Source organism: Arenibacter sp. ARW7G5Y1 (assembly GCF_003201775.1).
Lineage (GTDB): Bacteria > Bacteroidota > Bacteroidia > Flavobacteriales > Flavobacteriaceae > Arenibacter.
Genome location: NZ_QJJZ01000014.1, coordinates 57,672 through 173,014, shown reverse-complemented (window position 1 = coordinate 173,014; position 115,343 = coordinate 57,672). Strand labels below are relative to the sequence as shown.

At 40.6% G+C, this 115,343-nt stretch carries 86 protein-coding genes and 1 pseudogene (1 of these 87 only partly in view); 30 read left to right on the top strand and 57 right to left on the bottom strand.

Annotated features, from left to right (window positions below; genetic code table 11):
* Positions 1-1,344: 1,344 nt before the first annotated feature.
* Entirely contained in the window at positions 1,345-3,255 is a 1,911-nt protein-coding gene (dnaK, locus tag C7972_RS18465; RefSeq protein WP_110357643.1) for a molecular chaperone DnaK, read from the top strand.
* Between the two features lie 1,509 nt (positions 3,256-4,764).
* Here dnaK and C7972_RS18460 read toward each other — a convergent pair.
* From C7972_RS18460 to C7972_RS18385, 15 genes are all read right to left on the bottom strand, one after another.
* On the bottom strand, positions 4,765-7,092 hold the full coding sequence (locus C7972_RS18460; protein WP_110357642.1) for a tyrosine-protein kinase family protein: 2,328 nt from the start codon (positions 7,090-7,092) through the stop codon (positions 4,765-4,767).
* 205 nt (positions 7,093-7,297) lie between these two features.
* Complete coding sequence (gene wecB / locus C7972_RS18455) at positions 7,298-8,389, bottom strand: non-hydrolyzing UDP-N-acetylglucosamine 2-epimerase (RefSeq protein WP_110357641.1); 1,092 nt, start codon at positions 8,387-8,389, stop codon at positions 7,298-7,300.
* A 42-nt stretch (positions 8,390-8,431) separates the two neighbouring features.
* Entirely contained in the window at positions 8,432-9,130 is a 699-nt protein-coding gene (locus tag C7972_RS18450) for a WecB/TagA/CpsF family glycosyltransferase (protein ID WP_110357640.1), read from the bottom strand.
* On the bottom strand, positions 9,120-10,319 hold the full coding sequence (locus C7972_RS18445) for a delta-aminolevulinic acid dehydratase (RefSeq protein ID WP_110357639.1): 1,200 nt from the start codon (positions 10,317-10,319) through the stop codon (positions 9,120-9,122). Before C7972_RS18445 ends, C7972_RS18450 begins: the two co-directional genes overlap by 11 nt.
* Complete coding sequence (locus C7972_RS18440; protein ID WP_146216351.1) at positions 10,320-11,600, bottom strand: phenylacetate--CoA ligase family protein; 1,281 nt, start codon at positions 11,598-11,600, stop codon at positions 10,320-10,322.
* A gap of 131 nt (positions 11,601-11,731) precedes the next feature.
* The gene (locus C7972_RS18435; protein WP_146216350.1) at positions 11,732-12,946 is read right to left on the bottom strand and encodes a phenylacetate--CoA ligase family protein; all 1,215 of its coding nucleotides are present in this window, start codon (positions 12,944-12,946) and stop codon (positions 11,732-11,734) included.
* Positions 12,947-13,002: 56 nt separating this feature from the next.
* Positions 13,003-14,085 carry a glycosyltransferase family 4 protein gene (locus C7972_RS18430; RefSeq protein ID WP_110357636.1) on the bottom strand — a complete coding sequence of 361 codons (1,083 nt, stop codon included), beginning with the start codon at positions 14,083-14,085 and terminating at the stop codon, positions 13,003-13,005.
* Positions 14,086-14,383: 298 nt separating this feature from the next.
* Positions 14,384-15,478, bottom strand: a complete 1,095-nt coding sequence (locus tag C7972_RS18425) for a glycosyltransferase (RefSeq protein WP_110357635.1) — start codon at positions 15,476-15,478, stop codon at positions 14,384-14,386.
* Positions 15,456-16,709 (bottom strand): O-antigen ligase family protein, encoded by a 1,254-nt coding sequence (locus C7972_RS18420; RefSeq protein ID WP_110357634.1) that lies wholly within the window; start codon positions 16,707-16,709, stop codon positions 15,456-15,458. The genes C7972_RS18425 and C7972_RS18420 overlap by 23 nt, the downstream gene beginning before the upstream one ends.
* Positions 16,710-16,715: 6 nt before the next feature.
* Positions 16,716-17,888 carry a glycosyltransferase gene (locus C7972_RS18415; protein ID WP_110357633.1) on the bottom strand — a complete coding sequence of 391 codons (1,173 nt, stop codon included), beginning with the start codon at positions 17,886-17,888 and terminating at the stop codon, positions 16,716-16,718.
* 377 nt (positions 17,889-18,265) lie between these two features.
* Complete coding sequence (locus C7972_RS18410) at positions 18,266-19,516, bottom strand: oligosaccharide flippase family protein (RefSeq protein ID WP_181422934.1); 1,251 nt, start codon at positions 19,514-19,516, stop codon at positions 18,266-18,268.
* A gap of 353 nt (positions 19,517-19,869) precedes the next feature.
* Positions 19,870-21,027, bottom strand: a complete 1,158-nt coding sequence (locus tag C7972_RS18405; protein WP_110357631.1) for an MraY family glycosyltransferase — start codon at positions 21,025-21,027, stop codon at positions 19,870-19,872.
* A 1,976-nt stretch (positions 21,028-23,003) separates the two neighbouring features.
* Complete coding sequence (locus C7972_RS18400) at positions 23,004-23,834, bottom strand: amidohydrolase (protein ID WP_110357630.1); 831 nt, start codon at positions 23,832-23,834, stop codon at positions 23,004-23,006.
* Between the two features lie 151 nt (positions 23,835-23,985).
* The gene (locus C7972_RS18390; RefSeq protein ID WP_110357628.1) at positions 23,986-25,638 is read right to left on the bottom strand and encodes a UxaA family hydrolase; all 1,653 of its coding nucleotides are present in this window, start codon (positions 25,636-25,638) and stop codon (positions 23,986-23,988) included.
* 21 nt (positions 25,639-25,659) lie between these two features.
* Complete coding sequence (locus tag C7972_RS18385) at positions 25,660-26,667, bottom strand: zinc-binding alcohol dehydrogenase family protein (RefSeq protein ID WP_110357627.1); 1,008 nt, start codon at positions 26,665-26,667, stop codon at positions 25,660-25,662.
* 392 nt (positions 26,668-27,059) lie between these two features.
* Between C7972_RS18385 and C7972_RS18380 the strand changes: the two genes are divergently transcribed.
* Together C7972_RS18380 and C7972_RS18375 are read left to right on the top strand one after the other, a co-directional pair.
* A complete protein-coding gene (locus C7972_RS18380) occupies positions 27,060-28,199 on the top strand; it encodes a saccharopine dehydrogenase family protein (RefSeq protein ID WP_110357626.1) in 1,140 nt (379 codons plus the stop codon).
* A 166-nt stretch (positions 28,200-28,365) separates the two neighbouring features.
* Positions 28,366-31,080: a bifunctional YncE family protein/alkaline phosphatase family protein gene (locus tag C7972_RS18375; protein ID WP_110357625.1), complete on the top strand. Its 2,715-nt coding sequence runs from the start codon at positions 28,366-28,368 to the stop codon at positions 31,078-31,080.
* 1,424 nt (positions 31,081-32,504) lie between these two features.
* Here C7972_RS18375 and C7972_RS18370 read toward each other — a convergent pair.
* Positions 32,505-34,553: a TonB-dependent siderophore receptor gene (locus tag C7972_RS18370; RefSeq protein ID WP_181422933.1), complete on the bottom strand. Its 2,049-nt coding sequence runs from the start codon at positions 34,551-34,553 to the stop codon at positions 32,505-32,507.
* 540 nt (positions 34,554-35,093) lie between these two features.
* Here C7972_RS18370 and C7972_RS18365 point away from each other — a divergent pair.
* From C7972_RS18365 to C7972_RS18350, 4 genes are read left to right on the top strand one after another with little or no spacing between them, the layout of a single operon-like run.
* Positions 35,094-35,792, top strand: coding sequence for an orotidine 5'-phosphate decarboxylase / HUMPS family protein (locus C7972_RS18365; RefSeq protein WP_110357623.1), 699 nt, complete (start codon positions 35,094-35,096; stop codon positions 35,790-35,792).
* A gap of 35 nt (positions 35,793-35,827) precedes the next feature.
* On the top strand, positions 35,828-36,853 hold the full coding sequence (locus tag C7972_RS18360; protein WP_110357622.1) for a zinc-binding dehydrogenase: 1,026 nt from the start codon (positions 35,828-35,830) through the stop codon (positions 36,851-36,853).
* A gap of 4 nt (positions 36,854-36,857) precedes the next feature.
* On the top strand, positions 36,858-37,658 hold the full coding sequence (locus tag C7972_RS18355) for an SDR family NAD(P)-dependent oxidoreductase (RefSeq protein WP_110357621.1): 801 nt from the start codon (positions 36,858-36,860) through the stop codon (positions 37,656-37,658).
* 25 nt (positions 37,659-37,683) lie between these two features.
* Entirely contained in the window at positions 37,684-38,577 is an 894-nt protein-coding gene (locus C7972_RS18350; protein ID WP_110357620.1) for a sugar phosphate isomerase/epimerase, read from the top strand.
* 896 nt (positions 38,578-39,473) lie between these two features.
* On the opposite strand, the gene C7972_RS18345 is transcribed toward C7972_RS18350, so the two are convergent.
* The 3 genes from C7972_RS18345 to C7972_RS18335 form a co-directional block, all read right to left on the bottom strand.
* Positions 39,474-40,175, bottom strand: coding sequence for a hypothetical protein (locus C7972_RS18345; protein ID WP_110357619.1), 702 nt, complete (start codon positions 40,173-40,175; stop codon positions 39,474-39,476).
* Between the two features lie 78 nt (positions 40,176-40,253).
* Entirely contained in the window at positions 40,254-41,924 is a 1,671-nt protein-coding gene (gene ggt / locus C7972_RS18340; RefSeq protein ID WP_110357655.1) for a gamma-glutamyltransferase, read from the bottom strand.
* Positions 41,925-42,063: 139 nt separating this feature from the next.
* Positions 42,064-42,651 (bottom strand): ACP phosphodiesterase, encoded by a 588-nt coding sequence (locus C7972_RS18335; RefSeq protein ID WP_110357618.1) that lies wholly within the window; start codon positions 42,649-42,651, stop codon positions 42,064-42,066.
* A 96-nt stretch (positions 42,652-42,747) separates the two neighbouring features.
* On the opposite strand from C7972_RS18335, the gene glmM reads away from it, so the two are divergent.
* Positions 42,748-44,136 carry a phosphoglucosamine mutase gene (gene glmM / locus C7972_RS18330; protein ID WP_110357617.1) on the top strand — a complete coding sequence of 463 codons (1,389 nt, stop codon included), beginning with the start codon at positions 42,748-42,750 and terminating at the stop codon, positions 44,134-44,136.
* A gap of 61 nt (positions 44,137-44,197) precedes the next feature.
* Positions 44,198-44,986 (top strand): endonuclease/exonuclease/phosphatase family protein, encoded by a 789-nt coding sequence (locus C7972_RS18325; protein ID WP_110357616.1) that lies wholly within the window; start codon positions 44,198-44,200, stop codon positions 44,984-44,986.
* On the opposite strand, the gene C7972_RS18320 is transcribed toward C7972_RS18325, so the two are convergent.
* Positions 44,976-45,971 carry a sterol desaturase family protein gene (locus C7972_RS18320; RefSeq protein ID WP_110357615.1) on the bottom strand — a complete coding sequence of 332 codons (996 nt, stop codon included), beginning with the start codon at positions 45,969-45,971 and terminating at the stop codon, positions 44,976-44,978. The genes C7972_RS18325 and C7972_RS18320 overlap by 11 nt on opposite strands.
* 231 nt (positions 45,972-46,202) lie before the next feature.
* A complete protein-coding gene (locus tag C7972_RS18315) occupies positions 46,203-47,090 on the bottom strand; it encodes a lysophospholipid acyltransferase family protein (protein WP_110357614.1) in 888 nt (295 codons plus the stop codon).
* Positions 47,091-47,148: 58 nt separating this feature from the next.
* Here C7972_RS18315 and C7972_RS18310 point away from each other — a divergent pair, with 58 nt between their 5' ends.
* On the top strand, positions 47,149-47,799 hold the full coding sequence (locus tag C7972_RS18310) for a rhomboid family intramembrane serine protease (RefSeq protein ID WP_110357613.1): 651 nt from the start codon (positions 47,149-47,151) through the stop codon (positions 47,797-47,799).
* A gap of 353 nt (positions 47,800-48,152) precedes the next feature.
* Here the strand turns inward: C7972_RS18310 and C7972_RS18305 are convergent, their stop codons facing one another.
* Entirely contained in the window at positions 48,153-49,271 is a 1,119-nt protein-coding gene (locus C7972_RS18305; RefSeq protein ID WP_110357612.1) for a TlpA disulfide reductase family protein, read from the bottom strand.
* Positions 49,272-49,382: 111 nt separating this feature from the next.
* Entirely contained in the window at positions 49,383-49,892 is a 510-nt protein-coding gene (locus tag C7972_RS18300; protein WP_110357611.1) for a hypothetical protein, read from the bottom strand.
* A 103-nt stretch (positions 49,893-49,995) separates the two neighbouring features.
* Here C7972_RS18300 and C7972_RS18295 point away from each other — a divergent pair, with 103 nt between their 5' ends.
* Positions 49,996-52,896, top strand: coding sequence for an FAD-binding and (Fe-S)-binding domain-containing protein (locus C7972_RS18295; protein ID WP_181422932.1), 2,901 nt, complete (start codon positions 49,996-49,998; stop codon positions 52,894-52,896).
* A 31-nt stretch (positions 52,897-52,927) separates the two neighbouring features.
* Here the strand turns inward: C7972_RS18295 and C7972_RS18290 are convergent, their stop codons facing one another.
* Positions 52,928-53,788 (bottom strand): UDP-2,3-diacylglucosamine diphosphatase, encoded by an 861-nt coding sequence (locus C7972_RS18290; RefSeq protein ID WP_110357609.1) that lies wholly within the window; start codon positions 53,786-53,788, stop codon positions 52,928-52,930.
* Between the two features lie 229 nt (positions 53,789-54,017).
* On the opposite strand from C7972_RS18290, the gene aroC reads away from it, so the two are divergent.
* From aroC to C7972_RS23910, 4 genes are all read left to right on the top strand, one after another.
* Complete coding sequence (gene aroC, locus C7972_RS18285; RefSeq protein ID WP_110357608.1) at positions 54,018-55,082, top strand: chorismate synthase; 1,065 nt, start codon at positions 54,018-54,020, stop codon at positions 55,080-55,082.
* A 63-nt stretch (positions 55,083-55,145) separates the two neighbouring features.
* Positions 55,146-56,453 carry a dicarboxylate/amino acid:cation symporter gene (locus C7972_RS18280; protein ID WP_110357607.1) on the top strand — a complete coding sequence of 436 codons (1,308 nt, stop codon included), beginning with the start codon at positions 55,146-55,148 and terminating at the stop codon, positions 56,451-56,453.
* Between the two features lie 102 nt (positions 56,454-56,555).
* A complete protein-coding gene (locus tag C7972_RS18275) occupies positions 56,556-57,725 on the top strand; it encodes a flavohemoglobin expression-modulating QEGLA motif protein (RefSeq protein ID WP_110357606.1) in 1,170 nt (389 codons plus the stop codon).
* Between the two features lie 145 nt (positions 57,726-57,870).
* The gene (locus C7972_RS23910; protein ID WP_093980103.1) at positions 57,871-58,044 is read left to right on the top strand and encodes a hypothetical protein; all 174 of its coding nucleotides are present in this window, start codon (positions 57,871-57,873) and stop codon (positions 58,042-58,044) included.
* A gap of 81 nt (positions 58,045-58,125) precedes the next feature.
* On the opposite strand, the gene C7972_RS18270 is transcribed toward C7972_RS23910, so the two are convergent.
* The 7 genes from C7972_RS18270 to C7972_RS18240 all read right to left on the bottom strand — a co-directional run bounded on the left by C7972_RS18270 (position 58,126) and on the right by C7972_RS18240 (position 66,282).
* The gene (locus tag C7972_RS18270) at positions 58,126-60,636 is read right to left on the bottom strand and encodes a TonB-dependent receptor domain-containing protein (RefSeq protein ID WP_110357605.1); all 2,511 of its coding nucleotides are present in this window, start codon (positions 60,634-60,636) and stop codon (positions 58,126-58,128) included.
* Between the two features lie 3 nt (positions 60,637-60,639).
* Positions 60,640-61,134, bottom strand: a complete 495-nt coding sequence (locus C7972_RS18265) for a hypothetical protein (RefSeq protein WP_110357604.1) — start codon at positions 61,132-61,134, stop codon at positions 60,640-60,642.
* A gap of 179 nt (positions 61,135-61,313) precedes the next feature.
* A complete protein-coding gene (gene arsC / locus C7972_RS18260; protein WP_110357603.1) occupies positions 61,314-61,658 on the bottom strand; it encodes an arsenate reductase (glutaredoxin) in 345 nt (114 codons plus the stop codon).
* 137 nt (positions 61,659-61,795) lie between these two features.
* A protein-coding gene (prfB, locus tag C7972_RS18255) for a peptide chain release factor 2 (RefSeq protein WP_110357602.1) occupies positions 61,796-62,894 on the bottom strand; the annotation gives its coding sequence in 2 pieces (ribosomal slippage) (positions 61,796-62,830 and positions 62,832-62,894; 1,098 coding nt in all).
* 69 nt (positions 62,895-62,963) lie between these two features.
* Entirely contained in the window at positions 62,964-63,815 is an 852-nt protein-coding gene (locus tag C7972_RS18250) for a transglutaminase family protein (RefSeq protein ID WP_110357601.1), read from the bottom strand.
* A 43-nt stretch (positions 63,816-63,858) separates the two neighbouring features.
* A complete protein-coding gene (locus C7972_RS18245) occupies positions 63,859-64,806 on the bottom strand; it encodes an alpha-E domain-containing protein (protein ID WP_110357600.1) in 948 nt (315 codons plus the stop codon).
* 9 nt (positions 64,807-64,815) lie between these two features.
* Positions 64,816-66,282 carry a circularly permuted type 2 ATP-grasp protein gene (locus C7972_RS18240; protein ID WP_110357599.1) on the bottom strand — a complete coding sequence of 489 codons (1,467 nt, stop codon included), beginning with the start codon at positions 66,280-66,282 and terminating at the stop codon, positions 64,816-64,818.
* 236 nt (positions 66,283-66,518) lie between these two features.
* On the opposite strand from C7972_RS18240, the gene C7972_RS18235 reads away from it, so the two are divergent.
* Positions 66,519-67,541, top strand: a complete 1,023-nt coding sequence (locus C7972_RS18235; RefSeq protein ID WP_110357598.1) for a low specificity L-threonine aldolase — start codon at positions 66,519-66,521, stop codon at positions 67,539-67,541.
* Here C7972_RS18235 and C7972_RS18230 read toward each other — a convergent pair.
* From C7972_RS18230 to C7972_RS18215, 4 genes are all read right to left on the bottom strand, one after another.
* Positions 67,536-67,859 (bottom strand): YegP family protein, encoded by a 324-nt coding sequence (locus C7972_RS18230; RefSeq protein ID WP_110357597.1) that lies wholly within the window; start codon positions 67,857-67,859, stop codon positions 67,536-67,538. The genes C7972_RS18235 and C7972_RS18230 overlap by 6 nt on opposite strands.
* 311 nt (positions 67,860-68,170) lie before the next feature.
* Positions 68,171-69,382, bottom strand: a complete 1,212-nt coding sequence (gene trpB / locus C7972_RS18225) for a tryptophan synthase subunit beta (RefSeq protein WP_110357596.1) — start codon at positions 69,380-69,382, stop codon at positions 68,171-68,173.
* 240 nt (positions 69,383-69,622) lie between these two features.
* Positions 69,623-70,081, bottom strand: coding sequence for a thioredoxin family protein (locus C7972_RS18220; RefSeq protein ID WP_110357595.1), 459 nt, complete (start codon positions 70,079-70,081; stop codon positions 69,623-69,625).
* Between the two features lie 39 nt (positions 70,082-70,120).
* On the bottom strand, positions 70,121-70,447 hold the full coding sequence (locus C7972_RS18215; RefSeq protein WP_110357654.1) for a YbaB/EbfC family nucleoid-associated protein: 327 nt from the start codon (positions 70,445-70,447) through the stop codon (positions 70,121-70,123).
* Positions 70,448-70,636: 189 nt separating this feature from the next.
* Between C7972_RS18215 and C7972_RS18210 the strand changes: the two genes are divergently transcribed.
* The 3 genes from C7972_RS18210 (at position 70,637) to C7972_RS18200 (ending at position 75,205) form a co-directional block, all read left to right on the top strand.
* Entirely contained in the window at positions 70,637-72,697 is a 2,061-nt protein-coding gene (locus C7972_RS18210) for a S9 family peptidase (RefSeq protein WP_110357594.1), read from the top strand.
* An 83-nt stretch (positions 72,698-72,780) separates the two neighbouring features.
* Positions 72,781-73,821 (top strand): PLP-dependent cysteine synthase family protein, encoded by a 1,041-nt coding sequence (locus tag C7972_RS18205; RefSeq protein ID WP_110357593.1) that lies wholly within the window; start codon positions 72,781-72,783, stop codon positions 73,819-73,821.
* 124 nt (positions 73,822-73,945) lie between these two features.
* Positions 73,946-75,205, top strand: a complete 1,260-nt coding sequence (locus tag C7972_RS18200; RefSeq protein ID WP_110357592.1) for an aminotransferase class I/II-fold pyridoxal phosphate-dependent enzyme — start codon at positions 73,946-73,948, stop codon at positions 75,203-75,205.
* Between the two features lie 695 nt (positions 75,206-75,900).
* On the opposite strand, the gene C7972_RS18195 is transcribed toward C7972_RS18200, so the two are convergent.
* Both C7972_RS18195 and C7972_RS18190 read right to left on the bottom strand, forming a co-directional pair.
* Positions 75,901-77,019, bottom strand: coding sequence for a GNAT family N-acetyltransferase (locus tag C7972_RS18195; RefSeq protein WP_110357591.1), 1,119 nt, complete (start codon positions 77,017-77,019; stop codon positions 75,901-75,903).
* A gap of 68 nt (positions 77,020-77,087) precedes the next feature.
* Positions 77,088-78,134 (bottom strand): transporter, encoded by a 1,047-nt coding sequence (locus tag C7972_RS18190; RefSeq protein ID WP_258364892.1) that lies wholly within the window; start codon positions 78,132-78,134, stop codon positions 77,088-77,090.
* A gap of 118 nt (positions 78,135-78,252) precedes the next feature.
* Here C7972_RS18190 and C7972_RS18185 point away from each other — a divergent pair, with 118 nt between their 5' ends.
* From C7972_RS18185 to C7972_RS18170, 4 genes are read left to right on the top strand one after another with little or no spacing between them, the layout of a single operon-like run.
* On the top strand, positions 78,253-78,516 hold the full coding sequence (locus C7972_RS18185; RefSeq protein WP_110357589.1) for a DUF4834 family protein: 264 nt from the start codon (positions 78,253-78,255) through the stop codon (positions 78,514-78,516).
* Positions 78,517-78,535: 19 nt separating this feature from the next.
* On the top strand, positions 78,536-80,971 hold the full coding sequence (locus C7972_RS18180) for a hypothetical protein (RefSeq protein ID WP_110357588.1): 2,436 nt from the start codon (positions 78,536-78,538) through the stop codon (positions 80,969-80,971).
* Complete coding sequence (locus C7972_RS18175) at positions 80,971-82,251, top strand: glycosyltransferase family 4 protein (protein WP_110357587.1); 1,281 nt, start codon at positions 80,971-80,973, stop codon at positions 82,249-82,251. Before C7972_RS18180 ends, C7972_RS18175 begins: the two co-directional genes overlap by 1 nt.
* Positions 82,242-83,711, top strand: coding sequence for a polysaccharide biosynthesis C-terminal domain-containing protein (locus C7972_RS18170; RefSeq protein WP_110357586.1), 1,470 nt, complete (start codon positions 82,242-82,244; stop codon positions 83,709-83,711). The genes C7972_RS18175 and C7972_RS18170 overlap by 10 nt, the downstream gene beginning before the upstream one ends.
* Positions 83,712-83,875: 164 nt before the next feature.
* Here C7972_RS18170 and C7972_RS18165 read toward each other — a convergent pair whose 3' ends face one another.
* Together C7972_RS18165 and uvrA are read right to left on the bottom strand one after the other, a co-directional pair.
* Complete coding sequence (locus tag C7972_RS18165) at positions 83,876-85,180, bottom strand: hypothetical protein (RefSeq protein WP_110357585.1); 1,305 nt, start codon at positions 85,178-85,180, stop codon at positions 83,876-83,878.
* Between the two features lie 388 nt (positions 85,181-85,568).
* Positions 85,569-88,352 carry an excinuclease ABC subunit UvrA gene (uvrA, locus tag C7972_RS18160; protein ID WP_110357584.1) on the bottom strand — a complete coding sequence of 928 codons (2,784 nt, stop codon included), beginning with the start codon at positions 88,350-88,352 and terminating at the stop codon, positions 85,569-85,571.
* Between the two features lie 241 nt (positions 88,353-88,593).
* Here uvrA and C7972_RS18155 point away from each other — a divergent pair, with 241 nt between their 5' ends.
* Positions 88,594-89,175 (top strand): RNA polymerase sigma factor, encoded by a 582-nt coding sequence (locus C7972_RS18155; protein WP_110357583.1) that lies wholly within the window; start codon positions 88,594-88,596, stop codon positions 89,173-89,175.
* Between the two features lie 738 nt (positions 89,176-89,913).
* On the top strand, positions 89,914-90,495 hold the full coding sequence (locus C7972_RS18150) for an RNA polymerase sigma factor (RefSeq protein WP_110357582.1): 582 nt from the start codon (positions 89,914-89,916) through the stop codon (positions 90,493-90,495).
* A 234-nt stretch (positions 90,496-90,729) separates the two neighbouring features.
* On the opposite strand, the gene nth is transcribed toward C7972_RS18150, so the two are convergent.
* On the bottom strand, positions 90,730-91,392 hold the full coding sequence (gene nth / locus C7972_RS18145) for an endonuclease III (protein ID WP_110357581.1): 663 nt from the start codon (positions 91,390-91,392) through the stop codon (positions 90,730-90,732).
* An 87-nt stretch (positions 91,393-91,479) separates the two neighbouring features.
* Here nth and bcp point away from each other — a divergent pair, with 87 nt between their 5' ends.
* Positions 91,480-91,929 carry a thioredoxin-dependent thiol peroxidase gene (gene bcp, locus C7972_RS18140; protein ID WP_110357580.1) on the top strand — a complete coding sequence of 150 codons (450 nt, stop codon included), beginning with the start codon at positions 91,480-91,482 and terminating at the stop codon, positions 91,927-91,929.
* A gap of 67 nt (positions 91,930-91,996) precedes the next feature.
* Here bcp and C7972_RS18135 read toward each other — a convergent pair whose 3' ends face one another.
* Entirely contained in the window at positions 91,997-93,457 is a 1,461-nt protein-coding gene (locus C7972_RS18135; RefSeq protein ID WP_110357579.1) for a TonB-dependent receptor, read from the bottom strand.
* A gap of 76 nt (positions 93,458-93,533) precedes the next feature.
* On the opposite strand from C7972_RS18135, the gene C7972_RS18130 reads away from it, so the two are divergent.
* Positions 93,534-94,310, top strand: coding sequence for an MBL fold metallo-hydrolase (locus C7972_RS18130; protein ID WP_375334792.1), 777 nt, complete (start codon positions 93,534-93,536; stop codon positions 94,308-94,310).
* Between the two features lie 82 nt (positions 94,311-94,392).
* The gene (locus C7972_RS18125) at positions 94,393-94,887 is read left to right on the top strand and encodes a hydrolase (RefSeq protein WP_110357578.1); all 495 of its coding nucleotides are present in this window, start codon (positions 94,393-94,395) and stop codon (positions 94,885-94,887) included.
* Here C7972_RS18125 and C7972_RS18120 read toward each other — a convergent pair.
* The 9 genes from C7972_RS18120 to C7972_RS18080 all read right to left on the bottom strand — a co-directional run bounded on the left by C7972_RS18120 (position 94,884) and on the right by C7972_RS18080 (position 104,036).
* Positions 94,884-95,543: an alpha/beta hydrolase gene (locus tag C7972_RS18120; RefSeq protein ID WP_110357577.1), complete on the bottom strand. Its 660-nt coding sequence runs from the start codon at positions 95,541-95,543 to the stop codon at positions 94,884-94,886. The two genes, C7972_RS18125 and C7972_RS18120, sit on opposite strands and share 4 nt — an antisense overlap.
* A gap of 1 nt (position 95,544) precedes the next feature.
* Positions 95,545-95,871 (bottom strand): hypothetical protein, encoded by a 327-nt coding sequence (locus C7972_RS18115; protein ID WP_110357576.1) that lies wholly within the window; start codon positions 95,869-95,871, stop codon positions 95,545-95,547.
* A gap of 82 nt (positions 95,872-95,953) precedes the next feature.
* Entirely contained in the window at positions 95,954-96,271 is a 318-nt protein-coding gene (locus C7972_RS18110; RefSeq protein WP_110357575.1) for a DUF4870 domain-containing protein, read from the bottom strand.
* A 25-nt stretch (positions 96,272-96,296) separates the two neighbouring features.
* Positions 96,297-97,550 (bottom strand): dihydroorotase family protein, encoded by a 1,254-nt coding sequence (locus C7972_RS18105; RefSeq protein ID WP_110357574.1) that lies wholly within the window; start codon positions 97,548-97,550, stop codon positions 96,297-96,299.
* The gene (locus C7972_RS18100; protein ID WP_110357573.1) at positions 97,547-99,469 is read right to left on the bottom strand and encodes a BatA domain-containing protein; all 1,923 of its coding nucleotides are present in this window, start codon (positions 99,467-99,469) and stop codon (positions 97,547-97,549) included. Before C7972_RS18100 ends, C7972_RS18105 begins: the two co-directional genes overlap by 4 nt.
* A gap of 129 nt (positions 99,470-99,598) precedes the next feature.
* On the bottom strand, positions 99,599-100,606 hold the full coding sequence (locus C7972_RS18095; RefSeq protein WP_110357572.1) for a glycosyltransferase family 2 protein: 1,008 nt from the start codon (positions 100,604-100,606) through the stop codon (positions 99,599-99,601).
* 457 nt (positions 100,607-101,063) lie between these two features.
* Positions 101,064-101,750, bottom strand: a complete 687-nt coding sequence (locus C7972_RS18090; RefSeq protein WP_110357571.1) for an SGNH/GDSL hydrolase family protein — start codon at positions 101,748-101,750, stop codon at positions 101,064-101,066.
* Between the two features lie 38 nt (positions 101,751-101,788).
* A complete protein-coding gene (locus tag C7972_RS18085) occupies positions 101,789-103,492 on the bottom strand; it encodes an NAD(P)/FAD-dependent oxidoreductase (RefSeq protein ID WP_110357570.1) in 1,704 nt (567 codons plus the stop codon).
* 43 nt (positions 103,493-103,535) lie between these two features.
* Positions 103,536-104,036, bottom strand: coding sequence for a hypothetical protein (locus C7972_RS18080; protein WP_110357569.1), 501 nt, complete (start codon positions 104,034-104,036; stop codon positions 103,536-103,538).
* Positions 104,037-104,321: 285 nt separating this feature from the next.
* On the opposite strand from C7972_RS18080, the gene C7972_RS18075 reads away from it, so the two are divergent.
* The gene (locus C7972_RS18075) at positions 104,322-104,777 is read left to right on the top strand and encodes a response regulator (protein ID WP_220020927.1); all 456 of its coding nucleotides are present in this window, start codon (positions 104,322-104,324) and stop codon (positions 104,775-104,777) included.
* Positions 104,774-107,257, top strand: a complete 2,484-nt coding sequence (locus C7972_RS18070) for a PAS domain S-box protein (protein ID WP_110357568.1) — start codon at positions 104,774-104,776, stop codon at positions 107,255-107,257. Before C7972_RS18075 ends, C7972_RS18070 begins: the two co-directional genes overlap by 4 nt.
* A gap of 86 nt (positions 107,258-107,343) precedes the next feature.
* Here the strand turns inward: C7972_RS18070 and C7972_RS18065 are convergent, their stop codons facing one another.
* The 7 genes and pseudogenes from C7972_RS18065 to C7972_RS18035 all read right to left on the bottom strand — a co-directional run.
* Positions 107,344-107,781 (bottom strand): response regulator, encoded by a 438-nt coding sequence (locus tag C7972_RS18065; RefSeq protein ID WP_110357567.1) that lies wholly within the window; start codon positions 107,779-107,781, stop codon positions 107,344-107,346.
* A gap of 354 nt (positions 107,782-108,135) precedes the next feature.
* Positions 108,136-109,059, bottom strand: coding sequence for a YihY/virulence factor BrkB family protein (locus C7972_RS18060; protein WP_110357566.1), 924 nt, complete (start codon positions 109,057-109,059; stop codon positions 108,136-108,138).
* A 3-nt stretch (positions 109,060-109,062) separates the two neighbouring features.
* Positions 109,063-110,406, bottom strand: coding sequence for an NAD(P)/FAD-dependent oxidoreductase (locus C7972_RS18055; protein WP_110357565.1), 1,344 nt, complete (start codon positions 110,404-110,406; stop codon positions 109,063-109,065).
* Between the two features lie 281 nt (positions 110,407-110,687).
* Positions 110,688-112,496, bottom strand: a complete 1,809-nt coding sequence (locus tag C7972_RS18050; RefSeq protein WP_110357564.1) for an acyl-CoA dehydrogenase family protein — start codon at positions 112,494-112,496, stop codon at positions 110,688-110,690.
* A gap of 83 nt (positions 112,497-112,579) precedes the next feature.
* Positions 112,580-113,770, bottom strand: a complete 1,191-nt coding sequence (locus C7972_RS18045; RefSeq protein ID WP_110357563.1) for an acetyl-CoA C-acyltransferase — start codon at positions 113,768-113,770, stop codon at positions 112,580-112,582.
* Positions 113,771-113,818: 48 nt separating this feature from the next.
* A pseudogene (locus C7972_RS18040) lies at positions 113,819-114,164 on the bottom strand (four helix bundle protein).
* A 43-nt stretch (positions 114,165-114,207) separates the two neighbouring features.
* Positions 114,208-115,343: the end of a 3-hydroxyacyl-CoA dehydrogenase/enoyl-CoA hydratase family protein gene (locus C7972_RS18035; protein WP_110357562.1), read on the bottom strand. Its footprint extends 1,255 nt past the window's final position; 1,136 of the gene's 2,391 nt are visible here — the last part of the coding sequence; the start codon falls outside the window, past its right edge — the gene reads right to left on this strand; the stop codon is at positions 114,208-114,210.

Sequence of the window (115,343 nt, the reverse complement as noted above, 5' to 3'; positions counted from 1 at the left end):
TTTTTATTAATAGGAGCAATTTAGTCAAACCAATGATTAAATTATTTCCAAGGCTTCAATAATTCTTAACGGCTATGCCCAAAGGTTTTTAATAACGGAAAATGACTTATCCCCACATGAAGGTTGACGGAACGTAAGGACCGGCCTATTTTCAATTTTGTCTTAAATCAAGTGGTTTCCACATTGGAAGGTGGAAGGCGTCCATAGAGCATTTCACCCAAGTGAAAGCGGCCTGGAGGCCGGGGCCGTGGAAAGTGCGTAGATTTAAAGAAATTTAAAATCAGCCTAGCGTTTTTTGGTTCGTTTTTTGGGCGATGCAAAAAATGAACAGAACACAAAAATGAGATAATTTGGAAATTTGAAAATGCACCAATGAATCAATGTATTAATTTGCTATCTAACTTTTGGCCGAGGAACACAGATCATTGCTAATTGCTAATCGTTCTTTGCTTACGGAAAGGGATCAAGGACCTTGATGGCAATGCCAAAGGTTTTTAATAACGGAAAATGACTTATCCCCACATGAAGGTTGACGCAACGAAAGGACCGGCCTATTTTCAATTTACTTAAGTGGTTATTATTGCCTGCCTTCGGCAGACAGGCCTGCCTTTGTCGGCAGACAGGTTTTTTATAGGTTTTCGTGAATCTTCGATTTCGTCTTAAATCAAGTGGTTTCCACATTGGAAGGCGGAAGGCGTCCATAGAGCATTTCACCCAAGTGAAAGCGGCCTGGACGCCGGGGCCGTGGAAAGTGCGTAGATTTAAAGAAATTTAAAATCAGCCTGCCTAGGCTACAGCTGGCTCCTCCTAACCAAGGTACGCCGTAACTTGGTTGTTCGGCCCTGGTCGTTTTTTATTCATCGGCTGGTCTATTGATTTTTAATGGTATTCATGAATGCTACGCATTTGGGCGATGCAAAAAATGAACAGTACACAAAAATGAAATAATTTCGAAATTTGAAAATGTAGCAATGAATCAATGTGTTAATTTGCTATCTAGCTTTTGGCCGAGGAACACAGATCATTGCTAATTGCTAATTGCTAATTGTAATAGCGGCGACTTTCAACTTTTAGACCTTAACAAAAAAACGCATTAGTGATTGCAATGGATAGCTCCCAATAGGGGACATTGAAAAGGACACTATTGGGACTAGTAAAGGAAAGCACGACCCCTTGGCATATTTTTGGCCAAGGGGGAATGCCCAAATTGGCCTGTATGTATGCATTATCTGGTCAATTGCTGGGATGGTTCTGACACCTTGTCATATTTTTTGTCATGGCACAATCATTGACTTATTAGACCCGAGTGCTAAAAAGATTTTTCAACACAGTAAATATATAAACATGAGTAAAATTATTGGAATAGATTTAGGAACAACAAACTCTTGCGTTTCGGTTATGGAGGGTAACGAAGCTGTTGTAATCCCAAACGCAGAAGGTAAGAGAACTACTCCATCTGTCATTGCTTTTGTAGAGGGTGGCGAAATTAAAGTAGGAGATCCTGCCAAAAGACAGGCAGTTACTAATCCAAATAAAACCATTTATTCCATAAAACGTTTTATGGGTAATAAGTACTCCGAATCCACCAAGGAAACGGAAAGGGTGCCCTATAAAGTGGTAAAAGGAGATAACGATACCCCAAGGGTAGATATAGACGGACGTTTATATTCCCCTCAGGAACTTTCGGCAATGATCCTTCAGAAAATGAAGAAAACGGCGGAAGACTATTTAGGACAGACTGTTAGTAGAGCGGTAATTACCGTTCCTGCCTATTTTAACGATGCGCAAAGACAAGCTACCAAGGAGGCCGGTGAAATTGCCGGACTTACCGTAGAAAGAATTATTAACGAACCTACCGCAGCTTCTTTGGCCTACGGTATGGACAAAAAGGACACGGATCAAAAAATAGTGGTTTTCGATTTTGGTGGAGGTACACATGATGTTTCCATCCTGGAATTGGGAGACGGTGTTTTTGAAGTATTGGCTACCGATGGGGATACCCACTTGGGTGGTGATGACGTGGATCAAAAAATAATCGACTGGTTGGCCGATGAGTTCAACAAGGAAGAAGGGATAGACCTACGTAAGGATGCCATGGCATTGCAACGTTTGAGAGAGGCTGCCGAAAAGGCAAAAATTGAGTTGTCGTCTTCAGCACAGACCGAAATTAACCTTCCTTACGTTACCGCTACGGCCTCAGGACCTAAGCATTTGGTACGTACCTTGACCAAGGCCAAGTTTGAGCAATTGATTGATGATTTGGTTAAACGTACCATTGAGCCTTGTAATACAGCCCTAAAAGCGGCCGGTTTAAGCAAGAGCGATATAGACGAAATTATTTTGGTGGGTGGTTCTACCAGGATTCCTGCCGTACAGGATGCGGTTGAGAAGTTCTTTGGCAAGAAGCCTTCCAAAGGGGTTAACCCGGATGAGGTGGTTGCCGTAGGTGCCGCTATACAAGGTGGGGTATTGACAGGAGATGTGAAAGACGTACTGCTTTTGGACGTTACACCACTTTCCTTAGGTATTGAAACTATGGGTAGTGTTATGACCAAATTGATAGAGGCCAACACCACCATCCCTACCAAAAAATCGCAAATATTCTCTACGGCAGCGGACAATCAGCCATCGGTTGAGATCCACGTGCTACAGGGAGAGCGCCCAATGGCCAAGGATAACAAGACTATCGGTCGTTTCCATTTGGACGGTATTCCACCAGCACAAAGGGGAACCCCACAGATTGAAGTTACCTTTGATATAGACGCCAATGGTATTATAAAAGTATCGGCTACCGATAAGGCTACCAACAAATCCCAGGACATTAGAATTGAGGCTTCTTCAGGATTGACAGAGGAAGAGATCAAAAAGATGAAAGCGGAAGCGGAAGCCAATGCGGAAGCGGATAAAAAAGCGAAGGAAACCGCCGATAAATTGAACGAGGCCGATGGAATGATCTTCCAGACCGAAAAGCAATTGACCGAGTTTGGCGATAAATTATCCGAGGATAAGAAGAAACCTATTGAGGATGCCTTGGCAGAGCTTAAAAAAGCCCATGAAGCTAAGGATTTGGCCCTGATCACTCCAGCGTTGGACAAGATCAACGAGGCTTGGAAAGTGGCTTCGGAGGAAATGTACAAAGCCCAGGCGGAAGCACAGCAAGGTGCCCCGGCAGGTGACGCCGATACAGCATCTTCCAACGGGGATGCCAAAGAAGCGGATAACGTGGAAGACGTAGATTTCGAAGAAGTGAAATAAGAATTTCTATTATATACTACAAACCCCTGTCAAGCAATTGATGGGGGTTTTTTTTTGATTTGAAAATGGGTTAATTTGAAAATTTGAAAATGCACCAATGAATCAATGTATTAATTTGAAAATGAGATAATGTGAAGATTTGAAGATTGGTTAATGTGGAAATGTAGCAATGGTTTAATGAATCAATGAATCAATGTATCAATGTATCAATGAGTCAATGTACTAATGTAATAAAGAATCAATGTGTTAATTTGCTTTCAAGCTTTTGGCCGAGGAACACAGATCATTGTTAATTGCTAATCGTTCTTTGCTCACGGAAAGGGATCAAGGACCTTGAGGGCAATGCCAAAGGTTTTTAATAACGGAAAATGACTTATCCCCACATGAAGGTTGACGGAACGTAAGGACCGGCCTATTTTCAATTTACTTAAGTGGTTATTATTGTTTTTTATAGGTTTTCGTGAATCTTCGATTTCGTCTTAAATCAAGTGGTTTTCACATTGGAAGGTGGAAGGCGTCCATAGAGCATTTCACCATAGTGAAAGCGGCCTGGACGCCGGGGCTGTGGAAAGTGCGTAGATTTAAAGAAATTTAAAATCAGCCTGCCTAGGCTACAGCTGGCTCCTCCTAACCACAAGGTACCCCGCACCTTGGTTATTCGGCCCTGGTCGTTTTTTATTCATCGGCTGGTCTATTGATCTTTAATGGTATTCATGAATGCTACGCATTTGGGCGATGCAAAAAATGAACAGAACACAAAAATGAGTTAATGTGAAAATTTGAAAATGCACCAATGAGTCAATGTACTAATGTAATAATGAATCAATGGGTTAATTTGATCAGTCGTGTTTTTTTGATAAATAGTTTTTATTAATAGGAGCAATTTAGTCAAACCAATGATTAAATTATTTCCAAGGCTTCAATAATTCTTAACGGCTATGCCCAAAGGTTTTTAATAACGGAAAATGACTTATCCCCACATGAAGGTTGACGGAACGTAAGGACCGGCCTATTTTCAATTTACTTAAGTGGTTATTATTATTTTTTATAGGTTTTCGTGAATCTTCGATTTCGTCTTAAATCAAGTAGTTTCCACATTGGAAGGTGGAAGCCGTCCAAAGAGCATTTCACCCAAGTGAAAGCGGCCTGGACGGCGCGGCTGTGGAAAGTGCGTAGATTTAAAGAAATTTAAAATCAGCCTGCCTAGGCTACAGCTGGCTCCTCCTAACCACAAGGTACCCCGCACCTTGGTTGTTCGGCCCTGGTCGTTTTTTATTCATGGGCTGGTCTATTAATTTTTAATGGTATTCATGAATGCTACGCATTTGGGCGATGCAAAAAATGAACAGAACACAAAAATGAAATAATTTCGAAATTTGAAAATGTAGCAATGAGTCAATGTGTTAATTTGCTTTCTAGCTTTTGGCCGAGGAACACAGATCATTGCTAATTGCTTATTGTGAAAGCGGCGACTTTCAACTTTTGAACTTTGAATATTTCAACACCTTTCTACTTCCCACTCCCATAACCATAGCCGTAGCCGTAGTTATATCCTTTGGCCTTGCCATTGCCCACACCGTTGACCACATAGGCCATGTTTCTAAGCTTCTTGGTTTTGTGCAAGTTTTTTGAGAATTCCAAGAGACGCTTGTCCGTTAGGCCCGAACGGGTAACGAAGACCGTGGCATCGGCGAATTTCGAGATCAAAAGGGTATCCGTGACCAACATGGTCGGGGCGGTATCCACAATGATATAGTCGAACTCCTTTTTGGCGGCGTTGATGAATTTTTCAAAACCGGAGCTAGACAGGAGTTGTGGGGTATTGGGAGGTACGGAACCACCAAAGCAGATCTGCAGGGTAGGATTGTCATTACCGCTCATCACCACACAGTCTTTCCAGTTCATTCCCGGATCCTTTAGATAATCCGAAAGGCCTAAATGGTTTACACTTATACCGTAAAAGCTATGTAGCTGCGGATTTCGAAGATCGGCACCTATCAACAGTACCTTTTTGTTAAGACTGGCATAGGCCAGGGAGAGATTGTGGGCCACAAGGGTCTTGCCTTCGCCCTTAATGGAGGAGGTGACCATGACCAACTGCCCCGTCCCTTTTTCCTTTTGGGTAAGCAGATAGTCCACATTGGTACTTAAGATGCGGAACGATTCCGCCATTAGGGAGCGGTCGTTGATTTCCAATTTCTTTTTTACGTCCTTAAAGAAAGGAATCTCGCCTACCACAGGGATATCGGAACTTAGCTTTTCTATGTCGGTACGCTCGTGTATTTTGGTATCCAGGGTAAAGCGGATGTAGAGCACCGCAAAGGGCAGGAACAACCCTGCCAACAAGGAAAGGGCATAGACCATGGTCTTTTTGGGCGATACCGGAATGTTATTGGTAAGTCCGTAGTCCACTACCTTCACGGTGGGCGCGGTTACGGCATAGCTAATGGCGGCTTCCTCCCGTTTTTGCAACAAGAGTAAAAAGAGGTTCTCCTTAATGCTCTGTTGCCGTTCTATGGAGCGCAGCATTTTTTCCTTTTCCGGCAATCTGGAAAAGACCGAGCCGGCCCGGCTTTCCTCCAGTTTTAATTGTCTGAGCGAATTTCTTAATTGGGTATTGTAGATGTTTACAGATTTTATGATGTTGACCTTGGCCCGTTCCAATTGGCCGTTCAGGTTCTGTAGGGTAGGGTGGTTGCTGCCTACGGTGGGCAGGAGTTTTTCCCGTTCCAGGGCCATTTCGTTATAACCGGCCACCAGGTTGTTAAGGCTGGTATTCTCTATCCCTATATTGGCGGGCAAGAGGCCGTAATCACTTTGGTTGATGACCGTTTCCTTTAGGATTTCCGAAATGGAAATCTGGTTCTCCAGTTTAATCACTTCTTCCTCTGTCTCCGACTTTCTTTGGAGGCTCATCCCGGCATCTGCTTCTATATAGGAAAGGTTGTTGGAACGCTTAAAGCTCTCCTTGCCGCCTTCAATCGAATCCAATTCCTGGCTCAGGTAGAGGAAGCGTTCGTCTATAAAGTTCAGGGTACGCTGACTTACCAATTGGCGGTCCAGGACCCCGTCCTGATTAAATTTTTCTATCAAGGTGTTTAGAATGGCCTCGTTGAGGTCCATACTCTCACTTTCTAAGGAGAGAGAAAGAATTTCACTGTTCTTGTTGGTGGCCTGCACTTGTATGGTATTAGCCAGAGCCAATACCGTACTTTTTAAGGGGTTTAGTACCATTTTATAGGTAATACCTTCGTAAAAGATGGGGTCAATGCCCTCTACCATTTTAATATCAAAGGGAAGTCCTTCCGTGGGAAGATCGGGTTCCTTTAAATTGGGCGTATATACTTTTTCATTTACATCGGTTATCTTGGCGGCTCCTCCTTTGAATTCGATAAAATAGGGCATGGAGCTATTTAAACTGTCTGCCGCTATATGTCTTGTAATCTGAAAGGGTGGGGCCCAAATGCGTCTGGTCTTTACATTCCCCACTTCGTAAAAGGATATGTCCAGGTGCAATTCGTTCACTACCTGGGAAAGGATGCGGTACGATTTTAAGATTTCGATCTCATTCTCCAAATTAATCTTGGAACCTCCTCCCAATAAAGAGAGTGCATTGGAAGCAATATCCACTTCCTGGGATTCGTCTATGATCTTTATTTTGGCCTGGGACCTGTAAATGATTGGGGCCCAGCGCATATAGGCATACCCTATACCTAAGCAGAAAACAATTGCGACCAAAAACCAAGGCCAGTACCGTAGGTACTTCTGAAGAATTTCTTTGAGTTCAAAGGATTCCTCCTCCTCAAAATGTTCTATCGTATAGGGTGTTTCTTTCATCTTTCTCCTAGAATTTAATTTTTTTTGAACTACGGCCTATGGCAGCTCTTATCTTAATTTTTTGCAATTTTCCACCTTACGCCCCATCTTTCTCCAAAATACATAAAAATTATCTGTAGCTTCCACTTCCAACCAAGGGTTTCCGTCTTGGGCAATAAAGGCAAAATTACCTCTTTTTAAGGGAATTAAAAAGCAGGGACTTTGTCTATAACGTTAACAAATGTTCCACGATCCTTTCCGCTGTTTTACCATCCCATAAATGAGGGGTACTACCTGCTTTCCATTGCCCGGAGAACAATTTTTCCATGGCAGGGGCAATGGCCTTGGGATTGGTACCTATAAGCTCGTTGGTGCCTTGGGTAATGGTTTCGGGCCGTTCGGTATTGTCCCTCAAGGTCATACAGGGTACCCCCATCACCGTGGTCTCCTCCGTAATGCCCCCAGAATCCGTAAGTACTACCTTGGCCCTTTCCACCAAATAATTGAATTCCAGGTAGCTTAAGGGTTCCACCATGTGTAGCCTAGGATGTGAAATACCAATATTTTTCAAAATTTTGGCGGTCCGTGGATGCACCGGAAAAATAAGGGGCAGGTCTTGGGTATGGGCTATAATTTCATCTATCAGGGCTTTTAATTGTGCCTCCTGGTCCACATTGGCCGGGCGGTGCAGGGTCATGACCAAGTACTTTCGGTCCTCTAAATTTAAAGCATCCCAGATAGGGGGTTTTGTAAAACGTGGCCGTTGTTTTAGGAGCGTATCTATCATGGTATTGCCTACATAGAAAATACTTTCCTCTTTTATGCCGCTGTTTCTAAGATTGGCATTGGCAATTTCGGAGGTGGTGAAAAAGTAATTGGTTATGGCATCGGTCACCAGACGGTTAATTTCCTCGGGCATGGTCCAATCATTGGATCTAATGCCCCCTTCCACATGGGCTACCCTGGTATGCAGTTTTTGTGCGGTAATGGCGCAGGCCATGGTAGAGGTAACATCACCTACCACCAGCACAAGGTCTGTAGGGTGGGCCAGGAGCTCCTGTTCAAAACGGACCATGATGTTGGCCGTCTGCTCGGCTTGAGATCCGCCACCTGCCTCCAAATTGGCATGGGGCTCCGGGATGTCCAATTGCTCAAAAAAATCGCCGGACATCTTTTTGTCATAGTGCTGTCCTGTGTGCACCAAACGGTAGTCTATCTCCTTTCCTTGAGCTTTTGCCGCCTTAATGGCATGGATGATGGGGGCAATCTTCATGAAATTGGGTCGGGCTCCTGCAATAAGCGTTAATTTTTTTATCATCTTTTATTTCCTTAAGACTGTTTGACTTGTTTACGAATGGATTTATAATCTGCCCAGTTGTAGGTTGACAAAAAAGCGCACCAAATGAATTTGTCTTTTAATACGGCTGGGCTGATTGATAAGGCGATAGGCCCATTCCAGATTATTTTTCACCCACCACTCCGGAGCACGTTTTACCGCTCCTATATACACATCAAAACTTCCGCCCAAGCCTTGATATAGGGCCTGGTGTTGGGTTTGTATCTCCTCCATTAACAACTCCTGCTTGGGAGAGCCCATGGCAACGAAAACAATATCGGGCTGTTTTAATACAATGTCCTCTATAAGGGCGGTTTGTTCCTCTACGGTTTTAATATAGCCGTTTCTGTAATTTACGATCCTGATCCCAGGAAAATGGGTCTGTAACTTGGCTACGGTGGCATCTATCACCGCCTGTTGCCCCCCAACCAGATAAAAGGTTTTGGAGTTGTGATAGCGGTGTACGATATCTAACCATAGTTCACACCCGGGAATTTTAACCGTATCATGGTGCCCCTTTTTTTGTAAGGCCCAAACGGCGCCGGTTCCGTCCGGGTAGCCCACGTTCCTATTAATAATGGCGCGGGTTACATCCGTGGCATGTAGAATCTTCTCTGCATTCACCGCTACCAAGATACTTTTTTGGGCCATGGCATAATCCATCAATTCCACTCTGGATTGGGGAGCGTATGTTTTTACCCCATTTAAACTTTTAAATTCCATTTGTTTTGTTAGTTTCCAATAGATAATAACTCATTGCGTTGAACATAAAAGCATTGCTCCATCTCATATAGGATATTTTGGAGCTTATCCTCTTTTTTAGCTGGTAGTAAAAATAGCCCTGCCTGTCCTGCATATTGTTTAGGGTCCACTGCATTACCTTATCGGCCAATTCCTTGTTTTCCGGAAATTTGCGGTGTAACGAGAGGTTGACAAATAACTGCCCGGGACAATGAATGTCTATGGGATAGGTTTGGTCGTGATAATATTTGGGGGTTCCATCTGGCAAGAAAAAATTTTGGATGTAGTACTGAAAGCCTTTTTCCAAATGGTTTTTAAATTCCATATTTCCAGATGCATCTTGATAAACCTGCATGGCATCCAAATTATAGCCCGTATGGAAACTGTCGATCCAATTTTGTACGGGCAGCATGCCGTAGACCCAGGAACCATCTTTTTGCTGGGCTTCGCAACAGGCCTTTATGGTAGTACGGGCCAGTTCCAAGTGTTCTGGATCTTTGGAATATTTATATAATATAGATAGGGTTTTGGCCCCTAAGAGGCTTGCATTGATAACCGTATCATTTCCCTTGAGGGGAGAATAGGAAAATAGGAATCCCGAGTTAAAAGCTGTCCTGTTCAGGTCTTTGGTAATAAAATTGGCAGCACTCAGGGCCGTATGCAGGTATTCCTGATTTTGGGTGATATCATAGGCCTTTACCAGTCCCTGTACGCAGAAAGAGGTAGCCACCACGGTAGGGGTGTGGGCAGGGAATAAGAACAGCCTACGGGCCTGCCAATCAAAATTATAGCCCCAACAAGCCCCTGAATAGTCCTTGTGCTGCATATGTAAAAGCAGATCGGACAAGGCCGTTATTGTTTTTAGAATAGCTTCTTTGGTCCCAAAACGGAATTCCCCTTTTTCTGCAAGTTGATATAAATTGCAATACCCATTTAAAAATAGCCCAATACCCTTGGCATTGTGTTGCTTGGGCACTGCGAACAATTTCCGGAAATTGATGGGGGAGCGTTTAAAACCTTGTATCCATACCAGTCTGGCCAAATCCCAATGTTTTAGAGGGGTGGCATTAAACACCTTGGAATTAAGGCCGTCATAGGGATCCCAGCCCTTAAAGTTTTCAGCCTCACAATAGGTTTTTAGGTTTAAAAAAGATCTGTCTATGGCCTGCATTTACTCAACTTTAGAAATAAGGTATTTGTATTTATTGCCGGAGGTATATATCAATTCGTCTTCGTTTACCTGTTGAATATTGATGTCCATATTATCCTTGCCAATATAATAATCTACTTTTTTCTGAATTAGGTTTATGTCATCCTCCCCAAAGGCTTCGGACGCCAATACATTTATGGTCAGTTCCCCAATTTTTTCCTGTACCACCTGTGCGTTTTGGATGTTGTTGATTCCTCGTATTAAATAATCCAGACGGCCAATTTTGGAACCATCTTTGGCAATGACCACATCATCTGTTCTCCCGTCTATTTTTTGTATAAATAGCGGATTGGGATTATTATCCCCGAACCTGATCCTGTCGTTGACCTCGTACCTGATTAGGGGAAATCCTTCTTTTATGAGACTGGTGGTAATTATCTTGTTTTTGTGATATTCGTTGATGGAGTAGCCAGGATTTTCCATATAACCCTGCTGATCCAGCTTTTCCATTAAGGAAATGCTACGCTCCGTAGTACCATAGTAATCATATAATTTGGTGTTCAAAGTTTTTTCAATGAGTTCCCGTTGAAAATCATATAAGGTTTCCGAGGATGTAAAGGCTATTGGAATTTGTAGTTGCAGTTTCTTTTCTTTTAGGAGTAGGCAGAGGTTGTACAAGGAACTGGGGAAGCCTTCTATGGCCTTAGGCTTAAACTTTACTAGTTCTGCATAGTACTTTTCCGTAATACTGGTATTGAGATTAAAGCTGGACAGGTATAGGGTATTGGAGACATGCACCTTTAATTTAAAGATGTTTTTGGGCAAATTTCCCTTAAGGGATACCAAGGGTTCCCCATAGGTAAACCCTCTATCTCTACGGTTTATAAAGACATAGGCCTGTTCTTTTTTAATGCTTTTGTAACTGTGATATAATTTTAAGGGGTTCCCTGTGGTGCCATTGGTGTTGGCCGATATCAAAAGCCAGGAAGGCTGCGTAGGGACCAACTCGGTATTTTGCCGTAGGATCTCTTTGGTAAGGATTGGTAACTTGTGCAAATCCTTTATAGAGGTTATATCATTGATGGTCACTCCTGCCTCGGCATAAAAACGCCTGTAAAATTTGGACTTTGTAATGGCCTTTCTAAATATTTTTAAAAACTGTTGTTCATTATGGAGCGTCAATTCATCAGGGGTCAACAAGCTGAGTCGCTCTATTTCCTTAATTTCTTTTTGAATCAAGGGCTTGGATCGCACCACGTATTTTAGGGTCTCTTTGAGGTATTTCTGCATTTTCGCTCGCATGGTATTTAATTTTGGGGAACTATTTTTAATTTGTTTTACTTGTGTTTATCCAAGTTTATAAGGTTTGTCAGCAATTAAAAGAGGTATGCCCAAAAGGGTATTTAATCTATTGATGACCTATATTATTGCATTCATTTATGCATTTTAGAAATTACAAATTTAAATTTATTACTAGCGGTATATAGTAATTGATCATGAGAAATTTGAACAATTCTGAGTGTCATATTGTTTTTGCCAATTAAATCATATGCCTTTTTTTCTATAATGTTTTTATCTTCCTCTGTAAATCCTTTTGAAGTTACAATGTTTATAATTAAGGTTCCTTTTTCTTCTTGGATGATTTGAGCATTTTCTATATTCTTTGCGCCCTTGAAAATATGGTCCAATCGTCCAATTCTTGATCCATCTTTTGCAATTACGATATCCTCTTTTCTGCCTTCAATTTTCTTTATGATAGGAGTTTTTAGATTTGGATCTTCTAGTTTGAGGTTATCATTGACTTCATAGCGAATTAATGGGAATCTTTCTTTTATTAAACTAGTAGTGACAATACTATTTTCAAAATACTCATTTATAGAATAACCAGGATTTTCGATGTAACCTTGATGGTCCATTGTCTCAATTAGTGAAATAGAACGTTCCGTTGTTCCATAATAGTCAAAAATTTCTGTGTTTAACGTTTTTTCAATCAAATCACGTTGATGTCTATTCAGTGTTTCTGATGAAGTAAAAGCTATGGGGATTGTCAGGCACAATTTTTTTTCAATAAGGTAAAGGCATAAATTATATAAGGAACTTGGGTAGCCTTCAATAGCCCTAGGTTTAAATTTTATTATCTCACTATAATAGTCCTCGATATTATCACTTTTTAAATTGAAACTGGAAATGTATAAGGTGTTCGATAAATGTAATTTTAATTTAGGGATGCTTTTGAATAAATTTCCTCTAATAGAAACGATTGGTGAACCATATAGAAAACCTCGTTGCTCTCTATTTTTGATTATGTATGCCTGTTCCTTTTTTATACTACGATAACTATGATATATTCTGAGTGGAGTCCCTGTTGTTCCACTAGTTTTAGCGGAAATTAATTGCCATTTCGGTACTGTAGGAATCAAATCAGTGTTAAGTCTTAAAGTTTCCTTTGTCAGAATTGGAAGTTTAATTAAGTCCTTTAATGATTTGATATCATCTAGGGTTATCCCTGCATCCGAGTAAAATTGTTTATAAAATTTAGATTTAGTAATGGCCTTTCTAAAAATTTTCAAAAACTGTTGTTCTTTATAAACATACATATCTTCTTCATTCATGCGGGATAACCGTTCTATTTCCTTTATTTCACTCATTATAAAGGGCTTTGAACGCACTATAAATTTTATAGTTTCTTTTATGTATTGCCGAATCATATGTACTGTGAGTGTTCTGTTAACAATGTCGTATAAAGATTATTAAGCTTTTTATTGACTTCCGCAGGTAAGTACGGTCTTACTTTTATATGGGAGTTTTGGCCTAATGAGTACCGTTCTTCTCGGTTTAACTCTATGAAATAATTTATCGCCGCCCTTAGTTCTTCTTTATTCCCTGGAGATATTAATATTCCATTTTCAGATGAGACGACTTCTGGAATGCCTCCTACATAAGTGGAAATTATTGGCAAGGAATAGGACATAGCTTCTAAAATAGAAATGGGTAATCCTTCGTTGTAGGATGGAAGTAAATAAACATCTGCCTCCTGTAATCGTTTCGATTTCTGTTCTCCAGATACCCAGCCAATGAAAATGACTACTCCCTCCAATTCGTATTCTTTGATAAGTCTTTGCAATTTTTGAGTTTCGCCATTACCTCCAATATTAAAAATTGCTTTTCCTATTAATTCATTCCTATGTTCTCTTAATGTATCAAGCAAAAGCCATATTCCTTTATTTGAATCTATTAAACCTAAAAATAGAAAAACTAGAGTATCATTAGTTTTTGTAGCTCTTAAATTTTCTTTTTCATTAAAATCTATAATATTTGGAATAATTTCAATTTTTTTAGGAGAAAACTGTTTTTGATAATACACCTTCCAATTATTTGACAAACAGACAACACAGGAAACATTATTTAATATGCCTTCTATTTTTGAAGCAATTTGATTATTAGCCGTTTCGTAAAATTCCTGAAAGGCTCCACCATGGAGATGGAAAATAATTTTCTTTTGAAAAAAACTGCAGACTTGATAAAAAATATATTTCCGTCTAAAGCTGCTATATGAGGCACTATGGATATGCACAATCTTAATATAATTTTTTGTCAATAAAAAATACAAAAGTTTCAAAATGCCAAAAGCAAAACCATAGACTTTGGTAATGGAATTCTTTGTAATGGTAGATGTTACAAAGTAAGAATCGGGATAAAGCTTTTTATACTCATATAATACAAAAGCCACCCCGCCTTTTGGTTTTGTGGCATAAGGCCCAATGAAAAGAATATTTTTATCAATCATACTAAATACATTTAGACCTATATAATTTTTTAGTCAACAGAAAAAACAGTGATAAATTATGGCCTAATAAAATTTAAAGTTCTACTAATCTGTATTCTAAGAATGGAAACTATAATTAGTAAAGTCTTGTTTTTCTTTTCCTTTTTGAGCATTGAATGAAAGAGATTAATATTAGCATTTACTATTTCAAAATCAAATACTGCCGTATTGGTACTAGTTATAGTGTATTGACCAAAAATTTAGTCTCAAAGAATTCTTGGTCCAAACACTAAAATAGCTTAGGTTTATACATTCAAATTCAATTCGTTTTATTGGTTGTTAATTTTATTTTTGTGTACAATTCAATATATTCTTTAATCATCTTATTTAATGAATATTTGCTACTTATACGATGACTACTTTTTGAACCCATTTCTTTTCTTAATGTTTCGGAATCCAGCAAAAGAGTTAATTTTTTCGTAAGTTTTTCTTTGGAGCATATAAATCCAGTTTCTTCATCCAAAACCAATTCTCTTGATGCTCCCTTTAAATCAGTTGTGATAACTGGCAGGCCTGCTGCCATATACTCCATTATGGAATTGGATATACCTTCACAATCACTACATAAAAGACCTATATCAGACTCACTTATAAGTAACTCCGGTGTGGAGTTAAAACCTATAAATTTAATTTTATCATGTCTATTATTTATATATGGTGAAACCATTTCTTTAAATTCAGGATTGATTTTTCCCACTGATACAAAAGTAACATCTTTTCTAATTTTAGTAAGTTCTTCAGCTACCTTTATAAACGATTTATAATCTTTATTTTTTGTTACATTGGCTACCATTATAACGGTATACTGAGTGCAAATTCCTAAGGAGTGTAAAATCGGTTTGGAACTATCAAAAGAAACCAATCTGCCAGGGTCGAAACCGTTGGGAACAACTTTACCTTTTAATAGTGGTACTTTATAAGCTTTTAATCCTGCTTCGGAATTACTGATTATGGCGTCTACACGTTTATAAATAAATTTCTCACTTAAATATCTGAATGTTAGTGATTGGCCGTAAGTATCTCCAATAAACCCGGCCACAATATTATATTTAAATAGCGGTTTTAACAATGAAGCATATAAAGTGCTTTTAAATGACCATGTATGAACTATGTCTGGCCGGATTTCTTTGAAGTGATTTTTATAGATTTTTATTAAACTAATATTACTGCATTGAGGTAAGAAGCACAGATTAATCGGTAATTTTTTAACGTCTTCGTAATCTATAGCAGTTTTCGCTAAAGTCAAATAAATTTCAAAATCCTCCTTGTAGTTACTAAGTTTTTTTAATAACTCAACAAGCCTCCGTTCCTTTCCGCCACCACCAAGTTCCTCAATTAAAAACAGTATCCTCATATTTTCTATTAAAAAAGATTGCTTTATTACCAAAAAAAACTGGACTTAATATAAAAACAATTAGGATAGGGGACTCTATAATTCCAAATGAGACCCCTATAACTAATAGTAATGCTGGAAAAATAAAAAAGCCACTATATCTAAACCGATAGGCCAATAACTTGCCAGATTTTATAAGAAGAAATGAAAACAATAAAGCGCCAATAGCGCCGTATCTTCCAAGAATATTGCCCAGTCCGTTAATTGCAGAAACAACATTATCTTCACCAATATAACCATATTGCAAGGAAATGTTTCCTCCGAAACCTGCAATGGGATAGTTTTTAAAGTCTTCCCACCTTAATTGCATACTAGCGAAACGGCCTGGTGCATAAGATTTTCCTGTGACTTCGGCATGGGTTATAACATCCTCGATATTTTGTTGGGATTCTAGTAAAATTTTTTCTTGTAGCCACGGCACATTTGTAAAAAGGAAGATAACTAAACTTAAAGTAATTGGTATGGACAAGATTCGAAAAAATCTATTGTTATAATGTGCCCAAGCATACCACATTAGTATTAACAACAATAACAGAAAACCAGTTGTGGATTGCGTTGTAATTAACGCAATTAAAAAAATAAGTAATCTCTTTCTATCTTTAAAATTTACACCATTTCTCGCTAAGTTAAAAAACATTGCCAGTCCAATATAACTGGCAAATGGCCCTGGTTCCCATGTAAATCCTGCATTTCTTGGAAACATTTCTATCATCTCTTTTTGATGAAAAGTATAGATGCCAATGCTTCTATATGGGATGTTCGAAAATAAACCTTCAGAGAGATCAATAGTAGAAAACAAATTAAACATTAAGAAAGGCAAAGTAACCTGTAGGGTATATAATATTAAACTAATTACTGAAAGAGTATAAATTATATCCTCATATTTTTTAAATATATAAGTTTTATAATAGTTTAACAACCAATAAGCTATCATTATTTTTGCGATATATGTACCAAGAAAAAATGGATGTAAACTCTTTATAATAAAAGTGTTTATTATAAAATAGAGTAACCATATTGATATTGCAGTTACAAGCTTTTTATCTGTTAAATTTGTTTTTTTAAAGAAAATTATAAAACCAAGTGCCCATAGAGCAATAAGTCCTTCATTACTCCTGAAAAATGGTATGGCCATTCCAGAAAATAGGATGACAATTAGTAAATAAAAATCCTTTAACGAATTTATCTTCATCTCATTTTAGATTTCCAAAAACAACTTGAGTTCTTTCAAATATGATTCTGCATTGAAGTATTTTTTTGCAACCTCTTGCCCTTTCAAACCAATTTCATTGGCATTTCTAGGATTTAAAACGATTTCCTCCATTTTTATACTAATTTCATCAATATTACCGGGTTCAATTATATAGGAATTTGTAATATTTAAAAAATTAGATATTTCACTTACATTAGTAGTAATCACGGGAACGCCCGAAGCCAAAAATTCTCCTAACTTGGTTGGGAAACCACCACTATCAAAATTTCTTTGAGGAGTCATTAGAATTCCAACAGCTTTTTTTAAAATAAGAGGAATATTCTTAGAATTAACTTCTCCTTTAAAAATAACCTTATGCAAAATTCCATTTCCCTTAAGTAGTTTTATAGATTCCTTAAGTATTTTATCATCTTGTTTTATAGGACCAACTATGTGAAATTCATATTGTGGGAACTTTTTACTAAAGGTAGTAAAGCCCTTTAGCATACTTGTGATACTGTCTCGTACGGCCCCTCCATTGCCACCTACATAAACAAAATAATCCTCCTTAGTCTGATAGAGGGAATCTTGGGTAAATCGCTGTATATCAACTGTCATAGGTAAATGAAAAATTTCCTTGGGATTAAGGCGCTTATAATAATTCAACAATTCTTCAGTCATAACCATTACTCCTGAGCATCTGGAGTACATGGATAAATAAATTTTTTGAATTAATTTAGAATTGGTCTTTTTAAGTATTTTGGGATATTCATTCTCTTCAATTATAATTTTTGATTTTAAAAAACAAGTCAATATCAATATCCTTAAAAAAAAATCACTTGAGTAAATGATGATTGTCTTGGGTTTATCGTTTTTTAAGGATTTTATTAAATTCCAATAACCTAATATTAGCTTTTTAATTTTAAAGATTTTCGAACTATCAAAAGGCCATATGGTTGTATTTGAAGCGTATTCAAATAAAACATTGTTAATACGACCCTGTTTTAACTTATTCTGTACATTGGCCTTATTTTCCGTAGCTTTAGCTATGTATACCTTAACATTTTTATCAGTGGATATAACTTTTGAATATGATAAAATTCTATTAGTAGCAGCCATGCCAAATGGAAAAGGCTCCCGCGTAACTATAGCTAAATCTATTTTTCTTTTATTTTCCAATACTTATATAATTATTCTTCTACCAAATAGGTGACAGCGTGTTATTGTTTGTAATATTCATTTATCCAAATTTTGTTCATAAGTTATCATTATTCCTAATAGAAATTTTATGGGTGTATTAAACAAGGTACTGGTTTGAATCCTGATTTGAGAAATATATAATCTAACCATAACATTATCAGATTTATACCTCCTTAATTAAATAGATTTCCATTAAAGAACCTTATCCTATGGATTTTTGAAGCAATCACTGCTATCATCTTCTTTTTCTATTCACGACTAAAAGTTCTACATCACTGAATTTTCCGACTTGATAGGGCGGTATAAGAAAGAGTGTCAGAAAGCGTTTAATCTACTAGTTATTAAAATTGTCCCATTCATTTTCTAATATTTATAAATTTTTTGTAATAATAAAAAATAACAACTACATATAAGGCACCTGCAATAAGCTTGGCATAGGCAGCCCCATATTCACCTAAAGTCGGTATTAATAATAGATTCGCTGCCATTAAACCGCTACCAACAAAAAATGAACTATTCCTTAAAGCTTTTCCCTGGCCGTTCGAGCCTAAAAACCGGTTAAAAAAATCACCCATTCCATATAAAATTGCACCTATACTAACTATGAAATTAATACTTGAAACGGAGGAGTATCCTTCGCCGTAAAATATCTTAACAAATGGAGGAACTAAAATCCAAATTATTACTAATGCAGCAGTACTCAGTGCAAGAGTGATAAAAAATAGCCTTTTAGGAATATTTTTGGCCGTCGAAAAATCTTTGTAATGTGTGGTAGCAATAGTGTTTGGTATAAAGGTGAGTGGCATTGAAAAGGTTAAGGCCAATGAATAGAACCCAACGCCACTGTTATCTATGCTAAAATACCCAATTAAAACTTGGGTAAGACTAGAAAACCCAACAGCAAATAAACTACCTAAATAAACATTTAAACCAAAGGTTTTATTAACGGTCCAAATTTCTTTAAAATGTTTATTGAAATTTTTGAACGAAATTTTTATTCTACTAATAATGTAAACATATACTATTATTTGCGTAATAAAGAACACTAAGCAAAGCATTCCTAATTTGTCAATTCGAGCGTCCTTAAAAAAGAGGTAGAGAAATAGAGCAGCGATCCCAAATATCACTTTTGGAATTAATCTCGATTGTGCTAGTAATTTAATTCTATTATCTGCTTGAAAAAGGGTCTCAAAATACTTCATCAATAAAAACACAGAACTTATCGGGATTATAAGTATAAATAACTTTTGTAAAGACTTTTGTTTAAGATTTTCATCAAAAATACCATAGAGGTAGAGAAAAATGGTCATTACCATAAAAAGTCCACCAAGAATAATTAAAGTTGTTCCATAATATTCTCTTGTCTTTTTAGTATCATGATTAAGTACTAAAAGTCTATTGCTGGCCTGCAGAAAACCAAAGGTAAATAGAACAATGGCCAAATTAAAAATACTAATTATAAAACTATAATCTCCATATTTTTCTACACCCAAAAACCTAGTTAAAAAAACACTAGTTATAATGCCTATGGGGATGGTAATTAAGGTTACCGAAAACAGCCTAATTACCTGCTTGGTCTTAGAACTGTTGCTGATTTTTTTTTTCAAAGATGAAAGTATACTCAATTTAATTTTTCTAAAGGATTTTTTTATTATTAATAAGCTTGAACTAACATATAACAACCACAACTTCCGTAATTATTACTTGTTTGTAAACTTTCGTCTTATTTAATTTTCATAGTCAATAAACAATTTAATAAATCCTTTTAATTGGTAATGCATTACCTTTTTTAATTGATTATTAGGCAATGCCAATCTGGTCCGGTAATTCTATTTTTAAACGCTACTTTATTTTTCAATCCTAATTAATTTAAAGCTAAACTTCATATTTCATTATGTAAGGTGATTTAAAAGGCAACACTTAAGATTTTACCTAGACAAATTCCAACCCTGTTATTAAATCACCCCAAAAAGCTATTAATCCTCGCTCGCAGCATGGCCAAGGTTCTTTTTCGTTGCATTTTGGACTTTTTACTGCCCCGTCTAAATATCAACCAAGGTGAAAAATAGAGTAGGGGTACGGCCAGTACCAACAGGTACAGTTGCAGGTTTATATACAGGTCCTTGATGATAAAGGCCAGTGCTATCACCAAAATATTGATTATGCCCAGAGTAAGGGTGGCCTTTTTATGGGTGAGGCCCAAGGCTAATATGCGATGGTGTATGTGGTTGCGGTCCGCACTAAACGGACTGCGCTTTTGTGCAATACGGATGGTAAAGACCCTTAGCGTATCCAAGATGGGATAGGATAGGATGGCCATGGCCATAATAGGGGCTACATGTACGGTGTAAGGCGTTACCGTGGTGGCATTGAATTCCAAAAAGGATATGGCCTGGTAGGCCAGGATAAAGCCTATGAACATGGAACCGGAATCGCCCATAAAAATTTTGCGTCTGCTGGAGAGGTTGAACCTTAAAAATCCTAAGAGGGCACCGATCAGGGCAAAGGAAATGATCACCATTAAATAACGTTCATTAAGGATATAGAAACCACCAAAGGCGGCAGTGACAATAACACCTATGGTTCCCGCCAGACCATCTATGCCATCTATCAGGTTAAAGGCATTTATCACGGCCAGGAATACAAAGACGCTAAAGGCCACCGAAACTATATACGGCAGTTCCTCCAGGCCCAAAAGGCCATAACAACTGGCTATCCGCACATCGGTCAGAACAATGACCATGAGGGCGGCCAGAATCTGAATCATAAATTTCTTCTTTGGGGCCAGTCCCACCAAGTCGTCCTTGATGCCCAAAAACATCAGGGTTATACTGGCGGCGATTATAGACAGGAGTTTTATGAGCTCTATCTGGGACAGCCCCATCACCATACCCAGACCAATGAGGGTAAGGCTAAAAGTAATAAACATACCCACTCCACCCAAGGTAGGGGTCTTGGCCGTGTGCATACTGCGGTCTATAGGTTCATCCATAAGGTTCTTGGATTTTACCAAATAGATAATGACCGGGTACATTCTCAGGGAGAGCAATACGGGTGCCAATATTGCCACACACACCAAGAGGTAGGTATTGGTAAATAATTCATATAGATATGCCATGTTCCTTATTTAGGGCATAATAGATTAGTTCTCTAACTACAACTTAATGTCTTTTTTGCATCCCTTACTTGGGAAATATAAAGGCGCAAAGGTAAAATTCAGGGTCGGTGAAGGTAACTTTTAATGATTGAACCTCCATCTGCAAAACTAATAATATTTATCATTATTAACATAATTTAACTTTATTTTTAGGGGCATAGCAGGTTAATTAATCTTTAATTTTAAGACTTATCCATGATAGAAATGATGAAATGGGTGTGAATTGTCCTACAAGTTAATAAATAATGATGAAGCCCGCTAGTTTTTAATGGCAACTTTAGGTGGATCTGTGGATCGGGAAGGTGTGTACCAATGGATTAATTTGAAAATGAGATGATTTGGGAATTTGAAAATGGGGTAATGTGTAAATGGATTAATGTCCTGTCCGGGGATAAGCCGTAGATAAGCCATAGATAAGCCGTATATAGGCCGTATGTGAAAAATAGGGAAAACAGGCTAAATCCACCCCTTTTTCGGCGGGATCTAGGTTCCATACCACGACCCTAGGGTCAATTCCTTTTATTAGTGAAACTCAATTTTAAGAAGTCGGTAGGACGCACTTAAAATTGCAAGTTGAACTAATCCCGCCCTTTTCGGCGGGATCCAGGTCCACTAGCTCGACACTGGGGTCGATTCCTTTTATCAGTGAAACTCAATTTTAAGAAGTCGGTAGGACGCACTTAAAATTGCAAGTTGAACTAATCCCGCCTTTGTCGGACAGGCTTGGGATTTTGATCAGTCGTGTTTTTTATAATATTAATAGGAGCAATTTAGTAAAACCAATGATTAAATTATTTCTAGGGCTTCAATAATTCTTAACGGCCATGCCCAAAGGTTTTTAATAACGGAAAATGACTTATCCCCAACATGAAGGTTGACGGAACGAAAGGACCGGCCTATTTTCAATTTCGTCTTAAATCAAGTAGTTTCCACATTGGGTTCAGGTAGCCGTCCATAGAGCATTTCACCCAAGTGAAAGCGGCCTGGACGGCGCGGCTGTGGAAAGTGCGTAGATTTAAAGAAATTTAAAATCAGCCTAGCGTTTTTTGGTTCGTTTTTTGGGCGATGCAAAAAATGAACAGTACACAAAAATGAGATAGTAAATTATTTCCAGGGCTTCAATAATTCTTTACGGCCATGCCATCTCCACGACGGAAGAAGAACGACCAAACCATAGACCTTGAGGGCAATGCCAAAGGTTTTTAATAACGGAAAATGACTTATCCCCACATGAAGGTTGACGCAACGAAAGGACCGGCCTATTTTCAATTTACTTAAGTGGTTCTTATTATTTTTTATAGGTTTTCGTGAATCTTCGATTTCGTCTTAAATCAAGTGGTTTTCACATTGGAAGGCGGAAGGCGTCCATAGAGCATTTCACCCAAGTGAAAGCGGCCTGGACGCCGGGGCCGTGGAAAGTGCGTAGATTTAAAGAAATTTAAAATCAGCCTGCCTAGGCTACAGCTGGCTCCTCCTAACCACAAGGTACCCCGCACCTTGGTTATTCGGCCCTGGTCGTTTTTTATTCATCGGCTGGTCTATTGATTTTTAATGGTATTCATGAATGCTACGCATTTGGGCGATGCAAAAAATGAACAGTACACAAAAATGAGATAATTTGATGATTTGAAAATGGGTTAATGTGTAAATGGGTTAATGTCTTGTCCGGGGATAAGCCATAGATAAGCCGTATATAGGCCGTATATAGGCCGTATGTGAAAAATAGGGAAAACAGGCTAAATCCACCCCTTTTTCGGCGGGATCTAGGTTCAATACCTCTATTATTAAGCTATTCTTTCCATAAGAATATTTTCTTAAGCACAACAATTATTCCTGATCCGTAATTTCTCCTCTCTATCGTTCGTTACCGAAATGACTACTAGGTAATTTTAGACTTTCGGTATTGATGAACATTCTGACCACTGACAAATAACCGCTTATTCCAAGCTGTAGAACTCCACTGCATTCTGTCCCATAATGGCGGCTTGCTCCGTGGAGCTAAGGCTGGAGATAAAATTGGTGGTCAGCTCCTTTACCTGGGTATAGGTTCCGGCAACCAGGCACACTGGCCAATCGGATCCGTACATACAGCGTTCCGGACCAAAGGCCTCAAGGACCAGGAGCATATAGGGATGGATCTGTTCCGGGGTCCAATTCTTAAAATCGGCCTCGGTTATCATGCCCGAGATTTTGCAGTATACGTTTTCATGTTTGGCAACTTCCTGCATCAAGGTGGCCCAGCCGTCGTAAAAGCCATCCTTTATATAGGGCTTGGCAATATGATCGATGACGAATTTTTGATTGGGGAATTTCTTTACCAATTCCAAGGCAGCCCCCAACTGATGGGGAAAGATAAGGATGTCATAGACGGCATCGTACTCTTCCAATTTGGAAATGCCCCTGAGGAAATCGGGCCGCAATAGGAAATTATGGTCGGCCTCGTCCTGTACCACATGTCGGTAGCCCTTTAGATGCTTGTCCTTGGCGTATTTTTCCAAGGCCTGGTCCACATCGGCACTCCTTAGATCTACCCAACCTACCACTCCTTTTATAAAGGCATTGTTATGGGCCAGTTCCAAAAGGAAATCGGTTTCCGCCAAGGTCTGGTCCGCCTGTACCGCTACACAGCCGTCCACGCCATTTTTGGCAAAGACCGGCTTTAGGTCCGAAGGGAGAAAATCCCTTCTTATAACGGTCATTTGATCGCTTATCCAAGAGTGGTTTACAGGATTGTATTTCCAGAAATGTTGGTGTGAATCTATAATCATGTTAGAAGGTTTAATGTTATAATGTTATAAAGTTGAAGGTTAAAGTTACTAGTTTTCCGGGTTTGAGGTCCCTTTACCTCTCCTTTGGAGAGCCTGCCTTGCCGGTAGGCAGGGTCAGAACTGCTTTTTGGCAGTTCTGGGTGAGGTCCTTTTATAGGGATATCCCTCTTTTCCATGGGATAAAATCGTTTTGCTCCAATCTAACCGCAGCCGGGACACTGTTGCCACTGGCTACCTCTACGATATAGTCCAACAGTTCTTCCCCTTTGGTCTGTATGGTATCCTCCCCGGTAATGATAGTGCCGGTGTTAAAATCGATAATATCTTTCATACGCTCACTGAGGGCATTGTTGCTGGACATTTTTATGACCGGGGCCACCGGGTTCCCTGTTGGGGTGCCAAGGCCGGTAGTGAAGGCAATTACATTGCATCCAGATCCTGCCAATCCCGTGGTGCTCTCTACATCGTTGCCAGGGGTACATAAAAGGTTTAGGCCATTTTTGGTGACCCTTTCGGTGTAATCCAATACGTCCTGAACCAGGGAAGTACCTCCTTTTTTTGCGGCTCCGGCCGACTTCATAGCGTCTGTGATGAGTCCGTCCTTTATATTTCCCGGTGAGGGATTGTTTTCAAATCCGGAGCCAATGGAAACCGCTTTGGCCGAATAGGCCCTCATGATGTCGGCAAACTTTTTGGCATTTTCCGGGGTTTCACAGCGGTTGATGAGTTCCTGTTCCACTCCGTTTAGTTCTGGGAATTCGGATAGTACCGTAGTTCCTCCCAGGGCCACGATAAGGTCTGAAGCATAGCCCAGGGCCGGATTGGCGGAGATACCGGAAAATCCGTCCGATCCGCCACATTCAAGGCCCAATACCAATTTGCTAAGGGGAGCAGGTTGGCGGGTCACCTTATTGGCTTCAATAAGGCCCAAAAAGGTTCTCTTTACCGCTTCCTCTATAAAATGCCGTTCACTCTTACTTTTTTGTTGCTCCAAAACATGTAGCGGTTTGGAAAAGTTGGGGTCGCGCTTGGCTATGGCATCTTCCAATATTTTTACCTGGGCGTTCTGGCAGCCCAGACTAAGGATGGTGGCTCCGGCAACATTGGGATTGGTAATATATCCTGCCAATAGGTTGCAGAGGGTGTCCGAATCGCCGCGGTCGCAGCCGCAGCCCCCGTCGTGGGTAAGGAACTTAATGCCGTCCACATTGGGAAAGGTACGGTTCTGTTTAATGTCTTCGGCCGTTTTAATTATGGGGGAAGCCATCAGGTCTTCCGCGCTGGCGCCTTTTTTGTACTGGGACACCAGGACCTCAGTGTCTATAACGTAGTCTTGGGCTGTCTCATAACCCAGGGCATTGAGCAGGGCAGTGCGCAATACGTTTACATTCCTGTTTTCACAGAAGACCATAGGGATTACCAGCCAGTGGTTGGCGGTCCCCACACTGCCATCGGCACGGTGGTACCCCTGGAAACTGCTGTTTTTCCATTTGGAAATGTCCGGTGCTACCCAATGCGATTGTTGTTCCCCTACATTGTAATCGGAGGAGGCGTGCACCACATTGTCAATGGTAATGCTTTCCCCCTGGGCGATGGGCTTCGTAGCTTTTCCAATCAGGGTACCGTACATTAAAATGGGATCTCCCACCTTGAAATCCTGAAGGGCGAATTTATGTTTGGCGGTAACATCGTTTTTGAGGGGGAAGGACTTCCCTTCAAATTCTACCACATAATCTTTCTTCATATCCTGCAAAGCGGCAAGGATATTGTCATTGGGATGTATTTGTAAAAAATTCTTTGACATATATTTAGGTATGCTATTTATTTAAAATTCTACCGTAGCTTTCATTACTCCGGTAGCAGGTTTTAGCCAGCTGTCAAAATTCTCCTTCATCTCCGAGAAATGCACATTGTGGGTAATGAACGAATCGGTAGGGAACTGGTCCAGGATTTCGATCACCCTTTCAAAATCGGCCGCCGTGGCATTTCTACTGCACAAAAGGGTGGTCTCCTTGGCATGGATGGCCGGATGGGTAAAGCTAAGCTCCCCCTTGGAGAGTCCCACCAAAATATACCTTCCGCCGTGCGACATATAGACGGGTCCCTGTTCCAAGGCTCCCTTATGGCCCGAAGCATCGAATACGGCAGTGGCCATGTCGCCCTTGGTAATTTCGGAAATCTGTTTTACGGGGTCTTCGCTCACGTTTACAATATGGTCCACTCCAATCTTTTCCTTGGCATACTGCAGTCGGTCCTGGTTCATGTCCAGGGCGATGACCTTGGCCCCTTCTATCTGGGCCAGTTTCATGATGCCGATACCGATAGGACCGCAGCCTACCACTACTATGGTCTCTCCCGGCACCAACTGTGCCCTGCGGATGGAATGTGCGGCAATCGCCAAAGGTTCTACAATGGCCATTTGTTCGTTGGTCAGGTGTTTGGCCGGCAACAAAATATCCACGGGGACGGTAATCTGCTCCTGCATGCCACCATCGGTGTGTATGCCCAGTACCTGGATCTGGATGCAGCAATTGGTCTTGCCGTTCCTACAGGCCACACAATGGCCACAGCTCAGGTAGGGCATGATAACCACATTGTCTCCGGGTGCTATTCCCTTTTCGTTTTCGTCTATCTCGAGCACGGTGGTGGCCAGTTCATGACCAAGGATCCTAGGATAGCTAAAAAAAGGCTGGTTACCGGTATAGGCATGAAGGTCGGTACCGCAGATGCCCACCTTGTTCACTTTTAACAGGGCCTCCCCTTTTTTACGTATCGGGGCCTCTTTTTCCTTTAACTGAAAATCCCCAGGTTCCTCACAAACAATGTATTTCATGCCTTTAGTTCTTTTATTTAATTAGGGTCGATATGAATGGTCATTATCAATTTATAGCTGTGCAAAAAGCCACAAGAGCTAAAATGGTTATTTGGTTTAGGGCTGTAATTTAGCCAAAAAGATTTAAAAATTATTGAATGTTGAACGCGGAATATAGGGAAGGGTCAAATGTGTATAGGGAAGTGGAAAATTAGTATTGGATAGTGAGGGAAAAGAGAAACTAAACATGGTGTTCGGTTGTAGGTTGAATGTTCAAAAGTTGGAAGTCGACACTTCCAGTCTACCTACCGGCAGCTTGTTAGTCCCTCAAAGGAAGATGGGAACTACAACTAAGAGCGGAAACTTCCAGGAAAAAATGGTATCTTTCTTATAACAATTTTAGCCCTAGGAATATGTCGTACAACATGGTTATAGCAGGTGCAGGGGGGATAGCCCAGGCTGTTGGTTTGTTATTGTCCGAATGGAGCAATGTACCCATAAGGATTTTTATAGGCAACCGTAGGTTGGAAAAGGCCGAAATGGTGGCCAAATGGATAGGGGAGGGAACTACCGACCCCTTAGTTGCCCAAGCATTTTGTCTTTCCGATAGGGGCCTGACGAAAGAAATGGAGGAAATTTTCGAACAGGGCGATGTATTGCTCGATTGCCTTCCGGGAAGTCTGGCCCCCAAAATGGCGGGCTATGCCAAAAAATACGGACTTCATTACGTTAACCTCACCGAATATGTGGCGGAGACCAATGAAATAATGGCCTTGGCCAAAAATGCCGAAACCGGTTTTGTGCTACAATCCGGTCTGGCACCAGGGTATATAGATATCTTGGCCCATTATCTCTATCAGGAATTCTGTAGAAAGTACCATGTAGACAAAGTGGATAAACTGCAATTTAAGGTAGGGGCCTTAACGGACCATGCCGTGGCACCCCATTACTACGGTTTTACCTGGAGCCCCGTGGGCGTTGCCACCGAATATATGAAAGATGCGGAAGCAGTGCGCGATTTTAAAAAAGTACCGCTTAAATCGCTCTCGGAAAGGGCTAGGATTATTATAGACGGCAGGACCTATGAGGAAGACCTCACTTCCGGGGGCGCTGCCGACCTGCCGGATGCCCTGGCCGGAAAGGTGCGCCATTTGGATTATAAGACCCTCAGATATCCCGGGCATTACGCCTGGGTACAACAGCAGATTGAAGGTTTGGCAAATGGGGATAAGGCCATTGGGACATTGCAGGAAAAAATGGAAACCGAGATTCCACATATGGAACAGGATCAAATAGTATTGTATGCTGCAGTAGAAGGCAAGGACAGCCATGACGTACTAAGGCGGAGCGAGGTATCCAAACTAATACGGCCGCAAAAAGTTGGGAAACACAGACTTAGGGCCATACAGGCCACTACGGCAGCGCCTATGGTGCAGGCCGCTTTCATGTTATTGGAATCCGATCGCAAAGGGGTTGTGCTACAAAGTCAGATAGATCCGAAGCCATTTTTAAATGGAAGTTTTATAGCAGCTGTTTATGGGGAGATTCCGTAAACGGCTCTTACTGAAAGGTCCAGAATGTGCTTTCTGCATTTTTACTTCAATTAAATTATTTTAACATTACGTAAAATGATTGTTAAGAGACCCTGTCTTTCATCTAAAATGCGTAATATTATTTTTTCATATAAAAAACATCCATCCACCTTTTAATTCCAACCTAATGAATCGGTTATTTGTAGTCTTTTTAATTTTAGCTTTTGTTTCCTGTAATTCGCGCCAAAATAGTATTACCATCCTGGAGGTACCTGGTAAGGATCAGTACAGTATTATTGATGAAAACGGGGTTTCTATCCTGGCAAGTGGGAGGTATGTTACTCCTGTAGGGGATAAATTGCGCATAACACATGATCCCTTTGGGATGGCTATTTCTCCAGATGGGAGCAAGGCCGTTACCTTGCACGATGGGGTCTTTACCGTTATAGATGTAGCCTCCTTGGAATCGGTCAGGATTCCCAGTTATGATGGTAGCGTACCATCGCCCTTGGCCAAGGGTTCTTTTTTGGGGGTCGAATTTGCCCAGGACTCCAAAACGGTTTATTTAAGCGGGGGCGATACGGGGGCAGTGATACAGTACGATGTGGAAAACCTTGTGAAATTGGACTCCATTTCTTTAAACGGTAGTGTTGACGGGAAGGAGTATCGGGATAGTTTTACTTCGGACCTAAGGATCAACGAGGCCCAGAACGAACTATTGGTGTTGGATCGGGCGAACTTTAGAATGGTGCGGATCGATCTGGAAACCAAAAAAATAAAGGGCTCCGTAAATGTGGGGCGACAACCTTTTGGCTTGGCCATCAGTCCCGATAAAAAGCAGGCCTTTGTAGCCAATGTTGGGGTGTATTCCTACCCTTTGATAGAGGGGGCTACTCCGGCCAATTATGATTCCTTAATGATTTCCCACCATCCTTATGGGGACAACACCAAAGAATCCATTGAAGGTACCGTAGTGGAAGGTCGTAACATCCCAGGAGTGGGAAGTCCGTTGCATCCTGATGCCATGAGCGTTTTTACCATAGACCTTGATAGCAACAAGGTGATCAAGAAATTCAAGACAGGGCACCAGATAGGGCAAACGGTGGATGATGCCGAAGTGGTAGGGGGGGCAAGTCCCAACTCCATCGCCGTTGGGAAGCAATTTGCCTATGTCACCAATGCCACCAACGACAATATTACCATTATAGATCACCAGCGTCAGGAAATTGTTGGCCATATTCCAATTCAGGTCGATCCCCGGATCGATACATACCGGGGTCTTCTTCCCTTTGGCATTACTATGGACAAAGCGGAGCAAACCCTGTATGTGGCCCTCTTGGGTTTCAATGCCGTGGCCGTAATAGATATTCCGTCCCAAACCACCAAGGGGCTTATTCCCAGTGGATGGGGCCCTACCAGGGTGGAATTGTCCAAAGATGAAAAGAATATTTATATCATTACCTGTCGGGGCCTTGGTTCAGGTCCCAATGGCGGTAAGGATTTTGTGGAACCGCCACAGGGCGATTATATTGGGGATATACAATTGGGCAGTTTCCAAAGGGTACCTATGCCCACAAAAGAAAAACTTGCCGAGTATACCAAAATATCCATAGACAATACCTTTAGGGAAAGCACCATAACCGATGACGGTTCCAATCCTTTGCCACCCTTGCCAAAACTACGTCAGAGTCCCATAAAACATGTGGTGTACATTACCAAGGAGAACAGGACCTATGACGAGGTCTTTGGACAGCTAAAAACCGGGAAGGGAGATAGTACTTTGGCCCGTTATGGGGTTAACAATACCTATACCTTGCCCGATTCGGTACAGGCACAATTCCCCAACCTGAGAATTTCACCCAATCATCATAAGGCTGCCAAGCAATTTGCCTATTCGGATAATTACTATTGCGATAGTGATGCTTCGGTACATGGCCACCATTGGTTGGTAGGGGTTATTCCTAACGAATGGGTAGAGGCCAATGCCAGCGTAAGCAAATCGGCCAAGATTTTTTCCGATGCCCCAGGGCGTCGTCATCCAGGAACCATAGGAAGTGTAGATCCCGAGGATTATGCCGAGATTGGCGGTCTTTGGGAAGCCTTGGATAGGGAAAATGTTTCCTTCTATAATTTTGGACAGGCCAATGAAACGGCGCATGTGCGTGAGGAATGGTACGATACCAATACAGGTGCAGCCCATGGGGTGATGGTCCCCATGCAAAAGGCACTCTTTACTAGGACCAGTCACGACTATGCCGGTTATAACATGAATATTCCCGATCAATACCGTATGGATCAGTTTGAACGGGAGTTTACGGAAAAATGGATCGAAGGGGCGGAGGAAATGCCTCAATTGATCACCATGATGTTGCCCAACGATCATGGGGCACGTGTACGGCCGGAAGATGGTTATCCTTACCCGCAATCCTTTATGGTAGACAATGATTTGGCCGTAGGGAGGGTATTGCATTTTCTTTCCAGGACCAAATACTGGAAAAATATGTTGGTAATCATTACGGAGGATGACCCACAAGGCGGTGTAGATCATGTGGATGCCCATAGGTCTATTTTAATGATGGCAGGCCCTTATGTAAAAAAGGGATATGTTTCCAACACCCATGCCAATTTTGGGGCCATTTTAAAGACTATGTACAATATTTTGAATGTTCCCTATGTAAATCAGTTTGATGTTACGGCCTCTTTGCTTCAGGATTTTTTCACTTCGGAGCCCGACTTCACACCCTATACCCTGGAGCGCCATGATGAGCGGATGTACAATGCCGAGCTCTCCATGAAGAAGTACAACAAAACTATCGATTGGCGAAAAATAGAACAAGGCCCACCAATGGATAACGAGGACGATGCCCGGGTAAACCATTATAAGAATAAGGCGGATGATTGACAATTAACAATTAGCAATAAACAGTGAACATTGAAAAGTAAAAGATAAACGGTTTTCAGTGAACAATGTTGAAGGCAAAATGTCCTCCCCCTTCCCCCCTCCCAAGGAGGGGGAATAATTCTAGGCCAAATATCTATTTACCATATCCTAGCAAATTCCCTCCCCTGAGGGCTAGGGAGGGGTCCAAGGGAATGAGTTTTTGTTATCTTCATTGCAATCGGAGTCTAGAACTATCGGTTTAGAATTAGACGTTGTCTAAAAGTCCTCCCCCTAACCCCTTCCCAAAGAGGGCGGAATAATTCTAGACCAAAAATCTATTTGTCATATCTTAACAAATTCCCTCCCCTTGGGGGAGGGCTAGGGAGGGGTCCAATGGGGAGGAGTTTCTGTTATCTTCATTGTAATCGGAGTCTAGAACTATCGGTTTAGAATTAGACGTTGTCTAAAAGTCCTCCCCCTAACCCCCTCCTACTGCAAAAAAGCTGCACAAGCAAGGAGGGGGAATAATTCTAGACCAAAAATCTATTTGTCATATCTTAACAAATTCCCTCCCCTTGGGGGAGGGCTAGGGAGGGGTCCAAGGGGAAGGAGTTTCTGTTATCTTCATTGTAATCGGAGTCTAGAACTATCGGTTTAGAATTAGACGTTGTCTAAAAGTCCTCCCCCTAACCCCCTCCTACTGCAAAAAAGCTGCACAAGCAAGGAGGGGGAAATAATTCTAGACCAAATATCTATTTGTCATATCTTAACAAATTCCCTCCCCTTGGGGGAGGGTTAGGGAGGGGTCCAAGGGAAGGAGTTTCTGTTATCTTCATTGCAATCGGAGTCTAGAACTATCGGATTAGAATTAGACGTTGTCTAAAAGTCCTCCCCCTAACCCCTTCCTACTGCAAAAAAGCTGCACAAGCAAAGAGGGCGGAATAATTCTAGACCAAATATCTATTTGTCATATCTTAACAAATTCCCTCCCCTTGGGGGAGGGCTAGGGAGGGGTCCAATGGGAAGGAGTTTTTGTTATCTTCATTGCAATCGGAGTCTAGAACTATCGGTTTAGAATTAGACGTTGTCTAAAAGTCCTCCCCCTAACCCCCTCTCAAAGAGGGGGGAATAATTCTAGACCAAATATCTATTTGTGTCATATCTTAACAAATTCCCTCCCCTTGGGGGAGGGCTAGGGAGGGGTCCAAGGGGAGGAGTTTTTGTTATCTTCATTGCAATCGGAGTCTAGAACTATCGGATTAGAATTAGACGTTGTCTAAAAGTCCTCCCCCTAACCCCCTCTCAAAGAGGGGGGAATAATTCTAGACCAAATATCTATTTGTCATATCTTAACAAATTCCCTCCCCTTGGGGGAGGGCTAGGGAGGGGTCCAAGGGAAGGATTATTTCTTATTCTGTTCTTGGTTTAAACCTTAAAAATAATCATTACAACCTCGTTGAAACCGAAACCACTCCAGACCTGCCATAACCATTAACGCCTGAACCATGGTACCTGTAATCTTCATTGAAGATATTCTGAAGTCCGGCAGCGATGGTGACACAATGAATGGAATAACTGGCATGAATATTAAGTACGTTCCAACCCGGGGTACCTCCCTGTGGTATCCTATTATCATCCATATCCCCTGAAGCCAAACGGTCCTGCTTGCCGGCGATAAGCCAATCTGCATTGAGATTCCATTTTTTCAGGTTGTAAGAGGCGGCCAACCGTCCAAATAAGGGCGGGATTCGGCGTGCCGGTTCATCACTGGTTTTATTTTGTCCGTAGGTATAGGTCGCGTTTCCCGATATTTTCCAGTGGGGATCCAATGTTAAATCCCACGCCATTTCCGCCCCTTGGACAAATCCGCGTTCCACATTTTTCTTTTGATAAACGGGGTAACCCTCTATGCTATCTCCTTCAATCCTATGGCGTACGATTAAATCGTACAATTCATTGCGATAAAGGAATATCTCTGCTTTAAGTAGGCGATTGCGAAATTTATACCCCAGTTGATATTGTAGCGAATGCTCTGGTTTGAGGTCGAAATTGGGAGTTTCGTAACGGAAATCGACAATGCCCAAAGACCCTAGATCATTAATGTTGGGAGCTCTAAATCCGGTGTTGATAGAGGCAAAGACGTTGGAGGATTGGTTTATCCTGCGTTGTACGGCCATATTACCTACTAGGGCGGAAGGGGTTAGTTTGGTTGTGCCCAAGTCCGAATCGGTCACCTTGTTGATAAAGGTATTAAAACGGGCCCCAGCTGTAATTTCCCACGGGTCCAAACGCAGGGTATGCATACTGAAAGCTGCAATACTGGTCATGGTGGCCCCATCGGGATATAATCCGCGATTGGCCGTTTCGGTATTGGTGGCTAGATCCCTATCGGTCCTATTACTTTGTACCTTGTCGCTATATACCTCTACACCACTATTGGCCGACCATATTTCCCCAGAGCTTGTCCTGGTTTCTGCTGAAAAGCCATAGGTACGGACCTTATCATTTTCGGTTCGTTCCAGGGTAGCGCCATTTTTTTGCAATAATCTGCCCTCCTCCTGCTGCTGAAAGGAAGCGGTAACCACAGCCGATTTGAAGATGCTGTTATCCAGCTCTTGATGGAGTCGGGCATAGGCCAGTTCCCGTTTTTGGGGATCCATCTTATTTATGGCATAATCCTCTAAAGCCACCTTGTGGTAAACGGGAACATCCCTTTGGTGCACACGTTGGTAGACCGTGGTAAGATGGGATCTGTCCCCAAGCAGTATTTTGCCCTTGAGATCAAAATCCAGTTCGCGGTAGCCGGTCGGACTTTGTAGTCCTGTAGTATCCCCTCCTATAAGGTCCCCGAAATTTCGCCAGGTGACATTGGCCCTAAAGGCCACCCGCTTATTACTGTACTTCAATGCGGTATTGGCAGTCTGTTCCATACCTTGGGTTACAAATCGGCTCATTAGGTCTGCCCCCAACAGCGACTGTTGGGAAAACGACAACTCTTGACTTAGGGCCTGAATGGTTCCCCCAATGGCGTCGGAGCCATATTGTACAGAACCACTTCCCCGTAAGACCTCCATTTTTCCAATGCTAAAGACATCAATGGTATTAAAATACTGATTGGGTCCAGATCTTACCGTGGCGTTGTTGAGACGGATGCCATCATATAACAGTAGGGTCTGGTTTCCCGTTAACCCTCTGATAAACGGTGATCCCCCACCGTGATTGGTCTTTTGTACAAATACACCGGGAGATAACAGCAGGGCTTCGGGTGCTGTTCGCAATTGAAATCCCTGTATGGTAGGGTTATGGACTACATCTATGGCCTCAGGGGTCTTATTTTGAAATGATTTAAACCTATTTGCTGTAATGACCACTTCATCCAAACTATGTGGAAGCAGGGTATCCCTAGGGGATAATGAATCGTCCTGGCTGTACGAAAATGCAGTAATAAAACAAGAAATTAAGGTGAATAGTAATTCTAAGGAACGATTTTTCAATAAGGTCATTTTATGGTTAGTTCGGTAATGCTTTCTATTGTTGGCTGTTGGGTGCAAATCAAATCCAATTTCACCTTTATATAGTAAGGGATCAAAATTGGGTTATTTGGTTCTATTGAATATTAAATCGGTATTAATTAATATTTATCTTTTGCAATAATAATGGTTCTTCCAAGAATATAAAAGACAATAGCAAGATTGATAATCATAGGAGTTGTTTATTGGCACCGCCAAAAGGTATAATACCCCGAGGCTTGCCTTGAAAATTAAAGTTCGTTTCCTATGAATGCCTCGCGGGCTTGCCCCGAGGTAGTTTACTGAAGAAAGTGACAATACCAGTGGTTATAAATCCGAAAAGGGTAATATTGGATTTATAATTGATAAATTTTATGTATTGTGATTCTTTATCTTTGGATTGACGCTATAGCCCAAAAAAATCAATACCTTTTATCGACCTTTTAGTGGTATTTTGAATTGATTGCGGTCTATGGTAAATCAAAAAAAATACAACCTTTTAATTTATTTAATTATTGACCATTTATGAAACCAATTGTACAGATTTCCCTAGACCTTACCAATATTGATGAAGCTTTAGAAACGGCGGCCATGGCATTGCGTGCAGGGGTGGATTGGCTGGAAGCGGGGACCCCCCTTATTTTGGCAGAAGGACTCCATGGTGTGCGAAAACTGAGGGAAGCCTTTCCTAAAATTCCAATAGTAGCCGACCTTAAAACTATGGACGGTGGATATCTGGAAGCAGAAATGATGGCGAAGGCAGGTGCCACCCATGTAGTAGTGATGGCCAGGGCACATGCTGAAACCATAAAAGTGGTGGTACAGGCAGGTAAGGATTACGGAGTAAAGGTAATGGGCGATAATTTAGGATGTCCGGATATGGTGGAAGGCGCCAAATGGTTGGAAGACCTTGGATGCGATTATATAATCCATCATATTGGTTATGACGAACGTCGTGGTATTGCAGCCCAAGGCTTAAAAATGCCAAGTCCAATGGATCAATTGCGGGAAGTGGTCAATGCCGTTAAGGTACCGGTACAGGCCGTGGGCGGACTTACCTTGGAACAGGCCATACGCTGTCCGGAATACGGGGCGCCCATGGTTGTTTTGGGAGCACCGCTGACCATAGATGCCGATTCGTTTAAAACAGCCGATGGTGACTTGGAAAGTTCGTTGCGTCTTATCTGTGAAAAGATCCATGCATACGGCGAAATAACAAGATAATAGGCGAAAATTTAAAAATATAAAGAGCTATAAAGATGAATTCAATAGGAGTAGTAAATTTCTCTTCCAAGCCAGGAAGTGTTGAAATTAGGGAAGTGGAAAAACCGGGTATAGGGGAAGATGATGTGTTGCTGGAAGTGGCCAACGTTGGGGTGTGCGGAAGTGATCTGCACCAATGGACTTCAGACCATAGTTGGCCTGTAAACTATCCCGTGGTCCTTGGGCACGAGTTTGGTGGCCATATCGTGGCCATGGGGAAAAGGGTAAGCGGATGGAAGGAAGGCGATAGGGTAGTAAGTGAGACCGCTGCTGTCATAGACCTGAACAGTCCGCTTACAAGACAAGGCCTGTACAACCTGGATCCCACGAGAAAAGGATTTGGGTATGGGGTTAACGGAGCCATGACGCGTTTTGTTAAAGTGCCCGCTAGATGTCTACATACGGTTCCTGAGAACTTGCCCTTTGAGCAGGCCTGTTTAACCGAGCCCTGTTCGGTAGCCTATAATGCAGTGGTGATGAATTCCAAAATTAAACCAGGGGACAGGGTCATTGTCCTAGGCCCTGGGACCATAGGTATCCTTTGTGCCGCCGTAGCCCGTTTATGTGGCGCCGAGGTGGCCGTTGTAGGCTTGGAAGCCGATAGGGAAAGATTGAACATTGCCAAGCAATATGGCTGTGAAGGAATTGTGGGCGATGCAAGTGCCTGGGCCAATAAACAAGACGGATTGGGAGTAGATTGTGTAATAGATGCGGCAGGAGCAAGTGCCACTTTAAAAATAGCCCTACAATTGGTACGTCCCAACGGACATATAACCAAGGTGGGCTGGGGTCCACAACCTCTAAACTTTTCCTTGGATCCATTGGTGCAAAAGAATGTAACCCTACAGGGTAGCTTTAGCCATAACTGGCCCATATGGGAAAAAGTGTTGTCTCTTCTGGCTTCAGGAACCTTGGATGTAAAACCAATTATTGGTGGGGTCTGGGAATTGAAGGATTGGCACGAGGCATTTGATCAAATGCACTCGGGCAAGGTGGTGAAAAGTGTTTTAAAACCAAGTTAACCCCATGCGTTTAAAGGATAAAGTAGTATTAATAACAGGAGGATATACCGGTATAGGCAAGGCCATTGCCAAACGTTGTGTGCAGGAAGGGGCGAAGGTGGTCATCAACGGATTGGAAGAGGAAATAGGTCTGGCTGTAGTGCAGGACTTGGGGGATGCCAATGCAGCCCATATTACCATGGATATAACGGAGGACAATGCCCCTCAGGTATTGGTAGATGTGGCCATGTCCAGATTTGGGAAGTTGAATGCCGTGGTAAATAACGCGGCCTATATAGCTTCTTCCAATATAGCGACTACCCAAGTGCATTTTATAAAAAGAATGTTGGCCGTTAATTCCATTGCTCCTTTGATGATCATTCAGGCGGCATTGCCCCATTTATCCTCCGTTCGTGGATGTGTCCTTAATATAGGGTCTATCAACGCTTGGGGCGGGGAACCGGATTTGCTGGCCTATAGCATGTCCAAAGGGGCCTTAATGACCTTGACAAGAAATTTGGGCGATAGCCTGTTTCGGGAAAATGGGGTGCGTGTAAATCAGATCAACCCAGGTTGGGTACTTACGGAAAAGGAAATTTTGAACAAGAAGGAGCAGGGGATGAAAGCGGACTGGTACAAGGACATCCCGGATATTTTTGCCCCCGCCCAACGAATTTTCACCCCCGAAGAAATAGCGGTAGCCTGTGTATATTGGCTTTCCGATGAATGCGGACCAGTTAGTTCGCAGGTGATGGATTTGGAACAGTTTCCCATGATAGGGCGGAACCTCCCCAAAAACTGGGAAGGTTCCCACAAAAAGAAATAATTAATAACTTTAAAAGAATAAAGATTTGCCACAATTAGCAGTATTTCCCAAAGCATTTATGCATGAACTTTGTAAGGATGGAACCATGAAGGTTTCAGAATGGATCGATCTGGCCGTTGCGCTGGAGGTAGACGGATTGGAATGGTATGCCGGATTTTTGGAGATGGCCGATAAGGCCAACTGGCCCGTTTTTAGGGAGCAGGTGGAACGTCATGGGAAAACCATACCCATGCTGTGCTGTTCCCCGGATTTTACGCATCCTGATGCCGCTTTTCGGGAAAAGGAAATTAAAAAACAGATAGGATGGATAGAAATGACCCATGCCCTGGGCGGCACCTATTGTAGGGTATTGTCCGGACAACGTCGTCCAGAACTGACCATAGAGGAAGGTGTTGGCTTTGCTGCGGATTGCATTAAGGAGTGCCTTCCCCATGCGGAAAAGTTGGGCGTTACCCTCATTTTGGAAAACCACTATAAGGACGATTTTTGGGAATATCCGGAATTTGCACAACAGATGGACATTTTTTGTATGTTGGTAGATCGCATCCACCATCCTAATTTTGGAGTGAATTACGACCCTAGCAATACCTTTTTGGCAGGGGAGGATCCCCTGGAACTCCTATATAGGGTTTCGGACCGCGTAGTTACCATGCATGCCAGTGATCGCTATTTGAAGGAAGGAACCATTGAGGACCTGCGCAAGGAGGAAGGTGGTGCCATGGGCTATGCCAAAAGGCTTAGTCATGGGGAGATTGGCAAGGGCCTAAACGATTATGATGCTATTTTTAAGGAATTGAAACGGGTTGGTTTTGACGGTTGGATCAGTATCGAAGATGGTGTGGACGGAATGGATCAATTGGAACGCAGTGTAGCCTTCCTACGAAAAAAAGTAAAGGAGTATTGGCCGGAGTTTAAGTAGGGTTACCTACATCAGTATAAGCAAGAAGTCACCAATATGATTTGAAAAGGTCTGTTGGTGACTTTTTGGTTTTGGGGGAATGTTTTTACGCAATAAGGGAATAAGAATTGCTCCTTCCCTTGGGCCTGTGCTGAGCGGAGTCGACGGAGCAATCTCAACATAGCAATCAGCAGATTGCCGCGCTTCGAACCCCTTCCACCTTCTCCTCTGTCGAAGCCACCTTGTCCTCCCTCGGAAAACTCGGGACAGGCCTGCCTAGGGGAATGAACTTTTTTTCGTAGTTTCAAAAACCTAAAATATTGAACATTAACATTGTTTACTGTTATCTGATTCAGCTACTGTCAACTGTTCATTTTAAAACACACACTACTGCCCTTGTAATGACGAATTAAAAAAAGCTCCTCCCTTCAGACGATCGCCATAAGCCAAGACGGAGGGTTCGGAAATCCCAATCCTTGGGAAAATAGCCAGAAGACGGAGAATAAGTGAAAGTTAGGGCCTCCAACTCCCCTTTCTTTCGCGCAAAATGGCGCAAAATTCATTCCCCTCTTCGTTCCAAGAGGTGAGCCTTTGGTTAATTTGCAATGAGGTAGTTAACGACTCCGTCTTTCCGCAGGCACACTCGAACGGACATCCTAGTCACTTCGACAGAGTCCCTTTTTCGGGACGACGAGAAGTCGCACACAATTGGTTTTGAATCTAGCCCTTGATCTTTCGACTTTGGACCTTGTCTTTCATATAGTTCACTCCCGATATTTATGGAGATGAGCTGGATCTGACAGGGGTGTTGCTTAGAGCCTAGAGCCAATAATCTAGACTCTAGCATCTAAATTCTCAATACTAATCACTCAATACTATTTTACTTCTTACGCTAAAATTGCTTATTGCTAATTGCATCACTCATACCCCCTCACATCCCCCATCTCCAATGAAATCGGGCCAATACGGTGTTTACTGGGCAGAAATGCACCACTTTCCGTTACTTGCCACTCGTCCCAACTAGCTTCGATACCGCCAATAGGAATAATGTTTACCCACATCTTAAAACTAATAGGGAAACCATTGGGTTGCAATTTCCATAAATAGGAATCACCTGGAGTGTCTCCGCCCGAGGTATAGGTGACCAACAAAGCTTCGGAACCATCTTGCAAGGGTACAATACTCCTTTTGGTACCAGGGTCGAAAACCTTAAAGGGGGCCACCAGCCAAAAAGAGTCATTGTTGAAGAAGGAGATAGCTTTGTTTATCAGTTTTTGTTTTTCGGGACCGTCAATATCAATATGGTTTTTTGAAACTGTACTTTTTGTGGATTCATTTAAATTGAGCTGTACTTCATAATCGCTCCAAGTAACGTTTACGGTGTTGATTTCCTTATCCCATCTATAATGGTGTTTCCCGTTGGCAAAGGACCATTCCAGAAAACGGGTGTCCTTATAGGCCTCGTAATTAAGGGCTGTCAACATTTTTAAGGCCAAGCTATCCGCATGATCGCTCTTGATGCCAACAGGTAGTTCTTCGTTGTAAATGGTGTAGAGGATACCGGCCAAAATGAACACCAGGGCTAATATCCATAATAGTATTTTACCTAATTTTCTCATCACCTTTTATCTTTATTTTGAAGAAATAATCTATGTCTTGGCAGTAATCTTAGGGTTTAAGGACTCCGGCCATTTTAATTAAAATCCAACAGCGGTATCATCGCCGCGTTTATCGGCACCGCCTTCCAGTTTTCCGTTGGGGAGAACCTTAATGGCATCTACCTTACCAATAACCGGTGTGTTTTCTTCATTAATGAGGTATCCTTTGTTCTTTAGATCGGTCATTAGGCTGGTTGGGAATCCGTCCGGTTCAAAAATTATGGCATCCGGCAGCCATTGGTGGTGAAAACGGGGAGCGTTTACGGCATCCTGCATACTCATGTTAAATTCGTAGCAATTAAGGATGGTCTGTGCTACTGCGGTTATTATGGTGGAACCTCCAGGGGTGCCGACCACCATCCATAATTTGCCGTCTTTTTCAATTATGGTAGGCGTCATACTGCTTAGCATCCTCTTTTCAGCAGCTATACTATTGGCCTCTGCCCCCACAAGCCCAAACATATTGGGAACCCCGGGTTTGGCACTAAAATCGTCCATTTCATTATTTAGAAAGAACCCCAGTTCGTCCGAGTACAATTTGGATCCATAGCCTCCATTGATGGTTGTTGTGGCAGCAATGGCATTTCCGAACGAATCTACAATAGAGTAGTGGGTAGTTTCATCGCTTTCAATAATTTGTACGTCCCCATGGGATACTTCAGAGGATTTGGTGGCTTTATCAAAAGAGAAATCACTCATTCTCTCCTGTAGGTAGGGTTCCGACAAAAGCTCCTTTAAAGGGATTTTCACAAAATCCGGGTCGCCTAGAAAATAATTTCTATCGGCATAGGCCCTGCGGGCCGACTCGGTAAACAACTGAATGGTTTTAAGGGAATTATGCCCATAGGACGATACGTCATAGGGTTCCATCATCCTAAAAATTTGATTTAACGTAAACCCGCCGCTGCTAGGAGGGCTCATCGATATGATTTTTAGGTCTTTGTAATTAAAGGTAAGGGGAGATCTCCATTTGGCTTCGTATTTCTCAAGGTCTTCGGTAGTGAGGTAACCGCCCTTGGCTTGGATAAAATCCGCTAATTTTTCAGCCACTTCCCCTTTGTAAAATCCGTCTTTACCCTGTTCGGAAATTTTTTGCAGGGTATTGGCCAAAGCGGGGTACTTTATGGAATCGCCCTTTTTGTATACCGTGGCAAAAAAAGTGGTGTCACTATTCACTTCTATAAAAATATCGCGATAATTCTCCAGCCTTTTGGCTTGCTTCTCGGTTACAACAACACCTTTCTTGGCCAATGCTATCACTGGCGCCATAATTTCTTTTAGGGGTAGGGACCCAAATTTTTCATGGACGGCAATTACACCGGCCACAGTGCCAGGAACCCCTACGGCGGTTGCTCCCAAAGTGCTTTTTCCCGCAATTACATTTCCCAAGGAATCCAAATACATATCCGTATGCGCGGCCAAGGGTGCTTTTTCACGGTAGTCCAAGGCTCCTATTTCCCCATTGGCTTTCCTATATACCATAAATCCCCCTCCGCCAATATTTCCGGCAAATGGGTAGGCCACGGCCAGAGCCAGTTCCGTAGCAATCATTGCATCGAAGGCATTCCCGCCCCTTTGGAGAATGTCCGATCCAATTTTGGAAGCTTCCACACGTGCGGAAACGACCATGGCTTTTTCCGTAACCAAACCAGTAGGGGAAGCTGGACTATGTCTGCAGCCCAGCAGGGCAATGGCAATGAATAGGAACATTAGGTGTTTAAATCCCAATTGGTTGTGAATTTTATACATGTTTTTGTCCGTATTAGTAACTATGGGCCTCTTTTTGCGGGGCACTATCCAAAGATCATAGTTGGTTGGTTATAAATTGTCCCAAGTATATAGTGTTGTTTCACTGTAAGGAAAGGTATTTTTGCTTTGAAAATACTATCAATTCCTCGAAAAATAAAGTGAATTCCTTTTCAAAATCGGTATAGTGTTCCTCAAGGTCCAAAATGGCAAAATTCATTTTGGATTTATTTTGGGTCCGTCTATTGATGCCATTCAAAACCCTGGATATCCCATCCATCCTGGCATAGTTCAAAATCCAATTATCCGCAATCATATAGGGCATCATCCGCTTTACCCCAATGGGAAGTATTTCATAGTGGTTTTCCAAAAGATCATAAAAATTGTCTACGAAATGGGGTAGTGGCGTATCTGCGTAAGCCGACCAATTCTTGGCGAGAAAGTGGTCATAGAAAATGTCCACAATTACACCGCTGTAATGACTGTAGTTTTTATGCAGGCGTTTGGTGCTCTGTCTCACTATAGGATGTTTGTCCGTATAGGTGTCAATTGCGCGGTGAAGCACAATTCCTTTTTGAATTTTTTCTGGAAGGTGCTTGTATTTATTGCCCCGTATACTGTCTGCAATAAAATTTCCGATAGTTATCTGATCGTCTTCAAAAGAAAGATATAGGTGTGCTAAAAAATTCATTGACCTCTGTTGAAGTTTATTAAGTTCGAATTTACAACTTAGCGGCATAGGATTTAAACCTAACCTTCTATATTTGTAAAAATTTATAAATAAAATATGACTTTAATTAAATCTATTTCGGGAATACGGGGTACCATTGGCGGTAAGCCAGGTGATAATTTAACACCCATTGATGCAGTTAAATTTGCGGCTGCTTATGGTGTTTGGTTAAAAGAATACTCAAAAAAGGAAAAATTAACGGTAGTGATTGGGCGCGATGCCCGACTTTCCGGGGAAATGATCCAGAATTTGGTCGTATCCACCCTTGTAGGCCTAGGAATAGATGTTGTGGACTTGGATCTGTCTACGACACCCACCGTTGAAATAGCGGTTCCCTTGGAAAAGGCCGACGGAGGAATTATCCTTACGGCCAGTCATAATCCAAAACAATGGAACGCCCTAAAGCTTTTAAATGAAAAAGGAGAGTTTTTGGATGCTGCCCAAGGGGCCAAAATACTGGAAATAGCAGAAAAGGAAGCCTTTGACTTTTCAGAGGTAGATTATTTGGGAACCATAAATAGGAACGATTCCTATATTGATATCCATATAGATGAGGTGCTAAACCTTTCTTTGGTGGATGCCGAGGTTATAAGGGCGGCCAAGTTTAAAGTGGTGGTAGACGGGGTAAATTCCACTGGTGGTATTGCCATACCTAAACTTTTAAAGGAATTGGGAGTGGAAGTAGTGGAACTGTACTGCGATCCAACAGGGCATTTTCCCCATAACCCAGAACCCTTAAAAGAACATTTGGGCGATATTTGTGAACTGGTGGTTAAGGAAAAGGCCGATTTTGGAATTGTGGTTGATCCGGACGTTGATCGTTTGGCCTTTATTACCAATGAGGGGGAAATGTTCGGGGAGGAATATACTTTGGTGGCCTGCGCAGATTATGTGTTGGGAAAAACCAAGGGGAATACCGTTTCCAACCTATCCTCTTCCAGGGCTTTAAGGGATATTTCTGAAAAACACGGAGGTACCTATGAAGCGGCTGCCGTAGGAGAAGTAAACGTAGTGACCAAAATGAAGGCCAATAAGGCCATAATTGGTGGTGAGGGCAATGGAGGTATTATTTACCCTGAAAGTCATTACGGTAGGGATTCCCTGGTGGGAACGGCCTTATTCTTAATGTTGATGGCAGAAAGGGGAGGTACCGTTAGCGAGCTAAGGGCCAGCTACCCTAGTTATTTTATGAGTAAAAAGAAAATAGAACTAACTCCTGGTTTGGATGTGGACGGTATTCTTCTAGCCATGGCCGAAAAATATAAAAATGAGGAAATTTCTACTATTGACGGAGTAAAGATAGATTTTCCGGAGAATTGGGTACACTTACGCAAATCCAATACCGAGCCCATCATCCGAATTTACACGGAAGCCAAAAGTCAGGCCGAAGCGGATGGTTTGGCCGATACCATAATAGGTGAGATAAAAATAGTGGCGGGAATCTAAATTAATCAGATAATATAGGGTCGGAGATATTGTGTTTTCGGCCCTAATTTCAAATGGGCAAATGAAATACCAGATTGTAAAATTATTTCTTTTTGTTATTGTGGGAGGCACTTCCTATGGTAGCCTTGCGCAGGCAGATACCCTGAGGGTGATGAGTTTTAATATATTGCACGGTGCCACTACCAGGGACGATTTTAATTTGGATACCATTGCAGGCGTGATTAATTATTACAAGCCCGATTTGGTAGCGTTACAGGAGGTTGATTTTAAAACGAAAAGGGCAAAAGAGTACGATCTGCCTACCGAATTGGGAATCCGTACCAAAATGGCCTCGCTTTTTGCACGGGCCATGTATTATGATGGAGGGGAGTATGGGGAGGCGGTGCTATCCAAATATACCTTTGTTGGCAGTGAAAATTTGGCTTTGCCACATTTGCCGAACTCGGAACCGAGGGCTGCCTTGATAACCCGGATCAAAACCAAAAAAGGGAATACCATTCAGTTTGTGGGCACACATTTGGATCATCAGAAGGATGAAACCGATAAAGTAATGCAGGCCAAGGCAATTGTTGCCCATCTGGGGAATACCGATTATCCCACTTTAGTAGTGGGCGATCTTAACGCACAGCCCCATAGCAAGCCCATCACCATTATTTCTGAAAAATTTACAAAACCCAACCATCCCAATGCATGGAAGGGGACTTTTCCGGCAACGGGACCCAATATCTGCATCGATCATATTATGTACAATCAACCCGAAAAATGGCAGGTGTTGGATTATGGGATCCTATGTGAGAATTATGCCAGCGATCATTGTATTGTAATTGCAACATTGGTATTTACTCCTTAGCCAGTTGTTCTTTTAGGTAGGCTCCACGTACCAACTTGGAGGTCTGGTGTTCCCCTGTATGGCTCCAACCTGGGGGCATGACCATATAGAGAATTTTATTTTTTAGGCCGGGCGCTTTGGCGATATCCTTGAAAAGGGCCATAAATTCCCCGAAATAAACATCAAAAAAGTTACCGCTATCCATTTTACGGGTAATTCCATATTCAATTTGGATGTCATGTTGTTCCTCCTGATAGGTCCCAAAAACCTTGTCCCAGATATTCAGTAAATTACAGAAATTGGTATCCATATACAGCGGGTTTCGGGCATGATGTACCCTATGATGGGAGGGTGTCAATATAATTTTGTTCAGAAAACCCATTCTGCCATCCTTCATCATATTTTCCCCAACATGTATGAATGCTCCATAGGTACCATCTATGAACATGATCAAAAAGAGCAGAACCGGTTCAACACCCAACAGAATACAAACCGTAGTCCTAATGGCATCGGCATAGGGGGCCTCCAGAAAAAAATGGGCATGGGTTACGGAAAGATTCATTTGTTCCGGTGCGTGATGGGTAGAGTGCAAGCACCAAAAAAATCGCACCTTGTGCCCCCAATAGTGGTATAAGAAATGGCCAAATTCCCAAACAATATATCCGTAAATAAACCAGTACCAGGTCATTTTTGTTTGGAATAGGGCATAGGGTTGTAACCACCCTATAATAAGGGTTACCATGGCTATAGCTATAAATCGGCCAACAAACCTGTTAAACACATAGATGAGGAAGTTTACCTTATATACCTTGGTATTAGGCTTTTTATATACCAGGCCAAGGATGAACTCCAATAGTAGTAATAGGGGGATAATGGGGTAGATAAGGGAAACCACACCGTCGTAAGTAGAGAATATACTATAGTCGCCCGCTTGCAATAATTCCAGCGCCTGCCGTATTCCCAAAAATCCAACTACCTCATCATAAAGGGTTCCAAAAATGTCCATAGTAAAGCCAACTTTATATCAATAGGGTATTAATTTATAAATAAAAAGGCAATTTTTCCATGAATTTAGACCAACAACATTGGTTCGCAAACCAATGGAACTATAGCTGCTATCTGCGGGAAGGCATTCAATTTAATGCGATGTGTTCCAGGGGATTAATGGGGTAGTGGTTTGCATGGGCCCTTTGGCTTGCTTCCGGATGTTCAAAAATTTATCGTAATAGGCCTATTCCTATTGGAATTCCACGGGTACTTTATTTCGATGTTTCCAACGTTTGTGTGTCCAAAGGTAATACTCTGGCTTTTCCCGTATCTGATCTTCGGTCAACCTGAGGAATTGGTCCGTAATTTGGTGTTTTTTGGTCTTGCTGCCGGCAGTGGTAATGGGGATGAATTCTGCTTGGTAATACCCTCTTTTTACTTTGGACACCTTTAGGAATACTACAGCTAGGTCCAATTTTCTGGCCATGCTCTCCGGTCCATTAAAAATAGGAACCTTAACGCCCATAAATTCACTCCAATATTGGGCCCTTTTTGCTTGAGGGGATTGGTCGCTTACCATACCGTATGCCGAAATTACCCCGTTTTGTACATTCCTATATACCGTTTTTACGGTTTCTTGCTGGGTTATTAGGGTGGTGTTCCATTTGGCCCTTATTTTCTTTATCAGATCATCAAAATAGGAATTCCCAATCTTTTGATATACGGCATATCCTTTGGCATGTACATAATTATTGATACTTACGTTCCATTCCCAGTTGGCGTAATGGGAACATACGATGAGAACGCTCTTATTTTTGACTATTTCCTGAAGTACTTCAATATTGATGATCTTATAGCGTTCCTTTAGGTCCTCTTTTGATAGATTCAAGGTCTTTACCATTTCCAGGAACATATCGCACATATGACGGTAGAATTCCTTTTGTATTCCTTTTAGTTCTTTTGTTGGCTTATCGGGGAATGCCCTTGCAAGATTTTCATATACGACTCTTTTGCGGTAGCCCACCACATAGAACAGTATAATAAAGACAAAGTCCGAAAAAAAATAGAAAAGTCTAAAGGGTAATATGGAAATAAGCCATAGGAGAGGGTAAACTAAAATATATACTATGAACTGCATGCAGATATAATTAGGGCAAATATAGCTATATTTGAACCTAAAAATAATAGTTTTCTTCATGAATAACCTTCATCTCGCTACCATTGCCATTATGGCTGCCAATGTACTTGCCTCCTTAAAGGGTTTTAATAACCAGACTTTCTTTGAACGCTACAAGTTTGGTGTAGGTGCAATTCAGGCGGGACAGAAAGATAGAATGCTTACTTCGGGCTTTTTACACGTAGACCTTTCCCATCTGTTTTTTAATATGTTCACCCTTTATTTTTTTGCAGACGTGGTCATTGATTGGTTTGGTCCCAGTAAGTTTGTAATCCTTTATTTTATTAGCCTGGTTGCGGGAAGTTTGTTGGCATTGTACTTTCATAAAAACGAACCCTATTACAGTGCCGTAGGGGCCAGTGGAGCGGTTACAGGAATACTGTATTCGGCCATCCTATTGGAGCCCGGGATGCGTTTGGGAATTATGTTCATTCCTATACCTTTGCCCGCTTATGTTTTAGGGATACTTTATTTGTTTTATTCCATCTACGGAATGAAAACCAGATTGGGCAATATTGGGCATACTGCCCATTTTGGAGGTGCTATTGGTGGCTATTTGGTAACCTTGCTCTTTAAGCCCGATCTATTGGTTACAGATACATTGGTAGTGCTTTTATTGGCTTTGCCCATCGTGATACTTTTTATTCTTGGAAAAATGGGCAAGATATAGGAAGGCAGTGGGTTTATGCAACGCAACTTTATTAGTGAAACTCAATTTTGAGAAGTCGGTAAGACGCACTTAAAATAGCAAGTTGAACTAATCCCGCCTTTTTCGGCGGGATCTGGGTTCCATAACACGACCCTAGGGTCGATTCCTATTATTGGGTTCAGGGCCTACCTTTTTCGACAGACAGTCCTACCTTTGTCGGCAGGCAGGCCTGCCCTGAGGTTGAATATCTTTTATTTTCTTTTAGGAGCATGGACTGCAGGGGCTTGCATTATGGATGCCGGACTGCTGGATAAGATGTAAAAAGGCCCGTAAAATAGTTACGGGCCTTTCCTTATTAAATTTATTAAATGTTGTTATTGCAAGAGTTCTGAAATTTTCGATTCCAATTCAGGACCTCTTAGGTTTTTTGCTACTATAACCCCATTTTCATCAAGAATAAAGGTAGCAGGAATAGCTTCTACATTGTAAAGCTTGGCCACGGCATCATTAAAGTAGTCCAAACTGGAAATATGGTTCCAGCTAAGTTTGTCGTCCGCAATGGCTTTTTTCCAATCCTCTTCCTTTCGATCCAAGGAAACACCAATAATATTAAGTCCTTTGGAGTGGTACTTGTTGTAAACGTTTACCACATTTGGGTTTTCAACCCTACAAGGCTTGCACCAGGCGGCCCAAAAATCGATGATGGTCACTTTTCCCATTGCCTCTTTTAGGGACAATTCCTTACCGTCCGGAGTAGGGCCGGAAAAGTCGGGCGCAGTAGCGCCAATTGCCGTACTCTTGCCTTTTTCTTCCCTAGCTTTGGCCGCCTCCAAACTTTTTAGGATGTTTTTGGCTGGCTGGGTTTCCTTTATTTCAGGGGTCAGGGCATCATACATTTTTTGTGCTTCTTCGCTCTCCACTATTCTTGTATTGAGTCCTTTTTCTATCAATAAAGCAGAGATAAGACCATTTGGATTGTTTTTAATGAAGTCCAACTCAAAATTCTTATATTCTTCCTGAAGTTCGGCAAACTCATCACGTAAGGAATTCACTGTGGCCTCGTCGGCGGTTTGCATATCTTTTTGAATAGACATTGCCTGGTCGGACAAAGCCCTGGATTCACTTAGATAATCAAAGAAAATATCATTTTGTACAGTGCCTTTCACCTTGGCAAAATTTAAACTATCCTTTTGGGCACTCAGTTCTATTTCACCTTTTTCGGCAACGACCGGTGTATATCCCTGTATTTTATCAATAAAAACATAAATTAAATCGGGCGAATCTGCAGGACCACTAACGGTAAACTTTCCGTTTTCCACAGTAGTGGTGTCAATATCATAGGGCTGATTGTTTTCTCCTATCTTTCTAATGAATATTTGGGTACCGTTTTCCACATCCCCGGTCAAAGTTCCGTTCAATACAAAACCTTCGGGTTTACTGTTGCACGCTACAACTCCTACAATTACGGTAAGGGACAATAATATTTTTTTCATTGTTGTTTTCTTTTAATTGGCGCAAATGTACTTAATAAATGAGTAATAAAAAAAGCCATAAATGCTACAAGAACATTCATGGCCCAATAAAATGGTAATTAGTTATTTATATCAGAACTGATAGCGAATTCCCAAGGCGATATCAAAATCAAAATTATCTGAGAAATCTTTGTAGCCCACAATGCCGATTTCGGGTCTAAAATCCAACGAAATCAGTAAAGGAATGTCAAAGTTGTATTCAATACCAATATCCCCGGCAGCCAGCACAAACAGCCCGCCATCGGGTGTGTAGTATCCGCCATTGCCATTCGGTCTGGAAGCGAAATCCACACTGCCAAGACCGCCACCGGCGCCGTAATACCAATTGAAATTTCCATCCAAGGGCCTTACCCATTGGTACAGGGCCGTTAATTTAAAGGCATCAAAATAACGACTATCCCGCCATCCCAGGTTGGCTTCCAATCTGTTGTCGCGATCCAAGGATTTTTGATAGGAGATTTCTGCCCCAAAACCATCACTGTCCCCCAAGCGCAGACCAATGGTGTGATCGGATATTTCTTGGGCACTTACAGAGAACCAGGAACATAACATAAAAAGCGTAAATAATTTTAAAATTTTCATAAGTGTTCTAAAGTTAATTAATGTAAAAATTAAAAATTCATTATTAATCTGAAACAATAAAACTTAATTTAGTGGCCAAAATTGTTTTGAGTTGGATAAAAATATGCTAAATAAATTAAAGGGTGAATTAGAGGGCGATTTGTTTGTAGACAAATTAATGACCACCCTATATGCCACCGATGCTTCCGTATATAGAAAAATGCCAATGGCAGTGGCCTACCCAAAGACCGAAGCGGATATTAAGAAATTAATTCTATTTGCAGGGGAACACAAAATTGGCTTAATACCCAGGACTGCAGGGACCTCCCTTGCCGGACAATGTGTAGGGGACGGTATAGTGGTGGATGTCTCCAAAAATTTCACCAAGATTCTTTCCGTAGATGTAGATAAAAAACAGGTAACCGTTCAGCCCGGGGTGATCCGGGACGAGTTAAACCTATATTTGGAACCTTACGGCTTATTTTTTGGACCAAACACTTCCACTTCCAACCGCTGTATGATCGGGGGAATGGTGGGCAACAATTCCTCGGGAACCACCTCTATCCAATATGGGGTAACCCGTGATCAGGTGGTATCCTTACAGACTTACTTATCCGATGGCAGTAAGGTGGAATTCAAGGATCTTTCCTTGAACGAATTTCTGGGTAAAATGTCCTTGGAAAATTTTGAAGGGGAAATTTATACCAATATACATAAGGAATTAAGCAACAAGGAAATACAGGCCGAAATTGTAAGGGAATTTCCAAAACCCCAGATCCATAGGCGCAATACCGGATATGCTGTGGACGAGTTGTTAAAGAACAATATTTTTGGCGATAGTGGCGAAGGCATCAACTTATGTAAATTATTGAGCGGGAGTGAGGGCACCTTGGCCTTTACTACGGAAATAGTACTACAATTGACCGAGTTGCCGCCAAAACTGTCGGCCATGGTAGTTACCCATTATAAAACCCTGGAGGACTGCTTGTTGGACGTAGCCCCGCTAATGGCCCATAATCTGCATACCTGTGAAATGATGGACAAGGTAATTTTGGATTGTACCAAAAATAACCGGACCCAATTGGAGAACAGATTTTTTGTGGAAGGGGATCCCGCGGCATTATTGATGTTGGAGGTCAAGTCCAATACCGAAGAGGACTTGGACCAACAACTTCAGCAATTATTGGAGACCGTTAAAAAATCAGGTTTAAGCTATGCCAGTCCTATATTGAAGATGGCCGATGTGAACAAGGCCATCGAACTTAGAAAGGCCGGATTGGGGCTACTTGGAAATATAGTGGGAGACCGTAAAGCGGTTGCCTGTATAGAAGATACGGCAGTGGCTTTGGAAGACTTAAAGGATTTTATAGGCGAATTTTCCCAAATAATGAAGGATTATAAACAAGATGCAGTCTACTATGCCCATGCAGGGGCAGGGGAGTTGCATTTAAGACCCATCCTAAATTTAAAAAAATCTACCGATGTGGCCTTGTTCAGGGCCATTACCACAGATGTGGCCAAGCTTACCAAAAAGTACCATGGATCCTTTAGCGGGGAACACGGCGATGGAATTGTAAGGGCAGAATTTATTCCTTTGATGATAGGGGAGAAGAACTATGAGCTGCTAAAGCGTGTAAAGAGCTATTTTGATCCAAACAATATTTTTAATCCGGGGAAAATTGTGGATGCCTACCCCATGGACGAATCCCTGCGATATGAAATTGATCGTCAGGAACCGGAAATAGAAACCTTGATGGACTTCTCCGATAGTGAGGGCATTCTAAAAGCGGCCGAAAAATGTAATGGCAGCGGTGACTGTAGAAAAACCCATAAGGTATCGGGAGCCATGTGTCCCAGTTACCATGCCACAAAAAACGAAAAGGATACCACACGGGGCCGTGCCAATACCCTAAGGGAATTTTTGACTTCCTCTGAAAAGGCCAATAAGTTTAACAATAAGGAACTAAAGGAAGTATTTGATCTTTGTTTGAGCTGTAAGGCCTGCTCCAGTGAATGTCCAAGCAATGTGGATGTGGCTACCCTAAAAGCAGAATTTCTGTATCAATACCAAGAGGAGAACGGCTACCCTCTTAGAGCAAAGCTTTTTGCCTATAATACCCAGCTCAATAGATTGGGTAGCAGTATGGCAGGTATAACCAATGCCATGTACGATTCCAAAATAATTGGGGGCTTGCTAAAAAAGACCGTTGGAGTGGCAGCGCAACGAAGTTTGCCAAAAGTTTATAAGTTCAATTTTGATAAGGAGCTTCAAAGGGCTAAGGCCCAAGTGAATACTACCAAGCCTACAGTGGTGCTGTACATAGATGAATTTACCAACTATTTGGATGTTGAACTGGGTAGGGATGCCATTGAAGTGCTGACGCGACTGGGGTATGGGGTAGAACTTTTTTATGCGGAGAGTGGAAGGACCTATATTTCCAAAGGGTTTTTAAAACAGGCCAAAAAATTGGCCATTAAGAATGTGGATAAGCTTTCACAGCTAACGGATGGCGGATTCCCTATCCTAGGATTGGAACCTTCCGCCATACTTACGTTTAGGGATGAATACAAACGCTTTGGTCTTGATAAGAAGAAGATGGATGCCGTAGCTGCCAATTCTTTTTTAATAGAAGAATTCCTGGCCAGGGAAATTCAGTCCGGCGTTTTAACCTCCGATCTGTTTACACAGGAAACCAAGACTGTAAAGATCCATACACATTGCCATCAGAAGTCAATTTCCAATCAAAAGGTAACGTTCGACATATTGAATCTTCCAAAAAATTATACAGTTTCCATTATTAGTTCCGGATGTTGCGGTATGGCAGGGTCCTTTGGGTATGAAAAGGAGCATTACGAGGTGAGTATGCAGGTGGGGGAGCTAAAGCTGTTTCCGGCCGTTAGGAAGTCCGCAGAAGATGTGATCATTGCTGCCAATGGTACCAGTTGTAGGCACCAGATTTATGATGGGACCCAAAGAAAGGCCTTGCATCCGATTTCTATTCTAAAGGAAGCGCTTATAGCTTAAATGTATTTTGTGGGGTGAACTATGGGGACCCTTAAATCTTCGCCTTTTTTGGTTTTTTTTGTACAGGTTCTTCGCGGGTGTTGGTGGCGGTCATTAATTCATATATGTCCATGCCTTTGAGTTCCTCATCTGCAAAGAAGGGGGAGAGTTTATCCGCACTATACCTGTATATTTTCCAGCGTTTAAAGGTGTATTCCAGGGCTGTGAGATTCTCTACCCAATCCCCGGAATTTAAATAGGTACATTGGCCCCGTTCACCTTGGTAAATCTCTTTTTTGGGTTGATGGATATGGCCGCAGACAACATAATCATAATTTTTACCGATAGCCAGTTCCTTGGCAGTATGTTCAAATTTTTGAATAAATCCGACCGCGTCATGTACGCTATTCCTGATTCTTTTTGACAGGGAATATTTTTCGCGTCCCAATCGGCCCAAGATCCAATTGAGGATTCGGTTAAGGAGTATTAATAGACTGTAGCCATGCCTTCCTAGTTGGGCCATCCATTTTGCATTCCGAATGGATATATCAAAAACATCACCGTGAAAGAACCATGCTCTTTTACCGTTCAACTCCAAGGTCAATTGGTCTGCAAAATGGATATTCCCCAAAGAGGTGCCACAGAACCTTCTAAGTCTATCGTCGTGGTTCCCTACAAGGTAATATACCTCGGTACCATGGGTGGCCATTCCCATAATTTTCCGAAGTACCTTGAGGTGTGTGGCAGGGAAATATTTCTTACTGAATTGCCAAATATCAATGATATCCCCGTTCAATACGAGTGTTTTAGGGTTAATACTGTTCAAATAGGCCAGTAGCTCATCCGCATGGCAACCGAAAGTCCCTAAATGCACGTCTGAAATAACTGCCAAATCTATTTGTCGCTTTTTCACGGAGGTGGAATTTTCTCAAATTAAACTCTTGGATTTAAATTGAATGTGAAGGTAAAATCAAATTAGAATAAGGAAATAGTTAAGTTTGTATTAAGTTGGTGCAATTCTGTTTTAATTTGCAATAAGCCGGGTTTCTATTTTTGTATCTCTGTTTTAAGATTTACCTTTGTGCCTTGGGGTGGAAATGCCCTAATAAACCATTTCAATACTACAACTTTTATTTAGGAATATGGCAGGAAATACTTTTGGAACCCTTTTTAAATTATCTACGTTCGGAGAATCGCATGGTGTGGCCATCGGCGGCGTATTGGATGGTTGCCCGGCAGGAATTGAATTGAACCTGGAAGCTATTCAGAAAGATCTCGACAGGCGTAAACCTGGACAGTCGGCCATCGTAACCCAACGTAAGGAGCCAGATACCGTTGAGTTTTACTCTGGGATTTTTGAAGGGAAGACCACTGGGACACCTATTGGGTTTGCCATACACAATACCAATCAGAAATCGCATGATTATTCACATATAAAGGACTCTTACAGGCCTTCGCATGCCGATTATGTATATGACCAAAAATACGGTTTTAGGGATTATCGGGGAGGAGGACGAAGTTCTGCCAGGGAAACCGCTAGTAGGGTTGTTGCAGGCGCCATTGCCAAACAATTTCTAGGGGAGATGAAAATAAACGCCTATGTTTCCCAAGTAGGGGGGCTATCCCTTGATAAAAGTTACCAGGAACTCGATTTTTCGTTGATAGAATCCAATCCTGTACGATGTCCGGATACCGACACTGCGGCCAAAATGGAGGAATACATTAAAAAAATCAAAAAGGAAGGCGATACTATTGGAGGGGTAATTACCTGTGTAATCCAAAATGTTCCAGTAGGCTTGGGAGAGCCCGTTTTTGATAAGTTACATGCAGAATTGGGGAAAGCCATGCTTTCCATTAACGCCGTAAAAGGTTTTGAGTACGGAAGTGGATTTGAAGGGGTAAAGATGAAGGGGAGTGCACATAACGATCAATTTAATACCGATGGTACCACCAAGACCAATCATAGTGGGGGTATACAAGGAGGAATAAGCAACGGAATGGATATATACTTCAATATAGCCTTTAAGCCGGTAGCTACTGTTATACAGCCCTATGACACTATAGATAGGGAAGGGAACAAGGTAACCACCCAAGGCAAGGGTAGACACGATCCTTGTGTAGTGCCCAGGGCCGTGCCAATTGTGGAAGCTATGGCCGCATTGGTTATGGCCGATTATACTTTGATGAATAGGACCATAAAATTATAGCCTTATATTTTTTGGTGCTTTGTACCACAAAATACTATCTTTCCAATCTAAATCATTGTCGTTATGAGGAAATTGGAATTGCACTGGCAAATTATTTTGGGTATGGTGGGCGGAGTTCTTTTTGCTTTGGCCATGGTTCAGTTCGATTGGGGCCCTAAAATTGTCTCCGATTGGATAAAACCTTTTGGGAATATTTTTATTAACTCCCTAAAGCTCATTGCGGTTCCATTGATATTGGCCTCCTTAATCAAAGGAGTTTCCGATCTGAAGGATATTTCCAAACTTTCCAAAATGGGGGGAAGGACGATCGGAATTTACATTGTAACTACAGTTATCGCCGTTTCCATCGGACTTACCATTGTAAATATAATTAAACCAGGATCCTCCATTTCTGAGGAGACGAGGAACGAATTGGTGGAAAATTACAAAGGCGATGCCGATTCCAGAATATCCCAAGCCAATGAACAAAAGGAGTCCGGGCCACTACAGGCCTTGGAAGATTTGGTGCCCAGTAATATATTTAGCGCAGCCAGCGATAATGGAAACATGTTGCAGGTCATCTTTTTTGCTATCTTTTTTGGAATTGGCTTAATCTTGATACCAGCAGAGCAAGCAGAACCGGTAAAGAAATTTTTTGACGGCTTCAACGAAGTAATTCTTAAGCTGATAGATTTAATTATGCTGGCCGCTCCATACGGAGTTTTTGCCTTGTTGGCCGCTTTGGTAGTGGAATCTCCCAGTTTGGATCTATTTAAGGCACTTGGATGGTACTCGGTAAGTGTATTGTTGGGCTTGGTTTTAATGATAGGGGTCTACATTTTGTTTGTATGGATATTTACCAAACGCAAACCATCATTTTTTATAAATGGAATTTCCCCGGCACAATTGCTGGCGTTTTCCACGAGTTCAAGTGCGGCTACATTACCTGTGACCATGGAGCGGGTAGAGGAGCATTTAGGCGTGGAAGAAGAGGTTGCCAGTTTTGTATTGCCCATCGGGGCCACCATAAATATGGACGGTACCAGTCTTTATCAAGCAGTTGCTGCGGTATTCATTGCACAGGCCTTTGGAATGGATCTTAGTTTTGGAGCCCAATTGGGAATTATAGTTACAGCTACCTTGGCTTCCATAGGTAGCGCCGCTGTACCAGGGGCAGGGATGGTAATGCTGGTCATTGTTTTGGCCCAGGCCGGAATTCCAGAGGCCGGGTTGGCATTGATCTTTGCTGTGGATAGACCCTTGGATATGTGCAGAACAGTGGTCAATGTAACAGGGGATGCTGCGGTATCCATGATGGTGGCAAAATCTGTGGACAAATTGGGGGAACCCAAGGTAAAGGAATGGAGTGACCATTATAAGTCGACCAAATAAATCAAAACCTTTTAATTTTGGCACTGCCACTTATTTGTGGGCCAATTAACTTTTGTAAATTGAATTTTTACGGGCTTACTGCATGAAATTATAATTGTAGATATGGGTAAAGAAATTAGCCGGGAAATTATACAACAGTTCCCCAATGTATTTGCAATAGACGGCAACTTGGACAGGCTGGTAAAAAAAATTGAATTACTTACCTATTTAAATCCCTTAAATATTGAAAAGGAAAAACATCGTTTTTTTGCCTCCAAGTATGTAGACGAACCTGTATTTAAGTATAAAAAACTACAATTTGATCCCTATAAATTAAACCGTTTGTTCTTTTCCCAGCGTTTGGAGCGCATAAAGGATGAACCTATAAGGAAATTTTATCAGGAAGTGGTGTATTACTATGCCAACATGATACAGTGTATAGAGACCATCGGCCAGGGTAAAAAGTTTTATTACAATTCCCTTAGGGTATATGGCACTCCAACAGAGAAGGATGTACAAAACGCTAGGTTTATTCTGCATGTGACCGATGAGCCCATAACCGGGGATATGGAGAAAATATATACTCCTGAGGACGCAAAGCTTTATTTTGAAGAGTTTGCCCAGCAATATCAATTCCCTTTAAAAATTTCATTTTCCAATAGTATTGCTGCAGATGCCATGGTAAGCAATAATACCCAATCGCTCCTGATCAAGAAAAACACCACTTTTAGTAAAAATCAACTACTAACCCTGGCCAATCACGAGATTGGACTACACCTGGTAACTACCTATAACGGCATGTTACAGCCGTTAAAAGTCTTTTCCAACGGTTTTCCGAAAAACGTGGAAACCCAAGAGGGATTGGCGGTTTTTAGCGAATATATGAGCGGAGCCTTAACCTTAAAAAGATTAAAGGAGTTGGCGTACAGGGTCCTGGCCTCTGACAGTTTGATAAAGGGATATAGTTTTTCGGATACCTTCGATATGCTGCACGGGCAGTACAAACTGGACCGGAACAAAGCCTTTACCATAAGTATGCGGGTTCATAGGGGTGGAGGATTTACAAAGGATCGCCTGTATTTAAGTGGATTGAAAAAGATTTATAAACGACATAAAAATGGTTTATCCATGGATACTTTATTGACAGGTAAGGTTACCATGGAGGCTGAGGCTACTATAAATCGTTTTAAGGACCTGGGCTTGGCAAACGATATAACACATACCAATGTGGCCTTTGGGAAGAATTGCAACAAGAACAGTACCTTGGATTTTATCTTGGACAACTTGAAATAATTGATAGGGTAGGACCGTTTCTTTTTGTTCGGGGTTGGATGGAATAAGTTAGATTGTTTATTAAGGATAAATTATTTTAAATACCCCTTGGAATAATAACTTAGATTTTGATATCTTTGTACCACCATTAAAAAACATAGCAATCATGTTCGATTTTGACCAATATTTAGGGTTTTTAGCATTTTTGACCATCTTGACCATTGGGTTTTGGTTGATGATTTTTTTATTGACTTTTGTTATTCCCTACTGGATAGGAGGTTCTATCTTGGAAATATTGAAGGAAAAGCGCGAGGCTAAAAAAGCGAAACGCAACCAATAAAGGTTCGTTATTACAATATATTTAAACATAAAAAGGGAGCCCATCGGCTCCCTTTTTATGTTTAACATGTGGATAAAAGGTTTATCCCTCGAAATCCATATCTTCCCCACCGCCATTTCTACCTTGCCTATTTCCATTTCTTTGGTTTTGGGGTTGGTTGAACCTGTATTGAAACGACAAGGTAATTTGTCTTTGCCTAAATTGAAATTCGCTATAGGTAGCAACATTTTCCGTTCTGGTATCGGTTATACGTTTCCTTGAATTGAATATATCGCTTACGTTTAAAGTCAAAGAGCCTTTGTCCTTTAAAATATCCTTGCTAAGGGCAAGATCCGAATTAAGCATACCTTTGCTGGTATTCTGTGCATCTTCGGAAGGTCCCATATAGAAGAAATTGGTCTGGAAATCAATTTTTCCGGGCAAAGGTAATTTAGCGCTAAAGCGGGTAAACCAAGAAAAATTGTTGGCGTCAAAATTTTGAACAATTTCCTCATTTTGGCTGTTGGTATAGGTATAGTCTCCCTGTAAATCCCTTTGGAAAGCATTAAGGTTCCATGTTAATCTCCAGTTTCTAATGGGTGTATAGGTAGTGGTGAACTCCATACCGATACGGTCTTCAGTAGCCAAATTAATAGGGCTTCTCACCTGTACCGGAACTACGATAGGATTTTGTGGGTCATCCGGATTTTCTATGGTTACAAAATCGCCCGTCTCCCTGGAAACAAATTGAAACACTCCGGTAGATCTGTTAAAGTATCCAGAGGTGGTAAAAGTAAACTTGTCCCATCGCTTTAAATAACCCAAATCATATGCGTCGGTAAAAGTAGGGTCCAAATCCGCATTACCTTGAAAAAGATTAGTGTTACTTGATCTGGAAGGGAAAGGATTGATAAACCTGGAACGAGGTCTTCTAAGTCTTTTGCTATAGCTTAAGGTAAGCTGTTCCTTTTCGGAGAACTCATAGCCCAAAAATAAGGAAGGGAACCAATTTACATAGTCCTTATTGGTAAGTTCGTTGGTGTTCAACAGTTCTATCCCAATATCGGAGGCCTCCACTCTCAATCCGCCCAGAATACTGAATTTGTCAAATTTGGATCCCAACTGCGTATAGGCAGCATTTATATATTCCTTATAATTTAATTCATTGCTGTAGTTGGGGTCGCTATTAAAACCACCATTCTGTTGCTGAATGCCAAAGTCAAAATCGGTATTGTTGTTATTGAAAGTACCCCTATAGCCAAGTTCAAATTGAGACTGGTTATCCTTTCCAAAAGGAAGTACGTAATCCATTTGTACCAATTGGGATATCTGTGTTTGGTCATCTATGGTCCTTTCGGTGTCCAAGGCAATATTATCCCCTAGGATAACTTCCTCTATGATCGAATTCTCGTTGTCGATTCCCTTGGAGTATTGATAGTCGAAGGTAAGGGTATGTCCTTCCCTTTCAAATTTCTTTTGATAATTCAAGGAGTATTGAACCTCCTCCTCAAATTCGTCCTCATTGGTAAAACGGTTTCGTTGGATGGTAGGGGTTCTATTGGCATCAAAATTTGAAAAATCCACATTAACGGTGTTGTCCCCATTGGATTTGCTAAAAACAAAGGAATTGGTGATACTGCTGCTCTCATCCAAAAACAGTTCAAAGCCAACATTGGTATTAAAGCTTTTGTCCTTTCTCTGGTAATCCCTTATTTCATTCTGATAGCTTAACGTATTGCCATTACTGTCAAAGTTTTCCTGGTCGAACAAGGCATTCCCAGGGCCACTGCGATAACGATAGGTGGTGTTGGTAAAGATATTGAAGTTATCCCGTCTTAAATTTAGACTCAAGGAACCTCCGTAAGTCTCTGGATGTCCGGTGTAGAGATTTACCGATCCGTTAACCCCGGCGGTCTTGCTCTGTTTTAATATAATGTTCAAAATACCTGCAGTTCCTTCGGCATCATAGCGTGCGGAAGGATTGGTAATTACTTCAACCTTTTCAATGGCATCCGAGGGCAACTGCTGCAATGCCTCGGGACTCAGACCGGACAAGGCGGATGGTTTGCCGTTGATAAGGATTCTAACGCTTTCGTTTCCCCTTAGACTAATATTGCCCTCCACATCCACAGAGACCGAAGGTACGTTGCTAAGTACATCTGTTACAGAGCCACCTTTGACGGTTAGATCCGAACCTACATTATAAACCTTTTTATCCAGGCGTAATTCCACAGTGGTACGTTCGCCAACTACTTCTACCTCGGCCAACTGGGCAACGTCCAAAGAAAGGCGGATTACACCTAGATCAGTGGAAGACCTTAGGCTTTGATTGTTTAATTTATAGGATTTGTAGGAGATGTATTCTACACTAATATTATAGTTTCCAGGTGAAGTCTCAACTTCAAATCGTCCGTTGACATCTGTAATTCCACCAGTAACCTTTTCGGGATTTCTAACACTTTGTAGTACCAATGTGGCATATTCCAAGGGTTGATCTGTTTCTTGGTCTAAAACGGTCCCAGTTATTTTTATTGGTTCTTGCGGGCCTTGGCCTCCTTGTGCATAAGTTGTTAAAGTAAGGAGAAATAATGTAACTGGGATTAGTCTTTTCATTTGCTATGTTTTGGATTTATTTTTTTTCTTTTTCTTCTTTTTTTCCTTGACCTTTTTAAAACCGTTTTTCTGTAGTTCTACAAAGGCCTCATATTTATCGGCAGGTAATCCGGCCATAAGCTCTTCGTCCTGCTTTTGCGTAATTTTCTCATAACTCTCCCTCATTTTATCGGGCGGTAAATCCAGTATCTGCAATTCAATTCTTTCCTGGAGATACTTTTTTAAGGTGGTACTCAGAACTGCTTCTTCGAACGGGTTTAAACCTAATTTTTCTGTTATTCCCGGCATTTCCTGATCTACAATTTGCTCCGCTGTTAGTTTTTCAGGCTCCTTGGGAGTTTCCTGTACCTGTGGAATGCTATTTCTCTGTCTGCCATACCCTCCATATCCTCCGTATCCATATCCGTACCCATTGCCGTACCCATATTGGGCACTTAAAAAAGGAAAGGATAATACGATAAATAAAACACTAAAAAATAATCTTTTGTCAGTTTTCATAATGTCGCTGGTTAATGGGATTCCAAAATTAATAGATGGTTTAACCCTTAAGGGTTAAATCTTTGTTAAAATGAATATTTCAAGAATTGTGCCGCAATTGGACCATTGGGGGTCTAATTTATTATTAGGTGAAAAATGTACTATTAAACATTTCTTTTGCCAAGCACTCAAAGAAGGCACTAGCCTAAAAGTGTCTTTATTTTTTCGGGCGGACGTCCAACCACCCCTTTGTTGTCCATGATGACGATGGGGCGTTCTATGAGCTTGGGGTACGCTATCATGGCTGAAATTATTTCATCGTCCGTCATGGTTTTGCCTTTGAATTTTTCCTTCCAAATAGCTTCGTTGGTTCGCACCAATTGTAATGGTGACATGCCCAAAATTTTTAAAATGGTTTCCAGTTCTTTCTTGGAAGGCACCTTTTCAAGATATTTAATTATCTCGAAGTCGTTTCCTGAATTTTCTAAAATGGCCAAACCTTCCCTGGACTTTCCACATCTGGGGTTGTGATATATTTTAATCATAATTTATTTGGTTTTAAGGTTGATGGCTAAACTTTCCGGGTTACAACTGGTCACGTTTGGAATCTTTGGACTGGGTTCCGGAAACTTTCAAGCCTTTATCTGTAACAAGTTATAAGGTTGTAATGGGGAGTAATAAATCAACTCTCTTCCTTTTGCCCCATCATCATAAGATAGGCCTTTAAGAATTGATCAATATTACCATCCATAACCGCCTCTACATTGCCTGTTTCTTCACCTGTACGCACGTCTTTCACCAATTTGTACGGGTGCATTACGTAATTCCTGATCTGTGAGCCCCATTCAATTTTCATTTTGGAAGACTCAATTTCCTGTCTGGCTTCCATTTTCTTGCGCAATTCTATTTCGTACAATTGGGATTTAAGCATTTTTAGTGCAGTGGCCCTATTGTCGTGCTGCGACCTTGAATCTGAACAGGAAATCTGAATTCCCGAGGGTTTATGTGTCAGCTGCACCTTGGTTTCCACTTTGTTGACATTCTGCCCCCCAGCACCGCTGGATCTCGCTGTGGTGATCTCCACATCTGCCGGATTTATATCAATTTCGATACTGTCGTCCACCAGTGGGTAAACGTAAACGGAAGCGAAGGAGGTATGACGCTTGGCATTACTGTCGAAAGGGGAAATACGTACCAGCCTGTGTACGCCATTCTCTCCCTTAAGCCACCCAAAGCTATAATCGCCCTCAATTTCCAAGGTTACGGTTTTTATTCCTGCAACATCACCTTCCTGATAATTGAGTTCCTTTACCTTATACCCGTTTTTTTCACTCCACATCATATACATCCGCATCAACATGGAGGCCCAGTCACAACTTTCCGTGCCTCCGGCACCTGTCGTTATTTGGAGTATGGCCGTTAGTTCATCTCCCTCGGAAGAGAGCATGTTTTTAAATTCCAATTTCTCCAAGGCTTCAACGGTCTTGTCGTAATGACTTTCAACATCGGCATCGGACATTTCACCTTCTTTCTGAAATTCCAAAAAAATCTCCAGATCGGCAACTAAAGTTTGAGCGCTGTTGAAATCATCGACCCATTGTTTCTTGGACTGAATCAATTTCATCTGCTCCTGTGCCTCTTGGGGGTGGTTCCAAAAATCGGGAGCCAGGGTCTTTTCTTCCTCGTTCTCTATTTCTACAAGCTTGGCATCGATGTCAAAGATACCTCCTTAACGCACCAAGGCGATCAATGAGACTCTTATAATGGTCCGTGGTTATCATATTCTATTATTATTTTCAGCCAAAAATAGGATTCTTTTTTCTGATTATGTACCAAATATGAAATGATATTTATTGTTCGGCTTGTACTTCCACGGAATGGGAGGTTTTATTAGCGCCTTGTGAATATACTACGCCTTTTAAAGGGGAGCAATCATTATAGTCTTTACCGTGGGCTACTTTAATATGGTTGTCATTGACCAATAAATTGTTGGTAGGGTCAAAGCCTATCCAGCCAACTTGGGGGATATATGCTTCTGCCCAAGCATGCATTTGCGAGTCGCCAAAGTAACCATTACCCTGGTGCAGGTAACCCGAGACATAGCGGGTGGGAATATTATTTGCTTTTGCCAAAGCACAGAATAAATGTGTGAAATCCTGGCATACCCCCTCAGGATTATTTATGATTTCTTCCAATAAGGTATTCACATGGGTAACGCCAGTATTGAAATGAATAAAAAGATAGATCCATTTATTTAGTTTTTGAAGATTCTCGAATATACTTATGGAGGTATCAAAAACAAACAAGTTTTCTGAACCGGCTGGCAAGGCAGTATATTTGGTCTCACGCAGATAAGGCTCATGATCTACCTTGAAATTCAAACTTTTAACAAGTTCATAGTTGCTTGGGATATCAAAGATTGGAATTTGTCCAAAAGGGTTGAAGCTTATTTTTTTTAGTTTAAAAGTGGCACTGAAGTTAATTTTCTGGAATCGTTCCGAAGTATTTATCCTAATGGTCTGAAATCCAAAACCATTTTGGGAAAAACCACCTTTGGCTTCCAATGAATTTTTTATTTCCACGCTGATCAATTCTTGCGTGTCGTTATTCTCAGGAATGATCAAAAATTGCCAATATGCATTTTCTACAGGATTTTCGTAGTTATTTTCGGCAGAATAAGTAACTGAATATTCAAATGACATTATAAGTAGTTGTTAACGCAAAGGTAATCCAATGGATTATAAATCAATAGTTAAAAAATTCATTTTCCATTTTAAGACTAATCTGCACCAGACTATTGAGTATTTTTTCAATAAAGCCCTGAATGTCTTCCTCAATTTCTTCGGCAAATTTAAATTCATATTCTCCCTTAACTTTACTTATTAAAAAAGCGGTGGAATTTTTATCCGGAGTTTTGGATGAATCCAAAACTTTAATATGCTTATATACTTGGTTTATACTATTGATGACAGATCTTGGACAATCCGGATTTAAAATTAAGAATTCCAAAGTGGAAATACTGGTAGGTGTCTTTTTATAATATCTGCGCATCATATCATAAGATTCCACACATTTAAGAAGTGTGGTCCATTCAAAGCTATTGCTAATTTTATCGCCATAACTCCCTTTGGCCTTTACGGCATCATTGTATTTGGCATTAATGATTCTGATTACCTGCGTGGCCCTCTCCAGATTTATACCGAGCATAATAATTGCATACACCTCGTCATGCAAAAGCGTACCTCTTATTTTTCCTCTTAAAATGGCGGTCATTTCAGTGATGTTTACGGTAAAATCGTATAGTCCCTTTTTTGTGAAATCGTCTATCGAATACCTGATTACAAAATGATAAAATTTATTGATGGATTCGTACAGTTCCGTAGAAATAAGGTCTCTGGCACTATTGGCATTCTCTCGGGCATATTTTACATTGTTGATAATGGAATAAGGTAAATTGGCATTTAGTCCTATGTTGAATAAAATATCTTCTTCTTTAAGAATTATGGAATCGTCATCCAATGGCTCCCCAACCAAGAACATCATGGATTGAAGAACAAATTGTCTGGATTGTGACAGCTCGTTCGGTGCGTCCAATGATGAGAAATAATTTACATTTAAGTATCTGGCAACATGTTCGGAACGTTCAATATAACGCCCCATCCAAAAAAGGTTATTGGCAACTCTAGCTAACATAAGATTTTTTTATTTTTTTAATACCCAGGTATCTTTGGAACCACCTCCTTGGGAGGAATTAACAATTAAGTTTCCTTTTTTTAGTGCTACTCGAGACAATCCACCTTTGAGTACAAACTCCTTTTTATTGCCCAATAGGGTAAATGTCCTAAGATCTACATGACGTTGTTCAAAAGATTCACTGTCATCTATATAGGTTGGATGTACCGATAAGGACATAATGGGCTGGGCAATGTATTTTCTAGGATTTTGTTTTATTTCTTCTTGAACTACCTTAATTTCAGCCTTAGAAAGTCTGTTGCCAATTGATATACCATAACCGCCTGCTTCATCCACAGGCTTCACCACTAGTTCATGTATGTGTTCCAATACATATTTAAGTTCATTCGGCCTACTACAATGGTAGGTGTGTACATTGTTGAGAATGGGAGTCTCATCCAAATAATATTTAATGATTTTCGGCATGTAGGTGTAGATGGCTTTATCATCTGCTACTCCTGTGCCCGGAGCATTTGCCAAACAAACATTGCCTTTTATATAGGCAGCGAAAAGACCTGGTACCCCCAATGACGAATCGGCCCTAAATTCCAGGGGATCTATATATTGGTCATCCACTCTTCGGTAAATCACATCAACCTTAATGGGTCCACGAATGGTTTTCATGTAGACAAAATCGTTCTCAACAAATAGATCTCTACCTTCCACCAATTCCACACCCATAGCTTTTGCCAGATATGAATGTTCGTAAAATGCAGAATTGTACATACCTGGTGTAATAACCACACAATTTGGGACATCGACCCCTTTTGGTTTTACACTTTCCAATATATCCAATAGGTTTTCGGCGTAGTTGGTCACAGAATGCGTTTTATAATGATTGAAAACCCCGAAGAGCGCTCTTTTTAAGGCGGTACGATTACAAATAACATAACTTACCCCGGAAGGACATCTAATGTTGTCCTCAAGGACATAATAGTTGCCATCCGAGTGTTTAATAATGTCAGTGCCAGATATGTGGTTGTAAATGCCCCCAGGAGGGTCAACTCCAATCATTTGATGTAAATAGTTAGCAGAGGAACTGATCAAGTCCAGTGGAACTATGCCATCTTTGATGATTTTTTTATCGTGATAAATATCCCATAAAAATAGGTTTAATGCTCTACTGCGCTGTACAGCGCCCCTTTCAATGATTTCCCATTCATCCTCATCTATGATTCTTGGAAATAGATCGAATGGAAATATTTTCTCCTGCGTTTCTTTATTGTCGTATACCTGGAAAGTGATTCCTTGGTTAAAAAATGAGGACTTGGCCTTATTGTTCAATTGCACATAGTCTTGAATGGAATGATCCCCGTACAGATCTAACAATTTTTGATAAACATTTTTAGCCGCTCCATCATTGTTGAAAACTTCATCAAAAAGTGCAGGATTGTTGATATAAGAAGAAAATATCGGTTTTTTTACCTCTGGCTTCATAGGTATGTTTTTCTTCAAGTTACTTTATTTTAGTTAGATACAAGCGATTTAATTTTTTTAAGCAAGAGAATTATCCATACTTAAAAAATGGAATGGTATTATTGTTAATTCACATTAAATGAAAGGAAAAAAATAGCTACTTGAAAAATGTTTAATACGTTTACATAAATTTAAGAACCCACGTTCAATAAGTTTGTTCATCCTGATTCATTTGTTATATATAATTTTCAATCTTTATGTTGATAAATCTTATTAGTGATACCGTCACAAAACCTACGCCTGGTATGTTGCAGGCCATGATGACCGCTGAGGTAGGGGACGATGTTTTTAAAAATGACCCTACTGTCAACAAGTTGGAAGAAATGATGGCGGGCTTGTTCGGAATGGAAGCGGCCCTGTTTTTTCCTAGCGGGACCATGGCCAATCAAACAGCGATTAAAATACATACCCAACCTGGGGAACAATTGATCTGCGATAAGTACGCCCATGTTTATAATTACGAAGGGGGAGGGGCGAGTTTTAACAGTGGTGTTTCCTGTAGATTGGTAGACGGCCATAGGGGAATGATGACGGCAGGGCAAGTGAAGGAAGTAATAAACCCACCCGACTTTTATCATAGTCCATTAACCTCCTTGGTTTGTATAGAAAATACTACCAATAAAGGCGGAGGGGCCTGTTGGGATTTAGAGGAATTGAGGTCCATTGGAAAGGTGTGCGACGAGCATCACCTAAAATATCATTTGGATGGAGCCCGACTTTGGAACGCCCTGATTGCCAAAAATGAATCGACTTTGGATTATGGGGCACTGTTCCATACCATCAGTGTATGTTTGAGCAAGGGGTTGGGGTGCCCCGTAGGTTCCGTGCTGTTGGGAGATAAAGAGCTTATAGGAAAAGCACTCAGGGTGAGGAAGGTACTTGGCGGTGGAATGCGGCAGGCAGGCTACCTTGCGGCGGCCGGAATCTACGCCCTGGAGAACAACAGGGAAAGATTGGCGGAAGACCATAGGAAGGCGAAGGAAATAAATTTTTTGCTAAATGGATTGCCCTACATTAAAAAGGTGGAGCCCACGGAAACCAATATTGTGATTTTTGAAATTGATGAAAAGCAAATGACCACTGCTGACTTTATGGATAAATTGAACAAGAATGGGATTCAAATTATTGGGATGGGTCAAAATAAACTACGGATAGTTACCCACATGGATTATACGGATGAAATGCATGGGACTTTTATGGATATTCTTCCGAATCTATAGGCCAATGGGATCAGGTAAAAGCGATATGCTTGTTTTAAGGTTTTTTATGCCATTTTCCATACCGGCCTCTGAACTATAAAGCATGGAGCTGCCAATAATTTTGCCTTCACTGTTTTTCAATGTGAAAAGAAATTTGCCGTTATAGTCGGTCTTGCGTTCAAACACAGAAGATTGCCCAATGAGGACCTTGAGATTGGCAATGGTCTTGTTGATTTCCTCCCTGTTGTTGAAGGGAATACTGGTCAGAAGTGCCTGTCCACTTTCCGATTGCAGACTAAAGGTATATTTGGTATCCGATTCCTTTATTATTTTAAGCATAGCCCCCCGCAACTTTTTTTAAAGTTACACAAAAAAATGTGATTTTTTAATTTTAACCACCTTATCCAGCAATATTTCCGCTGCCCCGTACATGGCCCTTGTGAGGTAGGAGGAGGGTAATTTTGCCTCTCCTTGATGAGTTGGTATTAAGCTATTGTAAGCTAACCTTAGGCATAAAGCTATAGATAGTTTGGGTTAGGGTTGGCAATTGTAACAAAACGTTGGGAGATTGGATTTCTTTCCATATAAAAGGGCGCCCAAATTACCTGAAAAATTGACTTTTGGACACCCCTGGGTTTAATTGTATAAAATTATTTTGCTTCTTCCGGTAGGCCATAGGTGTCAACCACATAATCCAAATCCTTATCGCCTCTACCACTTAAATTGACCAATATGGAGGATCGTGGATCTTGTTGTGCCAATTTTATGGCATATGCCACAGCATGGGCACTTTCCAATGCAGGAATGATACCTTCCAAACGACTCAATTCATAAAAGGCATCCACGGTTTCCTGGTCCGAAACAACGTCATAGGTAACTTTTTTAAGATCCTTCAGCATGCTGTGTTCAGGGCCAACCCCAGGATAATCCAAACCACTGGCCACCGAATGTACTGCGCCCGGTTCCCCTTTATCGTCCTTCAGCATATAACACTTAAATCCGTGGATAATTCCGGGACTCCCCAAGGTCATCGTAGCGGCATGTTCACCGTATTCCATGGAGCGGCCACCAGGTTCCACCCCGTATAAGGTGCATTCCGATTCTTCCAAAAATGAGGAAAATATACCCATGGCATTACTGCCGCCACCTACACAGGCTACTACCTTATCCGGTAATTCTCCCGTCATTTCAAAAAATTGCTCCTTGGCTTCTATACCGACCACCCGCTGAAAATCCCGCACCATCATGGGAAAGGGATGTGGGCCAACGACAGAGCCAATACAGTATATGGTGCTTATAGGATCTTTTAAATAGGCTTCAAAGGCAGAATCCACAGCTTCTTTTAATGTCTTTAAACCATGGGAGACCGGCACTACTTTTGCGCCAAGGATTTTCATGCGTACCACGTTGGGGTGTTCCTTGGCAATATCTACCTCTCCCATATGTATCTCACATTCCAACCCAAAATAGGCGGCTGCCGTTGCCAAAGCAACCCCATGTTGTCCGGCCCCGGTTTCTGCAATTAGTTTCTTTTTGCCCAAATGTTTTGCCAAAAGCGCCTCTCCCATACAATGGTTAAGTTTATGGGCCCCTGTATGGTTCAGGTCTTCACGTTTCAGATATATTCTTCCTCCATATTTTTCGGAGAGCCTGTTGCAATAATAAACGGGGGTTGGCCTGCCTTGATAATGTTTCCGAATACTTCGGAGTTCCGAAATAAAATTGTGGGATTTACTAATGGAATAATAAGCATCCGTAATTTTTTTCATTTCCGCTTCAAGAACGGGAGGTATAAAGGCACCACCGTATTCTTTAAAAAAACCATTTTCGTCTGGATAGGTCTTAAAATAATTGTCCAACATAATTAAAGTGAAGTTTGTAATGGATAAATAAGTTAGAAGGCAAAAAACAAATGCCTTTACAATTATAATGAATTCTTAAATAAATATCCCCTTTTCCCAAGGGGAATATAGCACTGTAGCTAGGTTTTTAGCCTGTGGTATGCCGTAAGTAAATAAGGTGGTATTTATACAAAAAGATGCAATGCGTATTGCAATACGCCCTGAATTATTTCAGAATAAAAGAATTGGTTGGGGGTTGAATCACATTTTGCTGTTCCTCTTGAGAAAATCCAAATACTTTTCCACATCCGCTTTGGAGCCGTAACCGGAAAGGGTGGCCACTTCTTTTTCTTCGGTGTTGATCAGGCTAATTAGGGGAAATACCCCCTTTTTGTTCCATTGGGACAATAAAGCCTTGTTCCTTTGCATGTTCTCTGCACTAAGCAATTCTTTCTTTCTGGGGAGATCCACATAAAGTAGCACATAGTCCTTGGCTACTTCCTTAAATTGACTTGTACTAAACAGGTCTTTTTTTAGAGCCTTACATGGGGAACACCAATCGCTACCTGTAAAATACATGAGGATGTGGGTATTGTTTTTTTTTGCAGCCTTTTGGGCATCAGCGTAATCCGTAAGCCAATTGTTTTCTTTGCTATCGGCACTATTGGTCTGTGCGTTTAGGAGGATTGGAAATAGTACCAACAAGAAAAAATGCTTCATAATTACAGCTTATGATTAACTGGATAAACTTACTGAAATTTATTTTAAAAAAGAATCCATTCCAGGAATGTTGGGCATTCCTTCCTTGGCCACTGAAGCCAATTCGTTTTCATTTATGGTTGTAGCCTTCTCTATAGCCTTGTTGAGGGTGAGGATCAAATAATCTTCCAGTTGTTCCCTGTCCTGCAAAAGACGATCATCTATAGTAATGGATTTAATGGTTCTATTGGCCGTTATACTCACCTTGAGCAATTGATCAGGGGATTGCTCCTCCAGTATTACGTTATTCATTCTTTCCTTGGTAGCTTTAACTTTTTCCTGGGTTTCTTTCAGTTTTCCCAACATGCCCATCATATCTCCAAACATAATAATAGATTTAAATAGTTCCTTGGCCAAAATTACTAAATTGATCGGGAAATATTGGAATAAAGGTGACAGTTATTGGCATTGGCGGTTAAAAGGTCGGTCAATATAATTATGCATAAAGCATACATTTAATCAGGTGGGTTGCATTTAAATACTATTTTTGCGGTTTCTATAAAATATATCACACTCATGCAGCGGGAATTAAAAGCACCAAGTGCAAAAAAGATTGGTAAACAATTAATAAAGCACAATGATATAAGGACCGATGATTATTATTGGTTGAACGATAGGGAAAATCCGGAAGTCATAGCGTTTCTGGAACAGGAAAACGCATACTACGAGGCTATGACGGCCCATACCAAAGATCTTAGGGAAAGTTTGTTCCTTGAGATGAAATCTAGGATAAAGGAAGATGATTCTTCGGTACCCTACAAGTTTAACGACTATTGGTATGCTACTAGATATGAGGTGGGAAAGGAGTATCCTATTTTCACCAGGCGGTTTCAAAAAGAGGATGCCGAGGAGGAAATTATGTTCAACTGCAACCTTATGGCGGAGGGGTTGGATTATTTTAACCTGGGAGGCTTGTCCATAAGCCCCAATAACGAATTGGCAGCCTTTGGGGTGGATACTGTTTCCCGTAGGCAATACACCCTTCAGATAAAAAATTTGCATACCCAAGAGATATATGCTGATAAAATAGAGAACACAACCGGTAGTGCGGTATGGGCCAATGACAATAAGACCTTGTTCTATACCAAAAAAGACCCAGTTACCCTGAGGTCCAACAATATTTACAGGCATATCTTGGGGACGGCACCCGAGGAAGATGAATTGGTTTTTCACGAGGAGGACGAAACCTTTACCACCTTTGTTTACAAAACAAAATCCAAGGAATTTATAGTTATAGGTTCTTCCAGTACCTTGACCACTGAGTTTCAAATTCTAAGGGCCGACAACCCCAATGGTAAGTTTCAAGTGTTTTCTAAAAGAGTTAGGGGAATGGAATATTCCCTAACCCATTACAAAGACAATTTCTATATACTTACCAATATGGACGGAGCAACCAATTTTAAATTGATGACCACCCCTGAGGACCAAACCGAATCCGAACACTGGGTAGACTTTATACCGCACAGGGAGGAAGTATTGCTGGAGGATATTGAAATGTTTAATGAATACTATGTTCTGTCCGAGCGCGAGAATGGCTTAAACAAGCTGAAGATTGTCCGATGGGATACGGCGGAAAGCTATTACCTGCCTTTTGACAATGAAACGTATACCGCCTATGTGGGGACCAATCCGGATTTTGATACGGAAATCCTCAGATATGGATATAACTCCATGACCACACCTAGTTCCGTCATCGATTTTAATATGAGGACCATGGAAAAGGAAATAAAAAAGGAACAAGAGGTATTGGGCGGGGAATTTGATAAGGAAAACTATATTTCGGAACGAATTTGGGCCCCTGCCAGGGATGGTAAAAAAATTCCTATCTCATTGGTCTATCATAAAAATACCAAATTGGACGGTTCCAGTCCACTTTTGCAATATGCTTATGGTTCTTATGGGCATACTATCGATCCCTATTTTTCCACAGTTAGGTTAAGTCTGTTAGACAGGGGTTTCGTCTACACCATAGCCCATGTAAGGGGCGGTGAGTATTTGGGCCGTAAGTGGTATGAGGAAGGACGATTGCTGAACAAGATCAATACGTTTACCGATTTTATTGATTGTTCCCAATTTTTAATCCAAAGAAAATACACAAGTGCAGACCACCTATACGCTTCCGGCGGGTCTGCGGGTGGACTTTTAATGGGGGCAATTGTAAATATGTGCCCGGAAATTTACCACGGGGTAATTGCAGCTGTTCCATTTGTAGATGTGCTTACCACTATGTTGGATGATACCATTCCCTTAACCACAGGGGAATATGATGAATGGGGCAATCCAAATGAAAAGGAATACTACGATTATATGAAATCCTATTCGCCATATGACAATGTGTCGAGACAATTGCAACCAAATATGCTGGTTATTACCGGATTTCATGATTCCCAAGTGCAATATTTTGAACCCGCCAAATGGGTAGCCAAACTTAGAGACAATAAATTGGACAATAATTTATTGTTGTTCAATATTAATATGGATGCAGGTCATGGTGGTGCTTCGGGCCGATTTGAATCCTTAAGGGAAGTAGCAAAAGAATATGCATTTTTGTTAGATTTGGAGCATAAAATTCGATAATCAAAAAAAAAGACTAATTTTGTCCTATCAGTATTGACATAAATTAAATAGATGTCGATAAGTTCTAAACCTAGAAACTGTTTATGGAACATAAGATAAACGCTTATAATAACCTCCTAGAACTTGTAGGAAACACCCCGTTAATCAAACTAAATAAAATAGCTGACAACTTAGAAGGTAATTTTTACGCTAAGGTGGAAGGTTTTAATCCAGGACATTCTTCCAAGGACCGTATTGCCCTTTATATAATTGAAGAGGCAGAGCGTAGGGGAATATTGAAGAAGGGGAGTACCATTATAGAAACCACTTCTGGAAATACGGGTTTTAGCATTGCCATGATCAGTATTATAAAGGGGTATGAATGCATCTTGGCAGTAAGTTCAAAATCCTCCAAGGATAAAATAGACATGCTGAGGTCTATGGGGGCCAAAGTATATGTCTGTCCGGCACACGTAAGTGCCGATGACCCAAGGTCCTATTACGAGGTGGCCAAAAGACTGCACGAAGAAACCGAAGGGTCCATCTACATCAATCAATATTTTAATGATCTCAATGCCGAGGCCCATTATAAAAGTACGGGACCGGAAATTTGGAATCAGACCAACGGACATATTACACATTTAGTAGCCTGTAGTGGTACGGGAGGTACCATTTCCGGTACCGCTAAATACCTCAAGGAACAAAATCCCAATATCCGTGTAATAGGTGTGGATGCATATGGTTCCGTTCTAAAGAAATACCACGAAACCGGGGAATTGGATACCAAGGAAATTTACCCATACCGTATTGAAGGTTTGGGCAAAAATTTGATACCTACAGCTACAAATTTCAAGGTGATAGACGAATTTATTAAGGTTACCGATGAGGAAAGTGCCCATACCGCCAGGGAGATATCCAGAACGGAAGGACTTTTTGTGGGCTACACAAGTGGTGCAGTAATGCAAGCGGTAAGACAACTGGAAGAAATGGGGGAATTTAATGAAAACAGCAATGTAGTGGTTATTTTTCCAGATCATGGTTCCAGATATATGAGTAAGATTTACAGTGATCAGTGGATGTCCGACCAAGGCTTCTTTGACAGTAAAAATGTTGAAGAACCACAAAAAATAGAATTTGTAAAGTAACATTTATGCAAAATATATCCTATAAAGAGCAACGGTTCATAAGTCGTTGCTTTTTATGTATTAAATAAGTTGCATATGCATATTAAAAATATATACTTTTGCATCAACAATCAATGTAGGCTAGATGAGAGATTTATTTGAAAGAATTATAGAGAATAAAGGTCCTTTAGGAAAATGGGCTTCCCAAGCGGAGGGATATTTTGTATTTCCAAAATTAGAAGGTCCTATTTCCAATAGGATGAAGTTCCAAGGAAAGGAAGTAATTACTTGGAGTATAAATGATTATTTAGGGTTGGCCAATTTACCGGAAGTGAAGAAAGTAGATGGCGAGGCTGCAATGGAGTACGGTGCCGCTTTTCCCATGGGAGCAAGAATGATGAGTGGGCACACGGAATTCCACGAACAATTGGAGCAGGAATTGGCTGCTTTTGTTAAAAAGGAATCTGCCTATTTGTTAAACTTTGGATATCAGGGTATGGTTTCTGCCATTGATGCATTGGTTTCCAAGGATGATATAATTGTATACGATGTGGATGCTCATGCCTGTATTATAGATGGCGTACGTTTGCATATGGGTAAACGTTTTACGTTTAAACATAACGATATAGAGAGTCTTGAGAAAAACCTGGACCGCGCCGTTAAAATGGCCGAACAGACCGGAGGAGGTATATTGGTAATATCCGAAGGGGTTTTTGGTATGCGGGGAGAGCAGGGTAGGCTTAAGGAAATTGTAGCTCTTAAGAAGAAATATAATTTCCGGTTGTTTGTGGATGATGCACACGGTTTTGGAACTTTGGGTGAAACTGGGGCTGGAGCAGGTGAGGAGCAGGGAGTTCAAGACGATATAGATGTTTATTTTGCCACTTTTGCCAAATCCATGGCAGGAATCGGAGCCTTTTTGGCAGCAGATAAAGAGATTATAGAATATCTTAAATACAACTTACGCTCCCAAATGTTTGCTAAATCATTGCCGATGATTTATGTGAAGGGAGCGCTTAAAAGGTTGGATATGCTTCGTACCCAACCGGAACTGAAGGCCAAATTATGGGAGAATGTAAATGCGTTGCAGAACGGACTAAAGGAAAGAGGTTTTGATATTGGTACCACCACTAGTTGTGTTACACCGGTTTATCTTAACGGTAGTATTCCCGAAGCCATGGCATTGGTGAAGGATTTAAGGGAAAATTTTGGAATTTTCTGTTCCATCGTGGTGTATCCCGTAATCCCTAAAGGTTTGATCCTATTGAGAATGATTCCAACGGCCACGCATACTTTACAGGATGTATCCGAAACTTTGGAGGCCTTCTCCGTAATACGTGAGCGATTACAGAATGGCACCTACAAAAGGTTGTCCGCGGCAGTAGCGGCAGCGATGGGAGAATAATTTATTTAACTTAATATAAAAAAGCCAACTTATTATTTAAGTTGGCTTTTTTTGTTTTGCGTTGTAATGGTTTTAAACTTGGCCCTTGAGGACAACTTACGGGTCTTGACCAATTGTTGTGTTTATACAAATATTGTTGGTAGCCTAATTAGGAAGAATTCCGTGTTTTTGACTCCTCTGAACTGGGCCCTCAATGGGTAATGATTTATCGACACTATGTTAGAGTGGACATAATAAAGAACCGGCCTATTTTCAATTTACTTAAGTGGTTATTATTGCCTGCCTTCGGCAGACAGGCCTGCCTTTGTCGGCAGACAGGTTTTTTATAGGTTTTCGTGAATCTTCGATTTCGTATTAAATCAAGTGGTTTTCACATTGGAAGGTGGAAGGTGTCCATAGAGCATTTCACCCAAGTGAAAGCGGCCTGGACGCCGGGGCCGTGGAAAGTGCGTAGATTTAAAGAAATTTAAAATCAGCCTGGCCTGGGCTACAGCTGGCTCCTCCTAACCAAGGTACACCGTACCTTGGTTATTCGGCCCTGGTCGTTTTTTATTCATCGGCTGGTCTATTGATTTTTAATGGTATTCATGAATGCTGCGCATTTGGGCGATGCAAAAAATGAACAGGACACAAACTTGAGATAGTAAATTATATGTTTTTGTAATTCACACACAACTTTTAGGATTGATCCCAACTTACAACTCTTTTTTGTAGGTTCTTCTCCTCTTGTATATTTTTGGGTCGAAATGTTTCCATAACTGGCGAATGGCGACATTTTCTTCCAATTCCGGTGTCCTAACACATTTTTCAATGCCCTTGGCCTTAAAGGTCTTGTAATATTCATTGAACATAACGGCAGTAACTCCTTTATTCTGGTATTCAGGGAGTACCCCGATCAAATAAAATATAACTTCTTTGCTGTTTTTTTTCGCATTTAGCAAATGGAAAATGCCAAAGGGAAACAACTTTCCCTTGGCTTTCTGAAGGGCCTTGGAAAAGGATGGCATTACAATCCCGAACGCTATTAATTTATCATCTTTATCCAATATGAATTTGATATATTCGGGATTTATAAAACTGATATATTTTTTCTTAAAGTATTCTTTTTGGATATCGGTAATGCGCACAAAGGAAGATAGTGAGGAATAGGTCTCGTTAAAAAGATCGAACATCTTATCTGCCCAGGGCATTACATCCTTGGTTCTGGTAAAGTTTAATTCTTTTACGCCATATCGTTTTCGGACCAGTTCGTTTGCCTTTTTAAAAAATTTGGGCTCCGCATTGCTAAAAGGGAATTTGTTTTCCATGTATTCCTTTTCCTTAACGAACCCAAAGCGTTCAAAATGGTTTACATAGTACGGATGGTTGTACCAGGTAATCATGGTGCCTATCTCATCAAAACCTTCGGTCAACACCCCCACTTTGTCCAGATTGGAAAACCCTACAGGCCCTTCCATATAGGTCATTTTATGGGCCTTTCCTATTTCTGCCACCTTATTGAACAGCTCCTCGGTAACTTCATAGTCATCCACAAAATCGAACCAACCAAAACGCATTTTTTTTAGCTGTTGTTGGTTTACTTCCAATCTATTGATAATGGCTACGACCCTGCCTACAATTTTATCGTTCTTATAGGCCAGATAAAACCAGGCATCGGCATCCTTAAAAACAGGATTTTTGCTTTTGTCAAAAGATGCCAGTTCATCTTTGATAATAGGGGGGACCCAATAAGGGGAATCCTTATAAAGTGAAAATGGAAATTGTACGAACTCTTTGAGTTCCGATTTTGTTTTTGCTTCTTTTAGAGTAACCATACCGTATTTCTTGTATGGTTCAATATTAGCAATATTAATCTATAGGAAAAAGTACAAAAGTTATTTTGTTAGAAATCAATTTCAGAATCGTCCCTATTCTTTTCCTTTTTCTTTAGTTTTCGCAGTTGTTTTTTGGAAGGCCCCAAATCTATATCTTCAGCGCCACGGCCTTTGTTTTTGCTTTTTTTCTTTTTCTTCATGGCGTTCTTGCTAATGGGACCACCATTTTCCCCAGCCTTTTGATCCTCTATGGCCTTCACCTTGTCCCTGTGCATATCTATCCTATAGGAGAACCCCATGGTGGCAAAGATCCTACTGGGCGTATTTTTAAAACTTGCCCCTAGGTTCATGTCCACTTGCATATTCTCACCTAACAAATGGGCTACACCACCTCTTAATAGTACGTCGGAGTAGCGATCACTTTTTATGCCTTGGTTTTCTACAAAGACACTCCATTTGGGATCCCTAAAAGCATGGGATAGGGATACCGTGTAGTTCCATTCCGGAAAATCCGTTCCCAATCTGTCATAGGCAATATTGGAAATAAGTACAAACCTTGGCGTGAGCCTACTCTGTGTTGCTACCATTACCCTAGGGGAAACTGTTGGCTCACCTCTGTAAAAAGGATTGTCGCCCAAAACAAAATTGGCACCTGCATAGACCGATATGGCCGGGATAAGGTTTTTAAGTTTAAACCCATAGTTGGCCTTCCAGCTGTACAGATTGGGCTTGTTATTTTCCGGATTCTTGAAAGGATCGTAAATTAAATATTTTAAACCGATTCTGTTTCTTGAAAAATCGGTGTTCTTAATTTCTACCCCTGTGTTGGTGTAGGTTTTATTTTGATTGTCGAAGGTGCCTTCATAATTCAGTTCCAAGGTTTCAAAAAGTAGGCCATAACGCAAAGAAAGATCGGCTCCAAAAATATTGGATTCGGTCTCTAATTTGGAATGGTCCTGTTGTTCGTAAGCAACGCCAAATTCGGCCTGTAAAACGTTGGTACCTATGGCATATGCACTTACGGACAAACCTGGTCGGTTGGAATTGATGACATCGGTGTATTGTGAAAATGCAACGAATGGAATGGTGAATATTCCAAATATTAGTATTTTCATTAGACGTTTCTTGGAAACATTATAGTCCATAGGTACTATTTTATTATTATTTTAAGACTTTTGCACTATTAATACAACGTTAGAATTGTACTTTTGATATAAAATTTGTCAACTAATTATGGGTTTTTTAAAAACGATACTAATTGTACTCTTAGTATACTATTTGCTTAAAATTCTAGCCAAATGGTTTGCTCCCAAATTGTTCAGATACGCAGCAAGGAAGACGGAGGAACATTTTAAGGAAAAATTTGAAGGTTTTGCCGGGCAGCAAACCAAAGCCGAAGAGCAAATTGGTGACGTGATCATTGATAGGAAAACGACCAACAAAAAGAATAGCTCAAAAAATGTTGGAGAATATATAGATTTTGAGGAAATTGAATAACCTTTTACCATAACCAACCATGAGAAACGGTCTAAGAGCCTTTTTTATCCATTTTTTTGTAACCGTATTTTTTGTAATTGTAGCCCTGGCATATTTCTATCCCGTTCTTCAGGGTAAGGTAATTGAGCAATCCGATATAGTACAGTTTACGGGAATGGCCAAGGAGCAAAATGATTTTCGAAAGAAAACGGGTGAAGAGCCTTATTGGACCAATAGCGCCTTCGGCGGAATGCCCACTTATCAGTTGGGGGCTTATTATCCTCACGATTATGTAAAGAAGTTGGATCGGGTTATCCGGTTTTTACCTAGGCCTGCGGATTATCTTTTTATATATCTTATCGGTTTCTATATTTTGCTATGCTGCCTCAAGGTAGATTATAAATTGGCGGTATTGGGGGCACTGGCCTTTGGTTTCTCTACCTATTTGATCATTATTTTGGGGGTAGGGCACAATGCCAAGGCACATGCCATTGGATATATGCCCATGCTCTTGGGGGGGATTATCTTGGTCTTTAGGAAGAAATATCTTTGGGGCTTCCTTCTTACGGCCATTGCCATGGCACTGGAAGTAGGGGCCAACCATTACCAGATGACCTATTACTTTATGTTGTTGGTGCTTATCCTTGGAGGGGTGTATCTAGTGGATGCCATTAAGAAAAAGAAATTGAAACATTTTGGTATCTCGGTCGGAATCCTCGTCTTGGCCGTGTTGCTGGGAATAGCGGCCAATGCTACAAGTCTAATGGCTACGAAGGAATATGCCGATTGGAGTACCAGAGGAAAATCGGACCTTACCATAACTCCCGATGGAGAGCCCAAAGAAAGCGGTTCCGGTCTGGATAGGGAATACATTACGCAATTTAGTTATGGTATCGTGGAATCCCTGAATTTGTTTGTTCCAAGACTGTTCGGAGGGTCTGGTGGAGAGGACCTGGGAGCCGATTCCAAAACCTATGCCTTTTTGACCGAGAATGGAATTTCCAGGACCAAGGCATTGGACTTCACCAGTGCTTTGCCATTGTATTGGGGAGACCAGCCTATTGTTGCCGCTCCTGCCTATATTGGGGCCGTGGTGTTCTTTCTCTTTGTTCTAGGGCTATTTTTGGTAAAAGGTAAGGTAAAATGGTGGCTTTTGGGGGGTACTATTATGGCTTTACTGTTGTCATGGGGCAAAAATTTTGGTCTGCTTACAGATGTAATGATCGATTATTTTCCGTTGTACAATAAATTTAGGGCGGTGTCATCCATTCAGGTTATCCTGGAACTTTGCGTTCCCGTTTTGGCCATCCTTGCCCTGGCACAACTTTTTGAACCCAAAGAGGGTACCCCTAAGAAACTAAAAGACTTAAAATTAACACTTTTCATTAGCTTGGGAATCGGAGTGCTTCTTTTCCTGCTGAAGGGAATGTTCAGTTTTACCGGACAGAGTGATGAAACCTATCGACAGTATTATGGGGACGACATTGTTTCCTTGATTATAGCGGACCGCAAGGCCGTTTATAACACCGATATTTTTAGGTCGTTGATCTATGTAGCCTTGGCTGCCTTGGTGATTTGGTTTTATTTGAAAAATAAGTTAAAGCAAAATTTGGTCATTCTTCTATTGGGGGGGCTTGTATTGTTGGATTTGGTAGGGGTTGCAAAGCGCTATGTCAATGAAGACGATTTTGTAGCACAGCGCAGAATGCTGGAACCTTTTCAGGAAACTGAAATGGACAAGCAGATTGCCAAGGATACCTCTATTTTTAGGGTGTACGACCCTTCCGAAATCGGTGGAGGAGGCCGTACAGCCTATTTTCACCAGTCCATTTGGGGTTACCACGCTGCCAAACCGGCAGGAATTCAGGAACTGTTCGACTTTCATATTTCCAAGAACAATGTTCGGGTGTTGAGCATGCTCAATGTGAAATATGTGGTGCAGCAAGATGAGGAGGGTAGAAATTATCCAGCCTTAAATCCCGATGCCAATGGCAATGCATGGTTTATTGACGAATTGGTGCCAGTTTATAATGCCAATGATGAAATAATGGCATTGAATACCTTGGATGTGAAGCATAAGGCAGTTTTTGATAAATCGAAATTTACTGATTTGAATGAGCTTAACTACAAGACAGATTCTTTATCTACCATAGAACTTATCCAATATAAGCCCAATCATTTAACTTACAGTTCCAAAAATGCCTATCCCGGAATTGCCGTGTTTTCCGAAATGTACTATCCACATGGTTGGAATGCCTATATAGATGGTACATTGAAAGAGCATTTTGAAGTGAATTATGTGCTAAGGGCACTTGAAATCCCTGCCGGTACACATAAAATTGAGTTTAAGTTTGAACCCAGCCTTATTAAGGTTGGTGGTAACATTACCATGGCAAGTTCCATTATCCTGATCATAGTCTTCCTTTTTGGAATTGGTCATGCTTTTTGGGCCTCTAGGAAAAAACCATTGGCTTAATGCAGAAGGTGCTCATCATCACATATTATTGGCCTCCGGCAGGGGGGCCTGGAGTACAGCGATGGTTGAAATTTGTGAAATACCTAAGGGATTATGAAATAGAACCCATTGTCTACATTCCGGAAAATCCCAATTATCCCATAATGGATGCATCTTTGGTGGAAGAAATACCAGCAGGGATAAAAGTATATAAGAGGCCTATTTTTGAACCCTATGGTTTTGCCAAGCTGTTTTCCAAAAAAAAGACCAAGAAGATCAGCGCCGGAATAATCAATTCCAAAAATCAATCGGTTATAGAAAAAGTGTTGTTATGGATACGGGGAAATCTATTTATTCCTGATGCCAGAAAATTTTGGATAAAACCATCAGTTCGTTTTTTGGTGGAAGTCCTTGAAAAAGAAAATATTGCAACCGTTATTACTACCGGCCCCCCACATAGCCTGCATCTTATTGGCCTTGAACTAAAAAAGAGTACCGACATTAGATGGATAGCCGATTTTAGGGATCCGTGGACTTCGATAGGCTATCATAAAAAAATGAAACTGACCAAGGCTTCACGGGCGAAGCACAAACAGCTGGAGCACTTAGTGCTTAATAAGGCAGATAAAATAATTGTGACCAGTAATACAACAAGACGGGAGTTTTCCAATATAACCCAACAACCTATTACTGTTATCACCAATGGGTATGATACAACCCTGGGCGGTTCCGTGGCTTTGGATGTCGATTTTACCATTTCCCATATAGGGTCACTGCTTACAGGGAGGAACCCCTCGAATCTTTGGAAAGCTTTATCAGAATTAATTCAGGAATACCCCGATTTTAAAAAATGTTTCAAATTGCAATTGGCCGGCGTTATCAGTTCGGATGTTTTGGAAAGCATCTATTTTTACGGCCTCCAATCCTATACCAAATTATTGGGCTATATTTCGCATGACGAAGCATTGAAATATCAGGGCAAGTCCCAAGTACTGCTGTTGATAGAAATCGATTCCGAAGAAACCCAGGGGATTATTCCAGGAAAGGTATTTGAGTATATGGCGTCAAAAAGGCCTATCTTGGGTGTGGGACCTGCCCACTGGGAGGTTGGGGATCTTATAGCACGATCCAATACTGGGCGGACCTATACATATGATCAATTAAGTGAATTGAAAAGTACGCTGTTACAATGGTTTCAAGAATATAAAAAGGAACAATTGAATTTACCTAGGGCAGCGGTAGAACAATATCACAGAAAGGAATTAACGGCAAAGTTATCCAGGTATTTGGCATGGGAATAGTCTTAAAACAATCATTGAACAATACTTTGATTACCTATGGTGGCTTTGCCATAGGGGCATTGAACCTTCTTTTTCTTTATACACGGTTTTTATCGGACGAATATTTTGGCTTGGTCAATGTAATACTGTCCGCCTCTTCTGTTTTAATGCCTCTATTGGCATTTGGGATTCCAAATGCCATGGTTAAATACTATTCTGGTTTCCAGGAACTTAATACTAAGAATAGTTTTTTGACCCTAATGGTTTTCTTGCCTCTTATACTTATTGTTCCTATTGGGGCCATTTCATATTTGGCCAATGAGGCCATTGGTGATTTTTTGTCCAAGGAGAACCCAATAGTAAAAGGGTATGTATGGCACATTTTCATTATTGGTGTGGCAATGGCCTATTTTGAGGTGTTTTACGCCTGGGCCAAGGTTCAAATGAAATCGGTTTTTGGGAATTTTATGAAAGAGGTATTCAGCAGAATAGTAGTAACGTTTCTGCTTTTGTTGGTCTATTGGGACCAGATTTCCGTGCTTACCTTTCTCAATGCGATGGTTGGAATGTATATCCTTAGAACCATTATAATGCAGGCCTATGCCTTAAGAACGCTTCCATTGAAACTGGATTTTGGTTTTCCTGCCAACAGCCGTGAAATTATTGGTTATGCCACCCTGATTATTTTGGGTGGATCGGCCGCCATTGTATTATTGGAGGTAGACAAAGTAATGATCAATCAGTTTATAGAGATTAAAAATGTGGCCTATTACAGTGTTGCCGGGTATATTGCGACCGTCATTGCCGTTCCGTCAAGGTCTATGCACAACATCACCTACCCTTTAACTGCGGATATACTTCATAAAAAGGATATCAAGGCTCTTAAAACATTATATCAAAAGAGCTCGCTTACCTTGTTTATAGTGTCTGGACTCATATTTATTTTGATTGTGCTCAATTTAAATGATCTGTACAATTTGTTGCCCGAATCCTATCGCGGGGGGTATGTAATTGTTTTTATAATTGGATTTGCGAGAGTATATGATGCCCTTTTGGGAAATAACAATGCTATCATGTACAATTCGGACTTTTATAGGGCATTGCTCCTAATGGGGGTTGCTTTGGCCATACTGACCATTTTATTAAATCTTTGGCTGATTCCAAAATATGGCCTGGATGGTGCGGCCATTGCCAGTTTTATGGCTTTCTTTATCTATAATACTATAAAATTGGGTTTTGTTAAATGGAAATTTGACATTCAGCCCTTCACTAAAGAGACCTTTAAGGTAGTATTGTTGCTGTTTACAATATCGATTATTTTTTATTTTGTAACATTTACTTTTCACCCGGTAGTGAACATAGTACTAAAGAGTATGGCAATACTCGTTTGTTATCTTTACCTGTTGTATCGCTTCAGAATTTCCGAAGACGTATTTGGGGCCATCTCCTTTTATCTGCAAAAGTTGGGGATTAAAAAATAGATCAGAGTTAATACATCCGGGATAGACCTTACATTTCTTAAAAGACGACTGCTTTTAATATTAGGGGTATCCAGCTGTGGCATACCAATCTTTCCAGGAAAGTAAAACCCCGCAGGAACGAATTCACTGCGGGGCTAAACAACTAACCAACCTAAAAACTATTTTTAATTACTTCTGGAACTTCTTCCTCTTGTGGAAGCCGTTGAAATTTTTCTTGAACTACCACCGGATGATCTGGCTACCGACCTTTTTGCAGTGCTTTTCGACTGCACATTTGGTCGTTTTGTGGTGGTATTTCTTACAGTGGTACTCCTGTTACTTCTACTGGTAGAACTGCTTCTAACCGAAGTATTTCTAGGGCTACTGTTAGCTACCTTTTTTACCACTGTTCTGGTATTCCCGGAAGGTCTGGATACGACCGCCTTGCTCTTGGTAACAGAACTCCCTCTTCCGTTAGTACTCCTAGTGGTTGTTGTTCTACTTACTGTTCTTTGAACATTGCCCTTATTGTTTGGGCGAATCGAGGCGCTCCTGGAAACCGATTTATTATTTTTGGCACTTGGAGAATTGCTCCTTACCGTGGTACTTCTTTTGATAGTTCTATTGCCATTGGCGCTGCTGCGTTGGGTGGTAGTCCTTGAAATAGTGTTGTTATTTCTGGAAGTAGTACCTCTGGAAACAGTATTGTTCTTTCTTACCCCATTACTTCTACTTGCAACCGATCTGTTGGACCGTAGGTTGTTGCTATTTCTATACCCATTGTTTCTAACAGCCACTCTTTTGTCGTTTCTGTAAATGGTACTTCTCTTGGCATGATGTCCTTTGTTGTACTTGTAATGGTGCCCAACTTTGGCATAAGCTTTTCTATAGTTGTGGTGGTATGGTCTGTAATAGGTATACCTAACAGGTTTGTAATATCTTCTATAAGGGCTACCAAATACTAAACCAAAACCTATGGCGGGTCTTACGAAATAACTATGGAAAGGGCTATACACATAATGTCTGTTGTAAATATTAACGTAACCCCTGTGATGGCTGTAAAGTCCACGGTTGTTATAGTATACGTACAGACCACCAACTCTGGATACCCTACCACTATTGTAGTTGATGTCCACATCCCCAATTTGGGTTACCCTACCATAGTAATCGTAGTAGATGGGGACATTTTCCACTTGAATAACCGCACCGTAATCGTCATACTGTACATATGGGTTGTAATCGTAACCCGAATTAAAAGTAATATTGGTATGGCCAAAATTTACATTGGCATTCACGCCATCTCTATTGTCAATATAGAAATCGAACTCCCCATCTGGGTATACTGAAAATGTGATGCCATTTTCAACGAATATAAATGAGTTATTGTTTCTATAAGTATTGCTTGTGGCAACCTTATCTTCCATTGAAGCTGCCTTGGAACCAGTAGTACCCAATATAAGCGCTGTAAAAAGGAGTATTAAATTTCTCATGATATAAGGTTTTAATTTTGAATGCAACTATTTACATTCAATTTATATATACCAAACAGCATGCCAAAAAATCAACAAATATTTTAAACAATTGATTATCATGTGTTTATCATTTATAAACAGCTATGATGTAGTTCCGTAAACAGTGGCTAAGGGGGGCAATGGTAACAAGAACTGAGTATTGGGTGGGTTGTAGCTATGGGCAGGGATCAGTGATCAGTAAACAGTGGGCAGCGCAGGGTGGCCGGTTTTTGGTAAAGGACATAGTAAACAGGCAATTAGCGAACAGTATATGGTAAGATAGGGCAGGGCCTGGTCGGCTTATTTTATGGGATAGAAACCTATCAAAATTAAAATCATAGGATACTGTCGTAATTATTCCCCCTAACTAATGGGGTAATTTTTCCTTTAAATACTTGGCCGTGTAGGAAGTTTTGTTCTTTGCAACAATTTCCGGGGTTCCCTGCACCAATAGTTGCCCCCCCTTATTTCCGCCGTCCGGGCCTAGGTCTATGATGTAATCGGCACATTTAATAAGGTCTATATTGTGCTCAATGACAATTATGGAATGTCCTTTGTCAATTAATGCATCAAACGATTTGAGCAATTTTTTAATATCGTGGAAATGGAGGCCTGTAGTAGGTTCGTCAAAAATAAATAGGGCTTTGTCCTTGGTGCTCCCCTTTACTAAAAATGAAGCTAGCTTGATACGCTGTGCTTCACCTCCCGAAAGGGTAGAGGAGGACTGTCCCAAGGTTACATAGCCTAACCCTACATCTTGAAGTGGCTTTAGTTTGGTTACGATTTTGGATTGATTGTTTTGGTCAAAGAAACCTATGGCATCATCAATGGTCATATTAAGAACATCATCTATATTGGCATCTTCGAATTTCACTTCCAATACCTCTTTTTTAAACCTTTTTCCGTGGCAGGTTTCGCATTCCAAATGCACATCGGCCATAAACTGCATTTCCACCGTAATCTCACCTTCTCCTTTGCATTTTTCGCACCTACCACCATCAACATTAAATGAAAAATGCTTTGGCTGATACCCTCTTAATTTGCTTAATTTTTGGTTGGCAAAAAGATTACGGATATCGTCATAGGCCTTGATGTAGGTTACGGGGTTGGATCTGGAGGACCGACCAATTGGGTTTTGGTCTACGTATTCTACGTGTTTTAGGGATTGAAATTTTCCTTCCATGGAACTGTACTGCCCTGCTTTCTCTCCGTAGCCACCAAGTTCCTTTAGAATTATAGGATATAGGAGTTTTTTTACCAAAGTACTCTTACCACTGCCCGATACACCTGTAATTACTGTTAAAACGTTTAAGGGAAAGATAACATCAATATTTTTAAGGTTGTTCTCCCGTGCTCCTTTTATTTCTATGAAATTTTTGTAAGGCCTTCTTGATTTGGGTACGGCAATTTCCATGGTACCATTTAGGTAAGCCGCCGTAAGGGAGCTGGATTTGAGAACTTCGTTCAGGGTTCCATGGGCAACCACCTCTCCACCATGCGTCCCGGCTTCAGGGCCAATATCGATTACTTGGTCTGCCGCCTTCATAATGTCCTCATCATGTTCCACTACAATTACGGTATTGCCCAAGTCGCGTAACGATTTTAGAACTGTTATTAGGTTCTCGGTATCCTTTGGATGAAGGCCAATACTGGGTTCGTCCAGAATATACATGGAGCCCACCAAACTACTTCCCAGGGAGGTTGCCAAATTTATGCGTTGACTTTCCCCACCCGACAAGGAATTGGATTTTCTGTTCAATGTTAAATAGCTAAGTCCAACATTGTATAGAAACCCCAATCTGCTCTCTATTTCCCTAAGTAATCTATTGGCAATTTTCTCTTCGTTAAAACTGAGATCAATCTCCTTAAAGAAGCCGATAAGATCTTCTATGGGCAGTTCCACTAGATCGGAAATGGATTTCCCCGATATTTTTACATAGTCGGTTTCCTTCCGTAAACGTCTTCCTTTGCAGGTGCTGCATTTGGTCTTGCCGCGATATCGGGATAGCATTACCCGGTTCTGTATTTTATAGCTCTTCTCTTCCAGGCCTTCAAAGAATTTATGGATACCTGTAAAGTAACTGTTCCCTTCCCAAACGAGTTGCTTTTGCTGGTCGGATAGTTGATACCAGGGTTTGTGGATGGGGAAATCGAATTTATAGGCCACATTCACCAATTCATCCCTGTACCATCCCATACTTTCACCGCGCCATGGAAAAATGGCATTTTCAAAAATCGAGAGCGAAGTGTTGGGAATTACCAAATCCTCATCTATACCTATTACATCCCCATAACCCTCACATTTAGGACAAGCTCCATAAGGATTGTTGAAACTGAACAAGTGTACATTGGGTTCAAGAAATTGCATTCCGTCCAGTTCGAACTTGTTGCTGAAACGGGTAGTTTGGCCAGTAGCCAGTTCCTGAACAATACATTCGCCCTTTCCTTCAAAAAAGGCAGTATCAATGGCATTGCCCAATCTATTGAAAAAATCCTCCTCGTTTTTATAAATGATTCGGTCTACCACAAGATCAAATTCGCGACCTACATCCTTTAGATCTTCATCTATCCTGGTAACCTCCCCATTGTACAGTATTCTGGCAAATCCCTGTTTGGAAAACAACTGTAACGATTTATAGGGGTCCCTATCGGCACTAATTTTAATAGGGGCCAGCAAAAGTAATTTTGTACCTTCCTCAAAGGTCTTGATATGTTCAACCACATCGGAAACGGTGTGCTTTCTAACCTCATTGCCCGAAATTGGGGAAAAAGTACGGCCAATACGAGCGAACATCAATTTTAAATAGTCATAGATTTCGGTAGTGGTTCCTACGGTAGATCTGGGATTGGTGGAATTAACTTTTTGTTCAATGGCTATGGCCGGGGCTATACCTTTAATATAATCCACTTTGGGTTTGTCCAATTTTCCTAAAAACTGCCTAGCATAGGAGGAAAGACTTTCAACGTACCTTCTTTGTCCCTCGGCATAAAGGGTGTCAAAGGCCAAACTGGATTTTCCCGAACCGGACAATCCTGTGATGACCACCAGTTTATTCCGTGGTATTACAACGTCTATATTTTTTAAATTATGGAGCTTTGCTCCTTTAATTATAATATTATGCTTGGGATTAACGTCTGTTATAGTGGTCATGCTCGTATTTAAGTTGGCAAAGATACGATATGTGCGTTTTATTCGCTAGTGGCCCTTGACCTAAACTAAATATTATTCCTTGCCGGAAAGTAGTTTGATTCGGTATAATTTTTTTTATATTTGATGCATAATAAACCCTAAATAGCCTATACGTAACAAAATTACTTTTTTAAAATTTTGCTCAAATGCACTTGTAATACAAATACAGGTATGGCATTTTGGCCTCAAAAAAGTAATTTGTATGGAACTATTAATAGAAGATTCAGTACTAGTAAAAGACTACATGAACGGGGATGAAAGAGCCCTGGCAAAACTTATTGACCGCCACAACCAGCGACTCAGCAGTTTTATTTATTCCAAAGTTCAAGATCGGGAAATTACAGAAGATATATTCCAAGATACCTTTATAAAGGTTATAAAAACCCTAAAGAAGGGTAATTACAATGAGGAGGGAAAATTCCTGCCCTGGGTAATGCGCATTTCCCATAACCTAATAATAGATTATTTTAGGAAGAGCAAAAGAATGCCCAGATTTGAAGGTAGCAATGATTTCAATATTTTCTCTATAATGAGCGATGATCAGTTAAATGCTGAAAAGCGCCTTATTAAGGATCAGATAGACCAGGATCTGACCCTGCTTATCAAGGAATTGCCAAAAGATCAGATGGAAGTTTTGGAAATGCGCCTATATAAGGATATGAGCTTTAAGGAAATATCTGAAAATACAGGGGTTAGTATTAACACAGCTTTGGGCAGAATGCGCTATGCACTTATCAATCTTAGAAAGATTGTAGAAAAGAACAACATTATTTTAACGAATTAATAAGCCTTACAACCGCTTTTGGTTAATTTCTTCATAACTCTTGCGTTATTTGACAATAACAATATATTATTATGGGGAAATTCAACGTTACTACTAAGAACAATTGTAAACTAATGTCTACACGTAGGTCCAAGATAGATTTTTTGTTGAATTACTCTAAATCACTTTATATTATCAAAAGTAATAAGTGTAATGATGAATTGGATGAGCATTGCTTAAACTAGAGGCTCCCACCATTTCTTCAGTAGCTTGTGCCTGACAGTACATTAGGTTATTGGTCACCTAAGTCATGGACTACCTTTTAATAGGCAATACGCTGTAGGTTAAACTCCCAATTATTCTTTTGCGATTGTATTCCCCTGTCCCTCCATTGTATGGCAAGGCTGCTTTTGGTAGCCATATAACAATTGGATGTGAAGGATTTTCCATAATCGTTAATATATAGGTAAATCTTTATTTCTGGCAGCTTACGATAATAAAGAGTCCTACCTTAATTCCATAAGGCCGTTTCAACTTCAATTTTGGCCAATTATTATGCGTAAAATAAGAAAATTGGCATTTGACATCAATTAACGGGGGTTTTACAACATAGTTTTTTGCACACCTTACCATTTATATACTTTTATCCTGTTACTAATTAATAATGAAGATTTATAGTCTTCATAAAAAGTAGAAGCAATAAAAAAAGTCCGAACCGAAAGGGGAGGCCCCCTAGTTTAACCAAAAACAATATTTTGTATGGAATTGCAAATAGATGACTCAGTATTAGTAAAGGATTACATTAACGGTAATGAAAAAGCTTTGGAGGTTTTGATCAACAGACATAACCAACGTATAAGTAGCTTCATTTATTCCAAGGTATTGGACCGGGATGTTTCAGAGGATATTTTTCAGGACACCTTTATCAAAGTAATCAAAACCTTGAAAAAAGGAAATTATAGCGAGGAAGGCAAGTTTTTGCCTTGGGTTATGAGAATAGCCCATAACTTGGTAATTGATCACTTTAGAAGAAACAAAAGAATGCCAATGTTTGAGGGGAATGATGATTTTAATATCTTTTCCGTAATTGGTGATGATAAACTAAACGTAGAAAAACAACTTATCAAGGATCAGATAGATACTGATCTTAGTTTATTGATCGAGGAATTGCCGGACGATCAAAAAGAGGTGCTTTTAATGCGTATTTATAGGGATATGAGCTTTAAGGAAATCTCGGAAAACACGGGGGTTAGTATCAATACGGCCTTGGGAAGGATGAGATATGCACTTATTAACCTTAGAAAAATAATTGAAAAGCATAATATCGTTTTAACGAATTAATAGGTCATAGGACGAATCGGACAATATTTCCATTTTAGTAGCGTTATCTAAACATAACAATACTATAATCCTATGGAAAAAATTTACTCTGAGAATCAATACAAGTGTAAACTTGCCAAAGCTAGTCCGGATACTATTAAGTTTTTGATTGGCTATTCCAAATCTTTGCAAATAGTTGAATATAGTAATATTCAATTCGAAAATAATTTAAACTAGACTAAAAAATCCCAACTCCTAGTTGGGATTTTTTGTTTTGTAGTAGGCGTCCAAAACTTTTTTTCTTCCTATTGTTTTGGTTATGATGTCTTTTTGCAAATTCCATCCTCTTGCAGGGGAATATTCCCTTCCGTACCATATTATCTGTAAATGAAGATCGTTCCATAATTCTTTTGGGAATAATCTTTTTGCGTCCCTTTCGGTTTGCACAACATTTTTACCATTGGAAAATCCCCATCGGTACATTAGTCTATGTATGTGGGTGTCCACTGGAAAGGCCGGTATACCAAAGGCTTGCGAGACAACCACACTGGCGGTTTTATGGCCCACGGCCGGCAATTGTTCCAAAAGTTCCATTTCTTGTGGAACTTGTCCGCCATATTTTTCAATCAAAATTTTAGAAAGTCCGTAAATCCCTTTCGATTTCATTGGTGATAGTCCAACCGGTTTAATAATTTCCCGTATTTCTTCAGCCGTCATTTTTACCATGTCATATGGATTGTCGGCCTTGGCAAAAAGTTTAGGGGTAATCTGATTGACCCTAACATCGGTACTTTGTGCAGACAATAATACTGCAATGAGCAGTGTATAGGGGTCTTTGTGGTCTAGGGGGACTGGAATGGTGGGGTATATTCCCTGTAAGGTCTCAATGGCAAAGTTTACTTTTTCGGCTTTCGTCATTTATTGCGTAATTTTATGAAAAATAAATATAGCAGCGCCCATTCATATGGGCGTGTTTTTAATTATAAATTTACTTAAAATTTAACTATGGATACTTTAAAAGTAGGGGATAAGGTGCCTGCATTTTCGGCTAAGGATGAAAACGGCAATACCATTAAACTATCTGATTATAAGGGAAAAAAATTAATCGTCTTTTTCTATCCAAAGGCAAGTACGCCCGGATGTACGGCCGAAGCCTGTAATTTGCGGGATAACTATACAGAGCTAAAATCGCAAGGTTATGAGCTCTTGGGGGTTAGTGCCGACTCGCAGAAACGTCAATTGAATTTTAAAAATAAATATCAATTTCCCTTTCCATTGTTGGCGGATGAAGATCATACCGTCCTTAATATTTTTGGTGTTTGGGGGCCAAAACAGTTTATGGGAAAAAAATATGACGGTATTCACAGAAAGACTTTTGTAATTGATGGGGACGGAGTTGTTGAGAAGGTAATTGATAAGGTGAAGACCAAGGACCATGCCGCACAACTGCTATAAAAGACGGTAGATGAATATGGGGCTGTCTAATCCTGTAGATTTGGACAGCCCCTTTTACTATGAATAATTAAACCTTTTCCTGATTTTCCTCTATGGGTTTCCGGATAAAGAGTTTCTTCTTTTTTATTATTTCCGCTATTCCCTCAGGTAGCACGGATTCCCAGCCTTCTTCACCATTGATTATTTTTTTGAGGACATCCCTGGAGAAAACATGTAATATTTCCGGGTCGTAATCTATAATGTCCATCACCTTTCCATTGTATTTGAAGAATTTGTACAATTCCTTCATTCTAGGGTGGACCTTTATGGTGTTACTTGTCATAATTTGTCCAGTTTCCTCGTTGCGCATTGGGTATAGGTAAACTTTAAGATCTTTAAAGAATAATTTGCCAAAAGCCTCTAGGATGCCCCCACTCAAATGGCGGTAGTATTTTTCATCGAAAATATCCACCAAATTGTTTACCCCCATGGTAAGTCCAATCTTGGATTTGGTATAATTGCTAAAATACTCAACGAGTTTAAAGTACTCCTGAAATTTCGAAATCATTACCGTATGGCCCAAAGAACATAAAAGTTCGGCTCGGTCCATAAAATCCTGTTCGTCTATTTCTCCGGATGCACGTAGATTGGAAAGGGTAATTTCAAAAATAACAACGGTATTTTCCTCTTCAACACTGGGTTCCCTGATAAATATTTCATAGGATTTTTTAAACATATCCATGTTGACCAAGGTAACTGGTCTAAAACTTCCACGTAGGGCCAGAATATTTTTTTTGTAAAGAATGGTCGCCGGCAAAAGGTTATTGCCATCGGGTCCGAACATTACAGCATCGGTCATATCATTTTTAACAAGCTGCAAACTCATTAACCTATTGTCTACTTCGGTAAAATTGGGACCGGAAAAATTCACCATATCCAATTCAACCGTATCCTTGTCAATATGGTCGTACAGGTATTTTAGTAATTTTCTTGGCTTGTCGTATTTGTAAAAAGCACCGTAAATAAGATTAACCCCTACAATACCCAAAGTTTCCTGTTGTAACCTTGCTTCATTCTGTTTAAAGCGGATATGAAGGATGATTTCGTTTAATTCTTTTTGTTTGGGATCCAACTGATACCGGATTCCGATCCAACCATGGCCTTTGTATCTCTTGGAGAAATCAATAGTGGCAACTGTATTGGCATAGGAAAAAAACAATCTGTCGGGATGTTTTTCCCGACTTATCCTATTTTCCATGTTTTCCATCTCATGGGCCAACATTTTTTTTAACCTGGACTGGGTTACGTACCTACCGTCTTCCTCAATACCATAAATAGCATCACTAAAATCCTTGTCGTACGCACTCATTGCTTTTGCAATAGTACCTGAAGCACCACCCGATTTAAAAAAATGACCAGAAGTCTCTTGTCCTGCACCTATTTCAGAAAACGTACCATAAATATCTGGGTTCAAATTTATCCTTAAAGTTTTTGCCTTAATGGACGGAACATTGGTAAAAGCGATTTCTTTCTTAAAAATATTGGACATAGTGTCTTATTTACTTGTGGCAAAGTTAAAAAGTTTGAGCTATCTATTTAATAAAATAGTTATAAATTTGGATTAAATGGATATAGGATTGAAAATAACTTTTTTAGGTACGGGAACATCACAGGGAATCCCTGTAATTGGGAGTAAACACCCTGTCTGTCTAAGCAATAATTCCAAGGATAAACGGCTACGGGTATCGGTTATGGTTTCTTGGGATTCCTTTAATTATATAATAGATTGTGGCCCCGATTTTAGACAGCAAATGCTCACCAATAATGTGGTAAAAATTGATGGGATTTTATTTACCCATGAACATTCCGACCATACTGCGGGAATAGACGATATCAGGCCATTTTTTTTCAGGCAGGGCGATATTCCCATTTATGCCCATGAACGGGTCGTTACCTCGATCAAGGAGCGGTTCCATTATATATTTGCCGATGAAAATCGATATCCGGGAGCCCCTGCCGTAGAGATCAATACGATTAAGAACAATAAGCCTTTTAGGATCGGAAACCTAATGGCCATACCCATAGAGGCCCAGCACAATAGATTGCAGGTTTTTGGGTTTAGAATACGGGACTTTGTGTACCTAACCGATGTGAAAAGTATGGAAAGGGAAGAAATGGAAAAAATTAAGGGAGTAAACACTTTGGTGGTCAATGCCTTGCGATTGGAGCCCCACCATTCCCATTTCAATTTGGAGGAAGCTTTGGCGTTCATTGATGTCGTAAAGCCTAAAATAGCCTATTTGACCCATATAAGCCATTTATTGGGCTTTCATGATGAGGTTGAGCAACAGCTTCCGGAAAATGTTCATTTGGCCTATGACAATCTGGTAATAGAGGTTTAAACAAACCTACTGGACATGGTTCATAAAAAATATTTCATCTCAAAATAAATATTATTAATCCAATAAAATAGAAAATAAAGGAATGAAACATAAGATTTACTTGTATTTGTTCATATTCGTTGCCCTAATAGCACTCTATCAATTTGTAAGTACCAATAATATGGTAAAGGCAAAAAATACCAAAATAAAAGCCCAAGAGGAGATGCTCTCACAGTTGGAGGATTCCATTCAGAAGCTACATATCAAGGTTTTGGACAACCAATATTTTTCTTTGGAAAACAATGATGACGCCTTGGCCTATTACGATCATTTAAATTTAAAGGATCCCAGTCTCTATATATCGGACAAGTTATTGGAGACCAATGAGAGTAAGGGCGATAATCCGTTGATCCCATATGAGGGTATGGAAAACGATTTTAAAATTAACAAGATCAAAATTTTAAACCATAAATGGATTTTGGCCGATTTCTCCGATGGGAAATATTGGGGAGAAATATTGATCAAATATGAACTTAAGGACGATCTGGGGGTGGACTTTTCTTTGATGGACCATTTGTTGTACACCCGCAGCAATTAAATTTTATCCTGTAGCCATGATTTGAAGGAGTAGAAATTCTGAGGGGCCACCCCATGGCCAACAGGGAATTCTTCATATACATGGTCTATCTTTAGATTCTTCAAAAATTTAGGGGCTTGCTGCGCCCAGGCAACCGGAATTACTTGGTCTACACTACCGTGGGAGACGTAGACCCTTAAATCCTTGAAGTCATTTTCCTTATAACCCTTCAAAAGTAGGTTTTCATTGATATAACCACTTAGGGCAATTACATTTTTCACCAATTCGGGGTAGGAAAGGGCTACTGCATAACTCAGGATGGTGCCCTGGCTAAACCCTAGCAAGGTCACATTTTTTTCGTCCAGCCCATAGGTTTTGCAAGCTTCCTCTATAAATGTTTTAATTTTATCCCTGGAGAGAACCGCTTCTTCCTCATTGTTCCATTTGCCTTTTTCGGCTTCAAAGTTAATGGCGTACCAAGCATTGCCATAGGGTTGCATAGGGTAAGGGGCCCTAACGGATATGATACAAAGTTCTTTAGGGAGTTCGGAGGCAAAGGAAAACAAATCTTCCTCATTACTTCCATAGCCGTGGAACATGAAAAGTACAGGAGGTTTGCCTTCAGTAATATTTGAAGGTCTAATAAGATGTTCCAATGAAAGGGGAGCTGTAGTCATTCTAAGATATAAAAGTGAACCATTTCTGAAAATAGGGACCAAGTACAGGTACCTCCTGTTTCTTGTTGTTCAAGGCTCCAAGAAAGCCATAGAACCATAGTACTATATAAAAGACATAGAGGCCGTACCAAGCATATTCGTTGTACCAATTACTTAAAAAAATTGCAAAGCCAAGAAAAACAAGATGTAAACCAAATGCCTGGCGGGTATGAAACCGTGCAAATGCGTTCTTTGGATCCGAATTCATCGAAATGGCAATCAATGCTCCAACCATTGTGAGGTATGCCACAATTGCCGTTGTCTTTCCTTCCTTAATAACATTCTCCATAGAGGCAAATTTAGTGAAGTTAAAAATTTGAACAAAAAAAGAGGCCCCTATAAGACCTCCTTAAATTTATTGATCTTTCCTATTATTCTCCAATAGATCCGATAATAGGTAATTTTTCCAACTTTCCGTTGTAGGCATTAATGGCGCCCAATACGGCCAAAACCCACGGGGCCCACTGCAATATTCTAAGGAAACCCATCCCCATTGTAACAGCTATAAGTCCAAGGACAATGGAGAGGGCAATGGCCAATATCCATACCCGTAATGATTGGCCAATATGGAATTTGACAAATTCGTTCTTTTTATCACTGTTTACTAAAAAGGCAATGAGCAGGCCAATAACCGTAAAATAACTGATCATAGCCATAGTTTTTCCTTCATCTATTGTATTCTGGTCCATCTTTAAGATTTTAATTTCTATAAATTTAGTTAATTATTTGGTTGTTTGTCACAACTCCGTAGACCTTTCCTCTAAGTTTACTTCCCAAAAAGCAGCTATTCTTGGAATTGGATAAAATGTGCTGCTCTTCAAAGGTGTATTCCTGATCAGGATCAAACAAAGTTAGCACTGCGTTTTCACCAATTGTTAAGCGTGGTGCTTCAATGCCATATCTTTCGCGACCTTTGGTCAAGAGGGAAATGGTGGTGTCCAGATCAAAAATTCCATTCAACATTCCAAAAGCGCTTTCCAGACCTATGGTACCGTAAGAGGCATTATCGAATTCCACTCGTTTGTGTTCAATATCCATAGGCCTGTGGTCTGTAGTAACAAAATCGATGGTTCCATCCTTTAATCCCTTAATCAGGGCTTTGCGATCTGATTGGGTTCTAAGCGGCGGCATCAATTTATAGTGGGAGTCGAACTCGGTCAAAGTCCCGTCGGTGAAGCAGAGGTTGTGTATGGCCGCACTGCAGCTCACATCCAGTCCCTTTTTCTTGGCCTCTGCAATGAGTTTTACGGAATTGGCGGTTGAAATAGTAGGGATGTGTAGTTTTCCTCCCGTATATTCCAATATGAACAGATCCCTCACAATATTAAGCTCCTCGGCTAAATTGGGAATTCCTTTTAACCCTAGTTTGGTAGATACTTCCCCTTCGTTTACAATTCCTTTTCCGGCAATCTGCATATCCATAGGAAAGGAATGTACGAGTCCATTAAAATTATGGGCATATTGCAGGGCAATTTTCAAGAGATTTGAGTTCCTTATAGGTAATTTGTAATCATAAAATCCTACGGCGCCGGCAGTTTTCATATCATATAGTTCGGCCAAACTTTCTCCGTCAGATTTAACGGTCAATGTTCCCAAAGCATGAAGTGAAGTAGCTGCATTTTTCGAGGCATTTTTTAAAAATACAATATCGGAGCTACTGTCGGGCAAGGGATTGGTATTGGGGTTTAGGACAATGTTGGTAAAACCACTCCTTGCGGCTGTGTAAAGGCCATTTTCAACGGTCTCCCGTTCTTCGTAGCCCGGTTCTCCAAAACTTACACTCGAATCGAACCACCCAAGGGAAACATGAAGATTCTTCAACTGGACGACCTTTGTTTTTTCTTGAATATCCAAATTGGCGGCAATAGCTTCAATTACCCCATTTTTTATAAATATATCGCGCTTTTTTAAATGAAGTTCCTTGTTGGAGGGAGAAACTATTTTGGCAGATTTTAAAAGTATGTTCATTTGAGAAATTTTTGGATAAGAACCTCAATAAATATAAATGCTAATGCTAAAATAACAAACCATTTCCAAAGCTCGTTGATGCTATTGTCTTTTTCTAAATTTTGGAACAAGCTGGCAACATTATCATTTCTACTGCCTGCATCAAGCTCATTTAAGTCCATATAGTGCAGTTGGCTTTCCTCTCTGGGAAAGTTGAAACTTATGTTTTTAATGGCCTTTCCCTCGTCTGTTATATGGTAGATCCCTGCAAACCCTGGATAGTCGTCAAAAGTCAGGGTAGTTTTGTTGGCAAAAGACTGTTGATAGGGAATAAATTCGAAATCTTTTTGGGATACTTTCAAAATCCGATCTTTTGTTAGGTTAACTGGAATGTCAACAGTGGTTTTGTTACCTATCATTTCATAGATTTTGGGAATCTTTAGACTTGCCATACCCATGTTGTAGAGGGTCGGGACAATAAGGGGGGAATTTAAAAAATTCGAATTTTCCTTGGCTATGGACGCTGTAAATAAATAAGTGCCGTTATCGCCTACTAAAAATGGATCGCCACTTTGATAAGAAAGGATTTTTGGCAGAGCCGATTTTATACCATAGAAGGAATTGACGGAGGGATATTGGAAATTGGTTACTTCCTTTTCGAACACATTCCTGTACAGGGGATGGGCAAAGGCAATCTGACTAATTTTTCGATCTTCCTTAACCGAAGAAATTATCACAGTATTTAAAAGCCCGGTTAAAAAGGAATTGTAGTTTTCCAGATTGGCTTGGCCACTTGGAACAACCACGAAACTGCCTCCGGTATTTTTAAAGGCTTGCAAAGCGTTTTGCAAGGCTGTGGGGACCGAATTAAGTTCATTGAGTATAATCAGATTTTGCGATTCCAACAGGCTGTAATCCAATGACTTTAAACTTAGATTGGAATACTGGAATACCTCCTCATCAAATATACGCCTCAAGTAATCATTATCGGCGTCCCCTATGGATAATACCTTGATTTTATCAGGCTTGGCCAAATTGAAGTAAAGTTGGTTGTCATAATTGAGACCTGCATCTGAGATTGAAATTTTGCCATTTATAATCTCGTTTGCCGGAACGGTGAAAATAACCTCGCCTTTTTTATTTTTATTGAATGTAACCGAGGTTTTTGCAATCAATTGATCTCCATTATATAGGGAAATCGGAGTGTTGTCCACTTCCGTGTTGGTAGTGAGTATGCTTTTTAAATCCAAATTCTCCGAGGATCTAGCGTTTACAAATACAGTGTCGATGGAAATATTACCAAGGTTTTTCGGAGTCGATTTTATGAAATGTCTATGTATGTCGGGGAGCGAGTCCAAAATGGTAGAATTAATACTTTTTTGAAAATCGGAAATCAAGACTAGATCTTTACGCGTCCCTTCTGTCTTGGAGAATAAAGTCTTGGCCTTTAAATAAATTTCTTTCAACTGTAATTGATTGTTGGAATAGGGTAGGGCAAGCAAATCGTTTTTAATATCCCCTATACGGACTTCCCTATATATCTTATCATTGGAGAAAAGGGTGAAAACATTTTCTTTGGGAACAAATTTTAATATTTCCTGTACCATGTTTTCCAGTAAGGTACCGGTTCCCATCTTAGCCTGCATACTTAGGGAATTATCGAGGTAAATAACTATTTCATTGCTTTTAAGCGCAGATTTACCAGGAATAAAGGGTTGGGCAAACGCAACAATAAGTGCCGTTAGGAGCAATAGCCGGGTAAACAACAGTAGCCACTTCTTTATGGAGTTGCTCTTTCTGGACTCCGCTACTACCTTTTTTAAGATCCTTACATTGGTAAATGGGGTCTTTTTGAATCTACGGAGTTGGAAAAGGTGAATAAAAATAGGAATGAGGAGAAGTAAAAGGGCCCAAAGGAGTTCCGGATGTTTAAACAGCATTCCTAAATTTAATTTTTCAAATATAAGAAAAGAATTTCGAGCCGGTCTTAAATTTATGGCACATCTATGAACTAAATAAGTTACTGGGAAAAGTGAAAATATTCCTTAAAGTAGTGCCTCAATTGCAGTTTAGCAAAAAAAGAAATAATCTTGAACCCTATTTTTCCCCTGATCCTGCAAATAGTCCTTTATAAATTCCTGAGCTTCTTTGTTGGCAACCGTAATTATGACCTGGGCTTTTTGGAGTTTACTTAATTCCAGATAATGATTCATCCTCTTATCATATATATCCAATCCAATTTTATTGGAGTTGTTGCATACCCATATAAATGCTATGTTTTTTTTTAGAAGATTTTTGGCCAAGGTTTTTCCTTTATTGCCTGCACCCCACAGCACTAAGGGGCTTTCATTATCTCGGTCCAGCTTTAGGAAATAGTGTAGTTTTATGTCCAAGAAATAATTCTGGGCATAGTGTTCACTAGTTCTGGAAGTTCTATGGCCATAATCTCGCCAATAATGAAGGAGTTCATTGGTTGGGATACATTTTAGATCCTGTTCATAAAACCGGAAGGCCAGGTCGTAATCTTCCGGATACCGATTTGAAGTAAATGACCCAGCCCTCTCCAGATCTGTCCTATGTACCATCCAACAGGGGGAAGGTATTACACATTCCTTATATATTTCCGAATAGTTCAGCCCTTTTTCCGTTAAGTGGTTCAACCATTTTTCATAACTTTTATAACCATCCCCAACTCCTTCCTTGGAAAAGTATTTCACCTTTCCCAAGGCTATATGTCCTTGTCCTAGCTTTTCAAGGGAACGGACCATATTTTCCAATTTATTCGGCGACATAATGTCATCGGAATCCATTCTGGTTATATAAGTGCCCTGGGCATGGGAATAGGCAGTTCTTAGGGCTTCTATAATTCCCTTACCCTCATTTTTCAATACGTTGATCCTGGTTTCTTTTTGCGCATACGAATGCATGACATCCAAACTGTTGTCTGTAGAATGGTCATTAACAGCCAGGATTTCCCAGTTGTCATAAGTTTGGTTGATGATGGATTGTATGCAGTCCGGTAGGAATTCTGCGGTATTCTTAAATGGAATAAGGATACTGATAGTTCTCTTCTTCATCCTTCAAAATTAGAAATATATCTCCCAATAAGGCATTTTAATGGGTGACATTGTTCACAATATTGAATGTATATCCCTTTTGGCGAATGATTTTATATACCAAAATTTAATTTGGGTTCTGCCCTCCGATTCCTTTATATGTTGGTTGGACAATGGGTGGTTGCCCTTTAATTTCGGTCTTGGTTTGTAGGTATGATTAAAATCTACCCGATGTATTAGCGGGTTAATCCCGTTTGGACCCAACTCTTTGTCAACAAACCGTGCCCATTCGGCAACACCATTGTGATTGGATGCGGTTATACCCAGCCCCTTTACCTCAAAAATATCTTGTGCGTGAGCCCAAAACCACTTACAAACAGGATTATGAAAAGTAGCTTCCCCATTGTTGAATACAACTTAGGTGAAAAATACTACAGTACACTAGTTATTTAGGAGGTATAGGGCGCATAGTCCATGGCTATTGCAACGCCTTCTTGATTGCTGCTTCCACCATTGATTCCATTACGGCATAACCCGCTGCAGTAGGATGTACCCCATCTTCTGCATATTTTTTGGGAAGCCCGTTTCTGCTATCGGCCATGGCAGTAAAATAGTCCAGATAGATATGGCCATTTGCTTCGGTATATTCCTTTAACAGGGAGTTTAATGCAGGGATTTTTTCATTGGGTTTTAATCCTGGTCTCCAAGGGTAATCGAAAGCTGGGAGGACGGAGGAGACAATAACTTTAATTCCATTGGATCGGGCCAGTTCGGCCATCGATTTAATATTGTCCACAATCATTTTCAGGCTAGAAGGTCCTGTATTTCCTGCTATGTCGTTGGTACCGGCCAAAATCACGACAACTTTAGGCTTTAAATCGATTACATCCTGTCTAAAGCGTAGGAGCATTTGGGGGGTTGTCTGTCCGCTAATACCTCTATTGATATAGGGTTTGCCCTTAAAGAAATCCGGTCTGGTTTTTATCCATCCAATGGTAATGGAATTGCCCATAAATACTACGCGATTTTCTTCAGCAGTGGCTTGGCCTATTGCTTTATTGTCTTTGGAGAAATGTTCCAGATTGGGCCAATCCTGGGAAAAACTACTATTAACGGTAACTATGGTCAGTACCAAAAGGGCAATGGATAATTTTAGGGTTTTCATATGGATAAAAGTTATTAATAAAAAGATTAATAATTGGATTAGAGTTGATTTTTTACTGATTTTCTTTCCTTTGATAGCAATCGAGCTTTTCTCAAATTTATTTTTTGTTGGATATCTATTGGATAATTGGAATTGTCTTCCGCTTCAAAGATTCTAATATTTTGGAAATCATCTGGTTTTATTAAGTCATCTTGCCTGCAATTTAGTATGGTGGCCGCTGTTTGGACCCCGGAGTAACTAGAGCCTGCCACTCCGTGGGATTGAATACTTGCACCGCACATATACAAATTTTTAATTTCACTCTTGGCTTTAAAAGCAAAGGGACCTATCTGTCCAAAACTTTTTTCTGTACCGTATACACTGCCCCTGGTTGCATTTAAATAGTGCTTATTGGTGACTGGGGTTCCCAGTTCCTTATGAACAATATGGTCTTTAATGCCGGGTAGGGCACTTTCTAGGGTATTTATCATTTTGGAGGTCAGGATTTCCTTAAATTCCAAATATTCTTTGGATCGTTGTTTGTGCTCATTGTTGAATTTTGAGAAAGCATCTGGATTGATATAGGTAATGACTTCGAGGGAATGGTGTTTTCCATCGAAACTTGTAGGGTCTTTTAGGGTAGTGCAGCTAATGAACAAACCTGGAAATACGTTTCCACCACTGATATCCACTGCGGTCATCTCCTCGTAAATTAAGTCCATATCCCTGTTGTCCATCAACCATATATTGCCTGAATCCATTCCTAATTTTCGAACATCCATATCCACGGTAAGAAAAAGCATTAACGAGCTACAGGAATACTTTGTTTTCTTTAGTTTTTTAAGAAGTTTTTTACTTAGGTTTTGTTCTTTTACCAATTTTAAATAGGTAATTCCAGGATCAGCATTGGAAATAATCCTGGATGCATATAGTTTCTCCCCATTTTCCAATTCCACCCCTATGGCTTTCCTCTTTTTATCCCCTTCCAAAATAATGCTTTTTACCGCTGTTCCAGTACGTATGGTACCACCATTTTTTTGAAGCGTCTTGGTCATGGCCTTTACTATGGCGGCTCCGCCACCCATAGGGTAGTATCCCCCGTTAAAATAATGGTCCATAACAGCGCAGTGCAAGGGAAAGCTTGCCCGCGAAGGAGCCAATCCGTGGTCTCCCCATTGTATATTGAGAACTTTTTGCAATAGGGGGTCTTTAATATGCCAGTTGATAACACGCTTCAGGCTGAAAAGTGCATATTTGCCCATGTGCTTGGTTCTAAAAGGGATGGTAATATTATCCCAAAAGCCACTGATCTTGGGAATCAGTTGTATTTGTCGGGAAACATTCCTGACCAACTTCAAATAATGATCGATGCGTTTTTTTTCCTTAGGGAACCTTAGCCCTAGTGTAGTACTCAATTCATTTATATTGCCTGGCAGATCAATTCTTTCCTCTCCAATAAAGCAGTGTTCATATCCCTTGGGATTCATTCTAAAAAAAACCAGGTCATTGGCAATCCCCAACCCTTCATATAGGATCCTTGTTGATTCTCCTTCCCCTAGCAGGCCAATATAATGTACTCCTGGAGAAAAACGGTGGCCGTTTAAATAGAAGCTATGGCACCAACCGCCGGGGACATCGTGCTGTTCCAAGACCATTACCCGTTGACCTGCTTTGGACAGACAAATGGCGGCAGACAGTCCGCCGGCACCAGAACCGATGATTATAGTATCTATATCCTTATATTTTTTGTCTTTGGAGTCCATTTTATATGTGTTGAATATACCAAGATATTGGTAACGACCAATTTTATTTTATCTCCTCCTTCACTTTTTGAAAGTATTGTTGGTCCTCCAAGTTTAATTCCAAATCGGCCATTACCCTGTATTTGGTAGGTCTTAGCTTAAAAAGATATAGAAGTAAAAGTAAGGAGATGACCAGATAAAAAATATGGTTGTATGCCCCAAAAGCTATAGTGCCCATTATTACTGCGGCCACTACAAACGCATATCTTAGCGCGCATGCCTGTAGATAAAGCATCAATTTTTCATTTAGTGACTTGTTTTTGGTTATGTTGGCCAGTTGTGTATTATAGAACAGATTGCTTCCAAAATAACTGATCATGGACACCATGGGCACTATGTAAATAAAAATACGTTTGTCGGTACTAAATTCCAGAAAAATACTATCGGACTTGATAAGGACGACACTAGCAAAAAACAATGAGCCAAAAGTCAAAAGGGCATGTAAGATGGAAAGTATAACAATAAAGCTATGGGGAGATAGGTTTTTGACTTTGTAATTGTTCATATGGCATTCTAAAGTACAGTGAGTGGTGCTTGGCAATGCCATAACTAATTGAAACTTGTGTTAACCGCCCATTTGTTTTTAAAGGTATAAGCCTTTCCGTATATATGCAAGGAAGATAAGCCAAAAATAATGGGATGCCTATAAACCCTGTCCGGAATAATCCTGGGAATAGGCCCTTTTATAAACAATTTCAGTGGAAATTCAATTGGCGATTATTTTTGTTTATTTTTACCTAATTGGATTAAAAGAGGTAAATGTTAATTTCAATTTCTAAATCAATAAGACGTGGACCATAGGGATTTTCAAATACTTCTTGCAGACGATGATGAAGACGATTGCATGTTTTTTAAGGAAGCTTTGGACGAGCTAGCTTTGTGCGCAACTTTGAAAACGGTTAACAATGGGGTAGCGCTAATGGATTTTCTTGAAAATAATTTGAGCAATCTGCCACAAGTATTATTTCTAGATTTGAATATGCCCCTGAAATCGGGAGCGGAGTGTTTAACCGAAATAAAACGAAGTGCAAAATTTAGACATTTGCCTGTAATAATCTATTCCACTTCTTCCAATATTGATGTCATGGACCAATTGTATGCCAAGGGAGCACAATACTATATTCGCAAACCAGCGGATTTTTCTGATCTTAAATCAGTAATCAACAGGACAATTGAATTGATCCAACAAACAAAGGATATGCAATCTTCCAGAGAAGAATTTGTGATACAAGCGTCAAGTAAATGAAACTGAATTCAACCTATAAAGCAAATGATCTCAAGTTCCTTGAGAATGGGGGCCAAATGGGAGATCTTATCAGGGAAATGGACTGGGGCAATACGAGCCTGGGACATATAGGCAATTGGCCTGTTAGTTTACGTACTACCTTAGCCATTATTTTGCATTCATCCTATCCTATGTTTCTCTTTTGGGGCGATGACCTTATCTGCTTTTATAATGATGCGTACAGGCCAAGTTTAGGAAATGAAGGAAAGCATCCTGCAATTGGAAAAAAGGGCAAGGAAGTTTGGCCGGAGATTTGGGAGTTCATTGGCCCCTTGATCCATAAAGTAGTCACTACCGCTAAACCTATTTCCTTTAGTGACCAATTGGTGCCATTTTATCGAAATGGAAGCATGGAGGAGATATATTGGACTTTCTGCTATAGTGCCGCATTTGATGATTTTGGCAATGTAAGTGGTGTGGTCGTTACCTGCACAGAGACTACCGAAACCGTAATTGCGAAAAAAGAATTGGAAGAAAGTGAACAAAGGCTTCGCACCATGATAGCCCAAGCACCTGTATCGATAGCTATATTCCAAGGCAAGGATCATCTAACTGAATTGGCCAATTCCCTTGCCTTGGAAATGTGGGGAAGAAAAGAAAGCGAAGTATTGGGACAACCAATTTTGGAAGTAATGCCAGAATTAAAGTCGCAAGGTATTAAAGAGTTGTTGGACGGGGTTTATAGTACAGGCAAATCTTTTTCTACCTTGGAATTTCCTGTGCAAATCATGAGGAAAGGGAAATTGCATATGGCATATCTAAATTTTGGTTTCGAACCACTTTTGGATACTACAGGGAAAATAGAAGGAATAATGGCTTTGGGCATTGAAGTTACAGACCAAGTAATTGCCCGCAAGAGATTAGAGGAAAGTGAAAAAAAATTCCGACTACTGGCGGACTCACTTCCCCAATTCGTATGGACTGCAGATCCAGATGGCAATTTGAATTACTTTAACCAATCGGTTTTTGAGTTTTCCGGATTGTCACAGGATCAATTGATCAATAGGGGATGGTTGCAGATGGTGCATCCGGATGACAGGATAAAGAATTTTAAGACCTGGGAGGATTCTATCGCAACAGGAAAGGATTTTTTATTGGAGCATCGCTTTCGAAGACATGATGGTGAATATCGATGGCAGTTGAGCCGTGCAAAACCACAGCGCAATGATGGCGGAATAATACAAATGTGGGTGGGGAGTAGTACCGATATACAGGAACAGAAAATTTTCCTTGACGAATTGGAAAAAAAGGTTCAGGAGCGTACAGCAGAGCTGGTAGAATTAAACGAGTCGCTCAAGAAAAGTGAACAGCGCTATCACCTCATGGTGGAAGAGGTACAGGACTACGCCATTCTTTACTTGAACCCGGAAGGAATTGTGGAGAACTGGAATACGGGAGCAGAAAAAATTAAGGGGTATAAGGCCGAAGAGATTATAGGTAAGGATTTTTCCAATTTTTACACAGAGGAAGATAAAAAAAGCGGACTTCCCAAAAGGTTGTTGGGAATGGCTGCCAGAAACGGCAAAGCAGTACAGGAAGGATGGCGCGTAAGGAAGGATAAAAAATTATTCTGGGCCAGTGTGGTAATTACTGCAGTACATAATGAATTCAATGAATTAATAGGATATTCCAAAGTAACCCATGACCTTACCGTTAAGAAAGAATCGGATGACGCGCTTAAGGAAAAGCGAGCCGAGCTGGAGGAAAAGAACATTGAACTGCAGAAAATGAACAAGGAACTCCAATCCTTTGCGTATATATCGAGCCATGACTTACAAGAGCCTTTAAGGAAAATACAGACCTTTGCTTCCAGAATCATCGAAAAGGATAAGGATACCCTTTCCGAAAATGGAAAATATCTATTTAAAAGGATGCAGTTGTCCGCGGAGCGGATGCAATCGCTTATCGAAGATTTGTTGGCCTATTCCCGCACCCACAATTTGGAAGGCGATTTTGAAAAGACCAATCTGAATCTTATTATTGAGGAAGTGAAACAAGAACTTAGTGAGGAACTCTTACAAAAAAATGCCGTAATTGACACGGATATGACCTGTGAGGTGAAAATTATTCCATTTCAATTTAAGCAACTCTTTTATAATCTTATAAGTAATTCCTTAAAGTTTTCAAGTCCAGGGAAGGCTGTAAGGATAACAATAAAAAATGAGTTCGTTAATGGCCAAGTACTGGATGGTGAAAATATTCGGAAGGACAAAAACTACTGCCACATTATATTTACCGATAATGGGATAGGTTTTGATCAGGAATACAGCGAAAAGATTTTTGAATTGTTCCAGCGTCTCCACGGACGTACAGAATATCCTGGGACCGGTATTGGTCTAGCTATAATAAAGCGAATTGTAGAAAATCACAATGGAATAATTACGGCCAAAAGCCAAGTGGGCAAGGGTGCCACTTTTGATATATATCTACCTGCCGAGTAATAGGGCTTTACAATATTAAAATGGAAATCTTCCAACACTATTTTTGCATGCATATACTTAAAATTAAGGCTAGTTGATCTTTTGTGTTAAACTAGCATGGTAAATTGAAAGACGTCATCAAGCCTGGTGTTTTCATTTTTTAAGGGTCTGATAGATTTATATAATAAGGTCTTCAGTTGATTGAATGAATTGGGTTTCTTTAAATATTGATTGGCACCGGCTTCCTTCAATTGGTCTACCTCGTTTTGGTTATAGGATGTAGAATAAATGATTACTTTTATTTTTGAATATTCGGGGATGTTCCGGATATCCGCCAGACATTCAAATCCATCCATAAGCGGCATCCGAAGGTCTAAAAAAATGATATTGGGCAAGGGACTTTCGGAATACAGTTCTGCCATCAAATCCACACCGTTTTCAAACTGTTTTATCGAAGTTTTAATGGGTAATTCTGCCAAAGCGTCCAAGAAAATTTCGCGATCATCTTGATCATCATCTGCCAAAAAAATACGTATTGGATTCATAACTTCAATTTTAATTGATTGTTTACCGATCAAGGAATTTTTTTTAAAGTGCTGTCATAACCTTGATCCTGATTTTTCTAATAAATACTAAAACCACTTAAATTTAGATGAATTTATAAAGAAAGACGTGGGCTATTGATTGGAAAATTAACCCAATAAAACTTTGGATACATCTATCGGGAAAAAGTGTATGGAGAATGGACCCACAAATTTTCCACATTCTTTATAGTTATAACCGGTACTATCATTCTTTCTGGATAAGACTACCAATCCACTACAAAATAGAAGTTTCAAAAAAAAAGCATCCTTTCTGCCCAATGTAGGTGATGAGACAAAAATGTTCCCCTGAGTGCCTTACGCACTCCCTATTTCTTGTTTATTGTTATTTTTTTTGGAACTGGACTTAATACCCAGGCCATAACGATTGGCATAGACCCATGTAAATTCTGCCCCAAAAAACAGAATTAAACAGGAATACGAAACCCATAGTAGCATTAGTACTACAGTGCCGGCCGCACCATAAGTAGAACCTGGATCTGCCTCTCCAAAATAAAGTCCCAATAAAAATTTGCCAAAAACAAAAAGTACAGCGGTAATAAGTGCCCCGATCCAAACGGTCTTCCACCGTATTTTTGTGTCGGGTAAAAATCTAAAAATTAGAGCAAAAAGAATTGTCACGATGCCTATTGAAACTAAAAAATCCAGGATAAAGGCTATATATAGTATAAAATCGGGCAGCACGCTTCGGATGTAACCGTTAAGAGCCGAAATTGCTGCAGTCACTAAAAAACTGACCAATAATAAAAAACCGATTACCAATATAAAGGCGAAACTTCTGGCCCTGTCAATGAGCATCTTCATAAAGTTTGAATCGGGGTCTGGTTTAATTTGCCAAATCTGATTCAGTGAAAGTTGTAAATGGTAAAAAACACCAGTGGCACCAAAAATTATGGTAGCAAAGCCTAAAATATTCGCAATGGTACTTTTGTTCCCGTTTTGGGTTTCCAACATCATGGTTTGTATGGATTCGGCGGCATCCCTGCCCAAGGCCTTGGAAATCTCATTTGTGAGTTCACCCTGCACAATCTCTATGCCCCATATGGAACCTACCAGATTAATGATAATGACCAACAGCCCTGGTAAGGAAAGTATGGCATAATAGGCCACTACGGCACTCAGCCGAAAAGGGTCATCTGCATTCCAAGCTTTAAAGGTATCTACTATTAAGGAGGGTAGATGTTGCAACTTGAATTTATCACTATTTGTCTCTTTGGCCATATATTATATCATGCTTTTTATATCGCTGGCCCAGGATGGGAAGGTGAAAATCATGCTTTTTAAGTCTTCCGTTGTCATTTGCTGGTTTATGGCCAGGGCGAATAAGTTGATCGTTTCCGCAGCGTGTGGTGATAAAAGGTGTGCCCCAACGACTTGTTTGGTTCGGTCGTTGATTATAATTTTATAGGCATATGCCGACGTATTTATTCTTTTGGCGTTATACCATTCCGGAACAGATTTATAATTGATCGTTACCGACTTATATCTACTTTTGGCCTCTTCTTCCGATACGCCCACCGATGCCAAATTTGGCAAGGTGAAGACCGCCGATGGGATTACTGATGTTTTTATCTTTTTTGAATTGCCATAAAGTATATTTTCTGCTACAATGGCACCCTCCAAGCCCGATAAGGGGGTAAGGGGCAGACCATGGTCCGATACGTCACCGCAGGCGTATACATTTGGATTCTCAGTGTTTTGTAGGTATCCATTTACGAATATGCCCTTATTGGAATAGGATACCTTGCCTTTTTCCAGGTCCAAGGAGTTTATGGCAGGAACCCTTCCGGCAGTATTGAATACGACACCTGTTTTGAGCGACTTTTTTTCTCCGTCCTGGGTATATTGGATGCGAAGATTTTTTTTCAGTTTCTCCAGCTGTAGTATTTCCCCATTATATATAATTTCTATCCCCAGGTCTTCGGAAACTTTCCTAAGATGGCGTACCATGTCCCTGTCAAAGACTTTTAGTATGTTTCCTCCATGCTCAATGATGGTTATTTTACTTCCTGCCCTTGCGGCCATATGGGCAAACTCCATGGCTATATAGCCTCCACCAATAAAGACCATAGACTTTGGCAGTTTCTCCAGCCGTAGAAAATCGTCACTGTTTTTAAGGAATTCCGCTCCTTTGAAGGTAAGGTTTCTTGGTATTTGTCCTGTTGCTATAACTATTTTATTGGCTTTTAGGATTTTTCCTTCGACGGATAAGGTCTGTTCTCCTAAAAATTTGGGTGATTGATGGTACATTTCAATTCCCAGCTTTTCCAATTCCTTTTCAGTGGATTTTGGAACTGGTTGGGTAAATTCGCGTTTAAATTTCTGCAGTGTCCTCCAATCCAATTTCGGCTTGGCGGAAATACCTTTTCCTATTAAGTTACCGGCCAGTTCATAGGTTTCGGAGGGGGCTAAAAGTATTTTTTTAGGAATACAGCCCCTGTTACCACAAGTACCGCCATATTCGCGATTATCGGCAATGGCAACTTTTAAACCACCCTTGGCACAGGTTTGTGCAACTTTTTGGCCGGCACTGCCACTACCTATTACAAAAACATCCATATTTTCCATAACCCTCAAGGTATTGGGTTCTATAGTAATAGGTTGATTTATTTGAGTAATAATTTAACCCAATAGGTATAGGGTTTTTAATTTGATAAAACTATCAAAATAGGGAAGTATGCCGGGGAAGGTATTGGTAAATCCTTACGATAATTTTCTGTAGGAAGGGATGGGGGAGAAGCATAAAAGAATGTGGGGTAGCAAACAACAAACAGAAGAACCGCTCTTTTGGGAGCGGTTCTTCGTTTTTGCTTCATTACGAAGCATGAGCTTGAGTTAGTCTATCTTCACTAAAAACAATACTTGTTTTCAGCCTTAAGCTTATCGGCAATGATATTCCGAAGTTCAACCACGTTGGGTTGGTTGGTATATTTTGTAAAACGCTTGAGTCCCATAAGCATCATACGTTGCTCATCGCCTTCAGCCATTGAAACAATGGCTTCCTTGCCATTTTTTATTACTGTGTCCACTGCATTGTACAAGTACAGTTTGGACATGGCAATTTGTTCTTTTTGAGCTGCTTCCCCAAATCGTTTTGCATTTTTCTCCGTTCTTAGGATTGCAGATTCGGCCAAATAAATCTCGATTAAAATATTGGATGCGGCCAACAGCAGCATTTGATGTTCATCTAGGGCAGGTCCATATTTTTGGACTGCAGAACCGGCCACCATTAAGAATACTTTCTTAAGTTTTGCAACCATTTCCTTTTCTTCGGACAACAATTCTGAATAGTCAGGGGTGTCAAAAGAGGGAATGCCCATTAGTTCATTTCCTACGGCAGTAGCCGGACCCAAAAGGTCTACATGCCCTTTCATTGCTTTCTTGACCAACAGGCCAACCGATAACATTCTGTTTATTTCATTGGTACCTTCATATATCCTGGCTATACGCGCATCTCTCCAAGCGGCTTCCATTGGAGTTTCTTCCGAAAAGCCCATACCTCCAAAGATTTGTATACCCTCGTCCGAGCAGTTCTGCACATCTTCGGATACAGCAACTTTTAAAATGGAACATTCAATGGCATATTCTTCCACACCTTTAAGTTCAGCTTCTTGGTGGCTATTACCAGCCGCAATACGCATGGCAATCCGATCTTCTATATTTTTGGCCGCTCTGTATGAGGCAGCTTCCCCGGCATACAAACTGGTCGCCATTTCCGCCAACTTGGATTTTATAGCTCCGAAATCTACGATGGCCGTCTTGAACTGCTTGCGTTCAGTAGCATATCTTAGGGCGTTGGTAGTAATTCTCCTTTGGGAATCCAAACAGGCGGCAGCTAATTTGATACGTCCAATATTTAAGGCGTTCATGGCAATTTTAAATCCATTTCCCCTTTCAGAAAGCATGTTTTCAGCGGGAACAACAGTATCGTTAAAGAAAACCTGCCTGGTAGAGGAGGCCCGAATGCCCAATTTATGTTCCTCTTCCCCTAAGGTAATACCATTACTTGGGTCATTTTCCACTATAAACCCAGTGATGTTTTTGTCGTTTTCTATTCTTGCAAAAACAATAAATAATTTGCAGAATCCGGCATTGGATATCCACATTTTCTGACCATTGATCTTGTAGCTCTTACCATCTGCGGAAAGGGTAGCGGTGGTCTTACCCGAATTGGCATCACTACCTGCACCTGGTTCTGTTAAACAGTAGGCTCCAAACCATTCACCAGTAGCCAATTTAGGAACATATTTTTGCTTTTGGGCTTCGGTACCATACAATGTAATGGGCATGGTACCTATACCGGTATGTGCACCAAAGGCGGTACTAAAAGAACCACTTCCGCTAGAAATATATTCGCATACGATCATGGTAGAGATAAAGCCCATTCCCAATCCCCCATACGCCTCAGGAACCGCAACTCCCAAAAAGCCCATTTCTCCGGCCTTGGTCATTACCTCCTGTGTTAGGGCATAATCCTTGGCCTCGAAACGGTTTCTATTGGCCACAATCTCCCTATCGTTGAATTCGATAACGGAGTCCCTCATCATCTTTTGCTCTTCGGAAAAATCCTCCGGTGTAAAAATATCCTCGCAATTGGTTTCCTTTACAAGGAACTGTCCACCCCTTAATATTTCTTTTGTTGTTGTTTCTGTGCTCATTGTTAGTCTTGTTAAGTTTTACATTTGTGATCGGGAAGATGTTTTGGAAAAATTATTCCTACAATCAGTACACTGTACGTTGTTTAATTTAAAAATTCATATATCCCTGCTGCCCCCTGGCCAGTCCCTACGCACATAGTTACCATACCGTACTTACCTTTCATATTTCTCTTTCTCATCTCATCAAAAAGTTGAACGGACAACTTGGCTCCGGTACAGCCCAATGGGTGGCCAAGAGCAATGGCACCCCCATTTACATTCACAATATCATTGTTTAAACCAAGTTCGCGTATTACTGCCAAAGACTGGGAGGCGAAAGCTTCGTTCAATTCTATCAATTCAATATCATCTTGCTTAAGACCGGCTTGTTTCAGCGCCTTTGGAATGGCCTTTACAGGGCCAATACCCATGATTCTGGGCTCAACACCGGCAGCGGCATAGTTGACCAATCTTGCAATAGGTTCCAATTTTAATTCCTTTACCATATCCTCACTCATTACCAGTACAAAGGCAGCCCCATCGCTCATCTGCGAAGAATTACCGGCCGTAACACTACCCCCCGCGGCAAAAACTGGTCGAAGTCCAGCCAAAGCTTCCTTGCTGGTACCTTTTCGTGGCCCCTCATCCTTGGTCACCGTATATTTTTTTGTGGCCTTTTTTCCATTATCATCCACGTAGATCTGTTCAACATCAATGGGTACGATCTGACTTTGAAAACGGTCCTCCGCCTGTGCCTTAAGTGCTTTCATATGCGAATTATAGGCAAACTCGTCTTGGTCTTCGCGGGAAACATTGAATTGTTTGGCTACGGCTTCCGCAGTATTTCCCATACCCCAGTAATAATCTTCGTGTCCTGCCTTGGCCAGGTCATAGTTGAGTTCCGTTTTATATCCGGTCATTGGAACCGCACTCATGCTCTCTGCACCACCTGCAATAATACAATCGGCCATACCGGCCTGGATCTTTGCGGTAGCTATACCGATAGTCTCTATTCCAGAGGAACAAAACCTATTGACCGTAACCCCGGGGACATCCACAATATTGAGTCCCATTAAGGAAATTAAACGGGCCATATTAAGGCCTTGGGAACCTTCTGGCATAGCATTGCCGACGATTACATCATCTATTCGCTTTTTGTCCAATTGGGGCAACTCATTCATCATATACGCTATAGTTTCGGCCGCCAACTCATCCGTTCTTTTAAATCGGAATACGCCTTTGGGGGCTTTACCTACTGCGGTCCTATATGCTTTTACTATAAAGGCTTGTTTCATTTTATTTTATTTTAGTATTGAGTATTGAGATTTTAGTATTGTGAATCATTATTTACTTTGAAATGAATAGTTCATTTTTTGGATTTCAATACGTGTTTCAATTACTGGTTGTACTTTTTCTTTTGTAACTATCTTTAAGTCTATTAATAAAATTAATTGTGTTTGCAGTTCATATAACGAACCATTTGCAATGCTCAAAAAATGTTTAAATTCTTTATTTGAATTTCTTCCAGTACCTTCAGCAATGTTTGAAGGAATTGGGATTGAACTCCTTTTTAATTTGGGAAATAAGTCCAAATTTCTCTTCTAACGGCAATTCAGAGACAAGTTGATAAACAGATTTTGTCAATTCCATAGACTTCTTCCAAATTTTCAAATCCTCAATAATATGCATTGGTCTCTAACTGCTAGATACTCAAATCTCAATAATAGTGGCATTAATTTCGTAACGGCTTCCCTGTCTTTAACATATGCTGTATACGTTCCAAGGTTTTTCTTTCCGTGCATAGGGAAAGGAAGGCTTCCCGTTCCAGATCCAAAAGATATTGCTCAGTGACCAAGGTCGGCTCGGATAGGTCCCCCCCGGCCATTACATAGGCCAATTTGTTGGCTATTTTATGATCGTGTTCGCTTATATAATTACTATCTTCCATGGCATCCGTTCCAACCAAAAACATTCCTAGGGCCTGTTTCCCAAGAACCTTCACGTCTTTTCTTTTTGGAGGTTGTGTGTAGCCTTGTTCTGCCATTAGCTTGGCATAGCCTTTTGCTGTGGCAATTTGTCTATCCTTGTTTACGACCACTATATCCTTCCCTTTTTCAAGTACTCCCATATCAAAGGCTTCATAGGCGGATGTAGAAACTTTGGCCATTCCAATAGTGAGGAAGTATTCTTGAAGGACATTGAGTTCAACATCATTCTTTCTAAAAGTATCCGATGCCCTTAAGGTCATTTCTTTGGAGCCACCGCCCCCAGGTATTACCCCAACACCAAATTCTACCAATCCCATATAGGTTTCAGCTGCAGCAACTACCTTATCGGCATGTAGGGACAATTCGCAACCACCGCCCAAGGTCATTCCATGTGGGGCGGAAATTGTAGGTATGGATGAATAGCGCATACGCATCATCGTGTCCTGGAACATCTTAATGGCCATGTTCAATTCATCATATTCCTGTTCTACGGCCATCATAAATATCATCCCAATATTGGCACCAACGGAGAAGTTGGGGGCCTGATTGCCCACAACCAGCCCTTGGAAATCCTTTTCTGCCAAATCGATGGCCTTATTTAAGCCGGCCAAAACATCACCTCCTATAGTGTTCATTTTGGATTGGAATTCCACATTTAATATACCATCCCCCAAATCCTCTACTACAACACCTGAGTTTTTCCATACCTCATTGGATTTTCTAATATTGTCCAAAATGATAAAGGAGTCCTGCCCTGGAATTTTTTCCATTGCCTTTTTAGGAATGTCGTAATAATAACTGGCCCCGTCATTTATGGTATAGAAGGATTTATTTCCTGTGGATATCATTTCGGTAACCCAGGCGGCCGGTTGAAAGCCTT

What these genes read in the sequence shown, in the direction of transcription:
- C7972_RS18440 (WP_146216351.1), bottom strand. Translation starts at nt 11,600, where the DNA reads ATGCGAGCGAAAATGCAGAAATACCTCAAAGAGACCCTAAAATACGTG.
- C7972_RS18230 (WP_110357597.1), bottom strand. Translation starts at nt 67,859, where the DNA reads ATGCTTAAAATAATAAAGGAATCGGATACCAAATATACCTTTAGTCTG.
- C7972_RS18375 (WP_110357625.1), top strand. Translation starts at nt 28,366, where the DNA reads ATGAATCGGTTATTTGTAGTCTTTTTAATTTTAGCTTTTGTTTCCTGT.
- C7972_RS18430 (WP_110357636.1), bottom strand. Translation starts at nt 14,085, where the DNA reads ATGATTGATAAAAATATTCTTTTCATTGGGCCTTATGCCACAAAACCA.
- C7972_RS18210 (WP_110357594.1), top strand. Translation starts at nt 70,637, where the DNA reads ATGCAGCGGGAATTAAAAGCACCAAGTGCAAAAAAGATTGGTAAACAA.
- wecB (WP_110357641.1), bottom strand. Translation starts at nt 8,389, where the DNA reads ATGATAAAAAAATTAACGCTTATTGCAGGAGCCCGACCCAATTTCATG.
- C7972_RS18250 (WP_110357601.1), bottom strand. Translation starts at nt 63,815, where the DNA reads ATGTCATTTGAATATTCAGTTACTTATTCTGCCGAAAATAACTACGAA.
- C7972_RS18205 (WP_110357593.1), top strand. Translation starts at nt 72,781, where the DNA reads ATGGAACATAAGATAAACGCTTATAATAACCTCCTAGAACTTGTAGGA.
- C7972_RS18450 (WP_110357640.1), bottom strand. Translation starts at nt 9,130, where the DNA reads ATGGAATTTAAAAGTTTAAATGGGGTAAAAACATACGCTCCCCAATCC.
- C7972_RS18425 (WP_110357635.1), bottom strand. Translation starts at nt 15,478, where the DNA reads ATGAGGATACTGTTTTTAATTGAGGAACTTGGTGGTGGCGGAAAGGAA.
- C7972_RS18265 (WP_110357604.1), bottom strand. Translation starts at nt 61,134, where the DNA reads ATGAAAACTGACAAAAGATTATTTTTTAGTGTTTTATTTATCGTATTA.
- nth (WP_110357581.1), bottom strand. Translation starts at nt 91,392, where the DNA reads ATGACGAAAGCCGAAAAAGTAAACTTTGCCATTGAGACCTTACAGGGA.
- C7972_RS18165 (WP_110357585.1), bottom strand. Translation starts at nt 85,180, where the DNA reads ATGAGAAATTTAATACTCCTTTTTACAGCGCTTATATTGGGTACTACT.
- C7972_RS18175 (WP_110357587.1), top strand. Translation starts at nt 80,971, where the DNA reads ATGCAGAAGGTGCTCATCATCACATATTATTGGCCTCCGGCAGGGGGG.
- C7972_RS18115 (WP_110357576.1), bottom strand. Translation starts at nt 95,871, where the DNA reads ATGGAGAATGTTATTAAGGAAGGAAAGACAACGGCAATTGTGGCATAC.
- C7972_RS18180 (WP_110357588.1), top strand. Translation starts at nt 78,536, where the DNA reads ATGAGAAACGGTCTAAGAGCCTTTTTTATCCATTTTTTTGTAACCGTA.
- glmM (WP_110357617.1), top strand. Translation starts at nt 42,748, where the DNA reads ATGACTTTAATTAAATCTATTTCGGGAATACGGGGTACCATTGGCGGT.
- C7972_RS18185 (WP_110357589.1), top strand. Translation starts at nt 78,253, where the DNA reads ATGGGTTTTTTAAAAACGATACTAATTGTACTCTTAGTATACTATTTG.
- C7972_RS18100 (WP_110357573.1), bottom strand. Translation starts at nt 99,469, where the DNA reads ATGCTGTTTAAACATCCGGAACTCCTTTGGGCCCTTTTACTTCTCCTC.
- C7972_RS18390 (WP_110357628.1), bottom strand. Translation starts at nt 25,638, where the DNA reads ATGTCAAAGAATTTTTTACAAATACATCCCAATGACAATATCCTTGCC.
- C7972_RS18355 (WP_110357621.1), top strand. Translation starts at nt 36,858, where the DNA reads ATGCGTTTAAAGGATAAAGTAGTATTAATAACAGGAGGATATACCGGT.
- C7972_RS18045 (WP_110357563.1), bottom strand. Translation starts at nt 113,770, where the DNA reads ATGAAACAAGCCTTTATAGTAAAAGCATATAGGACCGCAGTAGGTAAA.
- C7972_RS18155 (WP_110357583.1), top strand. Translation starts at nt 88,594, where the DNA reads ATGGAACTATTAATAGAAGATTCAGTACTAGTAAAAGACTACATGAAC.
- C7972_RS18125 (WP_110357578.1), top strand. Translation starts at nt 94,393, where the DNA reads ATGAAACATAAGATTTACTTGTATTTGTTCATATTCGTTGCCCTAATA.
- C7972_RS18200 (WP_110357592.1), top strand. Translation starts at nt 73,946, where the DNA reads ATGAGAGATTTATTTGAAAGAATTATAGAGAATAAAGGTCCTTTAGGA.
- ggt (WP_110357655.1), bottom strand. Translation starts at nt 41,924, where the DNA reads ATGTTCCTATTCATTGCCATTGCCCTGCTGGGCTGCAGACATAGTCCA.
- trpB (WP_110357596.1), bottom strand. Translation starts at nt 69,382, where the DNA reads ATGTTGGACAATTATTTTAAGACCTATCCAGACGAAAATGGTTTTTTT.
- C7972_RS23910 (WP_093980103.1), top strand. Translation starts at nt 57,871, where the DNA reads ATGTTCGATTTTGACCAATATTTAGGGTTTTTAGCATTTTTGACCATC.
- C7972_RS18360 (WP_110357622.1), top strand. Translation starts at nt 35,828, where the DNA reads ATGAATTCAATAGGAGTAGTAAATTTCTCTTCCAAGCCAGGAAGTGTT.
- C7972_RS18310 (WP_110357613.1), top strand. Translation starts at nt 47,149, where the DNA reads ATGAATAACCTTCATCTCGCTACCATTGCCATTATGGCTGCCAATGTA.
- C7972_RS18150 (WP_110357582.1), top strand. Translation starts at nt 89,914, where the DNA reads ATGGAATTGCAAATAGATGACTCAGTATTAGTAAAGGATTACATTAAC.
- C7972_RS18420 (WP_110357634.1), bottom strand. Translation starts at nt 16,709, where the DNA reads ATGAAGATAAATTCGTTAAAGGATTTTTATTTACTAATTGTCATCCTA.
- C7972_RS18220 (WP_110357595.1), bottom strand. Translation starts at nt 70,081, where the DNA reads ATGAAGCATTTTTTCTTGTTGGTACTATTTCCAATCCTCCTAAACGCA.
- C7972_RS18320 (WP_110357615.1), bottom strand. Translation starts at nt 45,971, where the DNA reads ATGGACATTTTTGGAACCCTTTATGATGAGGTAGTTGGATTTTTGGGA.
- C7972_RS18405 (WP_110357631.1), bottom strand. Translation starts at nt 21,027, where the DNA reads ATGGCATATCTATATGAATTATTTACCAATACCTACCTCTTGGTGTGT.
- bcp (WP_110357580.1), top strand. Translation starts at nt 91,480, where the DNA reads ATGGATACTTTAAAAGTAGGGGATAAGGTGCCTGCATTTTCGGCTAAG.
- C7972_RS18280 (WP_110357607.1), top strand. Translation starts at nt 55,146, where the DNA reads ATGAGGAAATTGGAATTGCACTGGCAAATTATTTTGGGTATGGTGGGC.
- C7972_RS18055 (WP_110357565.1), bottom strand. Translation starts at nt 110,406, where the DNA reads ATGGAAAATATGGATGTTTTTGTAATAGGTAGTGGCAGTGCCGGCCAA.
- C7972_RS18345 (WP_110357619.1), bottom strand. Translation starts at nt 40,175, where the DNA reads ATGAGAAAATTAGGTAAAATACTATTATGGATATTAGCCCTGGTGTTC.
- C7972_RS18245 (WP_110357600.1), bottom strand. Translation starts at nt 64,806, where the DNA reads ATGTTAGCTAGAGTTGCCAATAACCTTTTTTGGATGGGGCGTTATATT.
- aroC (WP_110357608.1), top strand. Translation starts at nt 54,018, where the DNA reads ATGGCAGGAAATACTTTTGGAACCCTTTTTAAATTATCTACGTTCGGA.
- C7972_RS18460 (WP_110357642.1), bottom strand. Translation starts at nt 7,092, where the DNA reads ATGAAAGAAACACCCTATACGATAGAACATTTTGAGGAGGAGGAATCC.
- C7972_RS18365 (WP_110357623.1), top strand. Translation starts at nt 35,094, where the DNA reads ATGAAACCAATTGTACAGATTTCCCTAGACCTTACCAATATTGATGAA.
- C7972_RS18060 (WP_110357566.1), bottom strand. Translation starts at nt 109,059, where the DNA reads ATGGCCAAAGAGACAAATAGTGATAAATTCAAGTTGCAACATCTACCC.
- C7972_RS18215 (WP_110357654.1), bottom strand. Translation starts at nt 70,447, where the DNA reads ATGTTTGGAGATATGATGGGCATGTTGGGAAAACTGAAAGAAACCCAG.
- C7972_RS18090 (WP_110357571.1), bottom strand. Translation starts at nt 101,750, where the DNA reads ATGAAAACCCTAAAATTATCCATTGCCCTTTTGGTACTGACCATAGTT.
- arsC (WP_110357603.1), bottom strand. Translation starts at nt 61,658, where the DNA reads ATGATTAAAATATATCACAACCCCAGATGTGGAAAGTCCAGGGAAGGT.
- C7972_RS18380 (WP_110357626.1), top strand. Translation starts at nt 27,060, where the DNA reads ATGTCGTACAACATGGTTATAGCAGGTGCAGGGGGGATAGCCCAGGCT.
- C7972_RS18050 (WP_110357564.1), bottom strand. Translation starts at nt 112,496, where the DNA reads ATGAGCACAGAAACAACAACAAAAGAAATATTAAGGGGTGGACAGTTC.
- C7972_RS18335 (WP_110357618.1), bottom strand. Translation starts at nt 42,651, where the DNA reads ATGAATTTTTTAGCACACCTATATCTTTCTTTTGAAGACGATCAGATA.
- C7972_RS18190 (WP_258364892.1), bottom strand. Translation starts at nt 78,134, where the DNA reads ATGAAAATACTAATATTTGGAATATTCACCATTCCATTCGTTGCATTT.
- C7972_RS18085 (WP_110357570.1), bottom strand. Translation starts at nt 103,492, where the DNA reads ATGGACTCCAAAGACAAAAAATATAAGGATATAGATACTATAATCATC.
- C7972_RS18385 (WP_110357627.1), bottom strand. Translation starts at nt 26,667, where the DNA reads ATGAAATACATTGTTTGTGAGGAACCTGGGGATTTTCAGTTAAAGGAA.
- C7972_RS18435 (WP_146216350.1), bottom strand. Translation starts at nt 12,946, where the DNA reads ATGAGTGAAATAAAGGAAATAGAACGGTTATCCCGCATGAATGAAGAA.
- C7972_RS18295 (WP_181422932.1), top strand. Translation starts at nt 49,996, where the DNA reads ATGCTAAATAAATTAAAGGGTGAATTAGAGGGCGATTTGTTTGTAGAC.
- C7972_RS18445 (WP_110357639.1), bottom strand. Translation starts at nt 10,319, where the DNA reads ATGCAGGCCATAGACAGATCTTTTTTAAACCTAAAAACCTATTGTGAG.
- C7972_RS18170 (WP_110357586.1), top strand. Translation starts at nt 82,242, where the DNA reads ATGGGAATAGTCTTAAAACAATCATTGAACAATACTTTGATTACCTAT.
- C7972_RS18105 (WP_110357574.1), bottom strand. Translation starts at nt 97,550, where the DNA reads ATGAACATACTTTTAAAATCTGCCAAAATAGTTTCTCCCTCCAACAAG.
- C7972_RS18080 (WP_110357569.1), bottom strand. Translation starts at nt 104,036, where the DNA reads ATGAACAATTACAAAGTCAAAAACCTATCTCCCCATAGCTTTATTGTT.
- C7972_RS18195 (WP_110357591.1), bottom strand. Translation starts at nt 77,019, where the DNA reads ATGGTTACTCTAAAAGAAGCAAAAACAAAATCGGAACTCAAAGAGTTC.
- C7972_RS18135 (WP_110357579.1), bottom strand. Translation starts at nt 93,457, where the DNA reads ATGTCCAATATTTTTAAGAAAGAAATCGCTTTTACCAATGTTCCGTCC.
- C7972_RS18315 (WP_110357614.1), bottom strand. Translation starts at nt 47,090, where the DNA reads ATGCAGTTCATAGTATATATTTTAGTTTACCCTCTCCTATGGCTTATT.
- uvrA (WP_110357584.1), bottom strand. Translation starts at nt 88,352, where the DNA reads ATGACCACTATAACAGACGTTAATCCCAAGCATAATATTATAATTAAA.
- C7972_RS18270 (WP_110357605.1), bottom strand. Translation starts at nt 60,636, where the DNA reads ATGAAAAGACTAATCCCAGTTACATTATTTCTCCTTACTTTAACAACT.
- C7972_RS18325 (WP_110357616.1), top strand. Translation starts at nt 44,198, where the DNA reads ATGAAATACCAGATTGTAAAATTATTTCTTTTTGTTATTGTGGGAGGC.
- C7972_RS18305 (WP_110357612.1), bottom strand. Translation starts at nt 49,271, where the DNA reads ATGAAAAAAATATTATTGTCCCTTACCGTAATTGTAGGAGTTGTAGCG.
- C7972_RS18095 (WP_110357572.1), bottom strand. Translation starts at nt 100,606, where the DNA reads ATGAAGAAGAGAACTATCAGTATCCTTATTCCATTTAAGAATACCGCA.
- C7972_RS18070 (WP_110357568.1), top strand. Translation starts at nt 104,774, where the DNA reads ATGAAACTGAATTCAACCTATAAAGCAAATGATCTCAAGTTCCTTGAG.
- C7972_RS18110 (WP_110357575.1), bottom strand. Translation starts at nt 96,271, where the DNA reads ATGGACCAGAATACAATAGATGAAGGAAAAACTATGGCTATGATCAGT.
- C7972_RS18120 (WP_110357577.1), bottom strand. Translation starts at nt 95,543, where the DNA reads ATGACTACAGCTCCCCTTTCATTGGAACATCTTATTAGACCTTCAAAT.
- C7972_RS18130 (WP_375334792.1), top strand. Translation starts at nt 93,534, where the DNA reads ATGGATATAGGATTGAAAATAACTTTTTTAGGTACGGGAACATCACAG.
- C7972_RS18065 (WP_110357567.1), bottom strand. Translation starts at nt 107,781, where the DNA reads ATGAATCCAATACGTATTTTTTTGGCAGATGATGATCAAGATGATCGC.
- C7972_RS18235 (WP_110357598.1), top strand. Translation starts at nt 66,519, where the DNA reads ATGTTGATAAATCTTATTAGTGATACCGTCACAAAACCTACGCCTGGT.
- C7972_RS18240 (WP_110357599.1), bottom strand. Translation starts at nt 66,282, where the DNA reads ATGAAGCCAGAGGTAAAAAAACCGATATTTTCTTCTTATATCAACAAT.
- C7972_RS18400 (WP_110357630.1), bottom strand. Translation starts at nt 23,834, where the DNA reads ATGATTATAGATTCACACCAACATTTCTGGAAATACAATCCTGTAAAC.
- dnaK (WP_110357643.1), top strand. Translation starts at nt 1,345, where the DNA reads ATGAGTAAAATTATTGGAATAGATTTAGGAACAACAAACTCTTGCGTT.
- C7972_RS18300 (WP_110357611.1), bottom strand. Translation starts at nt 49,892, where the DNA reads ATGAAAATTTTAAAATTATTTACGCTTTTTATGTTATGTTCCTGGTTC.
- C7972_RS18275 (WP_110357606.1), top strand. Translation starts at nt 56,556, where the DNA reads ATGGGTAAAGAAATTAGCCGGGAAATTATACAACAGTTCCCCAATGTA.